The organism is Oryzihumus sp. JJN4-3R (assembly GCF_057747915.1).
Genome location: NZ_CM173229.1, coordinates 2316808 through 2429008 on the forward strand (window position 1 = coordinate 2316808; position 112201 = coordinate 2429008).

Genomic DNA, 112201 nt, shown 5'->3' on the forward strand with positions numbered 1-112201 from the left:
CCAAGGCGCGCTACCACAAGATCGTGCTGATGGCCGACGCCGACGTCGACGGCATGCACATCCGCACCCTGCTGCTGACCCTGCTGTTCCGCTTCATGCGCCCGCTGATCGAGGCCGGCTACGTCTACCTCGCCCAGCCGCCGCTCTACCGCCTCAAGTGGAGCAACCACCCGCACGAGTTCGCCTACTCCGACCGGGAGCGCGACGCCATGGTCGCCGCCGGTCAGTCCCAGGGCTGGCGCCTGCCCAAAGACAACGGGATCCAGCGCTACAAGGGTCTGGGCGAGATGGACTACAACGAGCTGTGGGAGACCACGATGGACCCCGATCACCGGGTCCTGCTGCAGGTCACCCTGGACGACGCCGCGGCCGCCGACGAGATCTTCGCGATCCTCATGGGCGAGGACGTCGAGAGCCGGCGCGGGTTCATCCAGCGCAACGCCAAGGACGTGCGCTTCCTCGACATCTGACGCGGCACCGCCGGCGGCGCGGCGCGCCGCCTGCGAGCACACGGCATACCCCTCGTCTTTGAACTGCCCTGACAGATAAAGGAATCCGACTGTGACCGAGCAGCCGCCCACCTTCGAGACCGACCGGACAGAGCCGGTCGACCTCAACCTGGAGATGCAGCGCAGCTACATCGAGTACGCCATGAGCGTCATCGTGAGCCGCGCCCTGCCGGACGTCCGCGACGGCCTGAAGCCGGTGCACCGCCGCGTGCTCTACGCGATGTACGACGGCGGCTACCGGCCCGACCGTGGCTACAACAAGTGCAGCCGCGTCGTCGGCGACGTGATGGGCCAGTACCACCCGCACGGTGACACGGCGATCTACGACGCCCTCGTGCGCCTGGTGCAGGACTGGTCGCTGCGCTACCCGCTCGTCGACGGACAGGGCAACTTCGGCTCCCCCGGCAACGACCCGGCCGCGGCCCCGCGGTACACCGAGTGCCGCATGGCGCCGCTGTCCATGGAGATGGTGCGCGACATCGACCAGGAGACGGTCGACTTCAAGCCCAACTACGACGGCAAGACGATGGAGCCGGAGGTCCTGCCCAGCCGGTTCCCGAACCTGCTGGTCAACGGCTCGGCCGGCATCGCCGTCGGCATGGCCACGCAGATCCCGCCGCACAACCTGCGCGAGGTCGCCGACGGCGTGCAGTGGTACCTGCGTAACGCCGAGGCCTCCCGCGAGGAGCTGCTCGCCCACCTGCTGACCACGATCCAGGGCCCGGACTTCCCGACCGGCGCGCTGATCATGGGGCGCAAGGGGATCGAGGAGGCCTACCGCACCGGTCGTGGCTCGATCGTCATGCGCGCGGTCGTGCAGGTCGAGGAGATCCAGAACCGCCAGTGCCTGGTGGTCACCGAGCTGCCCTACCAGGTCAACCCGGACACCCTGGCCGAGAAGATCGCCGAGCTGGTCAAGGACGGCCGCCTCGCCGGCATCGCCGACATCCGCGACGAGACCTCGGGCCGCACGGGCCAGCGCCTGGTCATCGTGCTCAAGCGCGACGCCGTGGCCAAGGTCGTGCTGAACAACCTCTACAAGCACACCCAGCTGCAGACGACGTTCGGCGCCAACATGCTCGCCCTCGTCGACGGCGTGCCGCGCACCCTGCCGCTGGACGCGTTCATCCGGCACTGGGTCGACCACCAGATGGACGTCATCGTCCGCCGGACGACCTTCCGGCTGCGCAAGGCCGAGGAGGAGGCGCACATCCTGCGCGGCCTGCTCAAGGCCCTGGACGCCCTCGACGAGGTCATCGCCCTGATCCGCGCGTCGCAGACGGTCGAGACCGCGCGCGACGGCCTGATCGAGCTGCTCGGCATCGATGAGCTGCAGGCCATGGCGATCCTCAACATGCAGCTGCGCCGCCTGGCGGCCCTGGAGCGGCAGAAGCTGATCGACCGCCACGACGAGCTCGAGGCGATGATCACCGAGTTCCGGGCGATCCTGGACTCCCCGCAGCGTCAGCGCGACATCGTCAGCGAGGAGCTGACCGACATCGTCGACAAGTTCGGCGACGAGCGGCGCACCAAGGTCGTGCCCTTCGACGGCGACATGTCGATGGAGGACCTCATCCCCGAGGAGGACGTGGTCGTCACGATCACCCGGGGCGGCTACGCCAAGCGCACCAAGGTCGACCTCTACCGCTCGCAGAAGCGCGGCGGCAAGGGCGTGCGCGGCACGAGCCTGCGCGGCGACGACATCGTGGAGCACTTCTTCACCACGACGACGCACCACTGGCTGCTGTTCTTCACCAACCTGGGCCGGGTCTACCGCGCCAAGGCCTACGAGCTGCCCGAGGGCAGCCGGGAGTCCAAGGGCCAGCACGTGGCCAACCTCATGGCCTTCCAGCCCGGGGAGCAGATCGCCCAGGTCCTGGACCTGCGCGACTACACCAGCAGCCCCTACCTGGTGCTGGCCACGCGCAACGGCCTGGTCAAGAAGACCCGCCTGTCCGAGTACGACTCCAACCGCTCCGGCGGCCTGATCGCGGTCAACCTGCGCGACGGCGACGAGCTCGTCGGCGCCGGCCTGGCCTCGGCGGCCGACGACCTGCTGCTGGTGTCGGTCAAGGGGCAGTCGGTGCGCTTCCACGCCAACGACGAGACGCTGCGCCCGATGGGCCGGCCGACCAGCGGCGTGGGCGGCATGAAGTTCCAGGACGCCGACAACCTGCTCTCGATGAGCGTCATCGAGGACGGGACCGACCCCGACGTGTTCGTGGTGTTCGAGAACGGCCTCGCCAAGCGGACGCTGGCCTCGGAGTACCCCGTCAAGGGACGCAACATCCTCGGCGTCCGGGTAGCCAAGATCTCCGAACGCGGCGGCAACCTGGTCGGCGCGCTGACCGTCGACGCCGACGACGAGGTCATGGTCGTCATGGAGAAGGGCAAGATCGTCCGCTCCCGGGTCGATGAGGTGCACCGCACCAAGCGCAACACCATGGGCGTGAAGTTCGCGACGCCGGACAAGGGCGATGCCATCGTGGCGGTCGCGCGCAACGCCGAGCGGGCCAGCGAGGCCGAGGTCGAGGAGGTCGCCGACGCCGTGGAGGCCGCCGCGCCCGGCACGGTCGTGGGCGACGCAGCCAAGACGGATGGCGAGACGACCGGCGCGGGCGGGGCCAGCACCGGGCCGGATGCCGTAACGTCGGGTGACGACGAGGCCGGAAACACGGGAGGTCAGGAGTGAGCACCGCAGGTCAGTCGGGCGCGGCCACGCGCCCGGACGTGAGCAAGCCCCCCACGGGCAAGCAGACCGGGATGTCCACCGCCAACCTGCCCGGTGGGCAGGGCAAGGGCGCGACGGCGTCGGGTCAGACCTCCCCCAGCGGGTCGACGGCCCCCACGGGAGCGCCCCGACCGGCCTCGGCCCGGCGGGTCAAGCTCACCGTCTCCCGGGTCGACCCCTGGTCGGTCATGAAGATGTCGTTCCTGCTGTCGGTTGCCATCGGCATCGCCGGCGTCGTGCTGATGGCCGTGCTGTGGATGGTCCTGTCCGGCATGGGCGTCTTCGCCGACGTCAACCGCACGGTCGAGAGCGTCCTGGGCACCAGCGGCAGCAAGTTCGACCTGATGGACTACATCGGCTTCGGCCGGGTCGTGTCCCTCTCGGTCGTCATCGGGGTCATCGACGTCGTCCTGATGACCGCGATCGCCACGCTGGGCGCGTTCCTCTACAACGTCTGCTCCAGCCTCGTGGGTGGCCTCCAGCTCACCCTCACCGACGACTGAGCGGACCCCTCACCACCACGGCCGGTATGCCGCGCGCGGACTTCGCGTGCGGCATACCGGCCGTTTGGCTTGGTCGCGGGCGTGGGCGGCAGCCGTTTTGGCCGCGGCGGGGCAGGTGGGGTAATCTCGGGCGTCGCAAGCCCCCGGGCGGACGCCGTCCGGCTTGCGTGTGTGGATGAGTAGGGGCCTATAGCTCAGTCGGTTAGAGCGCTTCCCTGATAAGGAAGAGGCCACAGGTTCAAGTCCTGTTAGGCCCACCATCACATCCCCGGTCCCGCTGGAGGAGACGCCTCGTGAAGAAGTTCCTGCTGCTGGTTGCCACCGTGTTCGGCGCCCTCGCCATCCAGCGCAAGCTCAAGGCGCAGAAGGCCGAGCAGGACCTGTGGGCCGAGGCGACCGACCAGCCCGGCCGGGTCTGACCCAGCCGCTCCACCTGGCCCACATCGGTCGGCCGCACAACTGAAGAACCCCTCGGGGGGCGTGGCGCAATTGGTAGCGCACCTGCTTTGCAAGCAGGGGGTTAGGGGTTCGAGTCCCCTCGCCTCCACCCCAAGTCAGAGGCCCTTTCCCACCCGTGGGGAGGGGCCTCTCTCGTGCACCTGCAGCAGCGAGGCGGCAGCAGGAGGTCCCGTCACCCGCCGTCCCCTCCTGGCGCCCAGCGGGTAGCGCGCTTCGCGCCGGCCCCGCGCGCTGAGGGTCCAAGCTCCCTGTGTTGGGTACTTCCTGCCTCGTCGGAGGGGCCGCGCCCGCACGTCGGACGATGGCGGATCAGCCAGCTCAGGGAACCGAGCCGCGTGGCCGGCGTCGTACGAGCAGACACCACGGCGACGGGAGACGCGATGGACCGCGACGGAGACCCCTGGGCCTACGCCGCGGCTCGCCGGCCCCGCCCAGGTCCGCAGGTGCGGTTCGCCATGCGCCTCGCGCTCAACGTCTCGCCACGCGCCCGACGCCATACCCTGCCCATGCTGGCGTCGCTGCTCGCCGCGGCGATCACGGCCTCCTGCTCCTCCAGCACCCCTGAGGGCGGTCCCGCCTCGCGCGCGAGTGGCGAGTCGTTCGAGCAGCACTGCGCCGACGGCCGACCATCGTTGGTCGACGTGGCCGCGCACCGACGCGGAAGTGCCGTTGTCGTGACCTGGGGCCTGCCGCGGGTCGTGGCCGAGCCACGCACCTACCGCGTGCTGCGTCAGGGGCCGGGCAAGCGCTGGGACCGCGTCGGACAACTCCGCCTCCCGGTCGACGCCGCGCGCCGCTATGTCGACGCCACCCCGCCTACCGGCTCGCTGCGCTATGCGGTCGTGGAGATCGATGCGTGCGGGGTCGGGCCGATCTGCTCGCCCACCGGCATCGGACAACGCTGCGCCGTGGCGACCGTACCGGCACGCGGGCAGGACTGAGCGCCGCCGACCCTCCTCGACCACGGGCGCCACACTAGGGAAGGGCCTCCGTCGTGTCTGCCGGGGCTCAGTAGGGGCGGTGGTGGTTGTCCCCCCGCACGCCCCGGCGCAGCCGCAGCTCGTCCCGGATCGAGGGCGGCAGTGGCAGGTGGCGGGAGTCCAGGGCTGCCGCGTAGGCCTCCAGTGCCGCCAGGAGCCGGACCCGCGCCGGGGACTCGGTCGGCGACCCGCCGTGCCGGGCCTCCCCGCGCTCGGCCGCCCAGGCCGCCCGCGCCTTCTGCAGCTCGCCCATCAGCATCGCCAGGATCTCGTCGGTGGCGGCGGACCTCTCCGGGCGCGGCGCGGTGGTCGTCACGGCACGAACCTGGTGCTACGCACGGGACACCTTCATCTCTGCCGGTCACGACCGACGCCGCGCGACCGGATCCGGTCGCACCTATGACGGTACGCCCCTGCTGGTAGCCGGGAAGGGCCAACGGTCACACCGGACGCCCGCAGCGGTTACGTCATGCGGCCGTTCCGGTGCAGGTCACGCGTCGCTAGCGTGCGTGGCTCCGGCGGCAGGAGACGACCATGACCGCGATGCCGGCAGCCCCTCGGACAGCCCTGTCCCGTGCCGTCGTCGAGCCCGCCCTGCGCCGGCTGTCGGCCTGCGTCAGCGCCGGTGTCCTCCTCGGGCTGCTCATCGGCGGCGTCGGTGGACGCCTGGCCATGATGCTGCTCGCCCGGCGAAACCCGGCCGTCTCCGGGGTCGTCAGTGACGACGGCTTCGAGATGGGGCAATTCACCACCTCGGGCTCGCTCAACCTCCTCATGGCCGGAGCGTTCCTCGGCGCGCTAGGTGGCGTGGTCTACCTCGTGCTGCGCGCCCTGCTGACCGGCCCTCGCTGGTTCCAGGTGCTCTCGATCTCGGTCGGACCCGCCGTGGTGGTCGGCTCCATGCTCGTCCACCCCGGCGGCGTGGACTTCACCCTCATCGAGCCCCTGGCCCTGCCCGTCGTGCTCTTCCTGCTCATCCCCGGCCTGTTCGGCGCCGCGATGACCCTGCTCGGCGAGCGGTGGCTCGCGCCGGGCAGCCGGTTCAACACCGCCCGCCCCGCACCCGCCCTCATGCCCCTGGTCATGGCCGCACCCCTGCTGCCGCTCGTCCTGCCGCTGGCGTTGCTGTGGGCGGCGGGCCAGGTCCTGCGCGCCACCCCTCGCACCGCCGCGGTCATGACCAGCCCGCTGCTGCCCCTGGCGGCGCGAGCGGTCCTCGTCGCGGTCTTCGTCGGCGCGCTGGCCGGACTGGTCAGCGACGTGAGCGCGCTGAGCTGAAGCCGCGCGCCCTCCGGGAGGTGACCCCCGCCAGGGTGCCCACCACCAGCGCCGCCCACCCGAGGTGCACCCCGTCCTCCCACAGCGGCCGCCCGGCCTCCCGGCACCGCCGGTTCTGCGCGTCGACCGCCGCCCTCGCGTTCTCCCCCGACCCGTGGGAGGTGCCTGACCCGAGGTGCCAGCTGTAGACGCGGCCGCCGCACTGCGACCCGTCGGGCAGCGCGGGCACCGGCCGCCACCAGAGCGCGAGCATCGCGACGGCGAACGCGGCGGCGAGGGCGAGCAGGACCTTGCGGACTGCGCTGTGGGACATCCCGACAGCATGCCGAAGTCGCGCGCCGCCCGCCGGGTGGTTCGCCTGTGACGGCGCCCTCACCCCGACAGGCTGGTATGCCGGGTGGTCGCCGCCTCCGGGTAGGCGTCGGTCTCGGTCGCCTTGGCCGAGAGCCAGACCCGCTGCCCCGGCTCCAGCAGGAGCTCGGCCACCGCGCCGGGCGTGACGTCGACCAGGGCGGACGGAGAGCCCTCCACGTTGACCCGGACCCGGTCGGTGAGCAGCTCCAGGCTCTCGACCGTGCCGGGCCAGACGTTGCGGACGCTGGCGTGCTCCGGGCGCACCGTGTGCAGCGTGATCGCCGACGGGCGCAGTCCCACCAGCACCCTCCCGTCGGCCTCCGCCTCGGCGGTGGGCGTCACGACGAGCTCCCCACCCCCGTCGAGCGCAACGCTCGTGCGGCTGGGAGCCAGCCGCCCGGCATACAGGTTGAGCCCGACCAGTCGGGCCACGTAGTCCGTCGCCGGGTGGCGCGCGACCTGCGCGGGTGTGCCCTCCTGGACCACCCGGCCCCCCTCGAGCACGAGCAGGCGGTCGCAGAGCACCATCGCCTCCAGCGGGTCGTGGGTGACCACCACGACCGGGCCGGCGAAGAACTCCAGGTGCCGGCGCAGCAGGGTGCGCACGTCGAGCCGGGTGGCGGCGTCGAGGGCCGACAGGGGCTCGTCGAGGAGCAGCAGCCCGGGGTCGGCGGCCAGCGCCCGGGCCAGCGCGACCCGCTGCGCCTGCCCGCCAGAGACCTCCGCCGGACGCCGGGCGGCCAGCGCGGACAGGTCGAGCCGCTCCAGCCAGCCGCGCGCCACCTCCCGCGCGGCCCGGCGGCCCAGGCCCCGGGAGCGCGGCGCGAACGCCACGTTGTCCAGGACGCTCAGGTGCGGGAAGAGGCGGTAGCTCTGGAAGACCAGCCCGACCGGCCGGTGCTCGGGCGCGACGAACACCCCGTCCGCGTCGAGGGTCACCCCGCCGAGCTCGATCCGCCCGGAGGTCAGCGCCGTCAGCCCCGCCAGGGTCCGCAGCAGGGTCGTCTTGCCGGCGCCGTTCGGGCCGAGGACCCCGAGCACCTCGCCCGGCCCGACCGCGGCCGCGACCTCGAGCCGGAACCCGCCGCGCCCGAGGATGCCGTCGACGAGCAGGCCCGTGGTTTCACGTGAATCCACGCCGCTGTCGGGGCTCACAGGCCGCTCCCCGGACGCAGCCAGCGGTCGCGCAGTGCCGCGAGGATCGCGACGGAGACGACGAGCAGGACCAGGGAGAGGGCGATCGCGGCGTCGGGGTCGGACTCCAGCGCCAGGTAGACCGCCAGCGGCATCGTCTGGGTGCGGCCCGGGAAGCTGCCCGCGAAGGTGATCGTCGCGCCGAACTCCCCCAGCGCCCGAGCCCAGCACAGCACAGCGCCGGCGGCCACGGACGGCGCGACCATCGGCAGCGTGACCCGCGCGAAGACCCCCAGCCGGGAGGCACCCAGCGTCGCGGCCGCCTCCTCATAGCCCCGGTCCGCCGCGCGGAACGCGCCCTCCACCGTCACCACGAGGAACGGCATCGCCACGAACGTCTCGGCCAGCACGACGCCGGCCGTGGTGAACGGCAGGGTGATGCCGGTCCACGACTCCAGCAGCCGGCCGAGCACCCCCTGGCGGCCGAACGCCAGCAGCAGCGCGACGCCGCCGACCACCGGCGGCAGCACCAGGGGCAGGGTGACCAGCGCCCGCAGCAGGCTCATGCCCGGCGCCCGGACCCGCGCCAGCACCCACGCCAGCGGGATGCCGAGGAGGACCGAGATGACCGTCGCCGTGGTCGCGCAGATCAGCGAAAGGCGCAGTGCGTCAACGACATTGGCGTCGGCGAGCAGGCGGCCCAGACTCCCCCACGGGGCGCGCAGCAACAGCCCGAGCAGCGGCACCAGGAGGAACGCGGCTCCGACCAGGGCGGGTATGCCGAGTGGCCACGGCACGTCCGCGGGTCCGGTGACGTCATGGTCACCGCCCCGGGGTGCCGCGCCGCGGGTCACGGCTTGGCGAACCCGTCGGCGGCCAGCACCGCCTGCCCCGCCGCGGAGAGCACCAGGGCGGTGAACGCCTTCGCCCCAACGGGGTTGGGCGCCTTGGCCAGCGTGGCGATCGGGTAGGACGTCGAGGCGTTGACGTCAGCCGGGATCTCGATGCCCTTGACCCGGGACCCGGCGGCGCGCACATCGGTCACGTAGACCATGCCTGCGTCGACCTCACCGAGCCCGACCTTGGCCAGGACCGACTTCACGTCGACCTCCTGCGTCACCGGGGTGACCTTGACGCCGGCCTTGTCGAACACCTTTGCCGCGGTGGCGCCGCAGGGCACCTGGCTCTGGCACAGGGCGACCTTGACGCCCCGCCTGGCCAGGTCCTTGACGCCGGTGATCCCGGCGGGGTTCGCGACCGGGACCGCGATCTCCATCTGGTTGGTGGCAAAGGGTTTCGGCGACATGGCACCGCCGGCTTGGACGACCTGGTCCATGTTCCTGGTGCTCGCCGAGGCGAACACGTCGGCCGGGGCGCCCTGGTTGACCTGCTGGGCCAGGCCCGAGCTCGGCCCGAAGCTGAGGACGACCTTCGTCCCCGGGTGCTCCTTCTCGAACAGCGCCCCGAGGGTGGTGAACGCCTCCTTGAGCGAGGCGGCCGCGAAGATGGTGACCGTGCCACTGACGCTGGTGGACCCGCCGGTGGCTGAGGTCGTGCCGTAAGAGCCCGACGAGCCGGTCGAGCCCGCCCCGGCACAGGCGGTGAGCGACCCGGCCAGCGCCACGGCGGCGAGACCGGCGAGCAGCGCGCGTGGCGAGGTCATTGCGCCGGGACCTCCACGACGACGTTGGTGGACTTGACCGCGGCGATCGCCAGCACGCCCGGCTCGAGGCCGAGCTCGTCGGCGGCCTCGCGGCTCATGAGGGAGACGAAGCGGTGCGGCCCGGCCTGGATCTCGACCTGCGCCATGACGGTGTCGCGCAGCACCTTGGTCACCAGGCCCTGGAAGCGGTTGCGGGCCGACTCGGAGACCACCGGCCGGGGCTGGGGCCGCTCGGTCGCCGCGGCCAGCTCCTCGGCGAAGCGCGCCAGGACGGCGCCCTCGACGGTCATCCGGCCCGCGTCGTCGCTGACCGTGGCCAGCCGGCCGGCCTCGGCCCAGCGGCGGACGGTGTCGTCGCTGACGCCGAGCAGCTCGGCGGCCTCACGGACCCGGAAGCTCGTCACCACCGCAGCCTAACCGCAGATGCGGCCGGAAGTCAGGGCAGGAGCAGCAGATGCGGTCGTGACGGGCTGCGAAAGCCGCAGGTTCATCGGAACGGACCAACCCGGCATACCGGGTCCTGTCAGGTTCTCACCACGGCCGGAGCACCCCCGTGGCGTAGCGTGAACACGCAGCCCTGCCCGCACGCCGGAGGACCCGAGTTGGCCGTCGACACCAGCAGTCCCCAGGCGATCGTCGACGCCCTCGCCCGGGCCGGCTACCTCGCCGACGAGGGGCTCGCGACCGCGGCCTACCTGGCGCTGCGGCTGGACCGGCCGCTGTTCTGCGAGGGTGACCCGGGGGTGGGCAAGACCAGCCTGGCGCTGGCCCTGGCCGCGCACCTCGGCGGCGAGCTGGTGCGGCTGCAGTGCTACGAGGGCATCGACTCCACCCAGGCGCTCTACGACTGGGACTTCCCGCGGCAGCTGCTGCACCTGCGTGCTGCCGAGGCCAGCGGGATCACCGACCCCGCCGCGACCGAGGCCTCGCTCTACGACCGCCGGTTCCTGCTCGCCCGGCCCGTGCTCAAGGCGCTGGAGTCCTCCACCGCCGAGCACCGCGCGGTGCTGCTCATCGACGAGATCGACCGCGCCGACGACGAGTTCGAGGCGTTCCTGCTCGAGGTGCTCAGCGACTGGGCGGTCACCATCCCCGAGCTGGGCACGGTCCGCGCGGCCGTGCCGCCGGTCGTCATCATCACCAGCAACCGCACCCGGGACGTGCACGACGCCCTCAAGCGGCGCTGCCTCTACCACTGGATGGACCACCCCAGCCGTGAGCGCGAGGTCGAGATCCTCCGCCGGCGCATCCCCGGCCTGGGCCTGACCCTGGCCACCCAGGTCGCCGAGGCCGTCGCGCGGCTGCGGGCCCTGGGCCTGCTCAAGCCGCCCGGGGTCGCCGAGTCGCTGGACTGGGCGCGCTGCCTGCAGGCCCTCGGCGCGGCCGACCTCACCCCCGAGCTGGCCGGCCTCACCCTGGGGGCCGTGGCCAAGTACCGCGAGGACCTCGAGGCGGTCACCGCCCACGGCGTCGCCAACCTCGTGCCGGGGTGAGACCCGTGACCTCCCTCGCGCCCCCCGCCGTCCCCCTCGAGGAGGTCCTGGTCGGCTTCGGCCACGCCCTGCGCCGCGCCGGCGTGGCCGCCCACCCCGACCGCGTCCGCTCCTTCCTCGAAGCGGTCACCGCGCTCGACCCGTTGTCCCGGAACGACGTCTACTGGGCCGGTCGCCTCACCTGCTGCTCCCGCGGGGAGGACATCGCCGTCTACGACCGCGTGTTCGAGCGCTACTTCCGCCCCGGCGAGGAGCTCCGGCAGGCCCCTGCGCGCGTCGACGTCGAGCGCACCGTCGGGATCGAGGACCCCTCGTCAGCCGAGGCCGACGGCGACGATGCAGTCCTGACCAGCACCGCCAGCGCCCGGGAAGTGCTGCGCCACAAGGACGTCGCCACCCTGGACGCCGACGAGCGCGCCGCCGTGCTCCGGCTCATCGCCGCCATCTCGGCCGACGGTGCCCACCGGGTCTCCCGGCGCACCGCCCCAGCGCGACGGGGCCGGCTGGATCGTCGCGGCACCACGGCCGCGATGCTGCGCGCCGGAGGCGAACCGGCCCGGCTCCGGCACCGGCAGCGCGAGGTCACCCCGCGGCGGGTGGTGCTCCTGCTCGACGTGTCCGGCTCGATGAAGGCCTACGCCGACGCGTTCCTGCACTTCGGTCATGCCCTGGCCCGGACCCGCCCGCGCACCGAGGTCCTCACCGTCGGCACCCGGCTGACCCGGGTGACCGACGCCCTGCGCCAGCCCACCGCCGACGCCGCGCTGGGCGCCTTCGCCGCGGCAGTCCCGGACTGGTCCGGCGGCACCCGGCTCGGCGACAACCTGCACGAGCTGCTGACCAGCTGGGGTCGGCGCGGCCAGGTCCGCGGGGCCGTCGTCGTCATCGCCTCCGATGGCTGGGAGCGCGGCGACGTCAGCCTGCTGCGTGAGCAGATGCAACGGCTGCACCGCCTGGCGCACCGGGTCATCTGGGTCAACCCGCACAAGGGCAAGGACGGCTACGCCCCGGCCACGGCCGGCATGCAGGCCGCCCTGCCCTCGGTCGACGACTTCCTCGCCGGGCACTCCGTCGCCACCCTCGAGCGGCTCGCCCGCGTCATCGCCACCGACCACAGCCGGCACCGGGCGGTGGCCCGTGCGTGACCTCGTCCCGGAGCTGCGCACCTGGGTCTCGGCCGGCGAGCCGTTCGCCCTCGCCACCGTGGTGCGCACGTGGAGCTCCTCGCCGCGCCCCGCGGGAGCGGCCCTGGCCGTCAACGCCGCCGGCGAGGTCGTCGGGAGTGTGTCCGGTGGGTGCGTCGAAGGTGCCGTGTATGACGTGGCGCAGCAGGTCCTCGCCGACGGCGCCGCCCGCGGGGCGCACTACGGCATCAGCGGCGCCGACGCCTTCTCGGTCGGGCTGACCTGCGGCGGCGAGCTCGACGTCACCGTCGTGCGGGTCGACCCGGCCACCGACGAGGGCTTCGGCCAGGTGCTGGCGGCCATCGAGGCCGGCGAGCCGGTCGCCGTCGCCACCGTGATCGTCGCCGGCGAGCACGGCCCCGGGGTGGGTGAGCGCCGGATCGTGTTCAACGACAGGGCGATCGGCACCCTGGGCAGCGACCGGCTCGACGACGCCATCACCGACGACGCCCGCGGGCTGCTGCGCGCCGGGCACAGCGAGGTCCTGCACTACGGCAGCGACGGGCAGCGCCGCCTCGAGGAGATCGAGGTCTTCGTCGCCGCGTTCGCCCCCCGCCCCCGGATGATCGTCTTCGGGGCCATCGACTTCGCCCGTGCCGTCGCCCGCACCGGCAGCTTCCTCGGCTACCGGGTCACCGTCTGCGACGCGCGGCCCGTCTTCGCCACTCCGGCTCGCTTCCCCGAGGCCGACGAGGTGGTGGTGCGCTGGCCGCACAGCTACCTGCAGGAGGAGGTCGACGCCGGGCGCGTCGAGGAGTCCACGGTGCTCACCGTCCTCACCCACGACCCGAAGTTCGACGTCCCGCTGCTCGAGGTGGCCCTGCGCAGCCGGGCCGGCTACATCGGTGCCATGGGCTCGCGCCGCACCCACGCCGCCCGGGTCGCCGACCTGCGCGAGCGGGGCGTCACCGAGGCCGAGCTGGAGCGACTGTCCGGGCCGATCGGGCTCGACCTCGGCGCCCGGACCCCCGAGGAGACGGCCGTGTCCATCGCCGCCGAGGTCATCGCGTCGCGCTGGGGCGGCACGGGCCGGCCGCTCAGCGCCCTCGACGGGCGGATCCACACCGACCAGGCGACGACCCGGCCATGAGGGTGGCGGGGGTCGTGCTCGCGGCCGGGGCCGGGCTGCGGATGGGGCGCCCCAAGGCCGAGGTCGAGCTGGGCGGCCGCCGCCTGGTCGACCTCACCATCGAGACCTGCGCGCGCGCCGGGCTGGACCCCGTCGTCGTGGTCACCGGCGCCGCGGCGGTGGTCCCCTCCCCGCTGGCCGACACCGACGACCTCGCCTCGCCCGTCGTCCTCGTGGCGCACAACCCGGAGTGGCAGACGGGCATGGCCTCCTCGCTGCGCACCGGGCTGGCGGTGGTCGACGGCCATGACGAGGTCGACGCGCTGGTCGTCACCTTGGTCGACACCCCCAGCGTGGGGGCCGAGCACCTGCGCCGGGTGGTCGCGGCCCTGGCCGGCGGCGCGACCGCCGCCGTCGCGGCATACGAGGGCAAGCCACGCACTCCCGTGGGGCTGGCGCGACTGGTGTGGTCCGACGTCTCCCGTGCGGTGCGCGGCGACGAAGGGGCCCGCGGCTGGCTGCAGGACAACCCCGAGCTGGTCATCCCGGTCGAGTGCGGAGACCTCGGCGCATGGCAGGACATCGACCTGCCCACCGACCTGCCCCGCTGAGCGGCGATCGCCAGGCCCTTTGCGCAAGACAGTGCCGCTGGATTGGCCTTCATGGGCCGGTCCAGCGGCAACATCTTGCGCAAGGGTGGACGTCAGACGGCGTCCGGGACCGCCTTGGCCAGCGCGGCCAGCGCCGCGGGGAAGCACTGCTCCGGCGGGGTGACCAGGCCGGCGCCGACCTGGCCGGTGCCCGCGACCGCGCCCGCCATGCCGGTGTTGATCTGCGGCAGGATCCCGGTGCGCACGACCTTGGTGACGTCGATGCCGCTGGGGGTGCCGCGGAACTCCAGGATCGGCACCTGGAACGAGGGGTGCTCCTCGAGGGTGATCTCGTACATCGAGCGGGTCGCCCGAAGGGCCAGCGGGACGTCGCCGCCGACGAAACGCACGATCGCCGGGGCCGCCGCCATGGCGAACCCGCCGATGCCCGCGGTCTCGGTGATCGCCGAGTCGCCGATGTCGGGGTTGGCGTCCTCGGGGCCGTAGGAGCCCAGGAACAGGCCCTCCGGGGTGTTGGCCGGGCCGGTGAACCACTCGTCGCCGGTCCCGGAGACCTGGATCCCGAAGTCGGTGCCGTTGCGCGCCATCGTCACGACCATCGTCGAGCCGGGGATGTCCCGGGCCGCGTCGGTGGCCAGCTTGCAGGCCGGCATGTCCAGGTTGAGGAAGAAGTGGTCGTTGGCGCCCATGAAGCGCACGGCCTCGGCGATGTCCGAGGAGGGGGCGTCAGCGGTGATCAGCGAGGGCAGGATGTCGCGCAGGAACATCAGCGTCCCGGCGCGGTTGCGGTTGTGGCCCTCGTCGCCCATCTGGAGCATCTGGGCGATGATCGCCTTGATGTCGACCGGGCCGTGGGCGCGAACGGCCTTCTGCAGCAACGGTCCCAGGACTGCGGCCATCCACTGGAGGCGCTCGATGACCTCAGGCCCGTAGGCGCCGTAGCGCAGCACCTTGCCCAGGCCCTCGTTGAGCGAGCACCACGCCCGGCCGCCGTGGACCGGGTCGCGCAGCTCGAACATCCACATCGACGGGGACACGACGCCGGCCATCGGGCCGACGGCGTGGTGGTGGTGGCAGGGGTCGAGGGACACGTCGCCGGAGGCGAGCAGCTTCTCGGCCTCCTCGGGGGTGTCGGCCAGCCCCTCGAACAGCACACCGCCGATGAGGGCGCCCTGCATCGGGCCGGAGGCACGCTCCCACGTGATCGGCGGCCCGGCGTGGAAGAAGGCGCCCTTCTCCATGCCGAGGGCCTCGCTGGCCGGGCGCACGTCGACCAGCTCCGCGCCGGCAGCCATGAGCCGGGAGACGGCGGTGCGGTTGGCCTCCTCGCGCCGCGGGTCGGCCATGACCCGGGCCAGGTCGGCCTCGGTGCCCTCCATCGGAGGGCGCCAGTCGACCTCGGTGACCTGGGCGGCCTGGGCGCGCAGGGCGTCGGCGAAGAGCCCGACCCCTGCGGTGACGACGGACGGGTCGGTGCCCAGCAGGCCGTGCAGCGGCGTGGTGGTGTGGGTCATCGAAGGCTCCTTCTCAGGCCTGGGCGTCGGCGAGCAGGGACAGGGCGTGGCGGGTGGCCTGGGCGTTGGAGAGGAACACCGACGCGCCGGCGGCCTGCAGGGTCCGCGCGCAGGCGCTCAGGCCCTGCGGGTCCGACTCGACTCCGGTCAGCGACACCACCACCGGCAGCTCCCGGCCCCCGTCGGCGGCGGCCTTGCGGGCGTCCTCGATCGCCTCGGCCAGCTCCCCGGCGGGGTCGCTGTGCGAGCCGAAGCCGAGGACGAGGTCGAGCAGCAGCACGCCGCAGCTCGGGTCGGCGCCCTCGACGGCGATGCGCTCCAGCCGCAGCGAGGGGTCGATCATCGGGTGCGCCCGCCCCTGGGTCAGCCCGTCGTCGCCGAAGTCGATGACCAGGTGGGAGTCGCTGCGCAGGTCCGGGCCGAGCGCCAGCTCGGGCGAGAGCGGGATGTTCGAGCGGATCGGGCCGAGCGTCTCGGCCGCCACGAGCATCGCCTCGTCGGCGAGCGTGCCGCCGCAGAACAGCCCGCGCAGGGCCCCGGTCACCGGCGCAGCCGAGGCGGCGGCGGGCCAGCTCGGCCACTCCGGTATGCCGTGTCCCTCGGCTCCCAGCGCGGCCTCCACGGCGGCGGTGAGGTCGGGGCGCCCGGCGCCGAGGGTGGCCCAGTGGACCGGCTTGTCGAGCGAGGCGGCGAAGGCCTGCACGTCGGCGAGCACCTCGGCGGCCGGGGGCTTGGAGACGACGATGACCGACGTGGTGGCCGGGTCGGCGGCCAGCGCGGCGAGGGCCTGCTTGGTGGAGCGGCCCTGCACGGTGGCGGACAGGTCGCGCCCGCCGACGCCGAGGCAGTGGCTCATGCCGACCCCGGCAGCGTCGAGCAGGCACATGACCTGCTGGGCGCCGGTGCCCGAGGCGGCGACCAGGCCGACCGGGCCGGGGCGGGCGGCGTTGGCGAAGCCGAGGGCGACCCCGCCGACCACGGCGGTGCCGCAGTCCGGGCCCATCACCAGCACGTCGGCCGCGCGGGCGGCGTCCTTGAGGGCCACCTCCTGCTCGACGCCGACGTTGTCGGAGAACAGGACCACGGACATCCCGGCGGAGACGGCGTCCATGGCGTCGACGAACGCGTTGCGCCCGGGCACCGAGATCAGCGCGAGGTTGGCGCCGGAGACGGTCGCGGCGGCGCCGATCGTGCGCGGCGGCGGGGCGTCCCCGAAGCCACCGGCCTGCGCGCCCGCGGCCTTGAGCCCGGCGAGGGCGGCGTCCAGGGCCGACTGGCCGGCCGCGACGGCGGCGTCGTCCTCGCCGCGGATCGCCACGAGCATGTCGTTGGGGCCGACCGCCTCGGTGAGGGTGAACCCCATCCCGGTGAGCAGGTCGGTGTTGAGCTCGGTGGCCATCGCCACGAGCGCCGCGCTGACGCCCGGCGCGGAGCCCACCGCGCGGGAGACCTGCATCAGGCTCACCGAGTCGTAGTAGGCGCCGCGGCGCACCTCGACAAGATCGGTCACGGGTTGTCCCTTCCAGCGGGTTGGGGCGCCACGGGAGGTGGCACGGCGTGGGGCAGCAGGGCGAGCACCCGCAGGCAGCCGGTGAGGCCGGCGGCGAGGTCGCGCCCGGAGGAGTGGCCGACGGCGAGGACGCCGCCGAGCGCCGCGGTCGCGGCGGCCCGGTCCCCCGCCAGCGCGGCGGTGACCAGCGCGGCCACCTGGGGCACGGCATACCCGGCGGCGGCGGCGTCGAGCAGCGAGGCGGACAGGCTCGTCGTGGCGCGCCGGCGCTGCGCGACGGCGTCGGTGACCAGGCGGCCGGCGCCGTGGGCGCCGAGGCCGTGCAGGACCAGGAGCACGGCGCAGAGCGCGTCGTCGCCGCTGGGGGTCAACCCGCGACCGGCGCCGACCAGGGCCCGGACGAGGCGGACCGCGCCGGGTCCGTCACCACGCAGCGCGGCGTGCAGCAGCTCCCCGGAGCGGTCGAGCAGGTCGAGGTCGAGCCCGTGCGGGGCGATGGCTGCCGCCGTGGCGAGCAGGGCGTGGCCGTCGGCCCGTTGCCCGGGGACCGGCACGCGCGCGGGGCGCCACTGCCGCGCGACGCGGATCGACCAACCGGGCAGGCGCACTCCCGAGCTGCCGATGGCCACCTGGTCGCCGGGGACGACGTCCCAGAGCAGGTCGGCGGAGGGCAGCGGCAGGCGCAGGCCGGTCGGCAGGAGCAGGGCGTCGACGGCCAGGATCGGGAGCACCTCGTGGTGGTCCCCCGCCTGCAGGTAGACCGCGGTGGGGAACCGGGCGAGGACGGTCGCCGGCCGGTCCGGCCCGGCGAGCAGGGACGCGGTGAGCGGGGAGGCTGCGCCGAGCAGGGCGGGCGGCGGAGCCTGGGGCGTCACGGGCAGTCCTTGGCGGGTCGGGGCCGGCGGGCGCAGGGCCACCCGGGTCGAGCCGGGTGGCTGCGGGTGCCCTCCGGCGACGCTAACGCCGCAGGTACAGTCCCGATCATGGGCAATGTTGCCAAGGATTCGGGCCTGCATGACCGGGAGTTGCCAGCGGCGACGGACACCGCGGCCCCCGGCCCGGGGCTGAGCCTCGGCGCCGTCCTCGAGCTGGAGTCGCTGCGCGGGGCCCGGGTGCTGGCCGGTCATGCCGGCCTGGACCGCCTCGTCGGGCGGCTCAACGTCATGGAGGTGCCCGACGTCCTGCCCTGGGTCAAGCCCCAGGAGCTGCTGCTGACCACCGGCTACCCGCTGCGCGGGGTGCCGCACAGCCTCCCCGTCCTGGTCAGCGGCCTCGCCGACCGCGGCCTGGCGGGTATCGCGGTCAAGCTGGGCCGCTACCTGTCCGAGCTGCCGGCGGCGATGCTGGAGGAGGCCGACCGGCTCGGCTTCCCGGTCATCGCCCTGCCCGACGACGTCGGCTTCGACGACATCATCAACCAGGTCCTCACCGAGGTGCTCAACCGGCAGGCCGGGCTGCTCGCCCGGGCCGAGGACGCCCACCGGGCGCTGGTGAACATCGTCCTGACCGGCGGCGGGCTCGACCGGCTGTGCGAGGAGCTCGTCGGAATCTTCGGGGGGGTCGCCATGGTGACCACCGCCGACGGCCGCGTCCGCGCGAGCGCCGGGTCCTCCCCCGAGGAGCTCGCCCACGCCCTCGCCCTGGGCTGCTTCGACCCCAGCGGCCGCTTCCTGGTCGAGACCGAGCCGGTCGGCATACGCACTGGTGGGGGTGAACGCGCGCGGCGCGCCGTGGTGCGCATCGTGGCCGGCGCGCTCGACCACGGGCGCCTCGTCCTGTTCTCCTCCGACCGCGAGCTCGGCGCGGGCGACGTGCACACGCTGGAGCGCGCCGCCACCGTCGCGGCGCTGGCGATCACCAAGGCGCAGGCGGTCTCGGCCGTGGAGAGCAAGTACCAGGCCGACTTCCTGCGCGACGCGCTCGCCGGTCGCGCCGGCAACGCCGAGCGGGTCACCTCCCACGCCGACTCCCTGGGCTGGGACATCGGGCGGCGCATGGTGGTCGTCGTCGCCGAGACCGACCCGCACGCCACCCCCAAGGCGCTCAGCCGGGACGAGCTGCGCTCGCTGCAGGACCGGTTCGCGACCGCGTGGCACCAGGTCGTCCGGGTCCGCGACGAGCGGGCGCCGGTCGTCGGCTTCAGCCAGGAGGTGGTGTGCGTGCTCGGCGTGCCGCAGGACGCCGACACCGAGGCGATCACCCGCACGGTCCGGGACATGGTCCGGGTCGTCAGCGGCGACGGCGGGGGCGGGCGCCGGTCCTTCTCCACCGGCATCTCCCGGCCGATCGACTCCGCCGACGCGCTGCCTCAGGCCTACGAGCAGGCGTGCAAGGCGGTCAGTGTGGGCCGGCAGGTGCACGGGCCGTCGGCCCTGACCCACTTCGACGGGCTGGGGATCTTCCGGCTGCTGTCCCTGGTGCCCGACACCGCCGAGCTGCGCACCTTCGTCGCCGAGGCCCTCGGGGAGCTGGTCAGCAACGACACCCCGGAGAACGCCGACCTGCGCACCACCTTGTCGGTCCTGCTCGACACCAACCTCAACGTCGCCGAGACCGCGCGGATCCTGCACTTCCACTACAACACGCTGCGCTACCGGATCGTGAAGCTCGAGCGGATGCTCGGACCGTTCACCACCGACCCCAACCTGCGGCTCACCCTGTCGCTGGCCCTGCAGGTCGTCCAGATGCGTGGGATCTGATGGGATTCGTCCTGTCGGCTCGGGGATAGTGCCAACGGACACGCCGGTCGACTGTCAACAAATCACCAAGCCGTGCCCCCACGCTGGGCCTAGCGTTCACGCATCACGCCGCCCGGCGTGATCCGTGCCACGCCCCGTGGCGCATACAAGGAGGACCTGATGGCGTTGGGTTGGAAACTGCACGGTGACGGACGGATCATGGGTCCGACCGACGTCGTGGCGCCCGATGAGCGGCTCTCGTGGGGGAAGACCGTAGGGCTCGGAGCTCAGCACGTGGTCGCGATGTTCGGCGCCACGTTCGTCTTCCCGCTGATCATGGGGCTGAACCCTCAGCTCGCGATCCTGATGAGCGGCATCGCGACGATCTGCTTCCTGCTGATCGTCAAGGGCAAGGTGCCCAGCTACCTCGGCACCAGCGCCTCCTTCGTCGGCGGGGTCGTGGCCATCGGCCTGCAGATCAAGGCCAGCAACCCCAAGGCCAACGCGGCGGTCATCGCCCCCAGCGTCACCGGCGCCATCCTCGTGGCCGGTGTCGTCCTGGCCCTGGTCGGCGTGGCGATCCACTACCTGGGCTCTGCCGTGGTGCACAAGGTGCTGCCCCCGGTCGTCACCGGCGCCGTGGTCATGCTGATCGGGTTCAACCTCGCCCCGGTCGTGGCCAACATCTACTGGCCGCAGGACCAGTGGATCGCCCTCATCGTCATGGTGGCGGTCATCGCGATGAGCGTGGGCCTGCGAGGCTTCATCGGCCGCATCTCGATCTTCCTCGGCCTGATCCTCGGCTACGTCCTGTCGTGGCTCTTCGACCGCGGCTTCGGCCAGATCACCTCCTACAACGCCGCCGCCGGCAAGGTCGACACGCACTGGCGCGTCGACTGGACCAACGTGGCCAGTGCGCCCTGGGTCGGGTTCCCGCCCAAGACCGACGTGGCCACCAACGTCGTCGGCTACCACCTGCCGAGCTTCAACATCACCTTCATCCTGCTGGTGCTCCCCGCCGTCATCGCGCTGATCGCCGAGAACACCGGCCACGTCAAGGCCGTCGCCGAGATGACCGGGGCCGACCTCGACCCGATGATGGGCCGCGCGATCGCCGCCGACGGCGTCGGCACGGTCATCGCGACCTCCATCGGTGGCTCCCCGACCACGACGTACGCCGAGAACATCGGCGTCATGGCGGCCACCCGCGTGTACTCCACGGCGGCCTACTTCGTCGCCGCGGCCGTCGCGATCCTGTTCGGCTTCTCGCCCAAGTTCGGCGCGCTCGTCTCGGCCACCCCCGGTGGCGTGCTCGGCGGCATCACCGTCGTGCTCTACGGGATGATCGGCCTGCTCGGCGCGAAGATCTGGAAGGAGAACAACGTCGACTTCGGGAACCCGCTCAACCTGGTCCCCGTCGCCGCCGGCATCATCATCGCGATCGGCAACACGAGCCTGGTCTTCACGAAGAACTTCACGCTCTCGGGCATCGCGCTCGGCACGATCGTCACCATCGGCGCCTACCACCTGGCCCGGGCTCTGGCCACGCCAGACCTGCGCGCCCGCGCGGACGGAGCGGTCATCGCGGTGGGCACCGTCGCCGTGGAGAACGAGCCCGGCGGCGAGGAGTCCGCGCCGCTCTACCGGGACGAGGACGTCCCCGCGGAGCACCACCCCAAGGCCTGACCCAGCCCCACCCCACGTGGGCCACGCCGATCTTCGGGATCGGGGTGGCCCACGTGCCGTTCGGGGGCAGGATTGACGGCAGAAGTTGCCAACATCACTCGCCCGCGGCGGTGACCCCGTCCCATATCCACACCCCTCACGCCAAGGCAGGATCGTCACGGTGAAGCCCTCCCCCTTCGTCCACCACGCGCCCCGCAGCGTGGCGGAAGCGGTCGCGGTCCTGGCCGAGGTCGGGCATGACGGCAAGGTGCTTGCCGGCGGCCAGAGCCTCATCCCGATCCTCAACATGCGCCTCGCCGCCCCCGGCCACCTCGTGGACATCAACCGGGTCGCCGGCCTGGACACGGTCGAGGTCACCGGTGACGCGGTGCGGATCGGTGCGCTGGTCCGCCACGCCCAGCTCGAGCGCCACGACGGCGCGTTCGCGGCGAACCCGCTGCTGCGCCAGGCCCTGCGCAACGTCGCCCACCCCGCGATCCGCAACCGCGGCACCACCACCGGCTCGATCGCGCACGCCGACCCCTCCGGGGAGATGCCGGCCGTGCTCGCGCTCACCCGGGGGTATGTCGAGGCCGCCAGTGCCGCGGGCACCCGCACCATCGCGGCCGCGGACTTCTTCCTCGGCCCGCTGGAGTCCTCGCTCGCCGAGGGCGAGATGGCCACGGGGGTCACCTTCCCCTGCTTCCCGGCCGGCACCGGAACGGCCTTCGCAGAGAGCGCCCGGCGCCACGGCGACTACGCCCTTGCCGGGGTCGCCGCGGCGGTCACCGTCACCGACGGGGTGGTTCGTGCGGTCCGGGCCTCGTTCGTCTCGGTGACGCCCACCCCTGACGTCCTCGACCTGACCGAGGCCTTCGCCGGACAGGACGTCGCCGACATCGACTGGGCCAAGGCCGCCGAGCTCGCCCGCGACCACGTCGACCCCGACGGCGACATCCACGCCACCGCCGACTACCGCCGCATGCTCACCGGCGTGCTCACCACCCGCGTCCTCGCCGAGGCCGCCGCCACCGCAGTGAAGGCCTGACCTGATGACCGAGACCACGCACCCCGCCGAGCAGCAGCTGGAGATCACGCTCCGCGTCAACGGCGTCCCCCGCACCGCGACGGCCCCGGCCCGCCGGCTGCTGTCGGACTTCCTGCGCCACGAGCTGCGCCTGACCGGCACCCACGTCGGCTGCGAGCACGGGGTCTGCGGCGCCTGCACGGTCCTGGTCGACGGCCAGCCGATGCGCTCCTGCCTGATGTTCGCCGTCACCGCGCAGGACCACGACATCACCACCGTCGAGGGCCTCGCGCCGGGCGCGGAGCAGATGAGCCCGGTGCAGCAGGCGTTCACCGAGTGCCATGGACTCCAGTGCGGCTTCTGCACGCCGGGCTTCCTGACGACCGTCACGGCATACCTGGAGGAGAACCCGGACCCGACCGAGGCCGAGGCGCGCGAGTGCATCTCGGGCAACCTCTGCCGCTGCACGGGCTACCAGAACATCGTGAAGTCGGTGCTGCGCGCGGCCGAGATCACCCACGAGCGGCAGGCGGGCGCATGACCACGAAGATGTTCGGCGCGCCGGTCCACCGCACGGAGGACCCGCGCCTGGTCACCGGCAACGGCCGCTACCTCGACGACCTCGGCCACGACGCGCTCGCCGCGGCGTTCGTGCGCAGCCCCTACGCCCACGCGCGGATCACCGACATCGACGTCTCCGAGGCGATCGAGGTCGAGGGCGTCGTCGCGATCTACACCTACGAGGACCTCGACGGGAAGACCTCCGAGCGCCTGCCGCTGCTCATCCCGCACCCCACGCTGACCAACCCGATGACCGGCTACGCCCTGGCCCCGGAGCTGGTCAACCACGTCGGCGAGCCGGTGGCGATGGTCGTCGCGACGGACCGCTACGTCGCCGAGGACGCCTGCGAGCGGATCCGCGTCGACTACGAGCAGCTGCCGGTCGTCGTCGGGATCGAGCACGCCCGCTCCGGCGAGGCGCTCGTGCACGAGGAGGCGCCCGGCAACGTCGCGGCGCACATGGTGCAGGAGGTCGGCGACGCTGCCGCGGCCATCGAGGCCGCCCCGCACCGGCTCACCCTCAGCCTGGAGATCGAGCGCAGCGCCTGCATGCCCATGGAGGGCAAGGGCGTCTACGCCCGCTGGGACAGCGACGAGGAGAGCCTGCGCATCTACTCCTCGACCCAGACGTCCACGGGCGTGCGGGCCGCGGTCGCGGCCAAGCTCGGTATGCCGCTGGCCAAGGTCGAGTGCATCGCCCCCGACGTGGGTGGTGGCTTCGGGGTCAAGATCATGCACCCCTGGCCCGAGGAGGTCCTGGTGCCGTGGGCGGCCCGGCGCCTCGACGCCGACATCAAGTGGGTCGAGGACCGCCGCGAGCACTTCATCTCCTCGGCGCACGAGCGTGGCCAGCTCCAGGAGGTCGAGGTCGGCTTCGACGACGAGGGCCGCGTCCTGGGCCTGAGCGTGCAGCTCTGGCACGACAACGGCGCCTACACGCCCTACGGGATCATCGTCCCGATCATCACCTCGACCCAGCTGCTCGGGCCGTACAAGCCGGGCGCCTACAGGTGCGAGTTCTGGTCGCTGTTCACCAACACGGTGATCGTCACGCCCTACCGCGGCGCCGGCCGCCCGCAGGGCGTCTACGCGATGGAACGCACCATGGACGCCATCGCCGACTACCTCGGCAAGGACCGCGCCGACGTGCGCAGCGCCAACTTCATCCAGCCCGAGGAGATGCCCTACGACCACGGGCTGCTCTTCCAGGACGGCCGGCCGCTGATGTACGACTCCGGCGACTTCCCCGCCAGCCTGGACAAGCTCAAGGCGCTCGTGGGCTGGGACGACTTCGCGGCATACAAGGCGGAGGCCGAGGCGGCCGGGCGCCGCGTCGGCCTCGGGATCGGCTGCTACGTCGAGGGCACCGGCGTCGGGCCCTACGAGGGCGGCCACATCCAGATCGAGACGACCGGCCGGGTCAACGTCTCCACCGGGCTGACCAGCCAGGGCCAGGGCCACCAGACGGTGTTCGCCCAGATCGTCGCCGAGGAGCTCGGCGTGCGGCTGGAGGACGTGCACGTCACCACCGGTGACACGCGCCGGTTCCAGTACGCCGTGGGCACCTTCGCCTCCCGGGCGGCGGTGATGAGCGGCAACGCGATCGCCCTCGCGGCGCGCAACGTGCGGGAGAAGGCGCTGCGGATCGCCGGGGAGGCCTTGGAGGCCGACCCCGGTGACCTCGAGATCGTCGACGGCGTCGTGCGCGTCAAGGGCGACCCCGAGGCGCACATCGCGCTGTCGACCATCGCCGTGCTGTCCAACCCGCTGCGCTACGCCTTCGACGAGTCCGCCAAGGCGGCAACGCAGTTCGCCGGGACGCCCGACATGGACAAGCCGCCGGTGGCCGACGACGACGAGCCGGGCCTGGAGGGCAAGGACTTCTACTCCCCGCCCCGGGCGACGTTCGCCAACGGCATGCACGCCGCGATCGTCGAGACCGACCCGGAGACCGCGGAGATCACGATCCTGCGCTACTGCGTCATCCACGACTGCGGCCGGATGATCAACCCGATGATCGTCGAGGGCCAGGTCCACGGCGGCGTCGCGCAGGGTGTCGGCGGCGCGCTCTACGAGCGGATGGCCTACGACGAGGCCGGGCAGCTGCTCAACGCCTCGTTCATGGACTTCCTCATGCCCTACGCCTCCGAGGTGCCCTTCATCGAGACCGACCACCTGGAGACGCCGAGCCCGCTGAACCCGTTGGGGATCAAGGGCGCCGGCGAGGCCGGGTGCATCCCCGTCACCGCCGTCATCGCCAGCGCGATCGAGGACGCCGAGGGCTTCCCGATCACCTCGATGCCCATCTCCCCCACCGAGCTGTGGGACCTGCGCCACCGCCACGCGGCCGGCGAGCTGCCCGGCCTGCGCCGCGGCTCCCGCGGCGCAGTGACCACCCCGACCAGCCCGACCGCCTGAGTGCCCTGAGAGCAAGGAACCCCGACGATGAAGATCTCCGGATCCGCCACGCTGAACGCCCCCGTCGACCAGGTGTGGGCCGCGTTCAACGACCCCGCCGTCCTCGCCCGCACTCTGCCGGGCTGCCAGGAGCTGCGCGAGGTCGGCCCCGACGCCTACAAGATGACGATCACCGCGGGCGTGGCCTCGATCAAGGGCACCTACGAGGGTGACGTCGCCCTGACCCAGCAGAACCCGCCGGGGTCGTTCGTGCTCAAGGCCTCCGGCGCCGGCGCCCCCGGCACGGTCAGCGCCGACGTGAAGGTCGAGCTGGTGGAGTCGGCCACCGGCGGCACCGCGCTCAGCTACGACGCCGACGCCGTCGTCGGCGGCGTGATCGGCGGCGTCGGCCAGCGGATGCTGACCGGGGTCGCCAAGAAGATGGCCGGCCAGTTCTTCACCGCCGTCGACGACGACATCGCCGGCGTGCGCGTGGCGGTCGCCGTCCCCGTCCCGGCCGGGGTTGCCGCCGGTGTTCCGGAGGGTGCGGTCGTCACCGCTCCTGCCGTCCCCGGTGGGGCCGTGTATGCCGCGCCGGCACCGGCCCGCGCCGGTGTGACCAACAAGGACTTCGTCGTGGGCACCGTGGTCGGTGCCCTGATCGCCCTCGCCGGCGTGGCCGTCGGCATCGTCGCCGGGAGGCACTGACATGCGCGCGTTCACCGCTGCCGCCGTCCAGATCGCCCCCGTGCCCGGGCCGCTGAGCCCGGACGCGGTCAAGGCCAACGTCGAGAAGTGCGTCGACTGGCTGACCCGCTGCGTCGAGGCGACCGGCGCCGAGCTGGTCGTGCTGCCCGAGTCGGCGACCACGGGCTTCACCCCGGACTGCACGCCCGAGGAGCTGTGGGACCTCGTCACCGAGCTGCCAGGGCCGGTCATCGAGCCGATCCAGGCCGCGGCGGCGCGGCTCGGCGTCCACGTCTGCGTGGGCACCTACGAGCGCGGCGAGGAGCGCGGGGTCGTCTACAACTCCAGCGCGCTGATCGGCCCCGACGGCGCCCTGCTCGGCGTCTACCGCAAGACGCACCCGTTCTGCACCGAGATCCGCTCCCGCGGCGGCTGGGTCACCCCGGGCGACACGGTCACCGTCGTCGACACCGAGCTCGGCCGGATCGGCATGATCATCTGCTTCGACGGGGACTACCCCGAGCTCACCCGCATCCAGGCGGTGCAGGGCGCCGAGGTCATCTGCCGCCCCTCCGCCCTGCTGCGCAGCGCCGACGTGTGGGAGCTGACCAGCCGCGCCCGGGCCTACGACAACCACGTCTACGTGATCGGCGCCAACGCCACCGGGACCGACCCGGCCGGGGTGCTCTACTTCGGCAACTCCCACATCGTCACGCCGATCGCGCACATCGCCGCCAAGGCCGCCACGCACGAGTCGTGGGTGACGGCCCGGCTCGACCCGGACGAGGCACTGGCATCGCTCACGCCCGGCTCCAGCGTCGGCCAGGGCTTCGACCACCTCGCCGACCGCAACCTGGACCTGATCCGCAACTACCGCGAGGACCTCGAGCGCCCCGCCGCCTCGAGCTTCCCCCACCTCCAGGTCTGAGCAGCCGCAACCCTCGTCCTCGACCGAACGCACCAAACGGCCCGAATCAGCCTCCCTGAGGCGTCGATTCGGGCCGTTTGGTGCGTCCGGATGGAGTCATGCCCGGGAGGGCGAGGTCCCTGGTCAGGTGAGGACACGGCATACCCGAGGTGTGCATGAAGATCTGCCAAGGGTCTTGGCAGGTTCTGCCAGCGCTTCGCGCGGGCACCGCGAGTTGAATCGGGGGCACCGCCGCCTCGCGCGGCGCCGCCCGACTCCCGCCTCTCCCGCCCGAGGACCGCCATGACGCAGACCCCACGTCGCATCCGCATCGGCATCGACACCGGTGGCACGTTCACCGACGTCGTCGCCTTCGACGAGGACTCCGGCGAGCTGATCACGACCAAGACGCCCTCGACCCCGGCCAACCCGGCCGACGGCTTCATCAACGGCGTGCACAAGGTCCTCGAGACGCTGGGCGCCACCGGCGCCGACGTCACCGCGGTCTGCCACGGCACCACGGTCGCGACGAACCAGCTGCTCGAGGGCAAGGTCGAGCAGCTCGGCTTCATCACCTCCGAGGGCTACGAGTTCATCCTCGAGATCGCCCGCCAGGCGGTGCCGGACGGCTACGGCAACTCCTACTTCTGGGTGAAGCCGCCGCGCATCGTGCCCGCCGACATGGTCAGGACGGTCGGCGGCCGCTTCGACTTCGAGGGCAACGAGGTCCGCCCGTTCGACGAGGACGGCGCCGTCGCCGCCGCCCGCTGGTTCCGCGACCAGGGCATCACGACGATCGGCGTCTGCTTCCTGCACGCCTACGCCAACCCCGAGCACGAGCTGCGGATGCGGGAGATCCTGCAGCGCGAGCACCCCGAGGCGGTCATCTCGATCTCCAGCGACGTGCTGCGGGAGTACCGCGAGTACGAGCGCTCGATGACCACGCTGGTCGACGCCGCGGTGAAGCCGAAGGTGTCCCGCTACGTCTCCAACATCAAGACCCGGCTGGACGACTTCACCGGCGCGGCCTCGGCCGACCGCGAGTCGATCCCCTTCTACATCATGAAGTCCAACGGCGGCGTGCTCTCCGCCGACGAGGTCGTGCACCAGCCGATCACGACGGTGCTGTCCGGCCCCGCCGCCGGTGCCCTCGGCGCCGCGCTCATCTCGGGCAAGGCCGGCTTCGACAAGGTCCTCACCTGCGACGGCGGCGGCACCTCGACCGACGTGTCCGTGGTCCTCGGCGGCGAACCGACGCTGACCACCGAGGGCACGGTCGGGGCCTACCCGTCCAAGATCCCGATGATCGACGTCGTCACCGTCGGCGCCGGCGGCGGCTCGATCGCGTGGATCTCCCCCGAGGGCACGCTCAAGGTCGGCCCGAAGTCGGCGGGCGCCGACCCCGGCCCGCTCTGCTACGCCAAGGGCGGCACCGAGCCGACGATCACCGACGCCCACGTCATGCTCGGCCGGATCCCGGCCCACCTGCTCGGCGGGGAGATCCCGCTGGATGCCGCCGCCGCCAAGGCCGGCATCGAGGCCCTGGCGGCCCGCCTCGGGCTCACCCCCGACGAGTGCGCCGCCGGCATCCTGGAGATCTCGGCGTGGAACCAGGCCAACGCCTTGCGCCAGATCTCGGTCAAGCGCGGCCTGGACGTCCGCGACTTCATGCTCGCGACGTTCGGCGGCTCCGGCTCGCTGCTGGCCTGCCGCCTCGTCGACATCCTCGACCTCGCCGGCGTGGTCGTCCCGCAGAACCCGGGCAACGTCTCGGCCTTCGGCCTGCTCACGGTCGACGTCAAGAACGACTACGTCCAGACCGCCGTGGCCAAGCACACCGGCCTCGACCTGGCCGGCGTGGAGAAGACCTTCGACGAGCTCACCGGGCGGGCCGCGGCCGCGCTCGACGCCGAGGGCTTCGACCGCGCCGACCACCGCTACGTCCGCACCGTCGACCTGCGCTACTTCGGGCAGGCCTTCGAGGTGCGGGTGGGCGCCCCCGAGGGCGCCGTCGACGCGGACTTCGCCGACACCGTGGCGACCGCGTTCCACGACGCGCACAAGGGCCTCTACGGCTACGACTTCCGCGACGACGCCCGCCAGCAGGTCGAGTGGGTCAACCTGCGGGTCACCGGCATCGGCCCGATCACCCGGCCCGAGCTGGCGGAGATCGAGGCCGCCACGGACGGCGTCGAGCGCGCCCGCACCGGCACCCGCCCGGTCTGCTTCGACCCGGCCGACGGCTACGTCGACGCCGGCATCTACTGGCGGCCCGACCTGCGCAGCGGCGACGAGATCGCCGGCCCGGTCATCGTCGAGGAGTTCGGCTCGACCGTCCCCGTCCACCCCGGCTTCACCGTCCGCGTCGACGCGTACGGCAACCTCGTGATCACCAAGGAGAGCGCGAAGTGACCGCCCAGACCGACACCCCCGCGGGCGCGACGCTGAACGTCGACCCGATCGTCCTGGAGATCGTCGAGGGCACCCTCGCCAGCGTCGAGATGGAGGTCGAGACCGCCATCGCGCGCACCTCCCGCTCCCCCATGATCCGCGACGCGCACGACTTCCGCGCCGGCATCCACGACCGCCGGCTGCGCAAGCTGACCGGCCGCTCCTACAGCGCCCTGGTCCACCCGGTCGCCCGCGACTACCCCCTCGAGACCATGCGCGAGGGTGACGTCTTCTTCCACAACGACGTCTACGAGTCCGAGGGCGGCATCGGCCACCTGCCCGACCTGTGCGTCACCGTCCCCGTCTTCCACGAGGGCGAGGTCGTCGCGTTCGTCCAGGCCTTCGGCCACCACGACGACATCGGCGGCGCGTGCCCCGGCTCGATGCCCTCGGGCGCCACCAGCGTCTACGAGGAGGGGCTGATGGTGCCCCCGATCCGGCTGTGGGACGCGGGCGTCCCCAACGAGGCCGCGCTGAAGATCATGACGCGCAACAGCCGTATGCCGGAGTCCCTCGCCGCCGACCTCGACGCCGAGTGCAGCGCCTGCCTCATGGGGGCCGCGCGCCTGTCGGACCTGTTCAACCGCTACGGCCGCGAGACCGTCGAGGCGGCCTTCGACGCGATCCTGGACAAGACCACCGAGACCTACCGCCGCGAGATCCTGTCCAAGATCCCCGACGGCGAGTACGTCTGGGAGGACTACGCCGAGCACGACGGCGTCGACGACCCGAAGCTGCACACCCAGCGGATCACGCTGACCAAGAGCAGCACCGGCGGCCCGGGCAACGGCCCCAAGATCGTCATCGACTTCACCGGCACCGCACCGCAGGCCAAGGGCCCGATCAACCACTGCGGCGACTACGCCGACGGCAACTTCCTCAAGAAGTGGCTGGCGCCGATCCTGCGCAACCTCGCCGACACCCCCGAGCGCATGGCCGAGCTCGACGTCAACGAGGGCGTCGTGCCGCTCATCGAGATGAAGTTCCCGGAGAAGGGCACCCTTCTCACGCCGATCTTCCCGGCGCCGACCAACGCCCGGACCTTCGTCATCCTGCGCCTGCTCGGCGTGCTGGCCGGCGTCCTCGCCAAGGCGGTCGACGGCAAGATGCCGGCCGACCAGGAGACGATCCGCTACACCGGCGTCTACGGCCACGACCGGGACGGCAACGACTACCTCATGCGCGAGGTCCTCGGCGGCGGCTCCGGCGGGCGCTACTACGCCGACGGCGAGGACACCATCCACGTCGTCCCGGACAGCCGCAACCTGCCTACCGAGTTCACCGAGAGCCGCTTCCCGTTCCTCGTCGAGCGCCTCGGCCTTGCCGTGGACTCCGGCGGAGCCGGCCGCTACCGCGGTGGCCTGGGCTACGAGAAGCACATCCGGATGCTCAAGGACGCCAACTTCATGTCCATCGCCGACCGCTCGATCCTGGCCTGCTGGGGCGTCAAGGGCGGCAAGGCCGGACGTCCCTTCCAGGTCACCATCGACGCCGGCGGCCCGAACGAGCGCGAGGTCGACGCCCTGGCCGACCACGAGCCGGTCAAGGCCGGGGAGGTCATCCGCATCCGCACCACCGGTGGCGGTGGCTGGGGTGACCCGCTCACCCGGCCGTACGACGAGGTGCAGCGCGACCTGCGATGGGGCAAGGTCTCCTTCGACGGCGCTCGCGCCGACTACGGCGTGGTCGCGACCGGCACCAAGGACGAGCCGGTCATCGACACCGCGGCGTCCGACGCCCTGCGTGCCGAGCGGGTCGCGGCCCGTGGCGAGGAGCCGTTCTTCGACCGCGGACCGGGCTACGCCACGCTGGCGGCCGGCGCCCACGCCGCCGACGTCGACTGGCTCTGACCGCCCGGACCCGGGCCAGAGCAGGCTCAGGCCGCAGCAGACCCCACAGGAGGCACACCATCGTGACCGGACCGCTGGACGGCACCACCGTCATCGACCTCACCCGGGCCCTGGCGGGTCCGCACGCCGGGATGATGCTGGGCGACCTCGGTGCCCGCGTCATCAAGGTCGAGACGCCCGGCGGCGGGGACGACACCCGCGGCTGGGGTCCGCCGTTCGTCGGGCCCGAGGACGACCCGATCTCGACGTACTTCCTGTCCTGCAACCGCAACAAGGAGTCGATCACCCTCGACCTCAAGAGCGAGGACGGGGTGGCGACGCTGACCCGGCTGGTCACGCACGCCGACGTCCTGCTGGAGAACTTCCGGCCCGGCGTGCTCGACCGGCTCGGCTTCAGCGTGGAGCGGCTGCACGAGCTCAACCCGCGTCTGGTCATCCTCTCGATCAGCGGCTTCGGCCACGACGGTCCCGAGGGTGGCCGGGCCGGCTACGACCAGATCGCCCAGGGCGAGGCCGGGCTGATGTCGCTGACCGGCCCCGACCCGGACCACCCCACGCGGGTCGGCGTGCCGATCGGTGACCTGCTGGCCGGGATGTACGGCGCCTACGGCGTCGTCGCAGCCCTGCACGAGCGCAACACCACCGGCCGGGGCCGGGTCGTGCGCACCAGCCTGCTCGCGGCCATCGTCGGCGTGCACGCCTTCCAGGGCACCCGCTACACGGTCGCCGGCGAGGTGCCGCGCGCCCAGGGCAACCACCACCCGAGCATCTGCCCCTACGGCCTGTTCTCCTGCGCCGACGGGATGCTGCAGATCGCGGTCGGCAGCGAGGGCCTGTGGCGCAAGCTCTGCGCGGCCTTCGGGCTCGACCCCGACGCCGAGGGCATGGCCACGAACCGCGAGCGGGTCGGCCACCGCGACGCCGTCGTCGACGCCATCAACGCCGCTTTCGCCGACCGGACGCTGGAGGAGCTGCTGCCCGCGCTGGCCGCGGCCGGCATACCGGCTGGTGAGGTGCGCACCCTGGACCGCGTCTACGAGTGGGACCAGACCCGCTCGCAGGGTCTGGTCATCGACGTCGACCACCCGGTGCTCGGCAGCGTCGCGCTGCCCGGGCCGCCGCTGCGGTTCGACGACAACCTGTATGCCGGGGGGCGGGCCGAGCACCTCGCCCCACCATCCCTGGGCCAGCACAACGAGAGCGTGCGGGCCTGGCTCGACGAGCTGGACGCCCAGGATGGCCGGGACGCCCGGGACGCCCGGGACGCGGCGCAGTGACGCGCCGCCTCGGCGCCCGCGAGCTCATCGAGGCCGTCCTCGACGAGGGCAGCTTCGAGAGCTGGGACAGCACGCCCGTGCCGGTCGCCGAGCCGGGCAGTGCGTATGCCGCGGAGCTCGCCGCCGCAGCGGAGAAGGCGGGCACCGACGAGGCCCTCGTCACCGGCTCGGCCCGGCTGCGCGGGCGCAAGGTCGCCGTCGTGCTGGGTGAGTTCCGGTTCCTCGCCGGCTCGATCGGCCGGGCCGCCGCCGAGCGCCTCGTCCTCGCCGTCGAGCGGGCCACGCGCGAGGGGCTGCCGCTCTTCGCCGCCCCCACGTCCGGGGGCACCCGGATGCAGGAGGGCACCAGCGCCTTCGTCGGGATGGTCAAGATCTCCGCGGCCATCGCCACGCACAAGGAGGCCGGGCTCCCCTACATCGTCTACCTGCGCCACCCCACGACCGGCGGGGTCTTCGCCTCGTGGGGCTCGCTCGGGCACGTCACCGTGGCCGAGCCCGGGGCGCTGGTCGGCTTCCTCGGCCCGAGGGTCTACGAGGCGCTCTACGGCTCCCCGTTCCCTGAGGGCGTCCAGACCTCGGAGAACCTCTTCGAGCAGGGGCTGATCGACGCGGTGCTGCCGGTGGAGGCGCTGGCCGACGTGGCCTCCCGCGCCCTCAACGTCCTCATGGCCCCGCGTGAGGACCTGCCGGTGGTCCCCGAGCTGCCCCGGGAGGACCTGCCGGACCTGCCCGCGTGGGAGTCCATCGTGAAGTCGAGGCGTCCCGAGCGGCCCGGCGTGCGTGCCCTGCTCAAGCTCGGCGCCACCGACGTCGTCCCGCTGCACGGCACGGGCCAGGGCGAGCAGGACCCTGGACTGCTCATCGCGCTGGCCCGCTTCGGCGGCGCCCCCTGCGTGGTGCTCGGCCAGGACCGCAGGCACCAGACCTTCGAGCACCCCCTCGGCCCGGCCGGCCTGCGCGAGGCCCGCCGCGGCATGCGCCTGGCCCGGGAGCTGAAGCTGCCGCTGGTCAGCGTCATCGACACCGCCGGCGCAGCCCTGTCCCGGGAGGCCGAGGAGGGCGGGCTGGCCGGCGAGATCGCCCGGTGCCTGTCCGAGCTGGTCATGCTCGACGCCCCGACGGTCTGCCTGCTGCTCGGCCAGGGCACCGGCGGCGGCGCGCTCGCGCTGATGCCGGCCGACCGGGTCATCTGCGCCCAGCACTCCTGGCTGTCCCCGCTGCCGCCCGAAGGCGCCTCGGCGATCCTCTACCGCGACACCGACCATGCCCCCGACCTGGCGGCCTCCCAGGGCGTGCGCTCGCTGGACCTGCTGGGTGAGGGAATCGTCGACCGGATCGTCGCCGAGCACCCCGACGCGGCCGACGAGCCGGCCGACTTCTGCGCCCGGGTCACCCAGGTGCTCCAGCACGAGCTCGCCGAGCTGCTGCGTGCCGACCCCGCCGAACGGCTCGCCGCCCGCCTGGCCCGCTACCGCCGCCTCGGCTGAGGAGCCGGCCACGCGGCATACAAGTGCCAAGAGGCGCGCGGTCATTGGGCAGGGTCTGCCAACGTCAAGGCGGCCGGTCGGTCCGTAGGCTCACCGGCAACCGGTCCGCTCCCGCGGCCGGGCCCCAGCGAAAGCAGGTACGTCCGTGCGGGTCCTCCTCGCCCTCGGCGGCAACGCCATGACGGGGCCTGACGGCAGCGCGACCCCGGAGGCCCAGCGCGCCGCGATCGCCGCCGCCATGGAGTGCGTCGCCGACCTCATCGCCGCCGGCCACGAGGTGGTCATCACCCACGGCAACGGGCCGCAGGTCGGCAACCTCCTGGTCAAGAACGAGCTCGCCGCCACCGTCGTCCCGCCGGTCCCGCTGGACTGGTGCGGCGCCCAGACGCAGGCGACCATCGGCTTCACCGTGATGAACACCCTCGAGGACAGCCTCGCGCGGCGCGGCCTGCCGCGCCCGGTCGCCGCGATCGTGACCCGCACCCGGGTCGACGAGGACGACCCCGGCTTCACCCACCCGACCAAGCCGGTGGGCCGTTTCCTGCCCTACGAGCAGGCCAAGCCGCTGATCGACCACGGCCAGCTGTGGGAGGACCGGGGCGAGAAGGGGTGGCGGCGCATCGTCGCCTCGCCCGAGCCGCGCGAGGTGCTCGAGACCCCGGCCCTGCTGACGCTGCTCGACGCCGGCTACGTCGTCGTCGCCGCCGGCGGGGGCGGCATCCCCGTCGTGCGCGAGGAGGACGGCCGGGTCCGCGGCGTGGAGGCCGTCATCGACAAGGACCTCACGGCCGCGCTGCTCGCCCGCTCCGTCGGGGCCGACGTGCTGGTCATCGCCACCGACGTCGACCACGCCATCAAGGCCTGGGGCACCCCGCAGGCCGAGGCGATCGGCACGGTCAGCCTGGCGCAGATGCGGGCCATCGCGGCCGAGGGGCACTTCGCCAGCGGCTCGATGGGCCCCAAGGTCGAGGCGGCCCTGCGCTTCGTCGAGGCCGGCGGGCCGCGGGCGGTCATCACCGCCCTGGAGCACATCGAGAAGGCCGTGACCGGCGGCTTCGGGACGGTCATCGAGGGCCGCCCCTCCCCCCAGCAGCACCAGAACTCCGCAGAGCACTCCACTGTGCCGAACTCCACCGAACACGAAGGGTGACACCCGTGCCTGATGCCATTGAGGTCCGCAAGGTCCCGATCCACAGCGTGGCCGACGCCTCCGAGCTGGCCAAGCTCATCGACGACGGCGTGATGGAGGCTGACCGCGTCGTCGCCATCATCGGCAAGACCGAGGGCAACGGCGGGGTCAACGACTACACCCGGATCATCGCCGACCGCGCGTTCCGCGAGGTGCTCGTCGAGAAGGGCGCCCCGGCCGAGCAGGTCAAGCAGGTCCCGATCGTGTGGTCCGGCGGCACCGACGGCGTGATCAGCCCCCACGCCACGATCTTCGCCACCGTCGACCCGGCCAAGGCCGTGCAGACCGACGAGCCGCGCCTCACCGTGGGCTTCGCCATGAGCGAGCCGATCCTGCCCGAGGAGATCGGCTACACCGGCATGATCAAGAAGGTCGCCGACGGCGTGAAGGTCGCCATGGAGCGCGCCGGCATCACCGACGTCGCTGACGTGCACTACGTGCAGACCAAGACCCCGCTGCTGACGATCCACACCATCCGCGACGCCAAGGCCCGCGGCAAGCAGGTCTGGACCGAGCACACCCACGAGTCGATGGACCTGTCCAACGGCACCACCGGCCTCGGCATCGCCGTCGCCCTCGGCGAGATCGAGATGCCCTCGGACGAGGACGTCATGCACAACCGCGACCTCTACTCCTCGGTCGCCTCCTGCTCCTCCGGCGTCGAGCTCGACCAGGCGCAGATCGTCGTGGTCGGCAACGCCCGTGGCGTCGGCGGCCGCTACCGCATCGGCCACTCGGTCATGAACGACGCCCTCGACGCCGACGGCATCTGGGCCGCGATCAAGGACGCCGGCCTCGACCTGCCCGAGCGCCCGCACACCAGCGACCTCGACGGCCGCCTGGTCAACGTCTTCCTCAAGTGCGAGGCCAGCCAGGACGGCACCGTCCACGGCCGCCGCAACGCCATGCTCGACGACTCCGACGTGCACTGGCACCGCCAGATCAAGTCCTGCGTCGGCGGCGTCACAGCGGCCGTGACCGGCGACCCGGCGGTCTTCGTCTCCGTCTCCGCCGCCCACCAGGGCCCCGAGGGCGGTGGCCCCGTCGCCGCGATCGTCGACATGGGCGACGAGCCGACCGGTTACACCTGGAACGGCTGAGCCGACACGATTTCCCCGGTATGCCGTGTCCCTCACCTGAAGGCGAGGGACACGGCATACCGGCGTCTCAGGGCCGGCGCGGTCGCAGGACGGCCATGACGAGGATGACCGCGGGGATGACGATGAGGAACTGCACCCGGTTGTAGCGATGGAGCTCGGTCGTCACGTCCACGCCGGCCAGCTCGGCCTCGAGCGCCCCGGGCCGCGACAGGCGCAGGGCGTGGAAGGCAAGCGGCACGTAGTTGAGCGCGACCCCGATCAGCCAGGCGCCGGTGACGCGGGTGAACCCGGCGCGGGCGGTCAGGCACAGGGTGCCGAGGACCATCGGCAGGATAATGCCGGCCACGAACTCGGTGGTGATCAACCGGCGCCGCAGTGGTCGGCCGTGCCTGCCCCACAGGTCGATGGCGGCGAGCCGCTCCACGTCCACGACCCAGCGCATGCGCAGCACGCGTCCATGATCGGGGGTCCACGTCCTCGGGCGGAAGGCGAAAAGCCTGTGGATCAGGGCGATTCGCCGTTTGCGCCCCCATCGGGACACGTCAGGGGCAGGACCGTGCGGTCCTGCCCCTGACGTGGTGCGCCGAAGGCGCTGGGGTGTTGCGGCGCGGCTTCAGTCGCCGGCGCTGGAGCCGCGCACCGTCTTGGCGGTGTCGGCGTTCTCCTCGGCCGCGTCCTCAGCCGAGTCCTTCGTCGTGGCCTCGGGGGCGGTCGCGTCCTTCGGGGCGGTCGGCGAGGGCGCCGGGGCGCTGACCTCGTCCGTCTCCGTCACGCTGGAGGAACGGCCCGCGGCCGGGGCGATGTAGGGCTCCTGCAGCGGCGTGGCCCACGGGTCGTCCTTGGGTGCCGAGCGCTTGAACGCCGCGAACCCGGCGGCCGCCGCGCCGCCGAGGCCGATCAGCAGCAGGAGCTTGCGGCCCCGGCGCTTCGGCTTGGCCACGGCCTCACCCTTGAGGACCAGGGCTGCGTCGCCGCCCCGGGAGACCGCCTCGTCACGGGCGGCCAGGCTCGCCGCCGCCGCGGCCGAGATCGCCTCGGCGATGCGCGGCAGCAGCTCGTCGACGATCTTGTCGCGGGCGCTGTCCACCCGCGGTGCGAGCTCCTGCACGCTCTTCTCCAGCTTGGGGGCCGCGACCTCGATGCCGTGCTCGACGCGCGGCTTGGCCCAGTCGCGGGCGGCGTCCACGCGCGGCTTGCCCCAGTCGCGTGCCACCTCCGCGGCATGCTCCACGGCGGGAACCAGCCGCTCGCGGATCTGCTCCGCGGTCGACGCCGACAGCTCCTGGGCCTGGGCGACCTTGTCCTTGGCCTGCTCGGTCTTGCTCTTCGTCCGGAACACGAGTCCTCCTCGAAACGGTGACCAGGTCCAACCGTTACCCATCCTGCCTTGTCGTCACCGCAGACGCCCACCGGGTCCGCCAGATCGCGTGCGAGGATGACGCCATGAACGTCACGCTGCACACCAACCACGGCGACATCAACGTCACCCTCTACCCGGACCACGCCCCCAAGACGGTCCAGAACTTCGTCGGCCTGGCCAAGGGCGAGAAGGACTACAACGACGACGCGGGCCGCACGAACCCGACGCCGTTCTACGACGGGCTGACGTTCCACCGGATCATCCCCGGCTTCATGATCCAGGGTGGCTGCCCGACCGGCACCGGCACCGGTGGCCCGGGCTACAACTTCGACGACGAGATCAGCCCCGCTGTCGACTTCACCGCCCCCTACAAGCTCGCCATGGCCAACGCCGGCAAGCGCATGGGCAAGGGCACCAACGGCTCGCAGTTCTTCATCACCGTCGCGCCCACGACGTGGCTGCAGGGCAAGCACACGATCTTCGGCGAGGTCGCCGACGGCCCGAGCCGCGAGGTCGTCGACACGATCGCCGCCGTGCCGACGGGCGCGATGGACAAGCCGGTCGAGCCGGTCGTCATCGAGCGCGTCACCGTCCAGGACGCCTGAGAGGCGACCACACGGTGGCTGAGGACACCCCCATGCCCGAGCCCGCGGCATACCAGCAGGCGCCGGTCTGCCCGCGGCATCCCGACCGGGTGTCCTACGTCAGCTGCCAGCGCTGCGGCCGGCCCGCCTGCCCCGAGTGCCAGCGGCCGGCCGCAGTCGGCATCCAGTGCGTCGACTGCGTGCGCGAGGGCGCCCGCACGACCCGTATGCCGCGCACGCAGATGGGCGGCCGGGTCACCGACGGTCGCCCCGTGGTGACCCTGACGATCATCGGCATCTGCGTCGCCGCCTGGCTGCTCCAGCAGGTCGACCCGTCGTTGACCGGGCGCTTCGCGTTCGTCCCGGCCTACGGGGAGGTCGAGCCCTACCGCTTCCTCTCCGCGGCCTTCCTACACGGGCCGATCTTCCACATCGGCTTCAACATGTACGCCCTGTGGGTGGTCGGCAGCTACCTCGAGCCGCTGCTCGGCCGCCTCCGCTTCGGCGCGCTCTACCTCGTGAGCGCGATCGGCGGCTCGGTCGGCTCCCTGCTGCTCGCGACCCCGGCGATCGCCCCGAACGCCGGCTGGCTCGTCCCCAGCGTCGGCGCCTCCGGGGCCGTCTTCGGGCTGTTCGGGGCGCTGCTGGTGCTCAACCGCCACCTCGGCCGCCCCACCGGCGGGATCTGGGTGATCCTCGTGATCAACGCCGCGATCGGCTTCACCCCGGGCATCGCCTGGCAGGCCCATCTCGGCGGCTTCGTCACCGGCCTGGCCTGCTCGCTGATGCTCGTGGCCACGTCCGGGCAGCCCCGCCGCCGCTGGCAGGTGCCGCTGCTGGCCGGGGTGCTGGTGCTGCTCGTGGCGGCCGCGGTCGTGAAGTACGCCGGCGTCGCCCCGCAGTTCCTGCCGGCCTGACCAGGCTTACACCGATGTCATTTTCCCCAAGGTGGGGAAAGGTCTGTGGACAACCGGGCGGCCCCCCGTGGACAACCTGGGGGAAACGTGGGGACCGTCATCCCGAGGACCCTGTGGAAAACCGTGGGGACAACTCGCGGGAATCGGCTCTGACCTGCACAGACGGCAGGGCCGGACCCCTGTGGGTAAGGGGGCCGGCCCTGTGGACAGCGGCGCGCTGGCCGCTGTGGATGGACGCGTCAGCGCCAGCGCATCGTCATGCCGAAACCGCCGAGGATCAGGCCGATGCCCACGAGGAGGTTCCAGTAGCCGATCTTGGGCACCGGGTAGCCACCCTGGGTCACGTAGAAGGTGACGATCCACAGCAGGCCGACCACGAACAGGGCGACCATGACGGGCGCGAACCAGGCCGGGTTGCCGACCGGTGCTGCGGCCTTGCGCTGGGGCGGGGTGTAGGTCGCCTTGGCACGACCCTTGGACTCCGGCACCGGGCACTCCTTGCTGTTGCAGGTTCGGGAAGATTTGTGCAATAGCGTAGACGAGCACACGCGCGCATGACGGCACCGGCGAAGGGAGGAGCCCGTGGCGAGGCTGTCACCCTGGCTGACCCGCCGGCCGACCCGGTGGTCCTTCCTGGTGCCCGTCGTCGGCGTCGCCGCCGGCCTGCTCTTCGCGACCAGCGCCCAGACGGCCCGGGGCACGGACCTGCGCACCAGCGGCCGCACCGACCTCGCCGACGTCATCAGGGTCCAGGCCCGGGCCAACCAGGCCCGGCAGGAGGCCGTGCAGTCCCTGCGCTCCCAGGTGGAGCAGCTGACCCAGCAGTCCGCTCCCGGCAACAGCGCGATCACCCGGCTGCAGCAGCAGGCCCAGACCCTCTCCCCCATGGCCGGCACGTCGGCCGTGCGCGGCCCGGCGATCACCGTCACCCTCAACGACGCCAAGCGCAGCGCCGCCTCGCTGCCGCAGGGCTTCACCGCCGACGACATCGTCGTGCACCAGCAGGACGTGCAGGGGGTCGTCAACGCCCTGTGGGCCGGCGGCGCCGAGGCGATGATGCTTCAGGACCAGCGGGTCATCTCCACCAGCGCGGTGCGATGCGTCGGCAACACCCTGATCCTGCAGGGCCGGGTCTACTCCCCGCCGTACGTCATCCGCGCGATCGGCGACGTGCAGGGGATGCAGCAGTCCCTGGACACCAACCCGACGATGCGCATCTACCGGCAGTACGTCGACGTGCTCGGGCTCGGCTACGACGTCCGCACCAGCCCCGTCGCGACGTTCCCGGCCTACACCGGGTCCACGTCCCTGACCCACGCGAGCGTGCCCCGATGACGCTGACCCGTGCCGAGCGCCGCGCCCGCGACCGTGACCCCGGTAGATCCGGTAGATCCGGTAGATCCGGTCGGTCCGGTCGAACCAGCCGCCCTGCCCCGACGATGAGCCGGGCCAGCCGGGTCGTCGGCGTCCTCGGCGAGCTGCTGATCACCCTCGGTCTCGTGGTGCTGCTCTTCGTCGGCTGGCAGCTGTGGTGGACCGACGTCACCGCCGACCGCGCGCAGGCCCAGACGATCCAGACCCTGGAGCGCGACTTCGGCCACAGCCCGGGAGTGGGCGACGCCAACGTCACGCCCAAGGCGGTCCCGTTCGGCAAGGCCTTCGCGATCATGCGCATCCCGCGCTTCGGGTCCTCCTACGCCCGGCCGATCCTCGAGGGCACCAACCACGACGTCCTCACCCAGGGCATCGGGCACTACGCGGGCACCGCGATGCCCGGCCAGGTCGGCAACTTCGCCGTTGCCGGTCACCGGACGACCTACGGCAAGCCGTTCACCGACATCAACACCCTGCGTGCCGGCGACGTGATCATCGTCGAGACCCGCAGCGCCTACGTCGTCTACTCCGTGCAGCGCCACGTCATCGTCACCCCCGACCACGTCGAGGTGGTCGCGCCGGTGCCGCAGCACCCGGGCACGAAGCCGACGGAGGCGATGCTGACGATGACCGCGTGCCACCCCAAGTTCAGCGCAGCGCAGCGCTACGTGGTCTTCGCCAGGCTGCTGCGCACGATCCCCCGCGCGGACGGCATACCGCCCTCGTTGCTCGCCGTCCCCGGAAAGGCGGCCTGAGATGTACGGACCGCTGTGGCGCGCCCTGATGGGCCCGTGGCCGATGAAGCTGCTGCAGGCGGTGCTGCTGGCGCTCGGCTTCGTCGCCGTGTGCTTCATGTGGCTGTTCCCGCTCGTGGCCGACCACCTGCCGTTCAACGACAACACGGTCACCACGACCGCGCCGGCCGCGCCCCAGACCCCCGAGACCACCCCTGCACCGTGAGGCACCCCGCATGACCCCCCGCATCCTCGTCGTGGACAACTACGACAGCTTCGTCTTCACCATCGTCGGCTACCTCAGCCAGCTCGGCGCCGACTGCGAGGTCGTGCGCAACGACGCGATCAGCCCCGGGGCCGCCGCGGAGTTCGACGGCGTCCTCGTCTCGCCCGGGCCGGGCACGCCAGAGGAGGCGGGGGTGTCGATGGCGATGATCGAGGCCTGCGCAGGGCGCGAGCAGCCGATGCTCGGGGTCTGCCTGGGCCACCAGGCGCTCGGGGTCGTCTTCGGCGCCACGGTCGGGCGGGCGCCGGAGCTGCTGCACGGCAAGACCTCGGCGGTCGAGCACGACGGCACCGGGGTCCTGGCGGGGCTCCCGTCGCCGTTCACGGCCACCCGCTACCACTCGCTCACCATCGAGCCCCCGACGCTGCCCGACGTGCTGCTGGCCAACGCCCGCACCGCCTCGGGGGTCATCATGGCCGTCCGCCACGCCACGCTGCCGCTGCACGGCGTGCAGTTCCACCCCGAGAGCGTGCTGACGCAGGGTGGGCACCGGCTGCTGGCCAACTGGCTGGTGACCTGCGGCCTGCCCGACGCCGTCGAGCGCTCGGCCGGCCTCAGCCCGCTGGTCCACGACGCCGCCGCGGTCGCACGGCTCGTCGCCGGCTGACCTCAGTCGGCGAGGACCTCCTCGAGCCAGCCGCGCACGGGGAAGTCGTGCTCCTCGTGCGCCTCGACCGGGGCGGCGTCCAGGGCTGAGCGCCACACCAGGGCGCGGGTGACCCGGCCGGTCCGACGGGCCAGCTCCACCTGCCGGACCAGCGTGGCGCGGTCCGCGACGTCGGTGAACGGCTCGAGGTAGGCGTCCCGGACCCGGAGCACCCGTGGGTCGGTGAGGCCGATGCCACCGTGGTGCGCCAGGGAGTTCAGGGTCGCCAGCATCGTGCCGAACGGGTGGCCCACGGACGCATCACCCCAGTCGATGATGCGCGAGGTGGCCGCGGATCCGCCCCAGCACACGTTGTTGGCATGCAGGTCGTCGTGCTGCAGGGTCGTCGTCAGGCCGTCCGCGGCGAGCTCCGCGCACCACTGCCGGTATGCCGTGAGGCGCAGTCCCAGCGCCTCCCGGGCTGACGGGGTCAGACCGCCCCGGGCCGGATCCACCGCCGCCAGCTCGGCCACCAGGGACTCCAGCAGGTGCGGCAGGGTCGCCGGGGAGCGCTCCGGGACCCCGGCGGCGAGCAGCTCCTCCCGGTGGGCGGCCAGCGCGAGCTGCGCAGCGGCATACCGCGGGAGGAGCTCCTCCCAGACCGGCCACTGCTCCGTGGCCGGCACCGTGGCGCGCAGCGTGGGCCCGGCGTCCAGGCTCAGCGACCAGCCCCGGTCCTCGTCCACGGCAAGGACCTGGGGCGTGAGGCCCGGGGCCAGGCGCTGGAGCAGCCGCAGCAGCCCCGGCTCCTGGGCGGTGCCCACGCCGTTGGCCTTGAACCAGACCCGTCCCGCGTCGGTGTCGAAGACCGTGGCCGAGGACCACGCCCGGGCGTGGACCGTCACCCCGGCGGAGGCGAGCCTCAGACCGGCCTCGCGGGCCCGCCCGTCGACCCAGTCCAGGATCTCGGGCGAGCCCGCGACGGTCACTGGCCCTGACCCTGCCCGGTACCCGTGGTCTGCGTCGTCGGCAGCGGGATCGGTGAGGTCGACGTGGAGGTGTCGCTCGGTGCCGGCGACGTCTCGCTCGGCTTCGGCTGGGCCTGGGAGACCACGAGCTTGATGGTCGTGCCGGCATCGACCGTCTCGCCGACGTGGTTCTGGTCCAGGACGGTGCCCTCGGGCTGGTCGCTCGGCTGGAACTCGGTCTTGGTCTGCAGCCCCAGGTCGCTGAGGATCCGCTGGGCGTCGCCCAGGGTCTTGTTGCGCACGTCGGGCACCTGCACCCGGCCGCTGGCGACCTTGATGTTGACCGAGCTGCCGGAGTCCACCGAGGTGCCGGCGGCGGGGTCGGTGCTGATGACCTTGCCGGCGGCCACGCTGGAGTCGTCGACCTTGGTGACCTTGCCGACCTTGAGGCCCTGGTCCTGGATCGTCTGCTTGGCGGAGTCCTCGGTGAAGCCGGTGACGTCGGGGACGTCGACCTGGCCCGGGCCGCTGGAGACGCTGATGGCCACCGTGGAGCTCTTGTCCACCATGGAGCCGGCCGGGGGGTTCTGGTCGAAGACGGTGCCCTTGGGGGCGTCGTTGTTGGCCTGGGTGACCTGCACCTTCAGGCCCTGGGCGCTCAGGCGCGCCTCGGCGGTGGCCTGCGGCAGCGTGACCACCGAGGGCACCTTGACCTGCTGGGCGGCCGCCTGGCCGCCCCCGAAGAGGCTCTTGCCGGCGAAGGCGACCAGGAGCAGGGCGGCGATCACCGCGGCGATAAGGAGGGCGTAGGACGCGGCGTGCCGCTTGCGCGGCTCGGCGTCGGGGTCGTGGCCGATCGCGGGCAGCCCGGCGGTGTTGTCGCCCCCGCCGCGCCCGGCGCGGGTGGCGGCCGCTCCCGCGGCACCGGCAGCACCGGCGGCGACCGGCCGGGTCATGGCCTGCGTGGGTTCCGCGCCCCGGGACAGCAGCTCGGTCGGCTCGGCGCCGGCCAGCGCGGCGGCGCCCCCGGCCAGGCCGGCGGCCGTCCCCAGCGCCGCGGCGCTGATGGGGCTCCCGGTGCGGGCCGCGGCCAGGTCGGCGCGGAACTCCGATGCGCTCTGGTAGCGGGCCTCCCGGTCCTTGACCAGGGCGTGCAGCACCACGGCGTCGAGCTCGGGGCTGACCGCCGGGTTGTGCACCGACGGGGGCTGGGGCGTCTCGCCCACGTGCTGGTAGGCGATGGCGACCGGGGAGTCGCCGACGAACGGGGCGCGGCCGGTGAGCAGCTCGTAGAGCATGCAGCCGGTGGAGTACAGGTCGGAGCGGGCGTCGACCTGCTGGCCCTGCGCCTGCTCCGGCGAGAGGTACTGCGCGGTGCCGATGACCGCCTGCGTCTGGGTCATCGTGGCCGCGGTGTCGGCGACGGCGCGCGCGATACCGAAGTCCATGACCTTGACGTCACCGTGCTCGGTGACCATGACGTTGGCGGGCTTGATGTCGCGGTGGACGATGCCCATCCGGTGGGAGTACTCCAGGGCCGCGAGGACGCCCTCGGTGAGGTGGCAGGCCACCACCGGGTCCATCGCGGCGTGCTCCTGGTCGTTGAGCAGCTGGCGCAGGGTCTTCCCGGTGACGCGCTCCATGACGATGTAGGGCACCGACATGCTGGCCCCGGCATAGTCGACCGTGTGGTCCTCGCCGGAGTCGTAGACCGCGACGATCGCCGCGTGGTTGAGGCCGGCGGCGGACTGGGCCTCACGGCGGAACCGGGCCAGGAAGGTGTGGTCCCGGGCCAGGTCGGAGCGCAGCATCTTGATCGCCACGGCGCGACCGAGCCGGGTGTCGTGGCCGGCGTGGACCTCGGCCATGCCGCCGCGACCGATCAGCTCGCCGACCTCGTAGCGGCCGCCGAGCAGCCGTGGTGTGGCAGTCACTTCTTGCCCTTCTTCTTGTGCCCGCCGGCGGCCTGCTGGTCATGCGTGGTGTTCTGCGCCGGGGCGGGTGAGGAGCTCGTGGCCGGTGCAGGACCGGCCACCATCAGGATGATGACGGCGTTGGCCGGCACCGCCCCCGTGGGGCTCATGGCCAGCACCGTGCCGGCCGGCTTGTCCGAGGCCTGGGTGCGGGCGGAGACCTGGTAGCCCAGGCTCTCCAGGGCCCGCCTGGCGTCCTCCACCGGCTGCCCCACGTAGGCGCCCGCCGAGAGCACGGTGGCCGGCCGCGTCGCACTGGCCGACGGGGTGGGGCGGGTGGCCGGCGTGGCCGAGCCGTCCGACCCGCACCGGGACAGCGACACGGCGAGGATGATGACCGCCAGCGCGCCCAGGCCCCAGACGGCCGGACGCTTGCGCACCCGTGAGGTGACCGCCCGGCCCTGCCGGCCGAGCGCCGCCATGGGGGCCACGGGGGTGATGCTCGTCGGCGGCCCGCCGTGGCGGTCCGGCTGGGCGATGGACGTGGCCATGACGGCCGTCTGGTCCATCGCCGAGGGCGGGGTGGCCGTCGACATGATGGGTCCGGAGACCGGCACGCCGAGCTCCTCGGCGATGGCCGCGGCGCTGACCGGCCGGTCGGCCGGGTCCTTGGCCAGGCAGGCGGTGATCAGGCCGCGCAGCGGCTCGGTCACCTCGTCGGGCAGCGGCGGCGGCGGGTCGTTGACCTGGGCCAGAGCCGTCGCCACCGGCGTCTCGGCGTCGAAGGGGCGTTTCCCGGTGAGCATCTCGTGCCCGACGATGCCCAGGGCGTAGATGTCGCTGGAGGGGGTGGCCGGCTCGCCCATGGCCTGCTCGGGCGAGATGTACTGCGCCGTGCCCATGACCTCGCCGGTCTTGGTGATGGCCGAGCCGTGCAGCGCCCGCGCGATGCCGAAGTCGGTCAGCTTGGCCATGCCGTCCGGCGTGACCATGATGTTGGCCGGCTTGACGTCGCGGTGAACGAAGCCGCTCTGGTGGGCGACCTCGAGGGCTGCGGCGGCCTGGCCGAGCAACGAGGCGGCCTCGTCGTCGCCGAGGGGTCCGCGCTCGTTGATCACCTTCGACAGCGGCTCACCGCGCACGAGCTCCATCACGAGGTAGGACGCGCCGTCCTCCTCGCCGTAGTCGTGGACGGTGGCGATGTTGGGGTGGGCCAGCGCCGCGCTGTTGCGGGCCTCGGCCCGGAACCGGTCGACGAACTGGCTGTCGCCGGTGTAGCCCTGGCGCAGCAGCTTGATGGCCACGGTGCGGCCCAGGACGCCGTCGGTGGCCTCCCAGACCTCGCCCATGCCACCGCCGGCGATCCGGTCGGTGAGGGTGTAGCGGTTGCCCAGGACCGACCCGCTGCCCACGCTCATCGGTTGACCACCGACTCGATGACCTGCCGGGCGATCGGCGCGGCGACCTTGCCACCGAAGGCCTCGTTGCCGGCGCGCCCGCCGTCCTCGACGACGACCGCGACGGCGATCTGCGGGTGGTCGGCCGGGGCGAAAGCGGTGAACCAGGCGTGCGGTGCGAGCCCCTCGCCGTGCTCGGCGGTGCCGGTCTTGCCGGCCACGCTGACCCCGGGGATCTGAGCCGCGGTGGCCGTGCCGCCCTGCACGACCGACTCCATCATGCGCGTCAGCCGCGCGGCGACGTCGGGGCTCACGGCCTGCGACAGCTGTTCAGGAGAGGTCTCTTCGATGACATCCAGGTCCGCACTGCGCACATCCTTGACGAGATAGGGCCGCATGACGACGCCCTTGTTGGCGATCGCCGCGCTCACCATCGCCATCTGCAGCGGGGTGACGCGCACGTCGTACTGCCCGATGGCCGCCTGCGCGGTCTGGGGGCGGTTGAGCTGGTCCGGGACGTGGCTGGGCGTGACCCGCATGGGGACGCTCAGGGAGTCGCCGAAGCCGAACTTCGCTGCCTGGGCGCGCAGGGCGTCGGCCCCGAGCTTCATGCCGAGGCCACCGAAGGAGGAGTTGCAGGAGCGCTGGAGGGCCACCAGCAGCGTCGACTTCCCGCCGGGACCGCACGGCAGGCGGTCGTCGTTGGGCAGCGTGGCGTTGGCGGTGTCCGGGAGCTTCAGGACGGCCGGGCCGGGGATCTCGCTGTCCTCGGTGTAGGCACCGGAGGAGAGGGCAGCCGCCGCCGTGACCAGCTTGAACGTCGAGCCGGGCGGGTAGAGGTTGCCGGCGATCGCGCGGTTGACGGCCGGGTCGCCCGGGGCGTTGTTGATCTTCTCCCACGCCTTGGACACCGTGCCCAGGTCGTGGCTGGCGAGCGGGCTGGGGTCGTACTGCGGGTGGCTCACCATCGCCAGGATCGCGCCGGTCGAGGGGTCGAGGGCGACGACGGCACCGCGCTGGTCGCCCAGGGCCTCGTCGGCAGCCTTCTGCGCGCGCGGGTCGATGGTCAGCTCCAGGCTGGCGCCGCTGGGTACCTTGCCGGTGACCATGTCGACGATGCGCCGGTAGAAGAGCTTGTCGGACTGGCCCGACAGCAACGCGTCATCGGCGCCCTCGAGGCCACCGCCGGCGCCGTAGGTGAAGGAGTAGTAGCCGGTCACCTGGGAGTACAGCTTGGCCGAGGGGTAGGTGCGCAGCCACTTCAGCTGGTCCTTGGACGGCACCGACCGGGCGATCGGGGAGCCCCCGACGAGGATGGCGCCGCGCTCGCGGGCGTAGCTGGCCAGCAGGGTGCGCCGGTTGCTGGGCCGGTCCTGCAGGTCCTTGGCCGTGACGAACTGGATCCACGTCGTGGCGATGAGCAGCGAGGCGAACAGCGCCGCCACGATGAAGGACAGCCGGCGGATGGGGGCGTTCATCGGAGCTTCACCACTTCGGTCGCCTCGGACGAGAGCGTCGACACCGGCGCGGACTCCGCGACCGGGCGCCGGGCCTGGTCGCTGATCCGCAGCAGCAGCGCCAGCAGCGCCCAGTTGGCCAGCAGCGAGGAGCCGCCGTAGGACAGGAACGGCATCGTCAGGCCGGTCAGCGGGATGACCCGGGTGACGCCGCCGACGACGACGAAGCACTGCAGCGCCATCGAGAACGACAGGCCGGTCGCCAGCAGCTTGCCGAAGCCGTCGCGCACGCCCAGGGCCGTGCGCAGGCCGCGCTCGACGATGAGGACGTAGAGCATCAGCAGCGCGAACAGGCCGAACAGGCCGAGTTCCTCGCCCATGCTCGGGTAGATGAAGTCGCTCTCGGCGAAGTAGGTGAAGTTGGGGTGGCCGCGACCCAGGCCGGTCCCGAAGAGCCCGCCACTCGCCATACCCATCAGGCCCAGGACGAGCTGGTCGCTGACCTGCAGCGCCTGCTGGGAGAACGGGTGCAGCCACAGCAGCACGCGCTGGCGGAGGTGGTTGAACAGCAGGTAGGCGACGTAGGCGCCGAAACTGAACAGGACCAGGCCGATGGCGACCCACGAGCGCCGCTCGGTGGCGACGTAGATCATCGCCACGAACAGGCCGAAGAACAGCAGCGAGGAGCCCAGGTCGCGCTCGAAGACCAGCACGAGCACGCTGACGAGCCAGGCGATGAGGATCGGCCCGAGGTCGCGTGGGCGCGGGAACGCGATGCCGACGAAGCGCTTGCCGACCAGCGAGAGCACGTCACGGGTCTGCACGAGGTAGCCGGCGAAGAACACCGTGAGGGTGATCTTGGCCAGCTCACCGGGCTGGAAGCTGAACGGCCCCAGGCCGATCCAGATCCGGTTGCCGTTGATGTTGCGGCCGAGGCCCGGCACCAGCGGCAGCAGGAGCAGGCCGATGCTCGCGGCCATCGCCGTGAAGGTGAACCGGCGCAGCTGGCGGTGGTCGCGCAGCAGGATGATGACCGCGATGGCGATGATGACGCCCAGCGCGCTCCACGTGAGCTGCTTGAGCGCCATGCCGCCGCCGGTGCGCTCGTGGGCCAGGTCGAGCCGGTGGATCATCACCAGGCCCAGGCCGTTGAGCAGCGTGCCGATGGGCAGCAGCAGCGGGTCGGCGTAGGGCGCCCGCCAGCGCAGCACGAGGTGGAAGCCGCCGCCGAGGACGAGGAAGCCCAGGCCGTAGCCGAGCAGGTCCGGCGGGAAGGTGCCCTGCACGGCCAGGCCCACGTTGAGGTAGGCCATCATCACGATGAAGATGGCGAGCAGCAGCAGCGCCAGCTCGACGTTGCGGCGGCTGCGGGGGACGAACGAGGTGACCGTGGACATCAGGACGCGGCGCCGCAGCTCTGGCCCTTGGCCTTCAGGGCCTGGCACCGCTGGGCCTCGGTGCGCAGGTCGTCGACGATCTTCTCCGCGGCGGTCAGGTTGTCGGCGGTGAACGTGGAGTCGACCTTGCCCCGGTAGTAGTCGGGCAGGTTGGTGACGGAGACGTCGGTGGAGCTCTGGACGTGGGAGAGCTTGATCGGGCCGATGTCCTGGGACACCCCCTGGTAGATCGCCACGAAGCCCTGGTGCTCACCGACGAAGTACTGCCGCTGCGACCAGTCGTATGCCGCGTAGCCGCCTCCCAGCACCACGGCCAGGATGAGCAGGATCAGCCCACCCCGCCGCAGCCAGCGCCGGGCTCCTTTGGGCCCCTCCTCGGCGAGGGTGACGTCGTCGTCCTGGTCCTCCTCCTCACCGGCGGCGGTGCGGCTGAGGGCGGCCGCCTTGGCGGCGGGGGTCTGCGGCAGCGCGCGGGTGCTGGTCGCCTCCCGCTCGGCGGCGGCGCCGACGATCTGCGGGATCGTCGAGGGCGCCTCGGCGCGGTCCATGTCGACGACGTCGCCGATGATCACGGTGACGTTGTCCGGGGCACCGGCCTTGAGGGCCAGCTCGATCAGCCGGTCGGCGGTGCGGTCGGGGTCCATGCCGTCGGCCATGACCTCGGCGATGGTGTCGCGGGCGACGAAGTCCGACAGGCCGTCGGAGCAGATCATGTAGCGGTCGCCGGGGCGCGCCTCGCGCAGCGACAGGTCGGGCTCGTCGTCGGGCTGCCCGGTGAGCACGCGCGTGACGATGGAGCGCTGCGGGTGGTGCTCGGCCTCCTCGGCGGAGATCCGGCCCTCGTCGACCAGGCTCTGGACGAAGGAGTGGTCCTTGGTGATCTGGGCCAGCGTGCCCTCGCGCAGCAGGAACGCGCGGGAGTCGCCGATGTGGGCCATCGCCAGCTTGTTGCCGGTGCGCAGCAGCGCGATGACCGTGGTGCCCATGCCCCGCAGCTCGGGGTTGTCGTGGACGGAGCGCTCGAGGGCGTCGTTGGCGGCCCGCAGCCGGGTGGCCAGCAGCTCCAGCGCGTCGTCGCCGCCGTGGGACTCCCCGTCGAGCTCCACCAGCTCGCCGATGGTCAGCGAGGAGGCCACGTCTCCTCCGGCGTGGCCCCCCATCCCGTCTGCGAGGACGAGCAGGTGTGGACCGGCATAACCCGAGTCCTGGTTGACGGAGCGGACGAGCCCGACGTCCGAGCGTGCGGCATACCGCAGGGCGATGGCCATCGGACCTACTTTCGCAACTCGAGGACGGTCTTGCCGATCCGCAGGGTCGTGCCGACCGTCACCGGCGTGGGGGTGCTGAGCCGGTTCTGACCGAGGAAGGTGCCGTTGGTGGAGCCGAGGTCCTCGACGTACCAGCCGTCACCGTCCTGGTAGATCCGGGCGTGCCGTCCGGAGGCGAAGTCGTCGTCGAGCACGAGGGTGCACTCGGGGTTGCGCCCGATGAGCACCCCGGAGCCCTTGAGCGACAACGTCGTCCCGGCCAACGGGCCTTCCGTGACGGCGAGGTTAGCCGGGACCCGGCGGGCGGCGGCACGCGAGGCACGGCTGGGTGCCTCCTGCGCCTTGGCCGGGGCCGGCTGACGGTTGGTGCGGGCCTTGGGCTTGACCGGGGCCTTGCCGCGGCTGAGCACGCGCGTGCCGTAGAGGTCGCCGCGCAGGACGCCGACGATGCTGAACACGAAGACCCAGAGCAGGATCAGCAGCCCGAGGCGGACCACGGTGAGGGTGAGCTCGCTCATCGCCGGACCGTCACCGCCGACTCGAGTGGAAGGTGATGTTGGTGCGTCCCAAGGTGATGCGATCCCCGTCCTCGAGGCGTTGGCTGGTGATGCGGTCGCCGGCCACGAACGTGCCGTTGGTGGAGCTGAGGTCGCGGATGCTCGACACGAGGTGCGGGCCGTCGCTGGTCACGCGGATCTCGCTGTGCTGGCGGGAGATCCCCGGGTCGTCGAGGACCACGTCGGCGGAGTCGTCGCGGCCGAGCACGGTGATCGGGCCCATCAGCGGGTAGCGGTCGCCGTCGATCTCCAGCCACGGGCGGTCCGAGGGGTTGGCGCGCGGGGCGGGCGTCGGGGCCGGCGCCGCCTGCACCGCGGTCGCGCCCGGGCTCGCCGGGGCGGGGGTGCTCGGGGCGGCCGGGGCCGGGCGCGCTGCCTTGGCCGTGGAGGTGCGCAGCCGGAACACGCCGGTCTCGAGGTCCTCGTGCGCGGTGAAGTGCACCTGGATCGGGCCGCCGGGCGTGTAGTGCTGGGAGTCGGCGTGCTCCTGAGCCGAGGCGACCAGCTCGTCGGACAGGGCGTCCGAGAAGCTGGCCAGGCGCTCGTGGTCGGAGTCGCTGAGCTCGACCGTGTAGATGTTGGGCACGAAGGTGCGGCCGTGGCCGAGCACCGCGCCCTTGTCGTCCATGGCCCGGCGGATCGCCGCGGCGATCTCGACCGGCTGTACCTCCGACTTGAACGCCCGGGCGAAGGCGCCATTGACCGCTCGCTCGAGGCGTTGCTCAACGCGATCGAACAGTCCCACGTGATTCCTCCTCCGGCTAGGCGGGTCCGATCGTAGCCGCCACCGATGTGTGCAGCGTCCCCCGTGCTAGCCTGTGGCGCTTCCTGGAGGCGGTAAGAGAGCGTGGCGGAACGTCCCGATTTGGGATTTCGGCCGTCTCTCCGACACACTAGGTGAGCGCGCGCGAGTGGCGGAATAGGCAGACGCGCACGGTTCAGGTCCGTGTGCCCGAAAGGGCGTGGGGGTTCAACTCCCCCCTCGCGCACCACACCACGAAGGGGTCGCCGGAAGGCGGCCCCTTCGTCGTTTCCGGATAGTTGTCATCTGCCCTGTGACCACCTCGCCCGCACCCCGAGGCCGCGCACCAACGCGACGAACCCGTCACCGACGATGAGGGCCACCTCACGTGCGTCGGCCGCGGCCCTGGGGCGGTGGGTCCCGGTACGGCCGGTCAGAGTGACCCGGTCTGGGCGGGGGCGTTCCTCGCAGTTTCGTCACACTTGGCACCACTTCGTTCCCGCGCATCGGTGACGAACCTGCGCATGCGGCGCCGCCGCGCGACACGAGCTACCCGCCCGTGGAACACCCGCGCGAAGAGTGCTGCGGGTCACGGCGATCACTGGGCGATGGGGGCGCCCAACCACTCCTGCGGGATGCCGAACCCCTCGACCAGGGCCAGGGCATCCGGGCGGAGCTCGGCGCACAGGGCGTTGACGGCGGCGGTGACCGCCTTGGCCCGCCCGGGTGTCAGCCGGCCATGCTCGAGGAACCAGCCCTTGTCCTGCTCGATGTTGGCCAGGGCGTAGAGGTCGCAGACCCGGGACAGCACCTCGCGTGCCGCCGGGTCCGTGCACGCCTCGATGCCGGAGACGAACGCCTCGAGCACCACCCGGTCGACGTGGACGCGCGCGGCCCGCAGGACGTGGTCCTGGGCGGCGTTGAACACGGCGAACGCGTCCGCGTCCGGCGCCCCGGCCCGGCGCAGCCTTCGGGCCAGGCCCTCGAGGACGTGCTTCTCCCGGTCCTCGAACAGGCGCAGGTGCAGCGCCCGGTCGCGCAGGTCGCCCTCCTTGGTGCGCGGGCCCGCGCCGCCGATCCGCTCGAGCAGCGGCCGCGTGGCGGTGCGCTCGATGACGTTGCCGGCGATCTGGCCGGCGGCGAACCGGACCATGCCCAGGAAGTCCAGGTCGCCGAAGGTGTCCCGGTACTCGGTGAGCAGCCCCTTGGCGACCAGCTGCAGCAGCACCGTGTTGTCGCCCTCGAAGGTGGTGAACACGTCGGTGTCCGCCTTCAGCGCCGGCAGACGGTTCTCCGCGAGGTAGCCCGCCCCACCACAGGCCTCGCGGCAGGTCTGGATGGTCGAGGTGGCGTGCCAGGTGACCACCGCCTTGATCCCGGCGACGCGGGACTCCAGCTCCCGCTGGGCGAGCTCGTCCGGCTCCAGGGCGGTCTGCACCTGGTGGAGGGAGGAGACCAGCTCGTTCTGGGCGAACTGCAGCGCGTAGCTGGTGGCCAGCGCGGGCAGCAGCTTGCGCTGGTGCGTGCGGTAGTCCAGCAGGACGACCTCCTCCTCGCTGCCGGGAGCGGCGAACTGGCGCCGCTGCACGGCATACCGGATGGCGATGGCGAGCGCCGTCCTGGTGGCGCTGCCCGCGGCGCCGGCCACGCTGACCCGGCCGCGCACGAGCGTGCCGAGCATGGTGAAGAACCGGCGGCTCTCGTTCTCGATGGGGCTGGAGTAGGTGCCGTCCTCGGCGACGTCCCCGAACCGGTTGAGCAGCGCCTCGCGCGGCACCCGGACGTGGTCGAAGGCGAGCGTGCCGTTGTCGACGCCGCCCAGCCCGGCCTTGGCGCCGCAGTCGCCGATCGTGACGCCGGGGCAGGGCCGGCCGGCCTCGTCGCGGATCGGCACCAGCACCGCGTGCACCCCGTGGCTGCGCCCGCCGGTGACCAGCTGGGCGAAGACGACAGCCAGCCGACCGTCGCGCGCGGCCCCGCCGATGTAGGTCTTGACCGCGCCCTCGTGCGGGGTGTCGACGACGAGCTCGCCGGTCGCGACGTCATAGGTGGCGGTCGTGTGCAGGTGCTGCACGTCGCTGCCGTGGCCGACCTCGGTCATCGCGAAGCAGCCGGGCAGGGCGAAGGAGATGACGTCCTCGAGGTAGCGCTCGTGGTGGACCCGGGTGCCGAGGTTGACGATCGCGCCGCCGAACAGCCCCCAGTGCACGCCGGCCTTGACCAGCAGCGACAGGTCGCCGTGCGCGAGCATCTCGAAGGCGGTCACCGAGGCGCCGATGTCGTTCTTGCCGCCGTACTCCACCGGGAAGCCGTTGCGCGGGTGGCCGGTCGCGGCCAGCAGCTGCATCTGCTCGAACACCCGCGCCCGGTGGGCCTCCTGGTCCAAGCCAGGCTCGGAGAGCAGGTCCGTGGCGGAGAAGCCCTCGCGTGCCTCCTGCCGGACGTGGGCCCAGTGGCCGTCGAGGGCGGTGCGCAGTGCGGTGCCGAGCGGGGTCGGGTCGGTCATCGGCTCTCCTCCGGGACGTCGGGGCGGTCAGTTCGGTCAGTTCGGTCGGTTCGGTCAGGACCGGTATGGCGGTCGTCGGCTTCCAGCGCCCCGGCCAGGCCGCCCCACGCGAGGTCGGTGACCTGGCGGGCGAGGACCTCGCGGGGCACCCGGTCGGGCTGGGCGAGCCAGTGGTCGGCGGCGGCGCGGACCAGCCCGATGAGGCTGTGCGCCCACGTGGCGGCGGCGCGCTCGTCGCGGCCCTCGCGGCGCAGCCGGCTGGCGAGCACCTCGGTGACCTGGGCCGCGATCCGCGAGGTCATCCCCTCGACGGGGTCATCCGCGACCGGGGCGTCCAGCAGCGGGCGGGTCACCACGAAGCGGTAGACCTCCGGGTCGCGCTCGACCAGCGTGAGGTAGCTGTCGACCGCCGCCGCGACGAGGGCGCGCGGGTCACCTCCGGCGTCCCCATCGGCGGCGGGGTCGGCGGTGGTCAGGGCCGAGCCGAGGTCGCGCAGGATCAGGTCGTCGACGGCGGCGACGACGGCGCGGTAGAGCCCCGTCCGGTCGGTGAAGTGCCGGTAGACCACGGTCTTGCTCGTGCCCGCCTGAGCGGCGATCTGGTCCATCCCCACCCCGGCGCCGTGGCGGCGGATGGCCCGCATCGTGGCCTCGACCAGCTCGGCGCGGCGCGCCCGCCGGTGCTCCTCCCAGCGGGTGTGGCGCCCGTCGGCGCGGGCGGTCGGTGACGGGGGACTCATGCGGTGACGGTACCGCGGACTGGTCGTACCTGCTACTTTCGGTATCAGGAATCCGGCAGCAGCACGGCCGCCGGACAGCCTGGAGACAGCACGGTGCCCGCACCCCGCGACAGCTGGAGGAACCTTGGCCCCGCAGCACCCCCGCCCCGTCTACGTGGTCGGCGCGAACCGCATCCCGTTCGCCCGCGCGAACGGCCCCTACACCCACGCCTCCAACCAGGACATGCTCACCACGGCGCTCGACGGCCTCGTCGCCCGCTGCGGCCTGGCCGGTGAGCGGGTCGGCGAGGTCGCCGCCGGGGCCGTGCTCAAGCACTCGCGCGACTTCAACCTCACCCGCGAGGCGGTGCTGGGCTCCCACCTGTCGCCCTGGACGCCCGCCTACGACGTCCAGCAGGCCTGCGGCACCGGGCTGGAGACGGCGATCATCGTCGCCAACAAGATCGCCCTCGGCCAGGTCGAGTGCGGCATCGCGGCCGGCGTCGACACCGCCAGTGACGCACCGATCGCGGTCAACGAGGGGCTGCGCCAGGCCCTGCTCGAGGCCAACCGGGCGCGCAGCGTCGGGGGCCGGGTCAAGGCCCTGGCCGGCCTGCGTCCGGGTCAGGTCGTCCCCGAGATCCCGCGCAACGCCGAGCCGCGCACCGGCATGGCGATGGGCGACCACCAGGCCGTGACCACCGCGACGTGGGGGGTCAGTCGCGAGGCCCAGGACGAGCTCGCCGCCGCCAGCCACCACCACCTGGCCGCCGCCTACGACCGGGGCTTCTTCGACGACCTGCTCACCCCCTACCTCGGCCTCACCCGGGACCAGAACCTGCGCGCCGACACCTCGGTGGAGAAGCTGGCCGGCCTCAAGCCCGTCTTCGGCGAGGGGGAGGGCGCCACCATGACGGCCGGCAACTCGACGCCGCTCTCCGACGGGGCCTCGGCCGTCCTGCTCGCCACGCAGGAGTGGGCGCAGGAGCGGGGGCTGCCGCTGCTGGCGCGCTTCGTCGACGCGACCACCGCCGCGGTCGACTACGTGCACGGCGACGAGGGGCTGCTCATGGCCCCCGCGTATGCCGTGCCGCAGCTCCTCGTGCGAAACGGCCTGGAGCTGCAGGACTTCGACTTCTACGAGATCCACGAGGCCTTCGCCTCGACCGTGCTGTGCACCCTCAAGGCGTGGGAGGACGAGGCGTTCTGCCGCGACCGGCTGGGCCTCGACGCGCCGCTGGGGTCCATCGACCGCAGCCGCCTCAACGTCAACGGCTCCTCCCTCGCGGCCGGCCACCCGTTCGCCGCGACCGGCGGCCGCATCGTCGCCACCCTGGCGAAGCTGTTGTCCGAGAAGGGCTCCGGCCGGGGCCTGGTGTCCATCTGCGCCGCCGGCGGCCAGGGCGTCGTCGCCATCCTGGAGGCCGCCTCATGAGTGACCGCTACCTCGACCTCGTCAACAGCGGCCTCGGCCGCACCCTCGCGACGCGGCTCGGTCTGCCGCGACCCGCCCCCCTGCGCCGGTATGCCGTGGGCCAGCCGGTGCTGGAGGGCCCCGCCTTCGTGGCCGGTGTCGGCGCGGCGCCCCTGCTCCCCGGGGTGAAGGCCGCGCTGGAGAGCGCCGCGGTCCAGGTCCTCGACACCGCACCCACCGACGCGGACTCCGCCCGGCTCGGCGCGGTCGTGGTCGACGCCAGCGCCGCGCGGGCGGTCGGCGACCTCGAGGCCGTGCGGGCCGCCCTGGCCCCGGCGCTGAAGCGGCTCGGTCCGTGCGGACGCGTCCTCCTGCTCGGCTCCCCGCCCGAGGCCCTGACCGCACCCGCCGAGGCCGCCACCCAGCGCGCGCTCGAGGGCATCGTCCGCAGCGTCGGCAAAGAGCTGCGCGACGGCGCCACCGCCAACCTGCTCCGCGTCGCCGAAGGCGGCGAGCCGGCGCTGGCCTCGCCGCTGCGCTTCTTCCTCTCGGCCCGCTCCGCCTACGTCGACGGGCAGGTGCTCCGGGTCGCCGGGGGCGCCGAGGGTGCCGAGGGTGCTGCCCCCGGCGACATCGACCACCCGCTCGCCGGGACGGTCGCCGTCGTCACCGGCGCGGCCCGGGGCATCGGCGCCGCGATCGCCGAGGTCCTGGCCCGCGAGGGTGCCGCCGTGGTCTGCGTCGACATCCCCGCGGCCGGGGAGTCCCTCGCCGCGGTGGCCAACCGGGTCGGTGGCACGGCCCTGCAGCTCGACATCACCGCGCCGGACGCCGGGGAGAGGATCTGCGACCACGTGGCGCAGCGCCACGGACAGCGGCTCGACCTCGTGGTGCACAACGCCGGGATCACCCGCGACAAGCTGCTGGTCAACACCGACGCCGACCGCTGGGCCAGCGTGCTGGCGGTCAACCTCGAGGCCCAGCTGCGGATCAACGAGGTGCTCCTGGACAACACCCGCGAGGGCGCCCTCGCCGAGGGCGGCCGGATCGTCAGCGTCTCCTCCACCAGCGGCATCGCGGGCAACCGCGGCCAGGCGAACTACGCCGCGAGCAAGGCGGGCGTGATCGGCCTCGTCCAGGCGCTGTCGGCCCAGGTCGCCGACCGCGGCATCACCGTCAACGCCGTGGCCCCGGGCTTCATCGAGACCGAGATGACCGCACGCATGCCGCTGGGCACGCGCGAGGTGGGGCGCCGGATCAACAGCCTCGGCCAGGGCGGCCGGCCGGTCGACGTCGCCGAGGGCATCGCGTGGTTCGCCCAGCCGGACAACACCGGGGTCACCGGACAGGTGCTGCGCGTCTGCGGCCAGAGCCTGATCGGGGCCTGAGCCATGGGCGACGGCACGCGGACCCTGACCCTGACCGAGGCGCCCAGCCTGGCACGGCTCTTCGCGCGGGCGACCCTCACCGCCAGAGGACGTGGCGGCTCATTGCCGGACCTGGAGGTGGTGCGCGCGGGGGTGGGTGTCGACCGGACCCACGTCGCGGCATACGACCGGGTGTGTGGCTTCCCGCTGCGCGACGCGCTACCCCTGACGTACCCGCACGTGCTGCTCTTCCCGCTGCAGGTGACCCTCATGGCCGAGCCGGGCTTCCCGCTCGCCCTGCCGGGACTGGTCCACGTGCGGCAGCGGATCGTGCAGCACCGGCCGCTCGACGCCGGCGAGCCGGTGAGCCTGCGCGCCGCCGCGCAGGGCTTGCGGCCGCACCCCAAGGGGGCGCAGGTCGACCTCCTGGGCGAGGCCCGCGTCGGCGGGGAGCTGGTGTGGGAGGGGCGCAGCACCTACCTGGCCCGCGGCGCCACGGCCCCGCCCGGCGACAGCGTCCCCGAGGCGCCCCTGCTCGTCGACGTGGATGAGTCCTCGCCGGTCGCGACCTGGCGGGTGCCGGCCGATCAGGGGCGGCGCTACGCCGCGGTCAGCGGGGACGTCAACCCGATCCACCTGAACCCGTTGGCGGCCAAGGCGTTCGGCTTCCCGCAGACCATCGCGCACGGCATGTGGACCCTGGCCCATACCCTCGCCTCGGTCGAGGCGCGGGTGCCCGACGCCGGCGTCGTGGACGTCGCGTTCGGCCGGCCGCTGCTCCTTCCGTCGACCGTCACGCTGCACGCCACCCCGGTCGACGCCGGGTGGGACCTCGCGGTGCGTTCCGGTGACAGCGAGCACCTGCGCGCCACCGTCAGGGCCTGACCGCGCGGCCGATGACGTGGGCGGTCGGCGGCACGAGGCCGCCCGGGCTGTAGCCGAAGCGGTCCAGCGCAGTGAGGGTGAACCCGGCCTCGCTGATCACGCGGGGCGTGTCCCGGTTCGGGTGGCAGCCGCCGGCCAGCCGGGTCCACAACGGCGTCGCGAGGTCCTCCACCGCCCCGACGAGCGCGTGGGAGGAGCGGACGTGCTCGTAGAACGCCAGCGTGCCGCCCGGCCGCAGCACGCGGGCGACCTCGGCCAGCACCGCGGCCAGGTCGTCCACCGAGCAGAGCACCAGCGAGGCCACCACCGCGTCGCAGCCGCCGTCGGCTAGCGGCAGCGAGCCGGCGTCAGCTGCGACGACCGCCACCGGCACCTGCGCCGCCCGGGCGGCCTGGCGCGCGGCGACCCGCAGCGTCGGCTCGGGCTCCACTGCCACGACGCGGGACACCGTGGCGGGGTAGCGCGCGAAGTTCAGCCCCTGTCCCGCGCCGACCTCGCAGACGACCCCGCTCAACCCGGCGAGCAGCCGGTCCCGGTGTGCACCGACGCCGTGCTCATCCGCCTGCGGCGCCAGGCGCAGGTAGGCCCGCGCGAACCGGGGGTTCTCCAGACGTCTGGCCACGGCCCCGAGGCTACGGGCCTGAGAAGGTGGCCGCCGGGGCTTTGGCCCCAGGACCTAGCGACCGAGCACGTGCGGGCCGTGGCCACCCGGCATACCGGCGGCGAAGCGGGCCAGGCCGAAGGAGGCGACGTCCGCGTCCGGGGTGCGCCCCTCGGCCAGGTCGGCCAGCACCAGGCCCATGAGCGCCGAGAACTTGAAGCCCTCGCCGGAGTCGCCGCAGGCCAGGACGATGCCGCCGGGCAGCGTGTCGAGGACGAACCGCCCGTCCGGGGAGTCGGTCCAGCAGCACACCTGCGCGTCCAGCACGTCCGGCCCCACGGCGGTGAGCGTCCGCCCGACCCGTTGCGCCGTGTATGCCGTGAGCTCGGCGTCCGGGGTCCGGTCACGGTCCGCGAGGGCCCAGTCCCGCAGCGGCCGGTCCAGCCCGACCTTGTAGCCCACCCCGGGGGTGGGCATGGCGTACATCCCCGGCTCCTCGCCGCGCGGCCCGTCGAAGAAGCACGGCAGGTCATCGTGGGCGTGCGGCTCCGAAGCCTGCCCGAGGTGCACGACCTGCTCCAGGTGCGGCCGCAGCGCGAGGTCGACTCCGAGAGCGGTCAGCAGGTCGCCGGCGCCGGGCCCCGGTGCGAGCACGACGACGTCGGCGTCCAGGCCGGTGCCGTCGTCCAGCTGAACGCGCGGGCCCGAGGCAGACTCGACCACGGCCACCACCGAGCTCCCCAGGCGAAGGACGCCGCCGGCCGCCTCGAACAGCCGTGCCTGCGCGGCCATCGACGCCGCCGCCAGCACCGGCCCCGCCTCGGCCTGCCACACCGCGTCGCGCCCGTCGGGCGCCAGGCCCGGGAACCACCGCCCGACCTCGGCCGCCGGCACCACCTCGTGCGCCACGTCCTCCGCGGCCAGCGCGTCGACCACCGCCGGCAGGGACACGTCGTCCCGCCACAGCAGCCCGCGCCGCAGGAAGACGGGGGTCCCGCTGCGCGAGGCCAGCCGCTCCATGGCGTCCCTGGCCCGCAGGCCGAGGCGCACGCGCACCGCGTCGGGGTGCGTCAGCCGCCAGAGCCGGGTCGGCCCCGGCGAGGACGACAACGCGTTGGCCACGCCGTACCGGTCGACCAGTGTGACCTCATGCCCCCGCGACGCCATCTCGGCCGCCGCCGGCAGCCCCCACGCCCCTGCACCCACCACGACGCACCGCATACGCGGCACCCTAGGTCGAGCGGCGGCCCCGTCGCGCGCGCAGGTAGTCGGCCACGACGTACTCCCCGAGCCGGGAGACGTCGGGGGTGAACACGCGCCCGGCCGCCCGCCGGGCCACGGCGTCGACGAACCGCGCCAGCCCCGGGTCCTCCCCGAGCATGAACACGTTGAGCGTCGCGCCGTAGCGCGCCAGCTCGTCGACCTGGGCGACCGTCGCGCGCAGCGTCGCGCCCGTGGGTGGCCACATGAACTCCGGTATGCCGTCCGGCCCGAGGTGCGCCGTCGGCTCACCGTCGGTGACGACCAGGACGACCGGCTCGGCGTCGGGGTGCCGGCGCACGTGCCGCAGCGCGAGCATGAGCGCGTGCTGGAGGTTGGTGCCCTGCACCCACTCCGGCTCCACCTCGGCCAGCTGCACCGGCGAGAGCCGGCGGGCGGCGATGTTGAAGCCGATGACCTGGAGCGCGTCCTGGCGGAACCGTGTCTCGACCAGGTGCGACAGGGCCAGGGCGGTCTGCTTCATCGGGCCCCAGCGGCCCTCCTGCACCATCGAGAACGACAGGTCGACGCACAGCGCGACCGCCGCGGTGGTCCGCCGCTCCGTCTCGATGACCTCGAAGTCCTCCACCGCGAGCCGCACCGGACCGGCGCCGATCCCGTTGCGGCGCAACGCGTTGCCGACGGTGCGGGCCGCGTCGATCGGCAGCTCGTCGCCGAACACCCACGGCCGGGTCAGCCCGGTCGGCTCGTCCGCCTGCCCGGTCCGCTGCTCGTCGTGGTCACCCCGCCCGGCGGCCTCGAGGTCGGAGAACACCCGCCGAAGGGCGGTCTCGCCGAGCCGGCGCACGGCCCGCGGCGTGAGCCGCAGCCCCTCGTCCCCCTGGGTCAGGTAGCCCTGCCGCTCCAGCTCGCGCTCGAGCTGGCGCAGAGCCTCCAGGTCCGCCGCCGCGGCCGACCCGAGCCGGCGCTCGAGGGTCTCCACGTCGACGTCGTCCAGCGTCGAGCCCGGGTAGGACTGGGACAGCTGGCGTTCCAGCGCCTCGAGGTCGGCCAGCTCCGAGACCGCCTCGACCGCCTCGCCGTAGCCGAGCGAGGGACCGCCCGGCTGCATCTGCACGGGGCGTCCGCGGTCCAGGCCGGGGCGCAGCGAGCGCAGGTTGTCCGAGAGCTGGCTCATCTGCGAGGCCAGGTCCGGGTCTTCCAGCGCCTCGCTCATCAGCTGCGCCAGCTGCTCGCGCTGCTCCGGGGACAGCGAGGCCATCATCCGCTGCGCGGCGGCCTGCCGCCGGGCCAGCGCGTCGATCAGCTCGTCGACGTCCTGCGGCTCCTCGGGGAAGAACTCGCCGTGCCGGTCCATGAACTCGCGGAACTGGTCGGTGGTGTCCTCGCCGCGCGCATGGGCCGCCAGCAGGGCGTTGAGGTCGGCCAGCATGTCCTTGACCCGCTGCATCGTCTCGGGGTCACCGCCGGACAGGGCCTGCTTCAGCCCGGCGAACTGGGCCTCGAGCACTTCCCGACGCAGCATGTCCTTGATCGCCTCGTAGGCCTGCCGCGCCTCGGGCGAGTGCCACTCGTAGTCGGCGAGCCCGCGCACCGCCCCGGCCACGTCGTCGGGCAGCGTCGCCAGCTCCATCTCGGCCATCCGCGCCGCGTCGGAGTCCTCGGTGGCCAGCTGGTCCCGCTCCGTGGCCAGCGCCTGGTCCAGGGCGGCCCGGACCTGGTCCAGCGTCCCGGCGAGGTCACCCCGTCGGCGCGCCGCTGCCCGCATCCGGCGGATCCGGTCCTGCAGCTCGTCCAGCCCCTGGCGCCCGGACAGGCCCTGGCGGAGCAGGTCGCGCAGTGCCTCGCGCAGGCCGCCGCCGGAGAGCACCTCGCGCCCGATCGCGTCCACGGCCGCGCGCACGTCATACGGCGGGGCGAGCGGGTCCGGCCCACCTCGCCACGGGCCGTAGCGGAACCGGCCGTGTGGTGAGCCGTGCGGGTCGTGCGGTTGCGCCGACATCGTCGCTACGCCCCGTAGACCGTGCGGCCGGCGACCGTGTCCTTGTCGATCCGCCGGGTCAGGTGCAGGCCCTCGAGCACGAACTCCACGGCCGCCGCGGTCTCCCCGGCGGAGGCGTCGTCGCCGTGGCCGAGCCGGTCGAGCACCTTGGACAGGCCCGGCACGGTGCCGAGCTGGCCGAGCAGCTCCGCCGCGGGGACGAGCTCGCCGGTCTCGACCACCGACCCGTCCTCGAACAGCGCCGTGAACCCGGTCAGGTCCAGCCCGCCCAGGCGTGCCCGGAACGTCTCGGCGACGGCCACCCGCAGCAGGTGGTCCAGGACCTCGCGCTCGCGGCCCTCCTCGCCCATCTCGAACTCGACCTTGCCGAGCAGGGTCGGCACCACCCCCGGCACGTCGCAGACGCGGGCGACCGTCGTGGCGTCCCCGGCCCGGGCCGAGCGCCGCAGCGCCGAGGCCGAGACCGCCTCGGTGGCCGCGATCGAGAAGCGGGCCGAGACCCCGGAGCGCTGGTCGACCGAGGCTGACTCGCGCAGCCCCCGGGTGAACCGGGCGATGACCTCCACGAGGTGCTCCGGCACCTGCGCCACCACCGCCGACTCCTGGGCGATGAGCTCGACCTCGTCGGTGACCTCGAGCTGGTAGTGGGTGCGGATCTCCGCGCCGAACCGGTCCTTGAGCGGGGTGATGATCCGGCCCCGGTTGGTGTAGTCCTCGGGGTTGGCCGTGGCCACCAGCAGCAGGTCCAGCGGCAGCCGCAGCGAGTAGCCGCGGACCTGGATGTCGCGCTCCTCCAGCACGTTGAACAGCGCCACCTGGATCCGCTCGGCCAGGTCGGGCAGCTCGTTGAGGCCGAACACGCCCCGGTTGGTGCGCGGCACCAGCCCGTAGTGGACCGTCTCGGGGTCACCCAGGGTGCGCCCCTCGGCCACCTTGACCGGGTCGACGTCGCCGATGAGGTCGCCGACCGAGGTGTCCGGCGTCGCCAGCTTCTCGGAGTAGCGCTCGGTGCGGTGCCGCCACACCACCGGCAGGGCCTCGCCCACCTCGTCGACCAGCCGGCGGCAGCGCACGCAGACCGGGTCGGTCGGGTCGTCGTTGATCTCGCAGCCCTCGACGACGGGCGACCACTCGTCCAGGAGCCCGGCGAGGGAGCGCATCAGCCGGGTCTTGCCCTGGCCGCGCTCGCCCAGCAGCACCAGGTCGTGCCCGGCCAGCAGCGCCGTCTCCAGCTCGGGCAGGACGGTGTCGTCGAAGCCGACGATCCCGGGGAAGGCAGGCTCGCCCGAGCGCAGCCGCGCCAGCAGGTTGGCCCGGATCTCCTCCTTGACCGTCCTCGGCTCCCACCCGGAGGCGCGCAGCTCGGCGAGGGTGGTGGGCAGCGCGGAGAGCGTCATGCCTTCGACACTACGTCGCGGCGTCAACCCCCTCCCGCCAAAACCGCTGGCGTCAGCGCCAGTCCGGCGGCGGCCCAGGGGTCAGCTCGGGGTCCGAGGCGTCGAACGTGCGCACAGGTCCCGGCCCCGTCCTCGGCCCCTCGAAGCGCACCGTGACCAGCGAGCGCCCCGAGCCCCAGACCCAGCCGGCACCCTGGGTGGCGTGGACGACGTCCTGGCCCGGTCGCCATACCTGCGCTGCCGGCGCCGTGGGGGCCTCCGCCTCCTCCGGCTCCTCGGCCACCTGCTCGTCCGGGGTGGTGAACAGGTCGTCCTGGACGAAGTCGGACAGCCCGGAGACGCCCACCCCGAGCAGGCGCACGCCGTCGGCGACGTCCACCTCCGCCAGCAGCTTGTATGCCGTGTGGGCCAGCGCGCGCCCGTCGTCCGTGGCCTGGGGCAGGGTCATCGAGCGGGTCAGCGTGCTGAAGTCGTAGCGGCGCAGCTTGAGCGTGACCGTCCGGCCGGCCGTGTTGGCCTTCCGCAGCCGGGCGCCGACCCGGGCGGTGAGCAGGTCGATCTCGCGGCGCAGGGCTCCGGGGTCGGTGACGTCGCGGGCGAAGGTCTCCTCCGCCGAGACGCTCTTGGCCTCCCGCTCGGCGACCAGCACCCGGTCGTCCTGGGCCCGGGCGAGCCGGTGCAGCGACTGGCCGTGGGCCTGGCCGAAGAGGCTGAGCAGGTCGGCCAGCTCCAGGCGGGCCAGGTCGGCCACGGTCTCCACGCCCAGCGGGCGCAGCCGCTCGGCGGTGGCGGGGCCGACCCCGCCGAGGCTGCGGACCGGCAGCGGGTGCAGCACGGCGAGCTCCTCGCCGGCGTCGACCACGGTGAGCCCGTCGGGCTTACGCAGCTCGGAGGCGACCTTGGCCAGCATCTTGGAGCTGGCCACGCCCACCGAGGCGGTCAGCCCGCCGGTCAGCTCGGCGATCCGGGCTCGGAGCCCCTCGGCCAGCTCCGTGACCGCCTCGACGGTGGGGTCGAAGCCGGGGATCTCGGCCAGGTCGACGTAGGCCTCGTCGATGGAGACCTGCTCCACCAGCGGTGAGCACTCCCGCAGGACATCCATGACGACCCCCGAGGACAGCCGGTAGGCCTCGAACCGCCCCGCGAGGAACGCCGTCCCGGCCGGTCCGCGACGTCGGGCCTCGGCGGTCGGCATGGCCGAGCGGATGCCGTAGCGCCGGGCCTCATAGGACGCCGTCGCCACGACGCCGCGCCCGCCGACCCCGCCGACGACCACCGGCTTGCCGCGCAGCGAGGGCTTGTCGCGCTGCTCGACCGCGCTGAAGAACGCGTCGAGGTCCAGGTGCAGCACGCTCGGCCGCGACCGCATCCGCACCTCCTGTCCGTGGGCCCCTCCTGTCCGTGGACCCCATTGTCCGTCCTCCCCCGACCGCCGGTGGTAGACATCGCTGCCATGACGACGTCGACGCTCACCCTCCCCGACGGCCGCGCGCTGGAGTACGTCGAGGGCGGCGACCCCGCCGGCGTGCTCACCGTGGTCCACCACGGCACCCCGGGCGGCCCCGTCCTCGACCCGCACTGGGAGGCCACCGCCCGCGAGCGCGGGCTGCGCCTGGTCCTCCACGCCCGCCCCGGGTATGCCGGGTCCACCCGGCTGCCCGGCCGTTCCGTGCGCGACGTGGTCGGGGACGTCGCGGCGCTCGCGGACCACCTCGGGGTGCAGCGCTTCCTGACCTGGGGCTGGTCCGGCGGCGGCCCCCACGCCCTGGCCTGCGCCGCCCTGCTGCCCGACCGGGTGGTGGCGTCGGCCTCGCTGGCCGGCGTCGCGCCATACGACGCGGAAGGCCTGGACTTCATGGCCGGCATGGGCGAGGGCAACATCGAGGAGTTCGGCCTGGCACTCGAGGGCGAGGAAGCGGTCCGGCCGCTGGCCGAGGAGCAGGCCGCGGAGCTGGCCCGGGTCACCGCCGAGGAGCTCGCCGACGCCATGGCGCCGCACCTCACCGACGTCGACGCCGCAGAGCTGCGCGGCACCGGTATCGCCGCGACCCTCGCCGCCCAGATGCGCGCCGGGCTCGCCGGCGGTGCCGACGGGTGGGTCGACGAGGACCTGCTGTTCACCCGGCCGTGGGGGTTCGGCCTCCGGGGGATCGACGTCCCGGTGCTGCTGATGCAGGGCCGGCACGACGCCATGGTGCCGATGGGCCACGGCGAGTGGCTGGCCACGCAGGTCATCGGGGCCGACGTGCGGCTGTCGGAGGACGACGGGCACATCACCCTGGTCAGCCGCCAGATGGCGGCCGTCCACCAGTGGCTGCGGGACCGCTGGGACGGTGCCGTCGGCTGAGGACCTTGTTCCCCGCGACGGGCGCCCGCCCCGGGCGTAGCGTCAGCGCCACCGAGTCGGATCACACCTGTGGAGCGCGCCATGACCTTGTCGCCGAACGAGACCGCCGTCGTCCTCATCGAGTACCAGAACGACTTCACCTCCGAGGGTGGCGCGCTGCACGGCGCCGTCGCGGACGTCATGAAGCAGACCGACATGCTGGCCAACACCACCGCCGCGGTCGAGGCAGCCCGGGCGGCGGGCGCCACGGTCATCCACGCGCCGATCATGTTCGCCGAGGGCTACGGCGAGATCACCGCGCAGCCCTACGGCATCCTCGCCGGGGTCGTGGAGAGCAACGCGTTCGTCAAGGGCTCCTGGGGCGCCGAGATCGTGGAGGATGTCGCGCCGCAGCCTGGCGACATCGTCATCGAGGGCAAGCGCGGCCTGGACACCTTCGCCAGCACCAACCTGGACTTCATCCTGCGCAGCAAGGGGATCAAGAACGTCGCCCTCGGCGGCTTCCTCACCAACTGCTGCGTCGAGTCCACGATGCGCTCGGCCTACGAGCGCGGCTTCAACGTCTTCACGCTGACCGACTGCGTGGCGGCCACGTCGGCCGAGGAGCACGAGAACGCCATCGCCAAGGACTACCCGATGTTCAGCCACCCGGTGACGTCGAAGGAGTTCCTCGCCTCGCTGGAGGGCAAGGCGGAGGTGGCCGACTCCAGCCGCGGCTACAACTGAGCCACTGAGTCCGCGCATCTGAGCCTGCGCGGCACGGCGTCGGGGGCGGCGCTAGGTTTCGTCCATGGCACGCCCCCACACCGCCGCCATCGTCGAGGACGCCGTCCACCGTCGCCTCGACAAGGGCCTGCGCTCCCGGGGCTGGGGCGTGCGCACGATCAGCTACACCGGCTACGGCTCGCCAGACTTCGCCCGGGTGCTGGCCCGCGTCGTGCTCGGCCGGATCGGCGAGGACGAGCCCGGGTCGGCCGACGCCGACGCCACCTCCGGTGAGCTGCGCCGGGCCGAGGAGGTCCGCCGGGGGTGGCGGGCGTTCGTGACCGCGCCGGCGATGGACGTGCCGGTGACCGTCCGGGTGAACGGGCGCGTGGCCCACACCCGGACCGACCGTGGCGGCTACGTCGACGTGCGCGTCCCCGAGCCGGGACTGGCCCCCGGCTGGCACGAGGCCACGATCGAGGCCGAGGGGGCCGCGCCGGCGCCGGCCTCCGTGCAGGTCATCGACGGCGCCACGCGCTTCGGCCTGGTCAGCGACATCGACGACACCGTCATGGTCACCGCGCTGCCCCGCCCGATGATCGCCGCGTGGAACACCTTCGTGCGGCACGAGCAGGCGCGCCGCGTGGTGCCGGGCATGGCCCCGATGTATCGCGCGCTGCTGGACGAGGCGCCCGGCTCGCCGATCTTCTACCTGTCCACGGGGGCGTGGAACACCGCGCCGACGCTGACCCGCTTCCTCGAGCGCGGCGGCTACCCCGCCGGGCCGCTGCTGCTCACCGATTGGGGTCCGACCAACAGCGGCTGGTTCCGCAGCGGGCAGGAGCACAAACGGGCGGCGCTGCGCCGGCTCGCCCGGGAGTTCCCCAGGATCCGCTGGATCCTCGTCGGCGACGACGGGCAGCACGACCCCAGGATCTACGGCGACTTCGCCTCGGAAAGCCCCGAGCAGGTGGAGGCCATCGCCATCCGCGAGCTGACGCCGGCCGAGCAGGTGCTCTCACACGGCATACCGGTCTCCAACGAGGAGTTCGCGCCGCGCACGCGGCGCAGCGTCCCGGTCTGCCGCGCCCCCGACGGCTACGGCCTGCTCAGGTTGTTGCGGGCTGCACGGTCGTGACGCACGCCTCGTGCGCCCGCAGGCCGACCTGGGTCAGCACCGCTGCGGCCACGAGCATGCCCGCGCAGACCAGCATCGCCGAGCGGTAGGCCGGCGCGAGCAGGACGGGCGAGGCGTACTCCCGGCCGGACAGGCCCACGGCCAGTGGCAACGCCGCGACGGCGAGCAGCCGCGCCGTCTGGGCGATCGCGTTGTTGACCCCGCTGGCGGTGCCGGCCAGCTCGTCCGGTGCGGCGGCCAGCACGGTGCCGGTCAGCGGCGCGACCGTCATCGACAGGCCGACGGAGAAGACCACCAGCCCGGGGAGGACGTCCGTCAGGTAGCTGGGGTGCACGGGGATCCGGGAGAGCAGGACGAAGCCGGCGGCGGAGAGCAGCATCCCGCCGGCCATCAGCGGCCGGGGGCCGATCCGGGTGCCGAGGGCGCCGAACCGGCTGGACAGCAGGAGCATGGTGATGCTGATCGGCAGCGTCGACGCGCCCGCCGCCAGCGGGCTCCAGCCGGCGGTGACCTGCAGGAAGATGACGAGGAAGAACAGTGCGCCGCCGAGCGCCGCGTAGACCGCCAGGGTGACGGCGTTGACGACGCTGAACGTGCGCGAGGCGAACATCGTCAGCGGCACCATCGGGGCGGTGACGCGCCCCTCGACGAGGACGAACCCGCCGAGGCACAGCACGCCGGCGACGCCGACGGCCAGCACCGGGGCGCTCCAGCCGCGGTCGGGCACCGCGGTCAACGACCAGGTCAGCCCGGCGAGGCCGAGGGCGGCGAGGACGACACCGGCCGGGTCGAGGTGGCGACTGGCGTGGGGGTTGACCGACTCCGGGACGCAGGCCCGGCCTAGCGCCACGACGGCGATGCCGATCGGGATGTTGATCCAGAACACCAGGCGCCAGTCGATCCCGACGAGCCAGCCGCCGACCAGCGGGCCCGCGGCCGTGGCCACCCCGGCCAGCCCGGTCCAGGCGCCGATGGCGCGCATGCGCTCGCCGGGCTCGAAGGAGGACTGCAGGATGGCGAGGCTGCCGGGGACCATCAGGGCCGCGGCGACGCCCTGCAGTGCCCGGACCACGGCCAGGACGACGACCGTGGGGCTCAGCGCGCACCCGAGGGACGCCGCCGAGAACGCGATCACGCCGACGAGGTAGAGGCGCCGCCGCCCGAACCGGTCACCCAGCGAGCCGCCGAGCAGGATCAGCGAGGCCAGGGTCAGGGAGTAGGCGTTGACGACCCACTGCAGGCCGGCGAGGTTGGCGTGCAGCTCGCGACCGATGGTCGGCAGGGCGATGTTGACGACCGTGCCGTCGAGGAACGCCATCGAGGTGCCGAGCACCGTCGTGGCCAGGGTGAACCGGCCCCGGCGCTGGTCGAGGCGCAACAGCGCAGGTGCCGCGGAGGACGCCACCCACCCAGCCTAGGTCGGAAGACCTCTCCGCGCGTCAGTCCTGGTGGGCGCGGGGGATCAGGTCGGCCGGGACGAGCGACCAGACGGTGAGGTCGACCCGGCCCTCGTGGATGACGCCCGCGTTGCGGGCGATCCCCTCGCGCTGGAAGCCGGCCTTCTCGGCGACCCGCTCCGAGCCGGTGTTGCCCGTGGCGGTGAGCAGCTCGACCCGCTCGAAGCCCTGGTCGGTCAGGGCCCAGCTGGCCAGCAGGCGCACGGCGGTCGTGGTGACGCCGCGGCCACGGACCCAGGGCGCCGCCCAGTAGCCGGTCTCGGTGGTCCGGGCGGACCAGTCGGTCTTCTTCAGGTTGATGGCACCGGCCAGCCGGCCGTCGACCTCGATCGCCCGCACGATCCCGGCGCCGCTGTCGAGCTGGCTCGGCGAGAAGGTCTCGATGAACCAGCGGGCGTCGTCCCGGCGGTAGGGCCGGGGCAGCGGCAACCAGCGCTGCGTCTCGGCGTCGGTGCAGGCCTCGGTGATCGCGTCGAGGTCGGCCTCGGTGAAGGGCCGCAGGCTCAGTCCCTCGCCTTCGAGCGTGACGTCGTCGAAGCGGTTGGTCTGGGTCTCGGTGGCCATGGCCGAATCCTGCCGGACGGCAACGCCTTCCGTGTAACCCGTTTGCGGCGGGTCTGGCTGCAGGGTGACGTTCGCTCGCACCACAGGACGGGTCGGCTGAGTCGTACAGGTGGGCCGGGTCCAGCAGGCGGCAATGGACGAGCGGGCCCATGGTCCAGCAGGCGACGCTGGCTCAGAAGGGTGGTGGGCCGGTGTCGACCAGCTCGAGCGGGCGGTCGAGCGGGTCGTCGTAGACCCTGGGCCGGGTCGGGTAGGTCCGCCCCGCGGCGGTCCGCCAGTGGACCACCCCATCGGGCATCATCGTCGAGCTCCACCACTCGCGGGTCTTGAGGTTGTGGTGTCGCCGGTGCTTGGCGGCGAGGTTGGTGGTGTGCGTCGGGCCGAGCGGCCACGCGATCTCGTGGTCGAGGTCGCACCGCCGGGCCTCCAGCTCGCAGCCGGGCCCTCGGCAGACCCCGTCGCGGTGGACGACGAGCTCGCGCATCCGCGGAGTGGGGACGTAGCGCTCGGTGCCCAGGTCGAGCATCGTGCCGGTCACCGGGTCGGTGACCAGGCGGCGCCAGATCGACCCGGCGGCGGTGGCGATCTCGCGGACGTGGTGGGCCTGGACGAAGCCGTAGCCGGGGATCTCGCCGGTGCCTTCGGTGACGCCGAGCAGCGTGGCCAGGGAGACGGTCACGGTCACCTGCGCGGCGGGCGGCCGGCCGAGGCTGCGGTAGGGCTCGTCGTCGGGCACCCAGCCGTAGAGCAGCAGGTCGAGGGCGACATCGGAGCAGATCGCCTCGTGGGCGCGCTCGTCGGCCCGGCCCTCGGCCTTCAGGCGCCGAGCGATCGCGTCGATGCGCTCACGGGCCGCGACGACGCGCTCGCCCTCACCGGTGACGGTCAGCCAGCCGGTGCCATCGGCCTGGAGGTCGGCGTCGGCCCGACGGCGGGCCACCGCGTCGGCGCGCTTGCGTCGTGGGTAGTCGCTGTCGTGCAGCACCAGCTGCCGGCGCAGGCGGCGTCGCAGCTTGCCGTGGGACAGCGGCCCATCGCCGTCGTCGCCGGCCAGGACCCGCCCCGCGATGGCGTCGGCGACCGCTGGTGGGCAGTGCCGCGTCTCGCTGTAGAGCAGGCGGGCGCGGTAGGAGGAGAGCCGGCCCGCGTGCATCAGCTCCCGGACGGTGGCGGTGCGCTCCTCCTCGGCCAGGGCGAACGCCACGCGGGACCGGCACTCGCCATAGCCGATGCCCGTCGCAGCCTCGATCTCGGACGCGGCGGCCTGCGCGGCGTCCTCGCGCACCCGCTCCCACTCGCTGTCGGAGCGCGGCCCGCTGGTGCGCAGGTCGTCGTGGAGCCGGTCGTGCTCCTCGAGCATCCGGTCGGCCAGCGCCCGGGTGCTGTCGAGCGACACGGCATCGACCCAGGCCTTGACGGTCTCCCCGGCCTCCACGACGCGCAGCGCCTCGTCGGCGGTGAACCACTGGGCCTCAGCCGGGGCGTCCGCGCGCATGATGCGCACGAAGGCATCGATCACCTCGCGAGGCACCGCCGACCGGCGGTCGCTCTGGTCCCCCATGTGCGGCACCCCCCAGCGCCATGATTCGCACGTGTGTTCTAACTTTATCGACGTTCTCCCGAGCGGTCAAGACCTCATCGGCCGGTGGACCTTCCGTGCGTGAACCGGTTGTGGCCGGGTCAATTGCCGTGCCTGCTGCGCGCGGAGAGGAGAGGCTGACGGCATGACGCGGGTGAGGGTGTGGGTCGAGGACTGGCAGCTGCAGTGCTGCGGCACGCCGTTCTCGGTTGGCGACGAGGTGGCGTGGTCCGTTGGCTCGATCGGCGTCGCCGGGATCAGCCCGGCCGTCGACGGACACGTCGATCTCGTCGCAGACTGCGTCGAGGACCACCACGACCTGGCGACGCAGCCGCGTCGGCTCCGCGGCCGGGTGTCCGGCACGCGCGCCGTGTTCTGCCGCTGGATGCCGGACGCAGGCTTCGTTCCTCGCCTCCTGGTTCCTGAACCCGGTTCGGGATTCGCGGTGGCCGTCGGCGGGGCCGACGGCTGGGAGGGCGTGCCGGACGGTTGCGGGTTCCTGGGGTACCTCGTGGATCTCGACGTGCCCGCCGGCACCGACTGACTCGCCGTCGCCGGACACGCGCGTAGAGAGCCGAGCCGGGGCTGGCACGTTGTGCCGTTCGGCCGGTGGCCGTCGGCGGGTTGGGTCAGAATGAAGCCGTGCCGGAGCTGCCCGAGGTCCAGGCGCTCGCCGACTTCCTGCGCGAGCGCACCGACGGTCTTGCCGTCGCGGGCGTCGAGCTCGGCTCCATCAGTGTGCTGAAGACCTACAACCCGCCGCCGCAGGCGCTCGCGGGCCTGCCGGTGACCGGGGTCGCCCGGCACGGCAAGTTCCTGGACATGGACCTCGACGGGATGCACCTCGTCTTCCACCTCGCCCGTGCCGGTTGGCTGCGCTGGTCCGACCAGCTGACCACGACGCCGCTGCGGCCGGGCAAGTCGCCGATCGCGTTGCGCGTCAGGCTCTCCGACGGCAGCGGCTTCGACCTCACGGAGGGCGGCACGCAGAAGCGACTCGCGGCATACATCGTCGACGACCCCCAGAAGGTGCCCGGCATCGCGAGCCTGGGGCCGGACCCGCTCGCCGAGGGCTTCACCGAGGCCGACTTCGCCGCGCTGCTCGAGGGGCGCCGCACCCAGGTCAAGGGCCTGCTGCGGGACCAGGGCTTCCTCGCGGGCGTCGGCAACGCCTACTCCGACGAGGTGCTCCACGCGGCGCGGCTCTCGCCGTTCGCACTCGCCGCGTCCCTCGACGAGGAGGAGGTCGCCCGCCTCTACTCCGCGCTGCGGGAGGTGCTGGAGCACGCCGTCGCGACAGCGTCCGGCAAGCCCGCCAAGGAGCTCAAGGACGCCAAGCGCGCCGGCATGCGGGTGCACGGCCGCACCGGCCAGGCCTGCCCGGTCTGCGGTGACGTGGTGCGCGAGGTGTCCTTCGCCGACTCCTCGCTGCAGTACTGCGCCACCTGCCAGACCGGAGGCAAGCCCCTCGCCGACCGGCGGCTCTCCCGCCTGCTCAAGTGAGTCCTGTCCCAACCCGGCGGCGGGACTTGGGGTTCACGTGCTGCCGGATGGCAGGATGCCGCGCATGACCGAGATCCCCACGCTGACCGTGTCCGACGTCCACGACCACGCGACGATCCTCGACGTCCGCGAGCCCGACGAGTGGGCCGCCGGCCACGCCCCGGGCGCGGTGCACATCCCCCTGGGTGACCTCCCGGCCCGCCTCGCCGAGCTGCCCGACACCGACGCCGGCACCCTCGCCGTCACCTGCCGTGGTGGTGGCCGGTCCTCCCGCGCGGTGGCCTGGCTTCAGCAGCAGGGCTTCGACGTGGCCAACCTCGATGGGGGCATGAAGTCCTGGCACGCCGCCGGCAAGCCGCTGGTCGGCGAGACGGAGTCGGAGCCCTCCGTCATCTGAGCGACTCGACCGTCGTCACCACCGAGGTGACCGACGGCCTGGCCGGGGTGGACCCGAACCCGAACCGCACGGGCGGGTCCACCGGCCGCAGCTCGCCGAGGTCCTCGCCCTCCCACGCCCCCGCACAGGTGAGGATCGCGCGCACGTCCGTCGCGCCATACCACTCGCGCCGGCCCTGGCCGGCGGTCCCGCGCGTGCGCACGCCGCGCAGCACGACACGGGCGACCGGGTCGACCGCGCCCGCGAACCAGGGTGCGGTGGAGACAGCGGCCGGTATGCCGTGCAGCAGCCACCCGAGCGCCGTGCGGCGCCCGAGGGCGAGGGTCAGGGACAACGGCCCGGCGTCCACCCGCCAGTGGCCGTCGGCCGCGGCGACGTCGACGGGCGTGAGCCGGACCTTGTCGAAGGTGTAGGTCGCGCGGACGAAGTCGGCCACCTGGTGCGTCGGCGCCAGGAGCACCCGGTGGCCGTCGGGGCGCTCGACCATCACGTCGGCGAACGAGCCCAGGGGCGATGTGGGCCACCGGCCGATGACCACGCGGGTGCCGCCCGCGGTGCCGAGCCCGGCGATCTGCCCGGTGAACCGCCACCGCTCCTGCCCACGACTGGTCATGCCGGACAGGCTAGGGGCCGCCGCGGCGCGCGACACGATCGGCGAGTATCGCGAGATCTCAGGCGCGCGCTATACAGCCGGATAGTCTCCGAGCGTGGACCCGATCCGGAACCCCTACGCCCCCGGTGCCGGCCAGCGGCCGCCCGAGCTGGCCGGTCGCGACGAGCAGCTGCGCGCATTCGACGTGGTCCTGGAACGCGTCGCCAAGGGGCGACCAGAGCGCTCGATCGTCCTGACCGGGCTGCGTGGCGTCGGCAAGACGGTGCTGCTCAACGCGTTGCGCAGCGCGGCCGTCCGCGCCCGCTGGGGCACCGGCAAGCTCGAGGCGAGGCCCGACCAGCGCCTGCGCCGCCCACTCAGCGCTGCGCTGCACACCGCGGTCCGCGAGCTCGGCCACCCGCAGAGCGACGACGTGGACCACGTGCTGGGGGTGATCAAGGCCTTCGCGCAGCGCGATGCCGCGCCGAACGCCAGGCTGCGGGACCGCTGGCAGCCGGGCATCGACGCGCCCGCAGTGACCGGTCGGGCCGACTCCGGCGACATCGAGATCGACCTCGTCGAGCTGCTCAGCGACGTGGGCGGCCTGGCCGCGGACGTCGGCAAGGGCGTCGGCATCTTCATCGACGAGATGCAGGACCTCGACCCCGAGGACGTCTCGGCGCTGTGCGCGGCGTGCCACGAGATCAGTCAGAGCGGCCTGCCGGTCATCGTCGTCGGCGCCGGCCTGCCGCACCTGCCGGCGGTGCTCAGCGCCTCGAAGTCCTACAGCGAGAGGCTGTTCCGCTACAACCGGATCGACCGGCTGGACCGCTCCGCCGCCGACCTCGCGCTGCAGTCCCCGGCCAAGGACGAGGACGCCGAGTTCGACGACGAGGCGCTCCAGGCCATGTATGCCGCCACTGCCGGCTACCCGTACTTCATCCAGGCCTACGGCAAGGTGGCCTGGGACGTGGCGGTCGGCACCCCCATCTCGGCCGACGACGTGCGCGTCGCGGCGCCGGAGGCCGAGGCCGAGCTGGCCGTGGGCTTCTTCGGGTCGCGCTACGAGCGGGCCACCCCGGCCGAGCGCGAGTACCTGCGGGCCATGGCCGATGCGGCGCTCGCCGAGGTCGAGGCGCTGGGTGACGACGCCTCGGTCGACGAGGTCGGCTCGGTTCCCACTGCGGCGGTGGCCTCGATCCTGGGCCGCAAGCCGCAGTCGCTCTCGCCGGCGCGCGATGCGTTGCTGAAGAAGGGCCTCATCTACTCCGGGGAGCGCGGCCGGATCGCGTTCACCGTGCCGCACTTCGGCCGTTACCTGCGCGCCCACGGCTGAGTCGCGGGGTCGGTCGACGGTCGACCCTTGACAACGTACAACCGAGTGGTTGTACGTTGTCCTCATGGACGAGACGCACGAGGACCGGGCCGACGCCCTGTTCCACGCGCTCGCCGACCGGACCCGGCGCGACATCCTGCGCCGCGTCCTGGCCGGCGAGCACTCCGTCTCGACGCTGGCCGCGGCGTACGACATGAGCTTCGCCGCCGTCCAGAAGCACGTCGCCGTCCTCGAGAAGGCCGGGCTGCTCACCAAGCGGCGCAGCGGGCGCGAGGCCCTGGCGAGCGGTGACGTGGAGGCAGTGCGCTCCGTCGCCTCGATGCTGGACGAGCTCGAGGCGGTGTGGCGCGGTCGCATCGACCGCATCGATTCCCTACTCGCAGAGGAGAAGTGACATGCCTGTCACCGACATCACCAAGGACGTCGCCAACCGCACCATCACGATCACCGCGACGTTCGCCGCCCCCGTCGAGCGCGTCTGGGCCCTGTATGCCGACCCGCGGCAGCTCGAGCGCGTCTGGGGACCGCCGTCGCACCCGGCGACGTTCGTCGACCACGCGCTGACGGTGGGAGCCCGCTCGACCTACTACATGACCAGCCCCGAGGGTCAGAAGTACGCCGGCTGGTGGCGGATCACAGAGGTCGACGAGCCGCGCAGCTTCGTCTTCGACGACGGCTTCGCCGACGAGGACTTCAACGAGGCCCCGGGGATGCCGGTGTCGCGCAACGTCTACACCTTCGAGGCCGAGGGTGAGGGCACCCGGGCGACCTACGTCTCGACGTACGCGTCGGCCGAGGACCTGCAGAAGGTGCTCGACATGGGCATCGAGGAGGGCGCCACCCTGGCGATCAACCAGATCGACGCGTTCCTCGCCCCCACCGCCTGACAGCTGCTGTGACAGCCGGGGCCCGCCGTCGAGGAGACGGGTCCCGGCCGCCGAGGATTCGTTTGGACCGCAAGGAGCACCTGATCCACGCGGTGCGCCGGCCGTGACCCCTGCCATGCTTTCGGGGAGCACACCCGCCTCGACCGGAGGAGCCCGCCGTGACCGACCTGTCCGACCCGACGTGGTGGCGCTCGGCGGTGGTCTACCAGATCTACCCGCGCAGCTTCGCCGACAGCAACGCCGACGGGATCGGTGACCTGCCGGGCATCACCTCGCGCGTGGGCTACCTGCGCGCGCTGGGCGTCGACGCGGTCTGGCTCAGCCCGTTCTACCCCTCGGCCCTGGCCGATGGCGGCTACGACGTCGACGACTACCGCGACGTCGACCCGCGGCTGGGCACGCTGGCCGACTTCGATGTGATGGTGGAGGCATTGCACGACAACGGGATCCGCGTGGTCGTCGACATCGTGCCCAACCACACCTCCGACCGGCACGCGTGGTTCCGCGAGGCGCTCGCCTCGCCCGCGGGGTCGCCCGCCCGTCACCGCTACATCTTCCGCGACGGCACCGGCCCGGACGGGTCGCTGCCGCCGAACGACTGGGAGTCCCTCTTCGGCGGGCCGGCGTGGGAGCGCACCGCCGACGGGCAGTGGTACTTCCACCACTTCGCCCGGGAGCAGCCCGACCTCAACTGGGACAACCCGCAGGTGCGCGAGGACTTCCGCACCACGCTGAGGTTCTGGGCCGACCGGGGCGTCGACGGCTTCCGCGTCGACGTGGCCCACGGCCTGGTCAAGGACCTCAGCGAGCCGTTCGACCCGTGGGTCGACGTGGCGCACATGCAGCGCGGCGACGGCTCCCACCCGCTGTGGGACCGCGACGGCGTGCACGAGGTCTACGCCTCGTGGCGGGCGGTGTTCGACGAGTACGACCCGCCACGGTTCGCCGTCGCGGAGGCGAGCGTCCACCCTCGCCGCCGCGCGCGATACGCCTCCCCGCAGGGGCTCGGGCAGGCGTTCAACTTCGAGATGCAGGAGGCGGACTGGGGGGTCGAGGACTACCGGCGCGTGGTCGACTCCGGCCTGGCCGACATGCGCGAGAGCGGTTCGTCCACGACGTGGCTGCTCGGCTGCCATGACAGCCCGCGGGTGGCCACGCGCTACGGCCTGCCGGTCGGTCCCGGCGAGAGCGCGCAGCAGGTGGCGCGGCAGTGGCTGCTGTCCGACGGGGCGGCGCCGGCGCTGGACCGCGCGCTGGGTGAGCGTCGCGCCCGGGCGGCCGCGCTGGTGCTGCTCGCCCTGCCCGGGTCGACCTACGTCTACCAGGGCGACGAGCTCGGGCTGCACGAGGTGGGCGACCTGCCCGCCGCGGTGCTCCAGGACCCGATGGCCGAGCGCTCCGGCGGCAAGGAGAAGGGGCGCGACGGTTGCCGGGTGCCCCTGCCGTGGAAGAGCCAGGGGCGTTCCTTCGGCTTCGGCGGCGACGGTGCGCACCTGCCCCAGCCGTCGTGGTTCGGCCGGTATGCCGTGCAGCTCCAGGACGCGGACCCCTCCTCGACGCTGACGCTCTACCGGTCCGCGCTGGCGCTCCGGCGCGAGCTGCGCGCCGGCGAGGAGCTGGCATGGGTGGAGGACGAGCCGCACGTGCTGCACTTCGCCCGGCCGGGCGGCTGGCACTGTGTCACCACGTTCGGCGGCGGGCCTGTGACGCTGCCCGACGGGGAGGTGCTGCTCACGAGCGTGCCGCTGGAGGATGGGTTGCTGCCGCCGGACGCGACTGCCTGGCTGCGCGTGTCCTGATCGGGTCCTCGGTCCGGCGGTCGGTGGCCGGATCGTTCCGGTCCGGGGCTGGATCGGACCTCGCCGGCCCGGGTCGGCGTCGGCACGATGGTGCCCATGAACACCACCGCACTGATCGTCATCGACGTCCAGGAGTCCTTCCGCCAGCGTGAGGCGTGGGCCCGCATCGACGCCCCCGACATCGACGAGCGCATCGCGCGGCTCGTCGACCATGCCCGCGCAGCCGGCCAGGACGTCATCTGGGTCCTGCACGCCGAGCCCGGCAGCGGCGACGAGTTCGACCCCGAGCTCGGGCAGGTGAGGCTGCTGCCCGGCCTCAAGCCCGAGCCGGGTGAGCCCACCATCACCAAGACCAGCCACAACGCGTTCACCACGACCAACCTGGCCCAGCTCCTGGTCGAGCGCCGGGTGGGTGAGGTCGTCATCACCGGCATCCGCACCGAGCAGTGCTGCGAGACGACCGCCCGGGTGGCGAGCGACCTCGGCTACGGCGTGCGCTTCGTCCTCGACGCGACGGCCACCGACCCGCTGCCGCTGTGGGACGGCTCGGGCGAGCTGACCGCCGCGCAGGTCAAGGAGCGCACCGCCGCCGCGCTGCACGGGCGGTTCGCCGAGGTGGTCACCATCGAGCAGGTGCTGGCATCCTGACCGGATCATGACTACTGACGCGCCGCGCACCGTCGTCTTCGTCCTCGTGCCAGGAGTGGAGCTCCTCGACGTCGCCGGCCCGGCACAGGTCTTCTGCGAGGCGGGCGAGTACGGCGGGGGCTACCGGCTTGCCTACGTCGCGGACCAGCCGTCGGTGGTCAGCCACCAGGGCCTGGGCCTGTCCGCGGACACGGCGCTGCCGGACCTGTCGCCCCGCGACTACGTCCTGATCCCGGGGTGGCACGTCCCGGACGATGCTGGGGCCGGGCGGGCACTGCCCGACGTCGCCCGGGCCGGGGTGGTCGCCCACCACGCCGTCGGGGGCCAGGTCGTCAGCGTCTGTGCCGGGGCCTTCGCCCTCGCCGACGCCGGCCTGCTCGACGGCCGCCGCGCCACCACGCACCACGAGATCCAGGACGAGCTGGCCCGGCTGCACCCGCGGGTCAACGTGGTCCGCGACGTCCTCCATGTCAGCGACGGGCGCATCCACACCTCCGCAGGCATCGCCAGCGGGATCGACCTCGCGCTGCACCTGGTCGCCGTCGACCACGGCGCCGCCGTGGCGGCGCGGACCGCGCGGGCACTCGTGGTCGCGGCCCGTCGCAACGGCTCCGCGCCGCAGGAGAGCGCGATGCTGCGGCACCGTGACCACCTCGCCGACCTCGTGCACCGTGCCCAGGACGTCATCGACGACCGGTATGCCGAGCCTCTCCCCTTGTCGTCCCTGGCGCGCGAGCTCGGGGTGAGCGAACGGACGCTGACCCGGGAGTTCGTCGCCGCGACGGGGCTCACCCCGTTGCGCTACCAGCAGACGCTGAGGCTGGAGCAGGCCGAGGCGCTGGCCCAGCAGGGGTGGACCCAGGAGTCCGTGGCCCGGGCAGTGGGCTTCAGCGACGCGCGGATGCTGCGCCGCCTGCGGGCGGCGTCCTGACGCCGGCGCGGCGCAGCCTCAAGGGGCGTCGCCGCCCCGGTTCGATGAGGCTCGCTAGGTGAGTATCGCGATACTGCTAGACGGCCGTAGAGGGCGGAATCGGCGTGATGGGGGACACCCCACGCCGCACGGATGGCGAAGGGCTGTCCGTGCGGGGCCCTATGCTGGGCCTGCGGCCCGCACAGTTCTGCCTCGGGCCGCCCTTGACGTCGATCGCCAACGCGCCGCGACCTCCATGGTCTGCGCCGGGCAGAACGACCCTTTGACTTTGCGGAGTAATCCTTTGTCCACGCACACCTTCGCCGACCTCGGCGTGCCCACCTCCCTGACCCGCGTCCTCGCGGAGTCGGGCATCACCACCCCCACCCCGATCCAGGCGGCCACGCTGCCGGACTCCCTCGCCGGGCGCGACGTGCTCGGCCGCGGCCGCACCGGCTCGGGCAAGACCTACGGCTTCCTGCTGCCGCTGCTGACCCGCCTGTCGCAGAGCGGCACCAAGCGCCTGCCGAAGAAGCCGCGCTCGCTCATCCTCGCGCCGACCCGTGAGCTCGCCACGCAGATCGACGCGGCCATGGCGCCGCTGGCCAGGGCGCTCGGCCTGAAGACCCTCACCGTCTTCGGCGGCGTCGGCCCGAACCCCCAGATCAACGGCCTGCGCGCCGGCGTCGACGTGCTCGTCGCCTGCCCCGGCCGCCTCGAGGACCACGTCGGCCAGGGCCACGCCGACCTGTCCGCCATCGAGATCACCGTCCTGGACGAGGCCGACCACATGGCCGACCTCGGCTTCCTGCCCGGCGTGCGCCGGCTCATGGACCGCACCCCCAAGGACGGCCAGCGCCTGCTCTTCTCGGCCACGCTCGACGCCGGCGTCGACGTCCTGGTCAAGCGCTACCTGCGCAACCCGGTCACGCACAGCGCCGACTCGGCGCAGTCGCCGGTCAACACGATGACCCACCACGTGCTGCACCTGCACCCGGACTCGCGCCTGCCGGTGCTGGTCGACCTGACTGCCGCCCCCGGGCGCACCGTGGTCTTCACCCGCACCAAGCACGGCGCCAAGAAGCTGGCCAAGCAGCTCAACGCCAGCGGCGTGCCGGCGGTCGAGCTGCACGGCAACCTCAGCCAGAACGCCCGCACCCGCAACATGGACGCGTTCCACTCCGGCTCGGCGCGCACCCTGGTCGCCACTGACATCGCTGCCCGCGGCATCCACGTCGACGACGTCAGCCTGGTCATCCACGCCGACCCGCCGACCGAGCACAAGGCCTACCTGCACCGCTCCGGGCGCACCGCCCGCGCCGGCGCCGAGGGCACCGTCGTCACGCTGATGACCGACGAGCAGGTGCGCGACGTGCGTGACCTGACCCGCAAGGCCGGCATCAAGCCGACCACGACGAAGATCGACCCGGCCCACCCGCTGCTGCGCGAGCTCGCGCCGGGCGAGCGGGTCTTCGTCGACAACCCCACCCCGGTGGCCCCGGTCACCAACCCGGCGCCGTCGCGCTCCGGCTCCGGTGCCCGCTCCGGCGGTGGCCGCGGTCGTGGCCAGGGCCAGGGGCGTGGCGGCCAGCAGGGCGCCGGCGCGCGCGGTGGCGAGGGTGGCGGCTCCCGTGGCGGCCAGGGCGGTGGCTCCCGTGGCGGCGCCCAGCGCGGCTCCGGCTCGGGCAACGGCTCGGGTCGCACGGGTGCGCCGAAGCGCAGCGGCAGCAACGGCTCCGGCCGCACCGGTGGGGCGCCGAAGCGCTCCGGCGGCAGCCAGACCGTCTACAGCAGCTCCAGCACCGGCGGTGCCGCCGCGTTCTCCGCCGGCACCCGCGTCGGCGGCCGGCGCTGACCCAGCACTGACCCAGCACTGACCCAGCACTGACACCCGGGCGGGCTCCCCCCCCGGACGTCGGCGCCCGTCGGCTCAGCGAGCCGGCGGGCGCTCGGCCTGCAGCTGGCTCTCGGTGTCGGCGAAGCCGACCGAGCGGTAGACCCGGATCGCCGGGTAGGTGGGGTCGGCGACCATCACCAGGGTGTCGGCGCCGAGCTCGTCGAAGCCGTAGCGGCTCACGTGGTGCACCAGCGTCCCGGCGATGCCGCGGCCCCGCGCGTCGGGGTGGGTCTCCACGGACTGGAACCGCGCCAGCCCCGGGCCGGCCGTGAGCAGGCCCATCTGCGACACGAGGCGCCCGTCGAGGAACGCCCCGAACCACGCGCCGTGGCCGGCCTCGACGAGCTCGCGGTTGGTGGCGGCCTTGCGCACGACGTGCTCGCGGTAGGACGCGGGGTCCAGCTCCTTCTCGTTGCAGGCCACGCGCAGCTCGACGCTGGCGGCCCAGTCCGCATCGGACTTCAGCCGACGGTAGGTCGCTTCGGGGTTGGGGCGAGGCGGCTCGTTGACGCTGGTCGCCGTCATCACGGTCTGCGCCTCGACGTTGAGCCCGGCTGCGGTGAAGCCGGCCAGGTCCTCGACGGTGCCCGTCGTGCCGTCGAACCCGATCGCGATGTGCTCGGCCTGGGGGAACCGGGCGTGGAACCGGTCGATCCAGAGCTCCGCCTGCTGCTGGGGCGGGACACCGTGCAGCAGCAGGAAGTTGCCCCACCAGTGCGTCGGGTTGTGCGGGCTGCGGACGACGAGGTGGTCGCCGTGGTCCTCCACTTCGGTGCCGCCGAGCCGCAGCAGCGCGAGGTCGGTGCGGTAGCCGAGCGAGGTGATCTCCATGGTCACCCAGTCTGGGGCTGCGGGGCCCGCGCGAACATCCGCAGAACTGCGTCCCGGGGGACATCGGCGACGGACGCGTGGCGCCACCGCGGCGCGTGATCGCGGTCGACGAGCACCGCGCGCACCCCCTCGACGAAGTCGGAGCCGGCCAGGAACGCCTCGCCGAGGGCCAGGTCCTGGGCGAACACGTCCTCCGGAGTAGCCAGCTGCGCCGCCCGCCGGATCGCCTCCAGCGTCACCGCGACCGACAGCGGGGAGCGGCTCGCGATGAGCTTGCCCGCCTCCCGTGCAGCCGGGGAGCCATGGCTGCGGAGCCGGTCCAGGATCGTCGCCGCGTCGTCGCCGGCGTAGCACTCGTCGACCCAGGACCCCGCCGCCGCCAGGGCACTGGCCGGCCGCACGTCGCCGAGGGCATCGGCGGCCGGCACCTCTCCCGCGGCCAGCCGGGCCAGGAGCGCGGGGAACGTCGAGCTGTCCACGACCGCGTCGGCCAGGCCGGTGAAGACGGCGTCCTCGCCACTCACCGTCGCGCCTGTCAGGGCCAGGTGCGTGCCGAGCTCACCGGGGGCGCGGGCCAGCAGGAAGAGCATGCCCACGTCGGGGAAGAAGCCGATCGCCGTCTCCGGCATCGCGACCCGCGACCGCTCGGTGACCAGCCGCAGGCCGCCCCAGGCCGACAGGCCCAGCCCACCGCCCATGACGATCCCGTCCATCAACGCGACGAACGGCTTGGGATACCTCGCGGCCAGCGCGTCCAGCCGGTACTCGTCGGCCCAGAAGCCCAGCGGGTCACCCTCACCGCCGAGGACAGCCTCGCGGATCGCCCGCACGTCGCCGCCGGCACACAGCCCCCGGTCCCCGGCGCCCTCGAGCGCGACGGCCGAGACGGTGTCGTCAGCGGCCCACTCCTCGAGCTGGGCCTGCACGGACCGGACCATGTCGTGCGTCAGGGCATTGATCGCCCGCGGACGGTTGAGCCGGACCCGTCCCAGTGCGCCCTGCCGGGCGAACAGGACGTCGTCGGTCGCCACCGGCCCGGGCCGGAAGTCCACGTCGGTCTCCACGGTCATGGCCGCGATCCTCGCACGGGCTCAGCCGCGGGCCTCCAGGGCCAGGAGGTACTCCTTGGCAGCCAGCCCACCGGCATACCCCGTCAGGGCACCGGAGGAGGCGACCACGCGGTGGCAGGGGAGGACGACGCACAGCGGGTTCGCGCCGAGGGCCGCGCCGACGGCGCGGGAGGCGCTCGGGCGCTCGATCCGCCGCGCCAGGTCCCCGTATGTCGTCCGCTCGCCGTAGTGGACCGCCTCACCGAGGCGGCCGAGCACGGTCCGCTGGAACGGCGTGGCCAGCGTCAGGTCGACCGGGAGGTCGAACGCGTGCAGCCGGCCGGCGAGGTAGTCCTCGAGCTCGCGGCGCGCCGGGTCCAGGGCCCGCGGCTGGCGCAGCACCCGCGGGGAGATCGACCGGGACAGGCGCTCCAGCCAGTCGTCCTCGCTGCCGCGGGGGCCGAGGAAGGCCGAGGCGACCAGGGCGCCGGAGGCGTTGGTGGCCAACAGCATCCGGCCGATGACGGTGTCCTCGACGACGTAGGAGACGTCCGAGACCGGGAGCACGGGGGGTGCGAGGTCCCCCGGCTCGAAGGACGACAGGGCGGTGGCGGGGTCCCAGGTCACGGGATCACCTTCCTCAAGGAGGCGAGGGCGTCGCTGACCAGGCGCCGGCTCATCGTCGGCGTCGTGTCCAGCGCCCGCGCGACGGCGGGGTGGTCGAGGTCGGCCACGTACTTCAGGACGACCGCGTGACGCTGCCGCTCGGGCAGCCGGGCGACGTGGGCCCACAACAGCTCGTCCGGCTGGTCGACGTCGGCGGCCGGGGCGCTGGCCCCGGTGGCGTCGGCGACCGCTGCGACGTCATCGGCGGGGACCGCCCGGCGGGCCCGCCCGCGGTGGGCGTCCATGGCGCACCGGGAGGTGATCGTCAGCAGCCAGCCCCGCAGGTTGGCCGACGAGCGCAGACCCGGGTAGGCCGCCAGGGCCTGGGTCCAGGCCTGCTGGGCCACGTCGTCACCGTCGACGGGGCCGGCCAGGGCATGCGCCAGCCGGGCCACGTCACGCCAGTGGGCGTCGACGAGGTGCTGGAAGGGAGGCAGCGTCACGGTCATCCAACGGTGGGGCGGCAGACCGTGTGAGCGTAGTGCGCCACCGCCGGGTGGACGTGACGACCAGCCGCCGGGGTCAGGCCATGACGTGCGCGCCCGGGATGACCAGCCCGCGGACCTCGAACTCCGTGGCGGTCGGCGGTGGGCCGGCCTCGGCGCCCTTGGCGGTCATCATCGGCACCATCACCTCGTTGGTGAACCGGTCGTACTGCTCACGGGACTCCCAGACCTCGATCACCCGGAAGCCGGCGTCGGTGGGCAGGCCGACGTGCAGCAGCAGCCCCTCGCTGACGTTGGGGTCCATCGACATCAGGGTCGCGTGCATGCCGTCGTACAGCTCCACCGGCGCGGCGACATCGAGCATGACTCCGAAGCGCATGGCGGTCCTCCTTGCTGGTCGGACAGGGGCCACCGGGAGGTTCCCGGCCCGATGGGTCCCCCGCTCGGTCCTGCCTACACCCGGACGCCGGCGCCGGCCTCATGCAGGAGGTGCAGGCGCCCCCACCCCGAACACGACCCTGACATCGAGGTGACCGTGCCGGGACCGGGTGCTGGCTACAGTGCGGCTGTGCCGACCGACGCCCCCGCCCGCGGCCTGGTCGTGGTCGTCGAGGACGAGCCGGCGATCGCCGAGGTCATCCGGATGAACCTGGCGCGCGCCGGCTACGGCGTCCACGTCGAACCCGACGGGGCCGAGGGCCTGGCGGCGATCCGCCGGCTGCGCCCGGCCGCGGTCATCCTCGACGTCGGGCTGCCCGGCCTGGACGGCATCGAGGTCTGCCGAAGGCTGCGCGCCGAGGAGGACTGGGTGCCGGTCCTGTTCGTCACCGCCCGCGACGACGAGGTCGACCGGGTCGTGGGCCTGGAGCTCGGCGCCGACGACTACGTGACCAAGCCGTTCTCCCCGCGCGAGCTCGTCGCCCGGGTCACCTCGGTGCTGCGGCGCTCGCGCGGCACGGCCCCAGGGCCCGCGCCGCTGGCCCTGGGCCGGGTGCGGCTCGACCTGGCCGACCATCGCTGCTTCGTCGACAACGCCGAGATCGCCCTGACCGCAACGGAGTTCGACCTGCTGGCGCACCTCATGCGCCGGCCCGGGCGGGTGTTCACCCGCGAGCAGCTGATCAGCGACGTCTGGGGCTACAGCGCCCTGGCCGGCAACCGCACCGTCGACGTCCACGTGGCGCAGGTGCGCGGCAAGCTCGGCGACGCGAGCCCGATCCGCACCGTCCGCGGCGTCGGCTACGGCGTCGAGGTGGCCGGCGGGTGAGCCGGCACCGCGGCAGCCTGGCCCGGCAGATCTCCCTGCTCGCCGTGGCGGTCGCCGTCATCACCGCGGTGGTCGCGGGCGGGCTCGCGGTCGGCCTCGCCCGACAGTCCAACGAGGTCGCGGCGCGCACGGCGCTGGCCCGGCTGGCCGACGTCGCCGACACGGCCGCCGACTCGGGGGTGACCGCCCAGGCCGGGCAGGTCCGGGCACGGCGCACCTTGGCCGCGCTGCACGTCGAGTTCGCGACTGTGGGCCGCGCCGGAAGGGTCGTCAGCGCGAGCCGGCTGGCCGCCGACGCGCTCACCCCGCAGGACGTGGACCGGCTCCTCGCCGGCGGCCAGGTGTCCGCGCGCCGCGTCGTGGACGGCATACCGGTCCTGCTGGAGGCCCGCAGCACCCCGGCGGGCGGGGTGGCGCTGGTCCAGCCGCGGACCGCGGCCCTCGCCGCCGGCGAGCAGGCGATCCGCCGCACCCTCCTGGCGCTGGTCGTGGCCGCGGCCGTGGGCGTCGCGCTCAGCGTGCTGCTCGCCCGGCGGCTGGCCGGCCCGCTGGCGCGCACCGCCCACGCGGCGCGCGAGCTGGCTGCGGGCCGCCGGGACGTCGTGGTCGCCGCCGACGGTCCCGCGGAGGTCGCCGAGGTGGCCGAGGCCGTCACCACCCTCGCCCGCGCGCTGGCGCGTTCGGAGGGGCGCCAGCGCGACTTCCTGCTGTCCGTCTCGCACGAGCTGCGCACCCCGCTCACCGCCATCAGCGGGTATGCCGAGTCGCTGGCCGAAGGGGTCGTCGCACCGGAGGAGACCGCGCACGTGGGGACGGTCCTGGTCTCGGAGTCCGGGCGGCTGCGGCGGCTCGTGTCCGACCTGCTCGACCTGGCCCGGCTGGGAGCCCAGCAGTTCCGGGTCGACCCGGTGGCGGCCGACCTGACCGCCGTGGGCCGCGACGCCGCGGGGGTGTGGGCGACGCGGTGCGAGTCCGCCGGGGTGGCGTTCCGGACCGAGCTGCCCCCGGGCCCCGTCGTCACCGTCACCGACGCCTCCCGGGTCCGCCAGGTGCTCGACGGCCTGCTCGAGAACGCCCTGCGGGTCACCCCTGCCGGGGCGACCATCGTGCTGGCCGTGCGTCGGGAGACCGGCGTGACCGGGGCGCCCCTCGTCGCCTGCGAGGTCCGCGACGGCGGCCCCGGGCTCGCCGAGGAGGACCTGGCGGTGGCGTTCGAGCCGTCCGCGCTCTACGAGCGCTACCGCGGGGTGCGCCAGGTCGGCACCGGCCTCGGCCTGGCGATCGTCCACGGCCTGGCCGGGCGGCTCGGCGGCACCGTCGAGGCCGGCCATGCCCCAGAGGGCGGGGCGCGCTTCACCCTGCGCCTGCCCGTGGTCCCGCCGTGTGAGTACGCCTAGGCGCTCCGCCGCAGGTCGGGCACGTCCGGGAGCCGTTGGAAGCCGGCCGAGGTGTAGGTGGCGACGCCGCCGACGTTGGCCCTCGGGGTGCAGACGACCGCGCTCGAGGAGCCCAGCTCCCGGAGTGCGGCCGCCGCGGCGACGGTGACCGCCCTGCCGTAGCCGTGACCGCGGTGGTCGCGGTGCACGCCCATCGGCTCGAGCAACCCGGGCCTGCCCGGACCGGCCGACCACACGGTCACCGCCGCCACCGGGGTGTCCCGGTCGTCGTACGCGACGAGGCACCGGGCGTCGGCGTAGGCCGGTCCGGCGGCCATCGCGTGCCAGCGCTCGGCCGTGAAGATCGACCGGTCGAACGCCGCGCGCTGGACGGCGGCCCGCACGGGGGCCTGCTCCGGGCCGGTCACCTCGACCCGGACGCCACAGTCCTCGACCGGCTCGGCCAGGTCGCGCCGCAGCGGTGTCCACGGCTCGTCGGCGACCCAGCCCTCCGCGGCCAACACCTCCCGGAGCGCTGCCCACCCTCGCGCCTCGACGGCGATGTCGCCGGGCGCCAGGACGCCGCGCTCCGGCCGGGTCAGGTCGTCGAGCAGCTGCCGGGCCAGCTCCTCGTCGTCGCGGGCTGCCGGCGAGACGGCCAGTCGGAGCAGCTCGGGACTGTCCACCAGCCCGACGGCGAGGACCTGCCTGTCGCGGCTCCAGGTCCGGACGGCGGCGGCCGTCGCCTCGGCGCCGAACCGCCAGTTCCAGCCCAGGTCCCCGGGGTGCAGCTGCACCGGGTCCGAGTCCTGTTGCCAGTCCCGCAGGGCGCGCAGGGCGTGGCTCAGTCCGTCGACTCCTGGCTGGCTCAACTCGATCGACACGCCCGCGATCACATCAGTGCCGCCCGGTCGGGCGCGCCCCAACACGCCGGAAGGGGGTCAGCTGGTGGCGGTGCCCCGGGCCGGTCCGGTGCCCCCGTCGACGACGGCGGTCGCGGTCAGGTGGTCCGTGCCGGTGCCGACCACGAGCGCCTTGTCGCCCGTGTGGACCTGCCCGATCGAGGACGGGGTGCCCTTCGTGCGGCCGGAGCCGAGCGGGTGCGAGCGCACGACGGTGTCCTTGCCGACGGCGAACGTCTGGCTCACCCCGTCCTGGGCCTTGACCGTGATCGAGGTCGGCGACACCGCGGTCACCTCACCGCGGATCGCGTGGTGCGTGACGAAGCCGGTGCCGGCCTTGGCCGCCCGGGTCACCCACTCGGCGTGCAGGGTGCGCAGCAGCCCCGGGCGGACCCGGCGGCCGGCGGCGACGTCGCCCAGCGCCAGGTCGGCGGCGGGGTCGGCAGCGGTCGCCGAGGACGCGGTCGAGGCCGCCCCCGAGGACGTGGCGCCGGCGTTCTGGGCGGCGAGGGCGGCACCCCCGCCGCCGAGGACGAGGGCCGCGGCGCCGGCGACGATGACTGCCTTGGTGATCCTGGGTGCTCCCGAGGGGTCGAGTGGTCGGGGGTCGTGCTGTCGGGTCCCACCCTGTCGCCCGCAGGTTCGGCCCCGGCCAACGGATTGTCAGGATCGTGTTCGGGGTCTCACCCGCGAGGGGCGGACAGGGCGGAGCCGGTGCGGCAGCATGCCGTCGCATGGACGCCGCCCCCGCCCCGCAGCCCGCCGGACCCCTCGCCGGCCTCAAGGTCGTCGAGATGGCCGGCATCGGCCCGGCCCCGTTCGTCGCGATGGTGCTGGCCGACCTCGGCGCCGACGTGATCCGGGTGGACCGCCCGGGTGGGCCGGGACTGCAGGTGACGGCCCCGGCATACGACGTCCTGAACCGCGGCCGGCCCAACGTGTGCCTCGACCTCAAGCGCGCCGAGGCGCGTGAGGTCGTGCTGGAGCTGGTCGAGCGGGCCGACGTCCTGCTCGAAGGCTTCCGGCCCGGGGTGATGGAGCGGCTGGGCCTGGGCCCGCAGGAGTGCGCCGCCCGGAACGCGCGCCTGGTCTACGCGCGGATGACCGGCTGGGGCCAGGACGGCCCGATGGCCCAGCGCGCCGGGCACGACATCTCCTACATCGCGCTGACCGGAGCGCTGCACGCCACCGGTCGCGCCGGCGGGCCGCCCCAGGTCGCGGCCAACCTGCTCGGCGACTTCGGCGGCGGGGCGATGACGTGCCTCGTCGGCATCCTCGCCGCGCTGCACGAGCGGACCCGCAGCGGGCTCGGCCAGACCGTCGACGCCGCCATCGTCGACGGCACCGCGTTGCTGACCGCCCAGCTCCAGGGCCTGGTGGGGGCCGGGGTGTGGGAGCCCAGCCGCGGGGTGAACCTGCTGGACACCGGCGCCCCGTTCTACGACGTCTACGAGACCGCCGACGGGGAGCACATGGCCGTGGGGGCGCTGGAGCCGAAGTTCTACGCCGCCCTCCTCGAGGGGCTCGGCCTGGAGCCGGAGCAGGTGCCGGACCGGGGCGACCCCGCGCTGTGGCCCCGGCTGCGGACCGCGCTCGCCGCCGCCTTCGCCGGACGCACCCAGGCCGAGTGGACGGCGGTCTTCGAGGACTCGGACGCCTGCGTCGCCCCCGTCGTCCCCCTGAACCGCGCGCCCGGGCACCCGCACCTGGCCGCGCGGGCGGCATACACGCAGGTGGACGGCGTGACCCAGCCGGCGCCGGCACCCCGGTTCGACCGCACCCCGGGCGCCGTGGGGCGTGGGCCGGCCGCGACGGGGCAGGACACGCGGGAGGCGCTGGCCGCCTGGGGCGTCGCCGACGTCGACACGCTGGTGGAGGCGGGGGTCGCGCTGCAGGCGTAGGGGCGGGGTGCCACCATGGTCCGGTGCTTCCCGAGGTCGCGCCGCGCCCCGCCCGCAAACCCCTGGTCATCGCCCACCGTGGCGCCAGCAAGGCCGAACCGGAGCACACGCTCAAGGCCTACAAGCGCGCCATCGCCGAGGGGGCCGACGCGCTCGAGTGCGACGTGCGGCTGACCGCCGACTCGCACCTGGTCTGCGTCCACGACCGCCGGGTCAACCGCACCTCCAACGGCAGCGGCCTGGTCTCGACACTGGAGCTGGCCAAGCTCGAGGGGCTGGACTGGGGCTCCTGGCACGAGCTGCACGGCACCGACGACGAGCTGCCGGACCGTGACCGCAAGCAGATCCTCACGCTGCGCTCGCTGCTGCGCACGGTGATGGAGGCCGACCGCGAGGTCGGCCTGGCCATCGAGACCAAGCACCCCACCCGGTATGCCGGGCTGGTCGAGCGGGAGCTCGCCCGCGTGCTCACCGAGTTCGGCCTGCACCGCGCCCACCGCCCCGGGCGCCCGCACGTGCGGGTGATGTCGTTCTCCCAGCTCGCCGTCCAGCGGATGCGGCAGCTGTGCCCCGAGCTGCCGCTGGTCTTCCTCATCGAGAACTCGGTGCCGCTGCGCTTCCGGGACGGCTCGCTGCCCAAGGGCGTGCGGATCGCCGGGCTCGACATCAAGATCGTGCGTCGCTGGCCCCAGACCGTCGCCCGGCAGCACAGCCGGGGCCACCAGGTCTACGTCTGGACGGTGGACACCGCCGAGGACGTCGACCTGTGCGTGGAGCTCGGCGTCGAGGCGATCATCACAAACCGGCCGGAGTTCGTCCTCGACCACACGCGGGACACGCATTAGCCTGTGGTACAGCCGGGTGGAAGGGCTCTTTCAGGGACGGAGATGCAATGGGGGCGGCAGGGGGGCGTACAGCCTCGACACCACCGTTGGCGAGTCAGGGGTCGCCGGCAATCGACGAGTTCGGCGGCGAGATCGGCGCCGGACAGACACGGACCATCCGCGTGCCGTGGGACGCGGCCTCGGTCACCAAGGTCAGACGTGCCGTGGTGACGGACCTTCGCGCCCGCGGCGTGGGCGGGGAGGTGGTCGACGAGGCGGAGATCGTGGTCTCCGAGCTCGTGGCCAACGCCCTGCGTCATGCCCGACCCTGCACGGACGGCGCAGTCCGCGTGCACTGGAAGGTCAAGGAGCCGGTCGTGGAGGTCGAGGTCACCGACGGTGGCGGCCCGACCAGCCCGCGGCCGTCGCCCCCGTCCACGTGGGCGCAGGCCGGTCGGGGGCTGCGCATCGTGCGCAGCCTGGCCCACGAGTGGGGTGTCGTGGACGACCGCGGCGGGTGCACCGTCTGGGTCGCCCTCGGCGGTCCGTCGCGGCGCCGCACCGGCTGAGCCGGACCGATCCCGCACCGACCTGCCCGCCCCGGCGCGTCAGCCCACTAGGGTTGGCGACCATGGGCAAGGCTTCCCGACGCAGTCGTCAGTCCGCACGTGAGTCCGGCCAGCGTGCCGTGACTCCCTCACCGGCGCCGTTCGTGGCGCGCCCCTTCGAGGGCCTGCCGGGGGAGACCGACTGGGTCGCGCTGCGCGAGATCCTCCCGGCGGCCACCGCGACGGTGCAGCTGCGCGAGGACGCCGCCCCCGAGGGGGCACCGCGGTCGGCCACGATCGCGACGGTCCTGCCGCTGGCCTGGCCGGGCCTGCACCGTGCCGACGGGCGGGTGCTGGTCGCGACGCAGTCCGGCAGCAGCACCGGTGACGCCAGCCGTGACCTGGCCCAGGTGCTGCTGGCGACGGTGGCGGCCGAGGCGGGCCACCCGGTCACGAGCACCCCGCAGGCGACGGCCGACACCCCGCGGCTGCAGGACGTGCTGGACCTGACGGCGCCGTTCGAGGTGAGCGTCCACGAGGGCTTCGAGTTCTGGGTCGACGACGTGGCCGACCTCGACGAGGAGGGCCGCGCCTCCCTCGAGCGCGCCAACGCGGTGGCCGTCCCCACGCAGGCCCTGACCTCGGTGACCTCGGCGTACTGGTGCCGCATCGGTGAGCGCACCCACCTGCGCTGGGTCCTGCCGCAGGAGGAGGACCTCGCCACCGACGCCCTCGCCCGGCTGCACGCCGCCCACGATAGCGGGCTCGGGGAGGGCACCCGGCTGCTCGGGGCGTTCCGCGCCTGCGGCCTGCTCGTGCCCGTGTGGGACCTCGACCCGGCCAGGGCCGCGGCCGACCACGAGGACGAGGCCGTGGCGTGGCAGAAGCGCTACGACCAGGCGCTGGCCGCCACCGAGCCGCTGTCGGCCGAGGAGCGCCGGGCCCGCTCGGGCCTGCTCAGCCGCCAGGTCACCCTGCGCTGAGCCGCCCGTGACCACCCCGCCGCCCGGCCCCGGTGAGGCCGCCGTCGCCGTCGTCATCCCCGCCAAGGACGAGGCGGAGCGGATCGCCGCGACCATCGCCGCGGCCCGGACCATCCCGGGCGCGGACCTGGTCGTGGTCGTCGACGACGGCAGCACCGACGCCACCGCGCAGATCGCGCGGGAGGCCGGGGCCGTGGTCGAGCGGCATCCGCGCAACCGGGGCAAGGCGGCGGCCATGACCACCGGTGCTGCCCGGGTCGCGCGCGAGGACGCCGGCCGGGTGCCCCGGCACCTGCTGTTCGTCGACGCCGACCTGGAGGCCAGCGCGGTCAACCTCGGCGTGCTCGTGCCGCCAGTGGCCACCGGCGAGGCCGACATGACGATCGCGATCCTACCCCCGCAGAAGCAGGCCGGTGGCGGCCGGGGTTTCGTGGTCCGCCTGGCGCGCAAGGGGATCCACGACCTCACCGGGTGGAGCGCCACACAACCGCTGTCCGGCATGCGCTGCCTGTCGCGGGCGGCGTTCGACGCCGCCACGCCGCTGGCCCGCGGCTGGGGCGTGGAGGTCGGGCTGACCGTCGACGTGCTCTCGCGCGGGCTGCGGGTCCAGGAGGTCCCCTGCGAGCTGCACCACCGGGTCAGCGGCAGGGACTGGAGGGGGCAGGTCCACCGCGCCAGGCAGTATCGCGACGTGTGGCTCGCGCTGGCCGCGCGCCGGTTGCGCCGTGCCCGCCGCTGAGACCACGCTGCGCCCGGGTCGGGCCCAGCTCGCCCTGCTGGGCCTGTCCGGCGCGGGCCTGCTGCTCGTGGCCGCCGCCGGCCCGTCCGCGGCGCGGCCCGGTCTGGGCCCGCGCGGCTGGGCGCCGGGGGAGCTGCCCCTGCACCTCACCTCGGCGACGGTCACGGCCACGCTGTGGACGGCATACCTGCTCGGGGCCCTCGCGGTGGGGCTGGGCCTCTGGCGGGGGACCGCACCCCGGCTGGGCTGGGGCTGGGTCGGCGGGATCGGCGCGCTGGTGCTGCTCACGGCGCCGTTCGGGTCGGCCGACCACACGAACTACGCCGCCTACGGGCGGATCGCGGCCCAGGGTGGCGACCCCTACGTCGTGCCCCCGGTGACATGGGCCGGCGGCCACGACCCGGTGACCAGCGCGGTGGAGCCGCCGTGGACCCACACCCCGAGCGTCTACGGGCCGGCCGCGACCGCGTTGCAGGCGCTGGCCTCCCTCGTCGGCGGGGCCAACCTGCGTCAGACCGTCTGGGCGTGGCAGGTCGTGGTGGTGCTGGCCTGGGTCGCCGTCCGGTGGCTGCTCCTGCGGGCGGGGCACGGGCCTGCGTGGCAGGGGCGCGTCGACCTGCTGTGGACGGTCAACCCCCTCGTCCTGGGGGTTGTCGTCCTCGGCGCGCACGTCGACGTCGTCGCCACCGCGCTCGCGCTGGCCGCGATCCTCCTGGCCGCACGTCACCCCTGGCTGGCCGGCCTGGCGCTCGGCGCCGCCGTGAGCACCAAGGTGACCCATGCCGTGGTCGGCCTGGCGATCGTGTGGTCCTGGCGGGCGCTCGCGCGCCGGGACCTGGCGCGGCGGGTGCTCGCCCTGGCGCTGGGCACGCTTGCCGTGGCGGTCCCGCTGCACCTGTGGGCCGGGCCGCACGTCTTCTCCCAGCTCGAGCGGGCGCGCCGGTCGATCTCGCTGGCCACGCCATGGCGGCCGGTGTTCGAGTGGCTGACCGGGCCGCTGGCCGGCGGCACGGCCCGCACGCTCGTCACCTCCGCGGCGCTTGTCGTCGTCGTCGGACTCGCGGTGCTGCTGGCGCTGGTGGTCCGGCGGGTCGGCGTGGCACCGGGCGCGCCGGGGGCGCTGACGGCGTCGGCGCTGCTGGCCACCCTGGTGACCGGCACGGCATACGTCCTGGGCGCGCCCTACTCGCTGCCCTGGTACGACGCGCTGACCTGGGCGACGCTGCCCGCGCTGGCGCCGAGCCTGCTCGACGGGGTCCTGCTCGCCCGGCTGCTCGTCCTGGTCCTGGCCTACGTGCCCGGCCGGGTCGTGGCCATGTCGGCCTCGGTCGAGGCCTTCACGCTGGGGGTCAGGAAGAACCTCGCCCCTTACGCCGGCCTCCTCGTGTGGCTGACTGTTGCTGCCGTCGCTCGGCGCGGGTGGCATAGCGGGGCGGGTCGTCCGCGGCCCGGGCCGGATCCGGCGTCGGAGCCGCCGGCGGCTGGACCTGGGGCGGGACCGGCGGGAGCGGCGCGGTCGACGGGCCGGCCTCCTCGCGGCTGACCTGCGGGCCCTGAGGGCTCGGGTCCTCACGGCTCGGGTCCTGACGGCGGCGGCCGGTCGCACCGGCCCGGCGCACCTCCCCGCGCCGGGTGTCGCCGCGACGCGTGTCGCTCCGCCGGGACTCGCTGCGCCGGGCTTCGCCGCGGGGGATCTCGCTGGCCGGGCTGCTGATGACGCGGTCGGTCGGCAAGGCCTCGGCCGGTCGCTCCTCCTCGCGACGCCGGGCGCCGCGACGGCTGACCGCGGGCAGGAGGGCCGTGACCGGCTCACCGTGGCCCTCGGGGCCCTCGCCACCCTCGGGGCTGTCGTCGTCGGAGGGGGCCGGGCCACCGGGGGTCTCGGCCCGGACCGGGCGGCCCTCGTCGTCCTCGAGCACCTGCACGTTGACGGCGATCATCAGCGGGATGGCCAGGGTGGCGGCGACCGCGGGGATCGCGGTGCCGGAGTCGTTCATGGCGAAGCCGATGACCAGCGTGATGCACAACGAGATCAGGCCGGGACGCAGCAGGGGGGCCCGCTCGAACGAACGCTGCATCGCCCGGGCGCCCCACGAGGTGGGCCGCGCGAGGATGTAGACCATGAAGGCCAGGCCCACCGGGACGAGCAGGGTCAGGGTGCTGCCGGTGAGGATCGAGAAGTTCTGCTGCGCCTTGCGGGCGATGATGTCCCACGCGCCGCCGTCGATGGCGGTCTGGACGAAGCGGCCCAGGTGGGAGCGCGAGTCCGGGGGGCGCAGCCAGTCCAGGAAGCCCACGACCACGAGGAAGCCGGCCGTCCCGCCGACGACGAGCAGCGCCTTGCGCCAGGTCAGGCGGATGCCGAGCACCGCCAGCACGAGGTAGGCCAGGCCGGGCAGCAGCGCCGGCGGCCCGCCGAAGTCGCTGCCCCAGGAGGGGGACCCGTCGACGACGACGCCGAACAGGCCGACCACGCTCACCGCGACCGCCGCGACCAGCGGTGTCCGGGTGCGGGTCAGGCGGTCCGCCACGGCGATGGCGAGGAGCAGCGTGGCCGTGGCGAACAGCGCGAAGGTCACGTTCCCCATGCCGTAGAAGCGGCCCCCGACGACGGGCTGCAGGCCCATGAGCGAGGACAGCTGCAGCCGGGAGCCGGTCATGACGTCGGCGGCGAGGACCGCGATGGTCACCACGCTGACCACCACCAGCGGGCCGAACAGCGCGCGGCGCCACGGGCCGCGCAGGGCCAGGGCCGAGATCGCGGCGACGAAGACCCCGACCGAGGCGACCACCGCGATCATCGGCACCGGGAAGCGCCACCACGGCAGGAGGTTGGCCAGGAACGTCGACACGGGCACGGTCGAGGCGATGATCGCCACGCGCCGCACCACCCGCAGCAGCTGCATGCGGGTGGCCAGGGTGCCCCAGCGCCGCCGCCAGACCACGGCCACGAACAGGTAGATGGCCAGCTGGGCGTAGACCCACCCGGTGAAGAACGGCGGCACGAGGGAGTGCACCTCGTGGGAGGCGAGGTCGTAGTCGACGAGGCCGCCGAGCCGGTCCTGGGCCGAGGCCTCGGAGTTGTTCTCCGCCGGCTCGTTGCGCAGGGCGGTGCCGCCGAGGCTGCCGGGCACCGGGGCGCCGATGTGGCTGAGCACGGTGGGCGCGACGTCGGCGAGCTGGACCAGGCCGGGCTGCCGGGTGGAGGCGGAGTACAGCGTGCCCGCACCGAACTGGGGCCCCTTGAGGGCGAGCAGCCGCAACCGCTCGGTCTGCCCCGCGTCGGCCAGGCTCACGAGCATGAGGTCGGCGCCGGCCGGCGCCTGGTCCAGCACCTGCCGGATCCGGTTGTCGACCGCCCGCACCTGCTGGGCGCGGCTGTCCGTGGGCCGGACCGCGTCGTGGGGGTCGACGTCGGCGGGGTCGCGCACGACCCCGGTGTCGACCAGCGTCAGCGGGCAGGTGGCCAGGTCCCGGGTGAGCTGGTCGCCGGCGCCGAAGTCCGCGTAGTGCTGCACCACGCCGGAGGACCGGGCCGCGCCCAGGGCGGCCCCGGGCCCGATCGCCTGGACGCACGCCCCGCCGCTGGCCGCCTGGTCGGCGAGCAGCCCCAGGTGTGCGTCGAAGCCCATGTCCGCCGCGGCCCCGGTGTAGTCGGCCCAGTGCGGCACCTTCCCGTCCGGCCCTGGCTTGCCGTCCAGCGCCCGGCAGGGTGGCTTGCTGGTGCCGGGCACGTCGGGCTGCCCGGCCCGCTCGCCGGCCGCCAGGGTCAGCCAGCCGTCGACGGGACAGGTGTTGGTGTGCACCGACCGGACCGTCAGGGTGGCCGCCCCGCCGTCGCGCAGGAACGACCACAGCGCCGGGGTGTCCTTCTCGGAGACGTCGCTCCAGGAGATCCCGCCGGTGCCGATCACGATGATCGGGGCCGTGGCAGGAGCCGCCGCGGTGACGGCGGTGCCGGAGGAGGCGGCATCGGCCGAGGCGCTGGCGGTGGAGCCCCCGGCCACCACCCGGCCGACCAGTGCGCCGAGGACCATCAGGGCCGCGAGCACGGCGATGAGGGGGCGTCGGGTCACGAGGACAGGCTACGGCCAGCGCGTGAGCGCCTGCCCCGGGCAGTCGTGCCCGCGCCAGGTCGACCCGCCACAATGGCGCCGTGACCGATCGCAGCCGCAGTCCCCGCCCGTCCCCGGCGCGACGGGTGTGGCTGCTCGCGACCCTGGTGATCGTCGTCGGGTCCAGTCCGGTCTGGCTGCGCTACCTCATCTTCTGGCCGTTGGACCAGTGGCAGGTCGACGTCGAGGTCTACCGCCAGGCCGGCGTCTCGATCCTCACCGGCCGCCCGATCTACCAGGCGATGACCGAGTCCCCGCAACTGCTGCCGTTCACCTACCCGCCGTTCGCCGCCCTCTGGGCGATCCCGCTGGCCCTGATCCCGTTCGGTGCCGTGGGCTGGTTGTGGACCGCCCTCCAGATCGCCGCCACGACGGCGATTGTCTGGTATGCCGGGTGGCGGCTGATCCACCGCGCCGGCACCCGGGCGCCGCTGCTCCTCGCGGCGCTCACGGTGCCGATGATCTGGCTGCACCCGGTCTCCGACGGCATCCGCTTCGGCCAGGTCAACGCCTTCATGGTGCTGGCCTGCCTGATGGACCTGCGCCAGCCCCGGCCCGGGCTGCTCCGCCGCATCCCCCCGGGCGTCCTGGTCGGCCTGGCCATGTCGATCAAGCTCACGCCCGGCGTCTTCGTCATCCACTACCTGGTCAACCGCCGGTGGCGCGAGGCCGCCTGGGCCGTCGGCACGGCGGTCGGGGTCACGCTCGGCAGCTGGCTGCTGATGCCCGAGGCGTCCTTCGCCTTCTGGGGCGGCGCCCTGCAGGACCCGAACCGGCTCGGCCCCAACGGGGGCACGGCCAACCAGTCGCTGCGCGGGTTCCTGCTGCGCGTCGGCCCCTCGGGCACGGCCGGCACGGTGATCTGGCTGGCCTGCGTCGCCGTGGTCGGCGTCATCGGCTTCGCCCTGGCCCGGCGCGCCTACCGCCAGCACGACTCCATCGCCGAGGTGGCGGTGGTCGGGCTGATGGCCGTGCTGCTCTCGCCCGTTGCGTGGATCCACCACCTGCACTGGGTGGTCGTCGTGGTGTTCGCGATCCTCGGCCCCGACCCGTTGCACGACCGGCGCCGGCTGTGGGCCGCCGGGGTGGTCACCGCCTGGTTCCTGTGCCGGATGCCGTGGTGGGGCATCACCTACCTCAACGAGCGACCCGGGCCGGAGGTGTTCGGCCGGATGCTGCAGAACGCCGACACCGCCGGGGCGCTGCTGGCGCTGGCGCTGCTGGGCTGGACCCTGCGCACGCGCCACGACCACGACCCTGGGACACCCGAGCCCGGTTACTCACCTGAGGCCGCTTTGCTCAGCTCAGACCGCTCGCAGGCCCCGGTCGAGGCGCGTGAAGCGGCCCTGGGTGAGCAAAGCCGCCTGGGCTGAGCACGGGCCGGTCAGGCCAGCAGGTCCAGACCGGCGACCTTGAGCGCGGTGAGCACGCCCATCAGCAGGCACAGCCCGGCGCCGATGCGGTGCAGGGTGCCCAGGCGGATCCGCTTGAGCAGGGTCCGGCCGAGGACGGCGCCGAGCGCCGACACCGTGGCCAGGGCGAGGAAGGCCCCGACGCCGACCGAGACCGCGTCGTCGTACTTGACCACGAGGCCGGCGGTCAGCAGCTGGCTCAGGTCGCCCCACTCGGCGACGAACAGCACGAGGAAGCTCGCCCCGACGGCGCGCCAGCCGCGGACCCCCGCCTTGGCCTTGGTGGCGAACTCGCGCTCGGTCTCCTCTTCCTCCTCCTCGGCGTGGGCGGCGCCGCGCCACAGGATCACGGCGCCGACGAGGAAGAGCAGGCCGGCCACGACCTCGACCGGCGTGCGGGGCAGCCGGGCGAGCAGCCCGCCCAGGGTGCAGGCCACCACGGTCTGGACCAGGAACGCGGCCGTGACCCCGACCCACACCGGCAGCGGCCGGTAGCGCGTGGCCAGGACGAGGGTGGCGATGAAGGTCTTGTCCGGCAGCTCGATCGGGAAGATCAGCACGAACGCGGTGAGGGCGATGGCAAGGCTCATGGTGAGTCGACCCTAACCTCGCCGGACCGCTCCGTGGAACGCGCGGGCGGCACGCAGGTGCGCGCCCTACGCTGCCGGGCATGAGCGCGAGCCCGACCGCCCCGCCCCGGAAGCGCTACGGCTACTTCGGCCCGGCCGGCACGTTCACCGAGATGGCCCTGCTCCGGCTGCCGGAGGCGGCGCAGGTCGAGCACGTGCCGATCGCCTCGGTCGAGGCGGCGCTGGAGGCCGTGCGGGACGGCTCGGTCGACGCCGCCGTCGTGCCGATCGAGAACTCCGTCGAGGGCGGGGTGAGCGCCACGCTGGACGCGCTCTCCTCCGGGGCCGACCTCGTCGTGGTGCAGGAGGTGCTCGTCCCGATCACCTTCGTCCTGGCCGCCCCCGCCGGTATCGCGCTCGCCGACATCCGCGGGGTCGGCTCGCACCCGCACGCCTGGGCCCAGGTCCGCGGCTGGATGGGTGCGCACCTGCCGGACGCGACCTACGTGCCGTGCCTGTCCACCGCGGCAGCCGCCGCGGGGCTGGGGGGTGGGCCCACGGCATACGAGGCGGCGGTGTGTGCGCCGGTGGCGGCGCGGGCGCACGACCTGCAGGTGCTGGCCGAGGACATCGGCGACAACCGCACGGCGGTCACGCGGTTCGTCCTGGTGGCGCGCCCGGGCCGGCTGCCGGAGCCGACCGGCGCGGACAAGACCTCGGTCGTGCTGTTCCAGGCCGACGACCACCCCGGCGGGCTGCTGGAGCTGCTGGAGCAGTTCGCCGCCCGCGGGATCAACCTGACCCGGCTGGAGTCCCGCCCGACCGGCGACGCGCTGGGCCGCTACAGCTTCTCGATCGACTTCGAGGGGCACGTCAGCGACGAGCGGGTCGGCGAGACATTGATGGGCCTGCGCCGGGTGTGCGCCGACGTGCGCTTCCTGGGGTCCTACCCGCGGGCCGACGGGGCGGTCGTCGACGTGCGCGCCGGGACCCGCGACGAGGACTTCACCGCCGCCCGCGCGTGGCTGCGCGGCCTGCGCCACGCCTGAGCCTCAGCGGGTCAGGTGCGCGCGCAGCCCGCGCTCGCCGCCGCGCATCATCGCGGCGTGGTTGAGCCGCAGCACCGGCCGCAGCAGGAAGGAGACCTGCCGCAGCCCCTGCGCGCGCAGCTCCACGACCTGCCGGTATGCCGCGTGCGTGCCTCCCGGGCCGGGTCGCAGCTCCCAGGAGGACCAGCCGTGCAGGTGGCCGGCGATGCCGGCCCGCAGCCGCAGCGCCCCGGGGTCCTCGACCTCCCGGCGCAGGTGCAGGTGCAGGGTCCAGGGCAGCAGGCTGCGGATCGCCACGTCACCGGACTCGTCGTCGAGGCGGGTGATGTGGCGGACCTGCGGCCACCACCGGTCGTAGCCCTCGATGTCGGCGAGGGCCGCGTAGACCCGCCCCGGGTCGGCCGGCAGCCGCCACGTCGTGGCGAACCGGTAGACCGGGGCGGGCACGGCGGGTCAGACCGGGGAGGTGCGGCTGTTGTCGGCCTCGCGGATGCACCAGCGGGCCAGCAGGGCGCAGACGATCCCGTTGGCGAAGCCGACGAGGACGTCGGTGAGGTGGTGCATGCCGCGGTAGAGGCGGGCGTAGGCCACCAGCAGCGGGATGGCCGCGAAGATGACGCACAGGGTGTTGCGCAGCCAGACCCGCTCGATCCGCGAGGCCAGGAAGATCAGGGACAGGTAGAGCGCGGTCGAGGCGCCGACGTGGCCGCTGGGGTAGCTCGAGGTCGGCGGGGCCGGGTCCAGGTGCGGCACGGTCGGGCGGTCGCGGCCGACGACGAGGGTGGCTCCGACGAACGTCGAGGCCTGCAGGGCGATGGCGATCGCCGGGATGATCGCGACCCACCAGCGGCGGGTCAGGACGAGCAGCAGGATGCACGCCACCACGCAGACCCCGATGACGATCTCGGTGTTGCCGATGTGCGACCACACCGCGGTGACCGAGTTCATCGTGGCGGTGCGGCCCTTGGCCAGCGCCTTGTTGATCGAGTTCTCGTTGTCCTCGATCGACTTCAACGGGCCGGCGAGGAGCAGGCCGATGCCGACGATGACGGCCCACACGAGGATGCCGGGAAGGACGGCGCGCAGCAGGATGCTCTTGACGACCTCCCCGGCCCCGGGGCGTTCCTTGGCGGAGGGTTCGGACCAGCGGTTGATGACCGTCATCGGGTGGACCTTTCGGTGGGGGGTGCGGCGTCCCGGGCGACCCTCCGGGGGCCGCGGTAGCCGACATATGACGCCCCGGCGAGCGCCAGCGCAAGGATGACACCACCAACGACGTCCGAAGGGAAGTGGACGCCGAGGAAGACGCGGTCCAGGCAGGTGATCGTGACCACCACGACTCCCGCGGCCACGGCGACCCGGCGCCAGGCCGTGGACAGCAGCGGCCAGAGCAGGAGGAGGACGACCGTGGTGGCCAGGGCTGCGTTGAACGCGTGCCCGGAGGGGAAGCTGTATCCCGGGGCGTGCGAGACGGGGTCGCTCACCACCGGGCGGGCCCGCTGCACGAGCAGCTTGACGAGGTAGCCCAGGAACCAGCCGACGAGCATCGTCGCCGCCGCCCACAGGGCCCGGGACCGCAGGCCCCGGCTCCAGGCCCACGCGCAGACGGCGAACGCCACGAGGTAGACCCACACCGGCTGCATCACGGTCTGCACCACGACCAGTGCGTGGAGCAGGGCCGGGTGGACCCGCGTGATGTCCGTCGCGCCGCGGATCGCAGCGTCGTCGAGGTCGATCAGCGGGGTGAACTTCTCCCGGACGAGGAGCGCGAGGACGGCCACCGGCAGCACGCCGAGGACGCCGATGAGCACCCCCCGCCCGACGCGCCGGAGCACGGGATCAGACCCGGACGACGAGGGCGCCGGGGTCGATCGTGATGCCGAGGGCCAACGCCTTGCCCAGGGTGTCGCCGTCGAGCTGGACCTCCTCGGGGCGGTCGCTGCGGATGCTCAGCTCCTTGCCGCGCAGGTGGTCCACGCGCTCGTGGCCCTTGCGCGTCTTGGTCAGCACGCGGGCGGCGACCGCCAGCCAGCCGACGATCCCCTTGGGGGAGAGCGTGACCGCGTCGAGCCAGCCGTCGTCGACCTCGGCGCGGGGCATGAGGACCAGGCCGCCGGTGAGCTTGCCGCAGTTGCCGACGACGACGGTGCGGACGCGGCGGGAGACCTCCGGCTCGTCGTCGACCTTGAGCCGGATCTTGAACTGGGCGCCGCGCAGGTTGCGCACCCCCGCGACGCCATAGGCCAGCCAGCCGACCTTGGCCTTGAGCGCCTCCGGGGCGCCGGCCATGATCGCGGCGTCGAAGCCGAGGCCGGCCATGACGAGGAACACGTGCTCGCTGGGCCGCTCGTGCTCGCCGGAGGCGTCGATGCGGATGCGGCCCACGTCGACGCGCTTGTTCTGGCCGGTCAGGGCCACCTTCAGCGCCTCGGCCAGGTCGTCGACCGGCAGGTCGAGGTTGCGCGCCAGCAGGTTGCCGGTGCCCCCGGGCAGCAGGCCCATCGGGGTCTCCGTGCCGACGAGGGCGTGGGCCACGGCCCGCACGGTCCCGTCGCCGCCGAGCGGGCAGACCACGGTCGCGCCGTCCGCGACGGCCTGGCGGGCCTGGCCCTCGCCGGTGTCCTGGGCCGTCGTCTCGATGAACATCGGCTCGCCCCACCCGGCGTCCGCGCAGCCCTTGGCGATCTTGCGCCGGACCGCGGCCTGGTCCTCGAACTTGGTCGGGTTGATGATGATGGCGGCCCGCTTGGGCTTCTCCTCGGTCACCGCTGCTCCCTCCGGTCGGAAGTGCTGGCGGTGGGGCCGACGCCGGGCGAATCGCCGGGTCGCCTGGAACGCCTGGCTCGCCCGTGCCCGTGCGGCACGGCTCGAGGCGGCCGTGACGGCCCCCGCGAGCAGCAGGGCGAGGAGGATGGCCACGATGACGATCCACCCGGCGTTGTCGTTCAGCACAGCGCGGACGTTACCCGAAAGTAGGAGTCGCCCCATGGCCCGTCCCACGGCACCGACGCCGCCGCCCGCCGACGACAAGGACTGGACCTGGGTGCTGCGCGAGCCGTGCCCGGAGTGCGGCTTCGACGCCGCCCACGTGGCCGGGACCCAGGTGGCCGACATCGTCCGGGACACCGCCGCGCGCTGGCCCGCGGTGCTCGCCCGCCCCGAAGCGGCGCGACGTCCCTCCCCGCAGGTCTGGTCGCCCCTGGAGTACGCGTGCCACGTCCGGGACGTGTGCCGGGTCTTCGCCGAGCGGCTCCACCTCATGCTCACCCGCGACGACCCCCGCTTCCCCAACTGGGACCAGGACGAGACCGCCCTCGCCGAGCGCTACTGGGAGCAGGACCCCGCCCTCGTCTCCTCCGAGCTGACCGGCGCGGCCGAGCTGGCGGCGGCGCGCTTCGACGAGGTCAGCGAGGAGGAGTGGGACCGGACCGGCTTGCGCAGCAACGGTTCCGTCTTCACCGTCGAGACCCTCGGGCAGTACTTCGCCCACGACCTGGTGCACCACGTCCATGACGTGGGCGCCTGAACCGGCCACCCGGCATACATCTCGGCTTGGCAAACGGTTCGGAGCCACGCAACGCGCGCCGATAGGCTCGGGCCCGTGATCGACATCCGACTGCTGCGTGAGGACCCTGAGGCGGTGCGCGCCTCGCAGCGCGCCCGTGGCGAGGACGAGGGGGTCGTCGACGCGATCCTCGAGGCGGACGAGCGCCGACGGTCCTCCCTGACCGAGTTCGAGCAGCTGCGCGCGGAGCAGAAGTCGTTCGGCAAGAAGGTGGCTGCCGCCAAGGGCGAGGAGAAGGCGGCCCTGGTCGCCGAGGCCAAGAAGACCTCCGACCGCGTCAAGGAGCTCCAGGCGACCGCCGACGCGGCCGACGCCGAGCTCGCCGCGCTGGTGCGCCGCGTGCCCAACGTCGTCATCGAGGGCATCCCCGCCGGCGGCGAGGACGACTACGTCGTGCTCGAGACGCACGGCACCGCCCGGGACTTCGCCGCCGAGGGGTTCGAGCCCAAGGACCACCTCGAGCTCGGCGAGGCGCTGGGGGCCATCGACATGGAGCGCGGCGCCAAGGTCGGCGGGTCGCGCTTCTACTTCCTCACCGGCGTCGGCGCCCGGCTGGAGCTGGCGCTGCTCAACATGGCGGTGGCGCAGGCGGTGGAGCACGGCTTCACGCCGATGATCACCCCCACCCTGGTCAAGAGCGACGTCATGGCCGGGGCCGGCTTCCTCGACGCCCACGCCGACGAGGTCTACCGCCTCGAGGCCGACGACCTCTACCTCACCGGCACCTCCGAGGTCGCCCTCGCCGGCTACCACGCCGACGAGATCCTCGACCTCTCCGACGGCCCCAAGCGGTATGCCGGGTGGTCCACCTGCTACCGCCGGGAGGCCGGGTCCTACGGCAAGGACACCCGCGGCATCATCCGGGTGCACCAGTTCCAGAAGGTCGAGATGTTCAGCTACTGCCGTCCCGAGGACGCCGAGGCCGAGCACGAGCGCCTTCTGTCCTGGGAGCGCGAGATGCTGGCCAAGATCGAGGTGCCCTACCGCATCATCGACACCGCCGCCGGCGACCTCGGCGGCCCGGCCGCGCGCAAGTTCGACTGCGAGGCGTGGGTGCCCACCCAGGGTCGCTACCGCGAGCTGTCGTCGACCTCGAACTGCACCACCTACCAGGCCCGCCGGCTCAACGTGCGCGAGCGGACCGAGTCGGGCCAGACCCGCATCGTGTCCACGCTCAACGGCACGCTGGCGACCACCCGCTGGCTCGTGGCGATCCTGGAGAACCACCAGCAGGCCGACGGCTCCGTCGTCGTGCCGCAGGCGCTCCGCCCGTTCCTCGGCCTCGACGTCCTGACCCCGGCCGGCTGAGGCGCCTGATGGCCGAGCGCCTGGTCGCCCTCGACCTCGACGGCACCACGGTCAACCACGCCGGCGAGCTGTCCCCGGCCGTGGGTGAGGCCGTGCGTGCCGTGGCCGACGCCGGGGTGCACGTGGTCATCGCGACCGGGCGCTCGACGGTGGCGGCGCTGCCGGTGATCGAGCAGCTGGGGCTCTCGCACGGCTACGCCGTCTGCTCCAACGGGGCGGTCACGCTCGAGCTCGACCCCTCCGAGAACGGCGGCTACCGCTTCCTCGACGTGGTGACCTTCGACCCGGCGCCGGCCCTGGCCCTGCTGCGCGAGCGGATCCCGGACGCCGCCGTCGCCGTCGAGGAGCTCGGTGTGGGCTTCAAGCTCAGCAAGCCCTTCCCCGACGGCGAGCTCACCGGCACGCTGCGGGTCGTGGACTGGGAGGAGCTGGTCGCGGCGCCCGCCACCCGTGTCACGCTGCGCAGCCCGGAGGCCAGCGCCGAGGACTTCATGCGGCTGGTCGAGCACGCCGGGCTGCACGAGGTGTCGTATGCCGTGGGCTGGACGGCGTGGCTGGACATCGCCCCCGAGGGCGTGTCCAAGGGCTCGGCGCTGGAGCAGGTGCGCCGCCACCTGGGTGTCGAGCCGGACCGCACGGTGGCCGTCGGCGACCAGCGCAACGACCTGGAGATGCTTCGCTGGGCCGCCCGCGGCGTGGCGATGGGCAACGCCCCCGACGAGGTCAAGGCCATGGCCGACGAGGTGACCGGCCACGTCGACGAGGACGGCCTCGTCCCCGTGCTGCTCTCCCTGCTCGCCTGACGCCTTTGCTCACTTCAGGCCGGTTCTGCGCCCCGGAACGGGACCGAGAAGCGGCCTGGGGTGAGCAAAGCCCGCCTGGGGTGAGCACGCTCAGAGGCGGGAGAGCGCCTCGCGCAGGCCCTTCTCGGCGTCGTCGCCGAGCTTCTTCAGCGGTCCGGCGAGCAGCGGGGCGAGGTACTTCGCCACCCCGTTGAAGTCGAAGTCGGCCGTGTAGGTGACGTCGCTGCCCGAGCCGTTCGGGCTGATCTCCATCGTGTCGGTGGCCGTGACGGTCTTGTTCTGCCCGCGCAGCCGCACGCGCCGGCCCGGGTCGACCTCGAGCACCGTGTAGGTCAGCTCGGTCTCGCGGCCGAGGAACTTCGAGGTGTTGAGGTAGACGGTGCCGACCCCGCCATCGCCGCTGGTGCGCTGGCAGCGGACCGTGCCGGGGTCCCACTGCTCGGTCGTGGTGAAGTCCGACAGGAAGGCGAAGACCTTCGCCGGGGACGCGTTCACCGTCACGCTGCGCTGGAGTCTCATGGGCCCATCCTCACTCGCCGTCCGGGGGTCGGCACGTCCGGGACGACGGGCATGGCCGAGCCGTCCCGGGCGCGCACCCTGCCTTCGGTGCCGCACCCGCCGCCGGATGGGTCGGGCGGGCCCGGGAGCAAGGACCCGCGACGCGGTCCGGACCCGGGATGACGCCGTGGTGCTGGGCGCGGGCGCCGCGCGCGCGTACGGTCGTGTCCCGTGAGGGTCGCGCTGATGGTCACCTGCCTCGGTGACGCGATGTTCCCCGAGTCCGGCCGCGCGACCGTGCGGCTGCTGCGTCGCCTCGGCGTCGACGTGGAGTTCCCGGCCGGCCAGACCTGCTGCGCCCAGCCGATGGTCAACACCGGCTACCTCGACGAGGCGGTGCCGGTCGTGCGCACCTTCGTCGAGGCGTTCGCCGGGTATGACGCGGTGGTCACGCCGTCGGGGTCGTGCGCCGGGTCGGTGCGCCACCAGCACACGCTCGTGGCCCGGCGCGCCGCCGACTCGGCCCTCGCCCTGGCCGCCGCGCAGGTGGCTCCGCGGACCTACGAGCTCAGCGAGTTCCTCGTGGACGTGCTCGGGGTGGAGGACGTCGGCGCGACGTTCCCGCATCGCGTGGCCTACCACCCGACCTGCCACTCGTTGCGGCTCCTCGGGGTAGGGGACCGGCCCACCCGCCTGCTGCGGGCGGTGCGCGGCCTGGAGCTGGTCGAGCTGCCGGCGGCCGAGGAGTGCTGCGGCTTCGGCGGCACGTTCGCGGTGAAGAACGCCGAGACCTCCGTCGCGATGGGGGAGGACAAGGCCCGGCACGTCGTGGACAGCGGCGCCGAGGTGCTCGTGGCGGGCGACAGCTCCTGCCTGATGCACATCGGCGGGGTGCTCTCGCGGCAGCGTTCGGGGGTCCGGGTCCGGCACCTGGCCGAGGTGCTCGCCTCGACGGGGGACGGGTCGTGAGCGCGACCTTCGTGGGGATGCCGGCCTTCCCGCAGGCGGCGCGCAAGGCCCTGGCCGACTCGCAGCTGCGCGCCAACCTGGCCCACGCCACCGGCACGATCCGCGCGAAGCGGGCGGCCGTCGTCGGGGAGGTCGACGACTGGGAGGCGCTGCGGGCGGCCGGCGCGGCGATCAAGGACGAGACGCTGCGCCACCTCGACGAACACCTCCTGACCCTCGAGGCGGCGCTGCAGTCCCGGGGCGTGCACGTCCACTGGGCCCGTGACGCCGCGGAGGCGTGTGAGGTCGTGGCCGGGGTGGCCACGGCGCACGGCGTCGACGAGGTGGTCAAGGTCAAGTCCATGGCCACCCAGGAGATCGGCCTCAACGAGGCCCTGGCCAAGCACGGCATCGCCGCCTGGGAGACCGACCTCGCCGAGCTCATCGTGCAGCTCGGCGATGACCTGCCCAGCCACATCCTCGTGCCCGCGATCCACCGCAACCGCACCGAGATCCGTGACATCTTCCGGCGCGAGATGGCCGCGGCGGGGCGTCCCGCGCCGGAGGACCTCACCGACGACCCGGCCCGGCTGGCCGAGGCCGCCCGGCTGCACCTGCGGGAGAAGTTCCTGCGCGCCCGGGTTGCCGTCTCGGGTGCCAACTTCGCGGTCGCGGACACGGGGACGCTCGTGGTCGTGGAGTCCGAAGGCAACGGCCGGATGTGCCTGACCCTGCCCGAGGTGCTCGTCAGCGTCGTCGGCATCGAGAAGGTCGTGCCCACCTGGGCCGATCTGGAGGTGTTCCTCCAGCTTCTGCCCCGCTCCAGTACCGGCGAGCGGATGAACCCCTACACCTCGACCTGGTCGGGTGTGACCCCCGGCGACGGGCCGCAGGAGGTGCACGTCGTCCTGCTCGACAACGGCCGCACCGACGTCCTGGCCGACGAGGTGGGACGGCAGGCGCTGCGCTGCATCCGCTGCTCGGCCTGCCTCAACGTCTGCCCGGTCTACGAGCGCACCGGCGGCCACGCCTACGGCTCGGTCTACCCCGGTCCCATCGGGGCGATCCTCACCCCGCTGCTGCGCGGGGTCGGGCACGACGCGCAGACCGACTCCCTGCCCTACGCCTCGACGCTGTGCGGCGCGTGCTTCGAGGTGTGCCCGGTGCTCATCGACATCCCCGAGGTGCTGGTCCACCTGCGCTCGCAGGTGGTGGACGCCCACCGCGGCGGGGTGCCGTCGCCGGAGGCCGTCGCGATGCGCGCGGCCGCCTGGACCTTCGGCCGGCCCCGGCGGCTCGCCGCCCTCGAGCGCGTGGCCGGGGTGCTCGGGCGACTCACCCGCCTGCCGGGCCTGCGCCGCCTGCCCGACGGCCGTATCGCGCTGCGTCACCTGCCGTGGCCGGCCTCGCGGTGGACCCGTGGCCGGGACCTGCCGGCCCCGCCGACGCGGTCGTTCCGGGCGTGGTGGGCCGGCACGGTCCGCGGTCAGGGCGACGGCCGGAGCCGGGGCAGCGCGGCATGAGCGCCGTGGGCGCCCGGCAGGAGGTGCTGGGACGGGTGCGGGCCGCGCTCGGTGAGGCACGGCACACGGCCTCCGCCCCCGTGGCCCGCGACTATGTCCGCGACCGGGGGGTCGCGGACCCGGTCGGGCTGTTCTGCGAGCGGGTGGCGGACTACCGGGCGCGGGTCACCCGGTGCGCGCCGGAGCAGGCCGCGGCGGCCGTGGAGGCGGCGCTGCGCGGGACCGAGCGGGTCGTCGTGCCGCGCGGCTTCCCCGACGACGTGGCCCGGCGGGTGTGGCAGCGGGTCCAGGACCCGGGGTCACCGGTGGGGCTGGACCGGCTGGACGCGGTGCTGACCACGGCCACCGTCGGCATCGCGGTGACCGGGACCCTCGTGCTGGACCACGGCCCCGGCCAGGGGCGGCGCGCCCTCACGCTCGTGCCGGACCGGCACGTCTGCGTCGTGCGGGCCGACCAGGTGGTGGCCGACGTGCCCACGGCCCTGGCGCTGCTGGACCCGCTGCGCCCGCAGACGTGGGTGAGCGGGCCCAGCGCCACCAGCGACATCGAGCTCACCCGGGTCGAGGGCGTGCACGGCCCGCGCACCCTGCACGTCGTCGTCCTCGGCTGAGCGCCGCCGCGGGCCGGTCAGCTCGCGAGGGCGGCGTCCAGGGTGATCTCGGTGCCGGTCAGCGCCTTGCTCACCGGGCAGATCTGCTTGGCCGTGGCCGCCGCCTCGGCGAAGCCGTCGGCGTCCAGGCCGTCGACCGTGCCCCGGACGGTGAGGTGGACGCCGGTGATCCGCAGGCCACCGGCGGGGTCGGGCGCGAGGGAGACGTCGGCGTTGACGTCCAGGTGCCGCACGGTGCCCCCGGCCTTGCCGACGACCCCGGAGAGCTGCATCGCGAAGCAGGAGGAGTGGGCCGCCGCGATGAGCTCCTCGGGGCTGGTCACCCCGTCGGCGGTGTCGGCGGTCCGGCGGGGGAAGGAGACGTCGAACCGGCCGACGCCGGAGCTGAGCAGCTCGACCGTGCCCGTGCCGTCCTGGAGGCCGCCGTCCCAGGCGGTGCGTGCGCTGCGCGTGGCCATCTGTTGCTCCCGTGGTCGGAGGGGGCGGCCGCCGGCGACAGCCGCTTCGACACTTCGCAGGATAGGTGCAGCGGGGCCGACCGGCCTGACATGCTGTGCACCGTCATGACGGACCTGATCATCACCTCGGCAGCGAACGCACGCCTGAAGTCGCTGACCGCCCTGCGCCGCCGGCGCACCCGCGAGGAGACCGGCACCACCCTGATCGAGGGCTACGAGGAGCTCAACCTCGCCCTGGAGGCGGGCGTCCTGCCCCGCACGATCTACTACTGCCCCGAGCTGATGCTCGACCCCGGCGTGCAGCTGGACGTGGTGCGCCGCGTCGCCGCGCAGGGCGTCGAGACGGTCCAGCTCGGCCGGGTGGCCTTCGAGAAGGTGGCCTACCGCGAGGGTCCCGACGGCTTCCTCGCCGTGGTCGACTCGGTCGTGCGCTCCTGCGCCGACCTGCGGGTCGGGGACGCCCCGCTGGCGCTGCTGTGCCAGGGCGTGGAGAAGCCGGGCAACCTCGGCGCCATGCTGCGCACCGCCGACGCCGCCGGGGTGGGCGCGGTCATCGCCGCCGACCCGGTCACCGACTGGGGCAACCCCAACCTCGTGCGCGCCAGCAAGGGCACCGTCTTCTCCGTCCCCGTCGCCTCCGACTCCACCGAGTCGACGCTGACGTGGTTGCAGGACAACGGGATCGCCCTCGTCGCGACGACGCCGGACACCGACCTGGACTACACCGACGTGGACTACACCGGGGCGGTCGCCGTCGCGGTGGGCGCGGAGAAGTACGGCCTGACCGACGAGATCCTGGCGGCCGCCGCGTACAAGGTCCGGATCCCGATGGTGGGCCGGGCCAACTCCCTCAACGTCGCCACCTCGGCGGCCATCGTCCTCTACGAGGCGGTGCGCCAGCGGCGGGCGCTCGCGCGGGACTGAGGTCCCCGGTTTGTGACCCCGGTCATGAGCACCCCTCGGGCTGTGTCACGATGATCGGCATGCGAGTTGACCACGTCTCCTATGCCGCCGAGCACGACGGCCTGAAGGCGACCGCTCAGCGCCTGTCGGAGCAGATCGGTGTCGAGCCGGTCGATGGTGGGGTCCATCCGAGGTTCGGCACCCGCAACATCATCTTCCCGCTCGCTCACGACCGTTATGTCGAGGTCGTCGAGGTGCTCGACCACCCGGCCTCCGACAAGGCGCCGTTCGGCCAGGCCGTCCGCGCCCGCTCCGAGGCCGGCGGTGGCTGGCTCGGCTGGGTCGTCAACGTCGATGACCTCACCGAGGCCGAGCAGCGCCTCGGCCGCGAGGCGGTCGACGGCTACCGCCACCGCCCCGACGGGATCGAGCTCAAGTGGCGCCAGCTGGGCATCAAGGGGCTGATGTCCGACCCGCAGCTGCCCTACTACATCCACTGGGACGACCCGGCGGTGCACCCGTCCGTGGGCGCCTCGACCGACGTGACGATCAGCCGGCTGCAGATCGCCGGCGACCCCGACCGGCTGCGCGACTGGCTCGGCCTGCCGCCGGAGTACACCTCCTCGGTGATCGACTTCGACTTCGTCGCCCCGCACGGCACGCCCGGCCTGCTCTCGGTCACCTTCGACACCCCCAGCGGTCCCGTGACGGTCTGACCCGCATGGCATGAGGAGGCCGTGACCAGCACTGCTGGTCACGGCCTCCAGTCATGTCCGGTCGCGCCGGCTCAGTGCCGGCGGAACGTCTTCAGCCGCAGGCTGTTGGTCACCACGAGGACGCTCGACAGGGCCATCGCGCCGCCGGCGATCATCGGGTTGAGCAGACCGAGGGCGGCCAGGGGGATCGCGGCGACGTTGTAGCCGAACGCCCACGCGAGGTTCTGCTTGATGATCCGCAGGGTGCGCCGCGACAGGGCCACGGCGTCGGCCACGGCGGCCACGTCCGGGCGCACGAGCACGATGTCGGCGGACTCGATCGCCACATCGGTGCCGGTGCCCATCGCCATCCCGAGGTCGGCCACGGCCAGGGCCGCCGCGTCGTTGACCCCGTCGCCGACCATGGCCACGACGCGGCCCTGCTGCTGCAGCCGCCGCACCGCCGCGTGCTTGTCCTCCGGCAGCACGTCGCTGACCACGTGCTCGGGGGCGATCCCCACCTGCTCGGCGAC

General features: G+C 73.4%; 109 protein-coding genes and 3 tRNA genes (2 of these 112 running past the window's edge). 66 read left to right on the forward strand and 46 right to left on the reverse strand.

The window, feature by feature from the left end; all coding sequences use genetic code 11:
* The 7 genes from gyrB to AC3ANM_RS10890 all read left to right on the forward strand — a co-directional run.
* On the forward strand, positions 1 to 470 hold the 3' end of the coding sequence (gene gyrB / locus AC3ANM_RS10860; RefSeq protein ID WP_488287943.1) for a DNA topoisomerase (ATP-hydrolyzing) subunit B. It extends 1570 nt beyond the left edge of the window; the window shows 470 of its 2040 coding nt (coding positions 1571–2040); the start codon falls outside the window, past its left edge; it ends in the stop codon at positions 468 to 470.
* Between the two features lie 154 nt (positions 471 to 624).
* Positions 625 to 3201: a DNA gyrase subunit A gene (gene gyrA, locus AC3ANM_RS10865; RefSeq protein ID WP_488287944.1), complete on the forward strand. Its 2577-nt coding sequence runs from the start codon at positions 625 to 627 to the stop codon at positions 3199 to 3201.
* A 38-nt stretch (positions 3202 to 3239) separates the two neighbouring features.
* The gene (locus AC3ANM_RS10870; RefSeq protein ID WP_488284429.1) at positions 3240 to 3743 is read left to right on the forward strand and encodes a DUF3566 domain-containing protein; all 504 of its coding nucleotides are present in this window, start codon (positions 3240 to 3242) and stop codon (positions 3741 to 3743) included.
* A 183-nt stretch (positions 3744 to 3926) separates the two neighbouring features.
* Positions 3927 to 4003 (forward strand) — tRNA-Ile (locus tag AC3ANM_RS10875).
* 33 nt (positions 4004 to 4036) lie between these two features.
* Positions 4037 to 4162 (forward strand): DLW-39 family protein, encoded by a 126-nt coding sequence (locus AC3ANM_RS10880; protein ID WP_488284430.1) that lies wholly within the window; start codon positions 4037 to 4039, stop codon positions 4160 to 4162.
* A gap of 55 nt (positions 4163 to 4217) precedes the next feature.
* Positions 4218 to 4290 (forward strand) — tRNA-Ala (locus AC3ANM_RS10885).
* Between the two features lie 292 nt (positions 4291 to 4582).
* A complete protein-coding gene (locus tag AC3ANM_RS10890) occupies positions 4583 to 5143 on the forward strand; it encodes a hypothetical protein (protein WP_488284431.1) in 561 nt (186 codons plus the stop codon).
* A 67-nt stretch (positions 5144 to 5210) separates the two neighbouring features.
* Here AC3ANM_RS10890 and AC3ANM_RS10895 read toward each other — a convergent pair whose 3' ends face one another.
* On the reverse strand, positions 5211 to 5498 hold the full coding sequence (locus AC3ANM_RS10895) for a hypothetical protein (protein WP_488284432.1): 288 nt from the start codon (positions 5496 to 5498) through the stop codon (positions 5211 to 5213).
* A 218-nt stretch (positions 5499 to 5716) separates the two neighbouring features.
* On the opposite strand from AC3ANM_RS10895, the gene AC3ANM_RS10900 reads away from it, so the two are divergent.
* Entirely contained in the window at positions 5717 to 6460 is a 744-nt protein-coding gene (locus AC3ANM_RS10900; RefSeq protein ID WP_488284433.1) for a hypothetical protein, read from the forward strand.
* Here the strand turns inward: AC3ANM_RS10900 and AC3ANM_RS10905 are convergent.
* From AC3ANM_RS10905 to AC3ANM_RS10925, 5 genes are read right to left on the reverse strand one after another with little or no spacing between them, the layout of a single operon-like run.
* Positions 6435 to 6773 (reverse strand): hypothetical protein, encoded by a 339-nt coding sequence (locus AC3ANM_RS10905; RefSeq protein WP_488284434.1) that lies wholly within the window; start codon positions 6771 to 6773, stop codon positions 6435 to 6437. The two genes, AC3ANM_RS10900 and AC3ANM_RS10905, sit on opposite strands and share 26 nt — an antisense overlap.
* A 59-nt stretch (positions 6774 to 6832) precedes the next feature.
* Positions 6833 to 7969 (reverse strand): ABC transporter ATP-binding protein, encoded by a 1137-nt coding sequence (locus AC3ANM_RS10910; protein ID WP_488284435.1) that lies wholly within the window; start codon positions 7967 to 7969, stop codon positions 6833 to 6835.
* A complete protein-coding gene (locus AC3ANM_RS10915) occupies positions 7966 to 8745 on the reverse strand; it encodes an ABC transporter permease (RefSeq protein WP_488284436.1) in 780 nt (259 codons plus the stop codon). Before AC3ANM_RS10915 ends, AC3ANM_RS10910 begins: the two co-directional genes overlap by 4 nt.
* Before the next feature lie 53 nt (positions 8746 to 8798).
* Positions 8799 to 9611, reverse strand: a complete 813-nt coding sequence (gene modA, locus AC3ANM_RS10920; protein ID WP_488284437.1) for a molybdate ABC transporter substrate-binding protein — start codon at positions 9609 to 9611, stop codon at positions 8799 to 8801.
* Complete coding sequence (locus AC3ANM_RS10925) at positions 9608 to 10015, reverse strand: TOBE domain-containing protein (protein WP_488284438.1); 408 nt, start codon at positions 10013 to 10015, stop codon at positions 9608 to 9610. The genes modA and AC3ANM_RS10925 overlap by 4 nt, the downstream gene beginning before the upstream one ends.
* A 198-nt stretch (positions 10016 to 10213) precedes the next feature.
* Here AC3ANM_RS10925 and AC3ANM_RS10930 point away from each other — a divergent pair, with 198 nt between their 5' ends.
* From AC3ANM_RS10930 to AC3ANM_RS10945, 4 genes are read left to right on the forward strand one after another with little or no spacing between them, the layout of a single operon-like run.
* Complete coding sequence (locus AC3ANM_RS10930; RefSeq protein ID WP_488284439.1) at positions 10214 to 11104, forward strand: AAA family ATPase; 891 nt, start codon at positions 10214 to 10216, stop codon at positions 11102 to 11104.
* Positions 11105 to 11109: 5 nt separating this feature from the next.
* Positions 11110 to 12249: a vWA domain-containing protein gene (locus tag AC3ANM_RS10935; protein WP_488284440.1), complete on the forward strand. Its 1140-nt coding sequence runs from the start codon at positions 11110 to 11112 to the stop codon at positions 12247 to 12249.
* Complete coding sequence (locus AC3ANM_RS10940) at positions 12242 to 13378, forward strand: XdhC family protein (protein WP_488284441.1); 1137 nt, start codon at positions 12242 to 12244, stop codon at positions 13376 to 13378. Before AC3ANM_RS10935 ends, AC3ANM_RS10940 begins: the two co-directional genes overlap by 8 nt.
* A complete protein-coding gene (locus AC3ANM_RS10945; protein WP_488284442.1) occupies positions 13375 to 13968 on the forward strand; it encodes a nucleotidyltransferase family protein in 594 nt (197 codons plus the stop codon). Before AC3ANM_RS10940 ends, AC3ANM_RS10945 begins: the two co-directional genes overlap by 4 nt.
* A 92-nt stretch (positions 13969 to 14060) precedes the next feature.
* Here the strand turns inward: AC3ANM_RS10945 and AC3ANM_RS10950 are convergent, their stop codons facing one another.
* Genes AC3ANM_RS10950 through AC3ANM_RS10960 form a run of 3 tightly spaced genes read right to left on the reverse strand, consistent with a single transcriptional unit; the run spans position 14061 to position 17867 of the window.
* Positions 14061 to 15482: a YlbE family protein gene (locus AC3ANM_RS10950; protein ID WP_488284443.1), complete on the reverse strand. Its 1422-nt coding sequence runs from the start codon at positions 15480 to 15482 to the stop codon at positions 14061 to 14063.
* A 13-nt stretch (positions 15483 to 15495) separates the two neighbouring features.
* Positions 15496 to 16992, reverse strand: coding sequence for an AllF/FdrA family protein (locus AC3ANM_RS10955; protein WP_488284444.1), 1497 nt, complete (start codon positions 16990 to 16992; stop codon positions 15496 to 15498).
* Positions 16989 to 17867, reverse strand: coding sequence for an oxamate carbamoyltransferase subunit AllH family protein (locus tag AC3ANM_RS10960; protein ID WP_488284445.1), 879 nt, complete (start codon positions 17865 to 17867; stop codon positions 16989 to 16991). Before AC3ANM_RS10960 ends, AC3ANM_RS10955 begins: the two co-directional genes overlap by 4 nt.
* Before the next feature lie 108 nt (positions 17868 to 17975).
* On the opposite strand from AC3ANM_RS10960, the gene AC3ANM_RS10965 reads away from it, so the two are divergent.
* The 13 genes from AC3ANM_RS10965 (at position 17976) to bar (ending at position 36268) form a co-directional block, all read left to right on the forward strand.
* On the forward strand, positions 17976 to 19691 hold the full coding sequence (locus AC3ANM_RS10965) for a PucR family transcriptional regulator (protein ID WP_488284446.1): 1716 nt from the start codon (positions 17976 to 17978) through the stop codon (positions 19689 to 19691).
* A 198-nt stretch (positions 19692 to 19889) separates the two neighbouring features.
* The gene (locus AC3ANM_RS10970) at positions 19890 to 21356 is read left to right on the forward strand and encodes a uracil-xanthine permease family protein (protein WP_488284447.1); all 1467 of its coding nucleotides are present in this window, start codon (positions 19890 to 19892) and stop codon (positions 21354 to 21356) included.
* 160 nt (positions 21357 to 21516) lie between these two features.
* Positions 21517 to 22383: an FAD binding domain-containing protein gene (locus AC3ANM_RS10975; protein WP_488284448.1), complete on the forward strand. Its 867-nt coding sequence runs from the start codon at positions 21517 to 21519 to the stop codon at positions 22381 to 22383.
* A gap of 4 nt (positions 22384 to 22387) precedes the next feature.
* Complete coding sequence (locus tag AC3ANM_RS10980) at positions 22388 to 22903, forward strand: (2Fe-2S)-binding protein (protein ID WP_488284449.1); 516 nt, start codon at positions 22388 to 22390, stop codon at positions 22901 to 22903.
* Positions 22900 to 25341, forward strand: a complete 2442-nt coding sequence (gene cutA, locus AC3ANM_RS10985; protein WP_488284450.1) for an aerobic carbon-monoxide dehydrogenase large subunit — start codon at positions 22900 to 22902, stop codon at positions 25339 to 25341. Before AC3ANM_RS10980 ends, cutA begins: the two co-directional genes overlap by 4 nt.
* A gap of 27 nt (positions 25342 to 25368) precedes the next feature.
* Entirely contained in the window at positions 25369 to 26028 is a 660-nt protein-coding gene (locus AC3ANM_RS10990) for an SRPBCC family protein (protein ID WP_488284451.1), read from the forward strand.
* A gap of 1 nt (position 26029) precedes the next feature.
* Positions 26030 to 26935 (forward strand): carbon-nitrogen hydrolase family protein, encoded by a 906-nt coding sequence (locus tag AC3ANM_RS10995; protein WP_488284452.1) that lies wholly within the window; start codon positions 26030 to 26032, stop codon positions 26933 to 26935.
* A gap of 282 nt (positions 26936 to 27217) precedes the next feature.
* Positions 27218 to 29326 (forward strand): hydantoinase/oxoprolinase family protein, encoded by a 2109-nt coding sequence (locus AC3ANM_RS11000; RefSeq protein WP_488284453.1) that lies wholly within the window; start codon positions 27218 to 27220, stop codon positions 29324 to 29326.
* A complete protein-coding gene (locus AC3ANM_RS11005) occupies positions 29323 to 31215 on the forward strand; it encodes a hydantoinase B/oxoprolinase family protein (protein WP_488284454.1) in 1893 nt (630 codons plus the stop codon). The genes AC3ANM_RS11000 and AC3ANM_RS11005 overlap by 4 nt, the downstream gene beginning before the upstream one ends.
* A 62-nt stretch (positions 31216 to 31277) precedes the next feature.
* A complete protein-coding gene (locus AC3ANM_RS11010; protein ID WP_488284455.1) occupies positions 31278 to 32492 on the forward strand; it encodes a CaiB/BaiF CoA transferase family protein in 1215 nt (404 codons plus the stop codon).
* Positions 32489 to 33979: a carboxyl transferase domain-containing protein gene (locus AC3ANM_RS11015; protein WP_488284456.1), complete on the forward strand. Its 1491-nt coding sequence runs from the start codon at positions 32489 to 32491 to the stop codon at positions 33977 to 33979. Before AC3ANM_RS11010 ends, AC3ANM_RS11015 begins: the two co-directional genes overlap by 4 nt.
* Positions 33980 to 34124: 145 nt before the next feature.
* Positions 34125 to 35129, forward strand: coding sequence for a carbamate kinase (locus AC3ANM_RS11020; protein ID WP_488284457.1), 1005 nt, complete (start codon positions 34125 to 34127; stop codon positions 35127 to 35129).
* A 5-nt stretch (positions 35130 to 35134) separates the two neighbouring features.
* On the forward strand, positions 35135 to 36268 hold the full coding sequence (gene bar, locus AC3ANM_RS11025; protein ID WP_488284458.1) for a barbiturase: 1134 nt from the start codon (positions 35135 to 35137) through the stop codon (positions 36266 to 36268).
* A 67-nt stretch (positions 36269 to 36335) separates the two neighbouring features.
* Here bar and AC3ANM_RS11030 read toward each other — a convergent pair whose 3' ends face one another.
* The gene (locus tag AC3ANM_RS11030; RefSeq protein ID WP_488284459.1) at positions 36336 to 36719 is read right to left on the reverse strand and encodes a hypothetical protein; all 384 of its coding nucleotides are present in this window, start codon (positions 36717 to 36719) and stop codon (positions 36336 to 36338) included.
* Between the two features lie 162 nt (positions 36720 to 36881).
* The gene (locus AC3ANM_RS11035) at positions 36882 to 37607 is read right to left on the reverse strand and encodes a hypothetical protein (protein ID WP_488284460.1); all 726 of its coding nucleotides are present in this window, start codon (positions 37605 to 37607) and stop codon (positions 36882 to 36884) included.
* 104 nt (positions 37608 to 37711) lie between these two features.
* On the opposite strand from AC3ANM_RS11035, the gene AC3ANM_RS11040 reads away from it, so the two are divergent.
* Both AC3ANM_RS11040 and AC3ANM_RS11045 read left to right on the forward strand, forming a co-directional pair.
* A complete protein-coding gene (locus AC3ANM_RS11040; protein WP_488284461.1) occupies positions 37712 to 38233 on the forward strand; it encodes a peptidylprolyl isomerase in 522 nt (173 codons plus the stop codon).
* Between the two features lie 32 nt (positions 38234 to 38265).
* Positions 38266 to 39129, forward strand: coding sequence for a rhomboid family intramembrane serine protease (locus AC3ANM_RS11045; RefSeq protein ID WP_488284462.1), 864 nt, complete (start codon positions 38266 to 38268; stop codon positions 39127 to 39129).
* Positions 39130 to 39368: 239 nt separating this feature from the next.
* On the opposite strand, the gene AC3ANM_RS11050 is transcribed toward AC3ANM_RS11045, so the two are convergent.
* On the reverse strand, positions 39369 to 39617 hold the full coding sequence (locus AC3ANM_RS11050) for a cell division protein CrgA (RefSeq protein WP_488284463.1): 249 nt from the start codon (positions 39615 to 39617) through the stop codon (positions 39369 to 39371).
* A gap of 94 nt (positions 39618 to 39711) precedes the next feature.
* Here AC3ANM_RS11050 and AC3ANM_RS11055 point away from each other — a divergent pair, with 94 nt between their 5' ends.
* From AC3ANM_RS11055 to AC3ANM_RS11070, 4 genes are all read left to right on the forward strand, one after another.
* Positions 39712 to 40464, forward strand: coding sequence for a DUF881 domain-containing protein (locus tag AC3ANM_RS11055; protein ID WP_488284464.1), 753 nt, complete (start codon positions 39712 to 39714; stop codon positions 40462 to 40464).
* 104 nt (positions 40465 to 40568) lie between these two features.
* On the forward strand, positions 40569 to 41258 hold the full coding sequence (locus AC3ANM_RS11060) for a class E sortase (RefSeq protein WP_488284465.1): 690 nt from the start codon (positions 40569 to 40571) through the stop codon (positions 41256 to 41258).
* A gap of 1 nt (position 41259) precedes the next feature.
* Positions 41260 to 41463 carry a hypothetical protein gene (locus tag AC3ANM_RS11065; protein ID WP_488284466.1) on the forward strand — a complete coding sequence of 68 codons (204 nt, stop codon included), beginning with the start codon at positions 41260 to 41262 and terminating at the stop codon, positions 41461 to 41463.
* A gap of 10 nt (positions 41464 to 41473) precedes the next feature.
* Complete coding sequence (locus tag AC3ANM_RS11070) at positions 41474 to 42130, forward strand: aminodeoxychorismate/anthranilate synthase component II (protein ID WP_488284467.1); 657 nt, start codon at positions 41474 to 41476, stop codon at positions 42128 to 42130.
* Positions 42131 to 42132: 2 nt separating this feature from the next.
* On the opposite strand, the gene AC3ANM_RS11075 is transcribed toward AC3ANM_RS11070, so the two are convergent.
* The 8 genes from AC3ANM_RS11075 to AC3ANM_RS11110 are packed head-to-tail and all read right to left on the reverse strand — an operon-like array spanning position 42133 to position 51811.
* On the reverse strand, positions 42133 to 43098 hold the full coding sequence (locus AC3ANM_RS11075) for a phosphotransferase (RefSeq protein ID WP_488284468.1): 966 nt from the start codon (positions 43096 to 43098) through the stop codon (positions 42133 to 42135).
* The gene (gene pknB, locus AC3ANM_RS11080; protein ID WP_488284469.1) at positions 43095 to 45011 is read right to left on the reverse strand and encodes a Stk1 family PASTA domain-containing Ser/Thr kinase; all 1917 of its coding nucleotides are present in this window, start codon (positions 45009 to 45011) and stop codon (positions 43095 to 43097) included. The genes AC3ANM_RS11075 and pknB overlap by 4 nt, the downstream gene beginning before the upstream one ends.
* Positions 45008 to 46408: a protein kinase domain-containing protein gene (locus tag AC3ANM_RS11085; RefSeq protein ID WP_488284470.1), complete on the reverse strand. Its 1401-nt coding sequence runs from the start codon at positions 46406 to 46408 to the stop codon at positions 45008 to 45010. Before AC3ANM_RS11085 ends, pknB begins: the two co-directional genes overlap by 4 nt.
* A complete protein-coding gene (locus AC3ANM_RS11090) occupies positions 46405 to 47865 on the reverse strand; it encodes a peptidoglycan D,D-transpeptidase FtsI family protein (protein WP_488284471.1) in 1461 nt (486 codons plus the stop codon). The genes AC3ANM_RS11085 and AC3ANM_RS11090 overlap by 4 nt, the downstream gene beginning before the upstream one ends.
* Complete coding sequence (locus tag AC3ANM_RS11095) at positions 47862 to 49241, reverse strand: FtsW/RodA/SpoVE family cell cycle protein (protein WP_488284472.1); 1380 nt, start codon at positions 49239 to 49241, stop codon at positions 47862 to 47864. Before AC3ANM_RS11095 ends, AC3ANM_RS11090 begins: the two co-directional genes overlap by 4 nt.
* A complete protein-coding gene (locus AC3ANM_RS11100) occupies positions 49241 to 50509 on the reverse strand; it encodes a PP2C family protein-serine/threonine phosphatase (protein ID WP_488284473.1) in 1269 nt (422 codons plus the stop codon). The genes AC3ANM_RS11095 and AC3ANM_RS11100 overlap by 1 nt, the downstream gene beginning before the upstream one ends.
* Before the next feature lie 5 nt (positions 50510 to 50514).
* Entirely contained in the window at positions 50515 to 51027 is a 513-nt protein-coding gene (locus AC3ANM_RS11105; RefSeq protein WP_488284474.1) for an FHA domain-containing protein FhaB/FipA, read from the reverse strand.
* Positions 51028 to 51037: 10 nt separating this feature from the next.
* Positions 51038 to 51811, reverse strand: a complete 774-nt coding sequence (locus tag AC3ANM_RS11110) for an FHA domain-containing protein (protein WP_488284475.1) — start codon at positions 51809 to 51811, stop codon at positions 51038 to 51040.
* Between the two features lie 160 nt (positions 51812 to 51971).
* Between AC3ANM_RS11110 and AC3ANM_RS11115 the strand changes: the two genes are divergently transcribed.
* A tRNA-Leu gene (locus AC3ANM_RS11115) sits at positions 51972 to 52058 on the forward strand.
* Positions 52059 to 52406: 348 nt separating this feature from the next.
* Here the strand turns inward: AC3ANM_RS11115 and AC3ANM_RS11120 are convergent.
* Positions 52407 to 54314, reverse strand: coding sequence for an acyl-CoA dehydrogenase family protein (locus AC3ANM_RS11120; protein WP_488284476.1), 1908 nt, complete (start codon positions 54312 to 54314; stop codon positions 52407 to 52409).
* The gene (locus AC3ANM_RS11125) at positions 54311 to 55054 is read right to left on the reverse strand and encodes a TetR family transcriptional regulator (RefSeq protein ID WP_488284477.1); all 744 of its coding nucleotides are present in this window, start codon (positions 55052 to 55054) and stop codon (positions 54311 to 54313) included. The genes AC3ANM_RS11120 and AC3ANM_RS11125 overlap by 4 nt, the downstream gene beginning before the upstream one ends.
* A 124-nt stretch (positions 55055 to 55178) precedes the next feature.
* Here AC3ANM_RS11125 and AC3ANM_RS11130 point away from each other — a divergent pair, with 124 nt between their 5' ends.
* The 3 genes from AC3ANM_RS11130 to AC3ANM_RS11140 are packed head-to-tail and all read left to right on the forward strand — an operon-like array spanning position 55179 to position 58699.
* Positions 55179 to 56468: an acetyl-CoA C-acetyltransferase gene (locus AC3ANM_RS11130; RefSeq protein ID WP_488284478.1), complete on the forward strand. Its 1290-nt coding sequence runs from the start codon at positions 55179 to 55181 to the stop codon at positions 56466 to 56468.
* On the forward strand, positions 56465 to 57835 hold the full coding sequence (locus tag AC3ANM_RS11135) for a 3-oxoacyl-ACP reductase (RefSeq protein ID WP_488284479.1): 1371 nt from the start codon (positions 56465 to 56467) through the stop codon (positions 57833 to 57835). The genes AC3ANM_RS11130 and AC3ANM_RS11135 overlap by 4 nt, the downstream gene beginning before the upstream one ends.
* 3 nt (positions 57836 to 57838) lie before the next feature.
* On the forward strand, positions 57839 to 58699 hold the full coding sequence (locus tag AC3ANM_RS11140; protein WP_488284480.1) for a MaoC family dehydratase: 861 nt from the start codon (positions 57839 to 57841) through the stop codon (positions 58697 to 58699).
* On the opposite strand, the gene AC3ANM_RS11145 is transcribed toward AC3ANM_RS11140, so the two are convergent.
* The 5 genes from AC3ANM_RS11145 to AC3ANM_RS11165 are packed head-to-tail and all read right to left on the reverse strand — an operon-like array spanning position 58689 to position 65289.
* Complete coding sequence (locus AC3ANM_RS11145) at positions 58689 to 59321, reverse strand: class I SAM-dependent methyltransferase (RefSeq protein ID WP_488284481.1); 633 nt, start codon at positions 59319 to 59321, stop codon at positions 58689 to 58691. The two genes, AC3ANM_RS11140 and AC3ANM_RS11145, sit on opposite strands and share 11 nt — an antisense overlap.
* A 54-nt stretch (positions 59322 to 59375) precedes the next feature.
* Positions 59376 to 60521: an FAD-dependent oxidoreductase gene (locus tag AC3ANM_RS11150; RefSeq protein WP_488284482.1), complete on the reverse strand. Its 1146-nt coding sequence runs from the start codon at positions 60519 to 60521 to the stop codon at positions 59376 to 59378.
* A 10-nt stretch (positions 60522 to 60531) separates the two neighbouring features.
* Complete coding sequence (locus AC3ANM_RS11155; protein WP_488284483.1) at positions 60532 to 62523, reverse strand: vWA domain-containing protein; 1992 nt, start codon at positions 62521 to 62523, stop codon at positions 60532 to 60534.
* A 5-nt stretch (positions 62524 to 62528) separates the two neighbouring features.
* Entirely contained in the window at positions 62529 to 63920 is a 1392-nt protein-coding gene (locus tag AC3ANM_RS11160) for a sigma 54-interacting transcriptional regulator (protein WP_488284484.1), read from the reverse strand.
* A gap of 52 nt (positions 63921 to 63972) precedes the next feature.
* A complete protein-coding gene (locus AC3ANM_RS11165) occupies positions 63973 to 65289 on the reverse strand; it encodes a DNA polymerase IV (RefSeq protein ID WP_488284485.1) in 1317 nt (438 codons plus the stop codon).
* Positions 65290 to 65373: 84 nt separating this feature from the next.
* Here AC3ANM_RS11165 and AC3ANM_RS11170 point away from each other — a divergent pair, with 84 nt between their 5' ends.
* The 3 genes from AC3ANM_RS11170 to AC3ANM_RS11180 all read left to right on the forward strand — a co-directional run bounded on the left by AC3ANM_RS11170 (position 65374) and on the right by AC3ANM_RS11180 (position 68110).
* A complete protein-coding gene (locus tag AC3ANM_RS11170) occupies positions 65374 to 66267 on the forward strand; it encodes an alpha/beta fold hydrolase (RefSeq protein WP_488284486.1) in 894 nt (297 codons plus the stop codon).
* 81 nt (positions 66268 to 66348) lie between these two features.
* Positions 66349 to 66993, forward strand: a complete 645-nt coding sequence (locus tag AC3ANM_RS11175; protein ID WP_488284487.1) for a cysteine hydrolase family protein — start codon at positions 66349 to 66351, stop codon at positions 66991 to 66993.
* A 64-nt stretch (positions 66994 to 67057) separates the two neighbouring features.
* Positions 67058 to 68110, forward strand: a complete 1053-nt coding sequence (locus tag AC3ANM_RS11180; RefSeq protein WP_488284488.1) for an App1 family protein phosphatidate phosphatase — start codon at positions 67058 to 67060, stop codon at positions 68108 to 68110.
* On the opposite strand, the gene AC3ANM_RS11185 is transcribed toward AC3ANM_RS11180, so the two are convergent.
* From AC3ANM_RS11185 to AC3ANM_RS11195, 3 genes are all read right to left on the reverse strand, one after another.
* A complete protein-coding gene (locus AC3ANM_RS11185; RefSeq protein ID WP_488284489.1) occupies positions 68082 to 69515 on the reverse strand; it encodes an MFS transporter in 1434 nt (477 codons plus the stop codon). The genes AC3ANM_RS11180 and AC3ANM_RS11185 overlap by 29 nt on opposite strands.
* A gap of 34 nt (positions 69516 to 69549) precedes the next feature.
* Positions 69550 to 70131, reverse strand: a complete 582-nt coding sequence (locus tag AC3ANM_RS11190) for a GNAT family N-acetyltransferase (protein WP_488284490.1) — start codon at positions 70129 to 70131, stop codon at positions 69550 to 69552.
* 172 nt (positions 70132 to 70303) lie between these two features.
* Positions 70304 to 71692, reverse strand: coding sequence for an HNH endonuclease signature motif containing protein (locus AC3ANM_RS11195; RefSeq protein ID WP_488284491.1), 1389 nt, complete (start codon positions 71690 to 71692; stop codon positions 70304 to 70306).
* Between the two features lie 163 nt (positions 71693 to 71855).
* Between AC3ANM_RS11195 and AC3ANM_RS11200 the strand changes: the two genes are divergently transcribed.
* The 3 genes from AC3ANM_RS11200 (at position 71856) to AC3ANM_RS11210 (ending at position 73610) form a co-directional block, all read left to right on the forward strand.
* Positions 71856 to 72254 carry a DUF6578 domain-containing protein gene (locus AC3ANM_RS11200; RefSeq protein ID WP_488284492.1) on the forward strand — a complete coding sequence of 133 codons (399 nt, stop codon included), beginning with the start codon at positions 71856 to 71858 and terminating at the stop codon, positions 72252 to 72254.
* A 98-nt stretch (positions 72255 to 72352) separates the two neighbouring features.
* Positions 72353 to 73213: an Fpg/Nei family DNA glycosylase gene (locus AC3ANM_RS11205; RefSeq protein ID WP_488284493.1), complete on the forward strand. Its 861-nt coding sequence runs from the start codon at positions 72353 to 72355 to the stop codon at positions 73211 to 73213.
* 64 nt (positions 73214 to 73277) lie between these two features.
* Positions 73278 to 73610 carry a rhodanese-like domain-containing protein gene (locus AC3ANM_RS11210; protein ID WP_488284494.1) on the forward strand — a complete coding sequence of 111 codons (333 nt, stop codon included), beginning with the start codon at positions 73278 to 73280 and terminating at the stop codon, positions 73608 to 73610.
* Here the strand turns inward: AC3ANM_RS11210 and AC3ANM_RS11215 are convergent.
* Entirely contained in the window at positions 73603 to 74223 is a 621-nt protein-coding gene (locus tag AC3ANM_RS11215) for a hypothetical protein (RefSeq protein WP_488284495.1), read from the reverse strand. The two genes, AC3ANM_RS11210 and AC3ANM_RS11215, sit on opposite strands and share 8 nt — an antisense overlap.
* Positions 74224 to 74317: 94 nt before the next feature.
* Between AC3ANM_RS11215 and AC3ANM_RS11220 the strand changes: the two genes are divergently transcribed.
* The 7 genes from AC3ANM_RS11220 to AC3ANM_RS11250 all read left to right on the forward strand — a co-directional run bounded on the left by AC3ANM_RS11220 (position 74318) and on the right by AC3ANM_RS11250 (position 81637).
* Entirely contained in the window at positions 74318 to 75538 is a 1221-nt protein-coding gene (locus AC3ANM_RS11220) for an ATP-binding protein (RefSeq protein WP_488284496.1), read from the forward strand.
* Positions 75539 to 75602: 64 nt separating this feature from the next.
* Complete coding sequence (locus AC3ANM_RS11225; protein ID WP_488284497.1) at positions 75603 to 75932, forward strand: ArsR/SmtB family transcription factor; 330 nt, start codon at positions 75603 to 75605, stop codon at positions 75930 to 75932.
* 1 nt (position 75933) lies between these two features.
* Positions 75934 to 76425, forward strand: coding sequence for an SRPBCC family protein (locus AC3ANM_RS11230; protein WP_488284498.1), 492 nt, complete (start codon positions 75934 to 75936; stop codon positions 76423 to 76425).
* A 158-nt stretch (positions 76426 to 76583) separates the two neighbouring features.
* Entirely contained in the window at positions 76584 to 78224 is a 1641-nt protein-coding gene (locus AC3ANM_RS11235; protein ID WP_488284499.1) for a glycoside hydrolase family 13 protein, read from the forward strand.
* A gap of 96 nt (positions 78225 to 78320) precedes the next feature.
* Positions 78321 to 78872 (forward strand): cysteine hydrolase family protein, encoded by a 552-nt coding sequence (locus tag AC3ANM_RS11240; RefSeq protein ID WP_488284500.1) that lies wholly within the window; start codon positions 78321 to 78323, stop codon positions 78870 to 78872.
* Between the two features lie 7 nt (positions 78873 to 78879).
* Positions 78880 to 79803, forward strand: coding sequence for a GlxA family transcriptional regulator (locus AC3ANM_RS11245; protein WP_488284501.1), 924 nt, complete (start codon positions 78880 to 78882; stop codon positions 79801 to 79803).
* 283 nt (positions 79804 to 80086) lie between these two features.
* Complete coding sequence (locus tag AC3ANM_RS11250; protein WP_488284502.1) at positions 80087 to 81637, forward strand: DEAD/DEAH box helicase; 1551 nt, start codon at positions 80087 to 80089, stop codon at positions 81635 to 81637.
* Positions 81638 to 81712: 75 nt separating this feature from the next.
* Here the strand turns inward: AC3ANM_RS11250 and AC3ANM_RS11255 are convergent, their stop codons facing one another.
* The 5 genes from AC3ANM_RS11255 to AC3ANM_RS11275 all read right to left on the reverse strand — a co-directional run bounded on the left by AC3ANM_RS11255 (position 81713) and on the right by AC3ANM_RS11275 (position 85050).
* Positions 81713 to 82510, reverse strand: a complete 798-nt coding sequence (locus AC3ANM_RS11255) for a GNAT family N-acetyltransferase (RefSeq protein ID WP_488284503.1) — start codon at positions 82508 to 82510, stop codon at positions 81713 to 81715.
* Positions 82511 to 82512: 2 nt separating this feature from the next.
* The gene (locus AC3ANM_RS11260) at positions 82513 to 83580 is read right to left on the reverse strand and encodes an enoyl-CoA hydratase/isomerase family protein (RefSeq protein WP_488284504.1); all 1068 of its coding nucleotides are present in this window, start codon (positions 83578 to 83580) and stop codon (positions 82513 to 82515) included.
* A gap of 21 nt (positions 83581 to 83601) precedes the next feature.
* The gene (locus AC3ANM_RS11265) at positions 83602 to 84186 is read right to left on the reverse strand and encodes a methylated-DNA--[protein]-cysteine S-methyltransferase (RefSeq protein WP_488284505.1); all 585 of its coding nucleotides are present in this window, start codon (positions 84184 to 84186) and stop codon (positions 83602 to 83604) included.
* On the reverse strand, positions 84183 to 84674 hold the full coding sequence (locus AC3ANM_RS11270) for an RNA polymerase sigma factor (RefSeq protein ID WP_488284506.1): 492 nt from the start codon (positions 84672 to 84674) through the stop codon (positions 84183 to 84185). Before AC3ANM_RS11270 ends, AC3ANM_RS11265 begins: the two co-directional genes overlap by 4 nt.
* Positions 84675 to 84747: 73 nt before the next feature.
* Positions 84748 to 85050 carry a hypothetical protein gene (locus tag AC3ANM_RS11275; protein WP_488284507.1) on the reverse strand — a complete coding sequence of 101 codons (303 nt, stop codon included), beginning with the start codon at positions 85048 to 85050 and terminating at the stop codon, positions 84748 to 84750.
* 189 nt (positions 85051 to 85239) lie between these two features.
* Between AC3ANM_RS11275 and AC3ANM_RS11280 the strand changes: the two genes are divergently transcribed.
* Positions 85240 to 85938 carry a response regulator transcription factor gene (locus AC3ANM_RS11280; protein WP_488284508.1) on the forward strand — a complete coding sequence of 233 codons (699 nt, stop codon included), beginning with the start codon at positions 85240 to 85242 and terminating at the stop codon, positions 85936 to 85938.
* Positions 85935 to 87335, forward strand: a complete 1401-nt coding sequence (locus AC3ANM_RS11285) for a sensor histidine kinase (RefSeq protein ID WP_488284509.1) — start codon at positions 85935 to 85937, stop codon at positions 87333 to 87335. The genes AC3ANM_RS11280 and AC3ANM_RS11285 overlap by 4 nt, the downstream gene beginning before the upstream one ends.
* On the opposite strand, the gene AC3ANM_RS11290 is transcribed toward AC3ANM_RS11285, so the two are convergent.
* Both AC3ANM_RS11290 and AC3ANM_RS11295 read right to left on the reverse strand, forming a co-directional pair.
* Positions 87332 to 88198 (reverse strand): GNAT family N-acetyltransferase, encoded by an 867-nt coding sequence (locus tag AC3ANM_RS11290; protein ID WP_488284510.1) that lies wholly within the window; start codon positions 88196 to 88198, stop codon positions 87332 to 87334. The genes AC3ANM_RS11285 and AC3ANM_RS11290 overlap by 4 nt on opposite strands.
* 57 nt (positions 88199 to 88255) lie before the next feature.
* A complete protein-coding gene (locus AC3ANM_RS11295) occupies positions 88256 to 88570 on the reverse strand; it encodes a hypothetical protein (protein ID WP_488284511.1) in 315 nt (104 codons plus the stop codon).
* A 380-nt stretch (positions 88571 to 88950) separates the two neighbouring features.
* Between AC3ANM_RS11295 and AC3ANM_RS11300 the strand changes: the two genes are divergently transcribed.
* The 7 genes from AC3ANM_RS11300 (at position 88951) to AC3ANM_RS11330 (ending at position 98699) form a co-directional block, all read left to right on the forward strand.
* Positions 88951 to 90117: a CaiB/BaiF CoA transferase family protein gene (locus AC3ANM_RS11300; RefSeq protein ID WP_488284512.1), complete on the forward strand. Its 1167-nt coding sequence runs from the start codon at positions 88951 to 88953 to the stop codon at positions 90115 to 90117.
* Positions 90118 to 90140: 23 nt separating this feature from the next.
* The gene (locus AC3ANM_RS11305) at positions 90141 to 90962 is read left to right on the forward strand and encodes a glycerophosphodiester phosphodiesterase family protein (RefSeq protein WP_488284513.1); all 822 of its coding nucleotides are present in this window, start codon (positions 90141 to 90143) and stop codon (positions 90960 to 90962) included.
* 86 nt (positions 90963 to 91048) lie between these two features.
* Complete coding sequence (locus tag AC3ANM_RS11310; protein ID WP_488284514.1) at positions 91049 to 91510, forward strand: ATP-binding protein; 462 nt, start codon at positions 91049 to 91051, stop codon at positions 91508 to 91510.
* 62 nt (positions 91511 to 91572) lie between these two features.
* Positions 91573 to 92472 carry a DUF5926 family protein gene (locus AC3ANM_RS11315; RefSeq protein ID WP_488284515.1) on the forward strand — a complete coding sequence of 300 codons (900 nt, stop codon included), beginning with the start codon at positions 91573 to 91575 and terminating at the stop codon, positions 92470 to 92472.
* Positions 92473 to 92479: 7 nt separating this feature from the next.
* Positions 92480 to 93211, forward strand: coding sequence for a glycosyltransferase family 2 protein (locus AC3ANM_RS11320; RefSeq protein WP_488284516.1), 732 nt, complete (start codon positions 92480 to 92482; stop codon positions 93209 to 93211).
* Positions 93198 to 94754: a polyprenol phosphomannose-dependent alpha 1,6 mannosyltransferase MptB gene (gene mptB / locus AC3ANM_RS11325; RefSeq protein WP_488284517.1), complete on the forward strand. Its 1557-nt coding sequence runs from the start codon at positions 93198 to 93200 to the stop codon at positions 94752 to 94754. The genes AC3ANM_RS11320 and mptB overlap by 14 nt, the downstream gene beginning before the upstream one ends.
* 2613 nt (positions 94755 to 97367) lie before the next feature.
* Positions 97368 to 98699, forward strand: coding sequence for a glycosyltransferase 87 family protein (locus AC3ANM_RS11330; RefSeq protein ID WP_488284518.1), 1332 nt, complete (start codon positions 97368 to 97370; stop codon positions 98697 to 98699).
* Between the two features lie 11 nt (positions 98700 to 98710).
* Here AC3ANM_RS11330 and AC3ANM_RS11335 read toward each other — a convergent pair whose 3' ends face one another.
* Entirely contained in the window at positions 98711 to 99328 is a 618-nt protein-coding gene (locus AC3ANM_RS11335; RefSeq protein WP_488284519.1) for a TMEM165/GDT1 family protein, read from the reverse strand.
* 80 nt (positions 99329 to 99408) lie between these two features.
* Between AC3ANM_RS11335 and pheA the strand changes: the two genes are divergently transcribed.
* Complete coding sequence (gene pheA / locus AC3ANM_RS11340) at positions 99409 to 100356, forward strand: prephenate dehydratase (protein WP_488284520.1); 948 nt, start codon at positions 99409 to 99411, stop codon at positions 100354 to 100356.
* A 3-nt stretch (positions 100357 to 100359) separates the two neighbouring features.
* Here the strand turns inward: pheA and AC3ANM_RS11345 are convergent, their stop codons facing one another.
* From AC3ANM_RS11345 to AC3ANM_RS11360, 4 genes are read right to left on the reverse strand one after another with little or no spacing between them, the layout of a single operon-like run.
* Positions 100360 to 100803: an SRPBCC family protein gene (locus AC3ANM_RS11345; RefSeq protein WP_488284521.1), complete on the reverse strand. Its 444-nt coding sequence runs from the start codon at positions 100801 to 100803 to the stop codon at positions 100360 to 100362.
* A 6-nt stretch (positions 100804 to 100809) separates the two neighbouring features.
* Positions 100810 to 101520, reverse strand: a complete 711-nt coding sequence (locus AC3ANM_RS11350; protein WP_488284522.1) for a phosphatase PAP2 family protein — start codon at positions 101518 to 101520, stop codon at positions 100810 to 100812.
* The gene (locus AC3ANM_RS11355; RefSeq protein ID WP_488284523.1) at positions 101517 to 102191 is read right to left on the reverse strand and encodes a phosphatase PAP2 family protein; all 675 of its coding nucleotides are present in this window, start codon (positions 102189 to 102191) and stop codon (positions 101517 to 101519) included. Before AC3ANM_RS11355 ends, AC3ANM_RS11350 begins: the two co-directional genes overlap by 4 nt.
* Before the next feature lie 4 nt (positions 102192 to 102195).
* Complete coding sequence (locus AC3ANM_RS11360) at positions 102196 to 103308, reverse strand: diacylglycerol/lipid kinase family protein (RefSeq protein WP_488284524.1); 1113 nt, start codon at positions 103306 to 103308, stop codon at positions 102196 to 102198.
* A gap of 34 nt (positions 103309 to 103342) precedes the next feature.
* On the opposite strand from AC3ANM_RS11360, the gene AC3ANM_RS11365 reads away from it, so the two are divergent.
* The 3 genes from AC3ANM_RS11365 to AC3ANM_RS11375 all read left to right on the forward strand — a co-directional run bounded on the left by AC3ANM_RS11365 (position 103343) and on the right by AC3ANM_RS11375 (position 106032).
* A complete protein-coding gene (locus AC3ANM_RS11365; protein ID WP_488284525.1) occupies positions 103343 to 103882 on the forward strand; it encodes a DinB family protein in 540 nt (179 codons plus the stop codon).
* Positions 103883 to 103957: 75 nt separating this feature from the next.
* Positions 103958 to 105229, forward strand: coding sequence for a serine--tRNA ligase (gene serS, locus AC3ANM_RS11370; RefSeq protein WP_488284526.1), 1272 nt, complete (start codon positions 103958 to 103960; stop codon positions 105227 to 105229).
* Positions 105230 to 105237: 8 nt separating this feature from the next.
* A complete protein-coding gene (locus tag AC3ANM_RS11375; protein WP_488284527.1) occupies positions 105238 to 106032 on the forward strand; it encodes an HAD family hydrolase in 795 nt (264 codons plus the stop codon).
* Between the two features lie 90 nt (positions 106033 to 106122).
* Here AC3ANM_RS11375 and AC3ANM_RS11380 read toward each other — a convergent pair whose 3' ends face one another.
* Positions 106123 to 106551, reverse strand: a complete 429-nt coding sequence (locus AC3ANM_RS11380; RefSeq protein ID WP_488284528.1) for an SRPBCC family protein — start codon at positions 106549 to 106551, stop codon at positions 106123 to 106125.
* A gap of 225 nt (positions 106552 to 106776) precedes the next feature.
* On the opposite strand from AC3ANM_RS11380, the gene AC3ANM_RS11385 reads away from it, so the two are divergent.
* From AC3ANM_RS11385 to AC3ANM_RS11395, 3 genes are read left to right on the forward strand one after another with little or no spacing between them, the layout of a single operon-like run.
* Positions 106777 to 107499 (forward strand): (Fe-S)-binding protein, encoded by a 723-nt coding sequence (locus AC3ANM_RS11385; protein WP_488287945.1) that lies wholly within the window; start codon positions 106777 to 106779, stop codon positions 107497 to 107499.
* Between the two features lie 17 nt (positions 107500 to 107516).
* A complete protein-coding gene (locus AC3ANM_RS11390) occupies positions 107517 to 109001 on the forward strand; it encodes a lactate utilization protein B (protein ID WP_488287946.1) in 1485 nt (494 codons plus the stop codon).
* The gene (locus tag AC3ANM_RS11395) at positions 108998 to 109612 is read left to right on the forward strand and encodes a LutC/YkgG family protein (protein WP_488284529.1); all 615 of its coding nucleotides are present in this window, start codon (positions 108998 to 109000) and stop codon (positions 109610 to 109612) included. The genes AC3ANM_RS11390 and AC3ANM_RS11395 overlap by 4 nt, the downstream gene beginning before the upstream one ends.
* Positions 109613 to 109629: 17 nt before the next feature.
* Here the strand turns inward: AC3ANM_RS11395 and AC3ANM_RS11400 are convergent, their stop codons facing one another.
* Positions 109630 to 110070: an OsmC family peroxiredoxin gene (locus tag AC3ANM_RS11400; RefSeq protein WP_488284530.1), complete on the reverse strand. Its 441-nt coding sequence runs from the start codon at positions 110068 to 110070 to the stop codon at positions 109630 to 109632.
* A 105-nt stretch (positions 110071 to 110175) separates the two neighbouring features.
* Here AC3ANM_RS11400 and AC3ANM_RS11405 point away from each other — a divergent pair, with 105 nt between their 5' ends.
* Both AC3ANM_RS11405 and AC3ANM_RS11410 read left to right on the forward strand, forming a co-directional pair.
* Positions 110176 to 110994 (forward strand): TrmH family RNA methyltransferase, encoded by an 819-nt coding sequence (locus tag AC3ANM_RS11405; protein WP_488284531.1) that lies wholly within the window; start codon positions 110176 to 110178, stop codon positions 110992 to 110994.
* Between the two features lie 59 nt (positions 110995 to 111053).
* Positions 111054 to 111689: a VOC family protein gene (locus AC3ANM_RS11410; RefSeq protein ID WP_488284532.1), complete on the forward strand. Its 636-nt coding sequence runs from the start codon at positions 111054 to 111056 to the stop codon at positions 111687 to 111689.
* Between the two features lie 71 nt (positions 111690 to 111760).
* On the opposite strand, the gene AC3ANM_RS11415 is transcribed toward AC3ANM_RS11410, so the two are convergent.
* Positions 111761 to 112201 carry the end of a heavy metal translocating P-type ATPase gene (locus tag AC3ANM_RS11415; RefSeq protein WP_488284533.1) on the reverse strand. Its footprint extends 1743 nt past the window's final position, so 441 of the gene's 2184 nt are visible here — the last part of the coding sequence; its start codon lies beyond the right edge, outside the window — the gene reads right to left on this strand; the stop codon is at positions 111761 to 111763.

Coding starts and splice junctions, on each gene's coding strand:
- gyrA (WP_488287944.1), top strand. CDS start 625: ATGCAGCGCAGCTACATCGAGTACGCCATGAGCGTCATCGTGAGCCGC.
- AC3ANM_RS10890 (WP_488284431.1), top strand. CDS start 4,583: ATGGACCGCGACGGAGACCCCTGGGCCTACGCCGCGGCTCGCCGGCCC.
- AC3ANM_RS10900 (WP_488284433.1), top strand. CDS start 5,717: ATGACCGCGATGCCGGCAGCCCCTCGGACAGCCCTGTCCCGTGCCGTC.
- AC3ANM_RS10905 (WP_488284434.1), bottom strand. CDS start 6,773: ATGTCCCACAGCGCAGTCCGCAAGGTCCTGCTCGCCCTCGCCGCCGCG.
- modA (WP_488284437.1), bottom strand. CDS start 9,611: ATGACCTCGCCACGCGCGCTGCTCGCCGGTCTCGCCGCCGTGGCGCTG.
- AC3ANM_RS10945 (WP_488284442.1), top strand. CDS start 13,375: ATGAGGGTGGCGGGGGTCGTGCTCGCGGCCGGGGCCGGGCTGCGGATG.
- AC3ANM_RS10950 (WP_488284443.1), bottom strand. CDS start 15,482: ATGACCCACACCACCACGCCGCTGCACGGCCTGCTGGGCACCGACCCG.
- AC3ANM_RS10965 (WP_488284446.1), top strand. CDS start 17,976: ATGGGCAATGTTGCCAAGGATTCGGGCCTGCATGACCGGGAGTTGCCA.
- AC3ANM_RS10970 (WP_488284447.1), top strand. CDS start 19,890: ATGGGTCCGACCGACGTCGTGGCGCCCGATGAGCGGCTCTCGTGGGGG.
- AC3ANM_RS10980 (WP_488284449.1), top strand. CDS start 22,388: ATGACCGAGACCACGCACCCCGCCGAGCAGCAGCTGGAGATCACGCTC.
- cutA (WP_488284450.1), top strand. CDS start 22,900: ATGACCACGAAGATGTTCGGCGCGCCGGTCCACCGCACGGAGGACCCG.
- AC3ANM_RS10990 (WP_488284451.1), top strand. CDS start 25,369: ATGAAGATCTCCGGATCCGCCACGCTGAACGCCCCCGTCGACCAGGTG.
- AC3ANM_RS10995 (WP_488284452.1), top strand. CDS start 26,030: ATGCGCGCGTTCACCGCTGCCGCCGTCCAGATCGCCCCCGTGCCCGGG.
- AC3ANM_RS11000 (WP_488284453.1), top strand. CDS start 27,218: ATGACGCAGACCCCACGTCGCATCCGCATCGGCATCGACACCGGTGGC.
- AC3ANM_RS11040 (WP_488284461.1), top strand. CDS start 37,712: ATGAACGTCACGCTGCACACCAACCACGGCGACATCAACGTCACCCTC.
- AC3ANM_RS11045 (WP_488284462.1), top strand. CDS start 38,266: ATGCCCGAGCCCGCGGCATACCAGCAGGCGCCGGTCTGCCCGCGGCAT.
- AC3ANM_RS11060 (WP_488284465.1), top strand. CDS start 40,569: ATGAGCCGGGCCAGCCGGGTCGTCGGCGTCCTCGGCGAGCTGCTGATC.
- AC3ANM_RS11065 (WP_488284466.1), top strand. CDS start 41,260: ATGTACGGACCGCTGTGGCGCGCCCTGATGGGCCCGTGGCCGATGAAG.
- AC3ANM_RS11070 (WP_488284467.1), top strand. CDS start 41,474: ATGACCCCCCGCATCCTCGTCGTGGACAACTACGACAGCTTCGTCTTC.
- AC3ANM_RS11085 (WP_488284470.1), bottom strand. CDS start 46,408: ATGAGCGTGGGCAGCGGGTCGGTCCTGGGCAACCGCTACACCCTCACC.
- AC3ANM_RS11090 (WP_488284471.1), bottom strand. CDS start 47,865: ATGAACGCCCCCATCCGCCGGCTGTCCTTCATCGTGGCGGCGCTGTTC.
- AC3ANM_RS11095 (WP_488284472.1), bottom strand. CDS start 49,241: ATGTCCACGGTCACCTCGTTCGTCCCCCGCAGCCGCCGCAACGTCGAG.
- AC3ANM_RS11100 (WP_488284473.1), bottom strand. CDS start 50,509: ATGGCCATCGCCCTGCGGTATGCCGCACGCTCGGACGTCGGGCTCGTC.
- AC3ANM_RS11105 (WP_488284474.1), bottom strand. CDS start 51,027: ATGAGCGAGCTCACCCTCACCGTGGTCCGCCTCGGGCTGCTGATCCTG.
- AC3ANM_RS11120 (WP_488284476.1), bottom strand. CDS start 54,314: ATGACCGACCCGACCCCGCTCGGCACCGCACTGCGCACCGCCCTCGAC.
- AC3ANM_RS11125 (WP_488284477.1), bottom strand. CDS start 55,054: ATGAGTCCCCCGTCACCGACCGCCCGCGCCGACGGGCGCCACACCCGC.
- AC3ANM_RS11135 (WP_488284479.1), top strand. CDS start 56,465: ATGAGTGACCGCTACCTCGACCTCGTCAACAGCGGCCTCGGCCGCACC.
- AC3ANM_RS11140 (WP_488284480.1), top strand. CDS start 57,839: ATGGGCGACGGCACGCGGACCCTGACCCTGACCGAGGCGCCCAGCCTG.
- AC3ANM_RS11150 (WP_488284482.1), bottom strand. CDS start 60,521: ATGCGGTGCGTCGTGGTGGGTGCAGGGGCGTGGGGGCTGCCGGCGGCG.
- AC3ANM_RS11155 (WP_488284483.1), bottom strand. CDS start 62,523: ATGTCGGCGCAACCGCACGACCCGCACGGCTCACCACACGGCCGGTTC.
- AC3ANM_RS11160 (WP_488284484.1), bottom strand. CDS start 63,920: ATGACGCTCTCCGCGCTGCCCACCACCCTCGCCGAGCTGCGCGCCTCC.
- AC3ANM_RS11165 (WP_488284485.1), bottom strand. CDS start 65,289: ATGCGGTCGCGGCCGAGCGTGCTGCACCTGGACCTCGACGCGTTCTTC.
- AC3ANM_RS11170 (WP_488284486.1), top strand. CDS start 65,374: ATGACGACGTCGACGCTCACCCTCCCCGACGGCCGCGCGCTGGAGTAC.
- AC3ANM_RS11175 (WP_488284487.1), top strand. CDS start 66,349: ATGACCTTGTCGCCGAACGAGACCGCCGTCGTCCTCATCGAGTACCAG.
- AC3ANM_RS11180 (WP_488284488.1), top strand. CDS start 67,058: ATGGCACGCCCCCACACCGCCGCCATCGTCGAGGACGCCGTCCACCGT.
- AC3ANM_RS11190 (WP_488284490.1), bottom strand. CDS start 70,131: ATGGCCACCGAGACCCAGACCAACCGCTTCGACGACGTCACGCTCGAA.
- AC3ANM_RS11195 (WP_488284491.1), bottom strand. CDS start 71,692: ATGGGGGACCAGAGCGACCGCCGGTCGGCGGTGCCTCGCGAGGTGATC.
- AC3ANM_RS11200 (WP_488284492.1), top strand. CDS start 71,856: ATGACGCGGGTGAGGGTGTGGGTCGAGGACTGGCAGCTGCAGTGCTGC.
- AC3ANM_RS11210 (WP_488284494.1), top strand. CDS start 73,278: ATGACCGAGATCCCCACGCTGACCGTGTCCGACGTCCACGACCACGCG.
- AC3ANM_RS11215 (WP_488284495.1), bottom strand. CDS start 74,223: ATGACCAGTCGTGGGCAGGAGCGGTGGCGGTTCACCGGGCAGATCGCC.
- AC3ANM_RS11225 (WP_488284497.1), top strand. CDS start 75,603: ATGGACGAGACGCACGAGGACCGGGCCGACGCCCTGTTCCACGCGCTC.
- AC3ANM_RS11230 (WP_488284498.1), top strand. CDS start 75,934: ATGCCTGTCACCGACATCACCAAGGACGTCGCCAACCGCACCATCACG.
- AC3ANM_RS11240 (WP_488284500.1), top strand. CDS start 78,321: ATGAACACCACCGCACTGATCGTCATCGACGTCCAGGAGTCCTTCCGC.
- AC3ANM_RS11245 (WP_488284501.1), top strand. CDS start 78,880: ATGACTACTGACGCGCCGCGCACCGTCGTCTTCGTCCTCGTGCCAGGA.
- AC3ANM_RS11255 (WP_488284503.1), bottom strand. CDS start 82,510: ATGGAGATCACCTCGCTCGGCTACCGCACCGACCTCGCGCTGCTGCGG.
- AC3ANM_RS11260 (WP_488284504.1), bottom strand. CDS start 83,580: ATGACCGTGGAGACCGACGTGGACTTCCGGCCCGGGCCGGTGGCGACC.
- AC3ANM_RS11270 (WP_488284506.1), bottom strand. CDS start 84,674: ATGACCGTGACGCTGCCTCCCTTCCAGCACCTCGTCGACGCCCACTGG.
- AC3ANM_RS11275 (WP_488284507.1), bottom strand. CDS start 85,050: ATGCGCTTCGGAGTCATGCTCGATGTCGCCGCGCCGGTGGAGCTGTAC.
- AC3ANM_RS11300 (WP_488284512.1), top strand. CDS start 88,951: ATGGACGCCGCCCCCGCCCCGCAGCCCGCCGGACCCCTCGCCGGCCTC.
- AC3ANM_RS11315 (WP_488284515.1), top strand. CDS start 91,573: ATGGGCAAGGCTTCCCGACGCAGTCGTCAGTCCGCACGTGAGTCCGGC.
- AC3ANM_RS11335 (WP_488284519.1), bottom strand. CDS start 99,328: ATGAGCCTTGCCATCGCCCTCACCGCGTTCGTGCTGATCTTCCCGATC.
- pheA (WP_488284520.1), top strand. CDS start 99,409: ATGAGCGCGAGCCCGACCGCCCCGCCCCGGAAGCGCTACGGCTACTTC.
- AC3ANM_RS11350 (WP_488284522.1), bottom strand. CDS start 101,520: ATGACGGTCATCAACCGCTGGTCCGAACCCTCCGCCAAGGAACGCCCC.
- AC3ANM_RS11365 (WP_488284525.1), top strand. CDS start 103,343: ATGGCCCGTCCCACGGCACCGACGCCGCCGCCCGCCGACGACAAGGAC.
- AC3ANM_RS11375 (WP_488284527.1), top strand. CDS start 105,238: ATGGCCGAGCGCCTGGTCGCCCTCGACCTCGACGGCACCACGGTCAAC.
- AC3ANM_RS11380 (WP_488284528.1), bottom strand. CDS start 106,551: ATGAGACTCCAGCGCAGCGTGACGGTGAACGCGTCCCCGGCGAAGGTC.
- AC3ANM_RS11385 (WP_488287945.1), top strand. CDS start 106,777: ATGGTCACCTGCCTCGGTGACGCGATGTTCCCCGAGTCCGGCCGCGCG.
- AC3ANM_RS11390 (WP_488287946.1), top strand. CDS start 107,517: ATGCCGGCCTTCCCGCAGGCGGCGCGCAAGGCCCTGGCCGACTCGCAG.
- AC3ANM_RS11395 (WP_488284529.1), top strand. CDS start 108,998: ATGAGCGCCGTGGGCGCCCGGCAGGAGGTGCTGGGACGGGTGCGGGCC.
- AC3ANM_RS11400 (WP_488284530.1), bottom strand. CDS start 110,070: ATGGCCACGCGCAGCGCACGCACCGCCTGGGACGGCGGCCTCCAGGAC.
- AC3ANM_RS11405 (WP_488284531.1), top strand. CDS start 110,176: ATGACGGACCTGATCATCACCTCGGCAGCGAACGCACGCCTGAAGTCG.
- AC3ANM_RS11410 (WP_488284532.1), top strand. CDS start 111,054: ATGCGAGTTGACCACGTCTCCTATGCCGCCGAGCACGACGGCCTGAAG.